Origin of the sequence: Enterobacter sp. 118C5 (assembly GCF_034107645.1) — a bacterium.
Classification (GTDB): Bacteria; Pseudomonadota; Gammaproteobacteria; order Enterobacterales; family Enterobacteriaceae; genus Enterobacter; species Enterobacter nematophilus.
On the sequence record NZ_JAWNEU010000001.1, the window covers coordinates 113773 to 229115 of the forward strand.

113 protein-coding genes, 1 pseudogene and 1 riboswitch (2 of these 115 only partly in view) are annotated in these 115343 nt (G+C 55.9%); of the genes and pseudogenes, 68 read left to right on the plus strand and 46 right to left on the minus strand.

What is annotated here, in order from left to right; genetic code table 11:
- The 5 genes from UTO39_RS00560 to UTO39_RS00580 all read right to left on the minus strand — a co-directional run.
- Positions 1-14, minus strand: partial view of an ABC transporter ATP-binding protein gene (locus tag UTO39_RS00560; protein ID WP_266178834.1) — the beginning only. It extends 703 nt beyond the left edge of the window; only the first 14 of its 717 coding nucleotides appear in the window; the start codon lies at positions 12-14; its stop codon lies beyond the left edge, outside the window.
- Positions 11-886: an ATP-binding cassette domain-containing protein gene (locus UTO39_RS00565; RefSeq protein ID WP_320726185.1), complete on the minus strand. Its 876-nt coding sequence runs from the start codon at positions 884-886 to the stop codon at positions 11-13. The genes UTO39_RS00560 and UTO39_RS00565 overlap by 4 nt, the downstream gene beginning before the upstream one ends.
- Complete coding sequence (gene livM, locus UTO39_RS00570) at positions 883-2157, minus strand: high-affinity branched-chain amino acid ABC transporter permease LivM (RefSeq protein ID WP_320726186.1); 1275 nt, start codon at positions 2155-2157, stop codon at positions 883-885. The genes UTO39_RS00565 and livM overlap by 4 nt, the downstream gene beginning before the upstream one ends.
- Positions 2158-2168: 11 nt before the next feature.
- Positions 2169-3083 (minus strand): ABC transporter permease subunit, encoded by a 915-nt coding sequence (locus UTO39_RS00575; RefSeq protein ID WP_028013668.1) that lies wholly within the window; start codon positions 3081-3083, stop codon positions 2169-2171.
- A 99-nt stretch (positions 3084-3182) separates the two neighbouring features.
- A complete protein-coding gene (locus UTO39_RS00580) occupies positions 3183-4304 on the minus strand; it encodes a branched-chain amino acid ABC transporter substrate-binding protein (protein WP_320726187.1) in 1122 nt (373 codons plus the stop codon).
- A gap of 414 nt (positions 4305-4718) precedes the next feature.
- Here UTO39_RS00580 and UTO39_RS00585 point away from each other — a divergent pair, with 414 nt between their 5' ends.
- On the plus strand, positions 4719-5387 hold the full coding sequence (locus tag UTO39_RS00585) for a YecA family protein (protein ID WP_320726188.1): 669 nt from the start codon (positions 4719-4721) through the stop codon (positions 5385-5387).
- Between the two features lie 33 nt (positions 5388-5420).
- Here UTO39_RS00585 and tyrP read toward each other — a convergent pair whose 3' ends face one another.
- The 3 genes from tyrP to yecR all read right to left on the minus strand — a co-directional run bounded on the left by tyrP (position 5421) and on the right by yecR (position 7916).
- Positions 5421-6632, minus strand: a complete 1212-nt coding sequence (tyrP, locus tag UTO39_RS00590; RefSeq protein WP_061097838.1) for a tyrosine transporter TyrP — start codon at positions 6630-6632, stop codon at positions 5421-5423.
- Between the two features lie 245 nt (positions 6633-6877).
- Positions 6878-7375 carry a non-heme ferritin gene (ftnA, locus tag UTO39_RS00595; RefSeq protein WP_028013664.1) on the minus strand — a complete coding sequence of 166 codons (498 nt, stop codon included), beginning with the start codon at positions 7373-7375 and terminating at the stop codon, positions 6878-6880.
- 202 nt (positions 7376-7577) lie between these two features.
- Entirely contained in the window at positions 7578-7916 is a 339-nt protein-coding gene (gene yecR, locus UTO39_RS00600) for a YecR family lipoprotein (protein WP_320726189.1), read from the minus strand.
- Between the two features lie 252 nt (positions 7917-8168).
- Here yecR and UTO39_RS00605 point away from each other — a divergent pair, with 252 nt between their 5' ends.
- The 3 genes from UTO39_RS00605 (at position 8169) to UTO39_RS00615 (ending at position 9369) form a co-directional block, all read left to right on the plus strand.
- On the plus strand, positions 8169-8807 hold the full coding sequence (locus tag UTO39_RS00605) for an RpiB/LacA/LacB family sugar-phosphate isomerase (RefSeq protein WP_266178839.1): 639 nt from the start codon (positions 8169-8171) through the stop codon (positions 8805-8807).
- A 118-nt stretch (positions 8808-8925) separates the two neighbouring features.
- The gene (gene azuC, locus UTO39_RS00610; protein ID WP_014884364.1) at positions 8926-9009 is read left to right on the plus strand and encodes a stress response protein AzuC; all 84 of its coding nucleotides are present in this window, start codon (positions 8926-8928) and stop codon (positions 9007-9009) included.
- A 108-nt stretch (positions 9010-9117) separates the two neighbouring features.
- Positions 9118-9369, plus strand: coding sequence for a DUF2766 family protein (locus UTO39_RS00615; protein ID WP_008500405.1), 252 nt, complete (start codon positions 9118-9120; stop codon positions 9367-9369).
- Between the two features lie 41 nt (positions 9370-9410).
- On the opposite strand, the gene UTO39_RS00620 is transcribed toward UTO39_RS00615, so the two are convergent.
- Together UTO39_RS00620 and UTO39_RS00625 are read right to left on the minus strand one after the other, a co-directional pair.
- Positions 9411-10754, minus strand: coding sequence for an anaerobic C4-dicarboxylate transporter (locus UTO39_RS00620; protein ID WP_320726190.1), 1344 nt, complete (start codon positions 10752-10754; stop codon positions 9411-9413).
- Positions 10755-10918: 164 nt separating this feature from the next.
- Positions 10919-11422 carry a non-heme ferritin-like protein gene (locus UTO39_RS00625; RefSeq protein ID WP_061097842.1) on the minus strand — a complete coding sequence of 168 codons (504 nt, stop codon included), beginning with the start codon at positions 11420-11422 and terminating at the stop codon, positions 10919-10921.
- Between the two features lie 787 nt (positions 11423-12209).
- Between UTO39_RS00625 and araF the strand changes: the two genes are divergently transcribed.
- The 5 genes from araF (at position 12210) to otsA (ending at position 18159) form a co-directional block, all read left to right on the plus strand.
- Positions 12210-13199: an arabinose ABC transporter substrate-binding protein AraF gene (gene araF / locus UTO39_RS00630; RefSeq protein ID WP_008500409.1), complete on the plus strand. Its 990-nt coding sequence runs from the start codon at positions 12210-12212 to the stop codon at positions 13197-13199.
- Positions 13200-13270: 71 nt separating this feature from the next.
- Entirely contained in the window at positions 13271-14785 is a 1515-nt protein-coding gene (araG, locus tag UTO39_RS00635; RefSeq protein WP_266178841.1) for an L-arabinose ABC transporter ATP-binding protein AraG, read from the plus strand.
- A 14-nt stretch (positions 14786-14799) separates the two neighbouring features.
- Positions 14800-15780, plus strand: coding sequence for an arabinose ABC transporter permease AraH (gene araH, locus UTO39_RS00640; protein ID WP_032644894.1), 981 nt, complete (start codon positions 14800-14802; stop codon positions 15778-15780).
- Positions 15781-15956: 176 nt separating this feature from the next.
- Positions 15957-16760, plus strand: a complete 804-nt coding sequence (gene otsB, locus UTO39_RS00645; RefSeq protein ID WP_320726191.1) for a trehalose-phosphatase — start codon at positions 15957-15959, stop codon at positions 16758-16760.
- Positions 16735-18159: an alpha,alpha-trehalose-phosphate synthase gene (gene otsA, locus UTO39_RS00650; RefSeq protein WP_253542594.1), complete on the plus strand. Its 1425-nt coding sequence runs from the start codon at positions 16735-16737 to the stop codon at positions 18157-18159. The genes otsB and otsA overlap by 26 nt, the downstream gene beginning before the upstream one ends.
- A 15-nt stretch (positions 18160-18174) precedes the next feature.
- Here otsA and uspC read toward each other — a convergent pair whose 3' ends face one another.
- Positions 18175-18603, minus strand: coding sequence for a universal stress protein UspC (gene uspC, locus UTO39_RS00655; protein ID WP_061097846.1), 429 nt, complete (start codon positions 18601-18603; stop codon positions 18175-18177).
- A 796-nt stretch (positions 18604-19399) separates the two neighbouring features.
- Between uspC and flhD the strand changes: the two genes are divergently transcribed.
- The 6 genes from flhD (at position 19400) to cheW (ending at position 24832) form a co-directional block, all read left to right on the plus strand.
- On the plus strand, positions 19400-19750 hold the full coding sequence (gene flhD / locus UTO39_RS00660) for a flagellar transcriptional regulator FlhD (protein WP_028013654.1): 351 nt from the start codon (positions 19400-19402) through the stop codon (positions 19748-19750).
- Between the two features lie 2 nt (positions 19751-19752).
- Positions 19753-20331 carry a flagellar transcriptional regulator FlhC gene (flhC, locus tag UTO39_RS00665; protein WP_013096051.1) on the plus strand — a complete coding sequence of 193 codons (579 nt, stop codon included), beginning with the start codon at positions 19753-19755 and terminating at the stop codon, positions 20329-20331.
- Between the two features lie 123 nt (positions 20332-20454).
- Positions 20455-21342, plus strand: a complete 888-nt coding sequence (gene motA / locus UTO39_RS00670) for a flagellar motor stator protein MotA (RefSeq protein WP_008500417.1) — start codon at positions 20455-20457, stop codon at positions 21340-21342.
- Complete coding sequence (gene motB, locus UTO39_RS00675) at positions 21339-22268, plus strand: flagellar motor protein MotB (RefSeq protein WP_061097847.1); 930 nt, start codon at positions 21339-21341, stop codon at positions 22266-22268. The genes motA and motB overlap by 4 nt, the downstream gene beginning before the upstream one ends.
- Before the next feature lie 4 nt (positions 22269-22272).
- On the plus strand, positions 22273-24309 hold the full coding sequence (gene cheA, locus UTO39_RS00680; RefSeq protein WP_320726192.1) for a chemotaxis protein CheA: 2037 nt from the start codon (positions 22273-22275) through the stop codon (positions 24307-24309).
- Between the two features lie 19 nt (positions 24310-24328).
- Positions 24329-24832, plus strand: a complete 504-nt coding sequence (gene cheW, locus UTO39_RS00685; RefSeq protein ID WP_014884351.1) for a chemotaxis protein CheW — start codon at positions 24329-24331, stop codon at positions 24830-24832.
- Between the two features lie 103 nt (positions 24833-24935).
- On the opposite strand, the gene UTO39_RS00690 is transcribed toward cheW, so the two are convergent.
- Positions 24936-26195, minus strand: coding sequence for a dicarboxylate/amino acid:cation symporter (locus UTO39_RS00690; protein ID WP_028013651.1), 1260 nt, complete (start codon positions 26193-26195; stop codon positions 24936-24938).
- A 429-nt stretch (positions 26196-26624) separates the two neighbouring features.
- Between UTO39_RS00690 and UTO39_RS00695 the strand changes: the two genes are divergently transcribed.
- The 11 genes from UTO39_RS00695 to cheZ all read left to right on the plus strand — a co-directional run bounded on the left by UTO39_RS00695 (position 26625) and on the right by cheZ (position 38244).
- Positions 26625-27197 (plus strand): spore coat protein U domain-containing protein, encoded by a 573-nt coding sequence (locus UTO39_RS00695; RefSeq protein ID WP_061097849.1) that lies wholly within the window; start codon positions 26625-26627, stop codon positions 27195-27197.
- A 12-nt stretch (positions 27198-27209) separates the two neighbouring features.
- Complete coding sequence (locus UTO39_RS00700; protein WP_253542588.1) at positions 27210-27758, plus strand: spore coat U domain-containing protein; 549 nt, start codon at positions 27210-27212, stop codon at positions 27756-27758.
- Between the two features lie 16 nt (positions 27759-27774).
- The gene (locus UTO39_RS00705) at positions 27775-28533 is read left to right on the plus strand and encodes a molecular chaperone (protein WP_320726193.1); all 759 of its coding nucleotides are present in this window, start codon (positions 27775-27777) and stop codon (positions 28531-28533) included.
- Positions 28509-30893 (plus strand): fimbria/pilus outer membrane usher protein, encoded by a 2385-nt coding sequence (locus UTO39_RS00710; protein WP_320726194.1) that lies wholly within the window; start codon positions 28509-28511, stop codon positions 30891-30893. Before UTO39_RS00705 ends, UTO39_RS00710 begins: the two co-directional genes overlap by 25 nt.
- Positions 30890-31852 (plus strand): spore coat U domain-containing protein, encoded by a 963-nt coding sequence (locus UTO39_RS00715; RefSeq protein ID WP_320726195.1) that lies wholly within the window; start codon positions 30890-30892, stop codon positions 31850-31852. Before UTO39_RS00710 ends, UTO39_RS00715 begins: the two co-directional genes overlap by 4 nt.
- Positions 31853-31936: 84 nt before the next feature.
- Positions 31937-33604 (plus strand): methyl-accepting chemotaxis protein II, encoded by a 1668-nt coding sequence (gene tar, locus UTO39_RS00720; RefSeq protein WP_320726196.1) that lies wholly within the window; start codon positions 31937-31939, stop codon positions 33602-33604.
- A 44-nt stretch (positions 33605-33648) separates the two neighbouring features.
- Positions 33649-35250, plus strand: a complete 1602-nt coding sequence (gene tap / locus UTO39_RS00725) for a methyl-accepting chemotaxis protein IV (RefSeq protein WP_151412585.1) — start codon at positions 33649-33651, stop codon at positions 35248-35250.
- Positions 35251-35269: 19 nt separating this feature from the next.
- Positions 35270-36136: a protein-glutamate O-methyltransferase CheR gene (gene cheR, locus UTO39_RS00730; protein WP_014884342.1), complete on the plus strand. Its 867-nt coding sequence runs from the start codon at positions 35270-35272 to the stop codon at positions 36134-36136.
- On the plus strand, positions 36133-37182 hold the full coding sequence (locus UTO39_RS00735; RefSeq protein ID WP_014884341.1) for a chemotaxis response regulator protein-glutamate methylesterase: 1050 nt from the start codon (positions 36133-36135) through the stop codon (positions 37180-37182). The genes cheR and UTO39_RS00735 overlap by 4 nt, the downstream gene beginning before the upstream one ends.
- A 17-nt stretch (positions 37183-37199) precedes the next feature.
- Positions 37200-37589 (plus strand): chemotaxis response regulator CheY, encoded by a 390-nt coding sequence (cheY, locus tag UTO39_RS00740; RefSeq protein WP_008500431.1) that lies wholly within the window; start codon positions 37200-37202, stop codon positions 37587-37589.
- A gap of 10 nt (positions 37590-37599) precedes the next feature.
- Positions 37600-38244 carry a protein phosphatase CheZ gene (gene cheZ / locus UTO39_RS00745; RefSeq protein ID WP_028013643.1) on the plus strand — a complete coding sequence of 215 codons (645 nt, stop codon included), beginning with the start codon at positions 37600-37602 and terminating at the stop codon, positions 38242-38244.
- Positions 38245-38292: 48 nt separating this feature from the next.
- Here cheZ and UTO39_RS00750 read toward each other — a convergent pair whose 3' ends face one another.
- The 4 genes from UTO39_RS00750 to UTO39_RS00765 all read right to left on the minus strand — a co-directional run bounded on the left by UTO39_RS00750 (position 38293) and on the right by UTO39_RS00765 (position 43400).
- A complete protein-coding gene (locus UTO39_RS00750; RefSeq protein WP_320726197.1) occupies positions 38293-39447 on the minus strand; it encodes a fimbrial protein in 1155 nt (384 codons plus the stop codon).
- On the minus strand, positions 39437-41992 hold the full coding sequence (locus tag UTO39_RS00755) for a fimbria/pilus outer membrane usher protein (RefSeq protein WP_320726198.1): 2556 nt from the start codon (positions 41990-41992) through the stop codon (positions 39437-39439). Before UTO39_RS00755 ends, UTO39_RS00750 begins: the two co-directional genes overlap by 11 nt.
- A gap of 9 nt (positions 41993-42001) precedes the next feature.
- Entirely contained in the window at positions 42002-42694 is a 693-nt protein-coding gene (locus UTO39_RS00760; RefSeq protein WP_061097858.1) for a molecular chaperone, read from the minus strand.
- Positions 42695-42824: 130 nt separating this feature from the next.
- Positions 42825-43400, minus strand: coding sequence for a fimbrial protein (locus UTO39_RS00765; protein ID WP_061097859.1), 576 nt, complete (start codon positions 43398-43400; stop codon positions 42825-42827).
- Between the two features lie 499 nt (positions 43401-43899).
- Between UTO39_RS00765 and flhB the strand changes: the two genes are divergently transcribed.
- The 5 genes from flhB (at position 43900) to UTO39_RS00790 (ending at position 50501) form a co-directional block, all read left to right on the plus strand.
- A complete protein-coding gene (flhB, locus tag UTO39_RS00770) occupies positions 43900-45048 on the plus strand; it encodes a flagellar biosynthesis protein FlhB (protein WP_041909432.1) in 1149 nt (382 codons plus the stop codon).
- Positions 45041-47119 carry a flagellar biosynthesis protein FlhA gene (gene flhA / locus UTO39_RS00775; protein ID WP_061097861.1) on the plus strand — a complete coding sequence of 693 codons (2079 nt, stop codon included), beginning with the start codon at positions 45041-45043 and terminating at the stop codon, positions 47117-47119. The genes flhB and flhA overlap by 8 nt, the downstream gene beginning before the upstream one ends.
- Positions 47119-47511, plus strand: coding sequence for a flagellar protein FlhE (locus UTO39_RS00780; protein ID WP_061097862.1), 393 nt, complete (start codon positions 47119-47121; stop codon positions 47509-47511). Before flhA ends, UTO39_RS00780 begins: the two co-directional genes overlap by 1 nt.
- Positions 47512-47773: 262 nt before the next feature.
- Positions 47774-49357: an MFS transporter gene (locus tag UTO39_RS00785; RefSeq protein ID WP_320726199.1), complete on the plus strand. Its 1584-nt coding sequence runs from the start codon at positions 47774-47776 to the stop codon at positions 49355-49357.
- 4 nt (positions 49358-49361) lie between these two features.
- Positions 49362-50501, plus strand: coding sequence for a glycoside hydrolase family 105 protein (locus tag UTO39_RS00790; RefSeq protein WP_320726647.1), 1140 nt, complete (start codon positions 49362-49364; stop codon positions 50499-50501).
- A 35-nt stretch (positions 50502-50536) separates the two neighbouring features.
- Here the strand turns inward: UTO39_RS00790 and argS are convergent, their stop codons facing one another.
- On the minus strand, positions 50537-52270 hold the full coding sequence (gene argS, locus UTO39_RS00795) for an arginine--tRNA ligase (protein ID WP_253542566.1): 1734 nt from the start codon (positions 52268-52270) through the stop codon (positions 50537-50539).
- 239 nt (positions 52271-52509) lie between these two features.
- Here argS and UTO39_RS00800 point away from each other — a divergent pair, with 239 nt between their 5' ends.
- Both UTO39_RS00800 and cutC read left to right on the plus strand, forming a co-directional pair.
- Positions 52510-53070 (plus strand): VOC family protein, encoded by a 561-nt coding sequence (locus tag UTO39_RS00800; protein ID WP_320726200.1) that lies wholly within the window; start codon positions 52510-52512, stop codon positions 53068-53070.
- Positions 53071-53148: 78 nt separating this feature from the next.
- A complete protein-coding gene (cutC, locus tag UTO39_RS00805) occupies positions 53149-53892 on the plus strand; it encodes a copper homeostasis protein CutC (protein ID WP_253542563.1) in 744 nt (247 codons plus the stop codon).
- A 138-nt stretch (positions 53893-54030) separates the two neighbouring features.
- On the opposite strand, the gene cmoB is transcribed toward cutC, so the two are convergent.
- Genes cmoB through UTO39_RS00830 form a run of 5 tightly spaced genes read right to left on the minus strand, consistent with a single transcriptional unit; the run spans position 54031 to position 57611 of the window.
- Positions 54031-55002 (minus strand): tRNA 5-methoxyuridine(34)/uridine 5-oxyacetic acid(34) synthase CmoB, encoded by a 972-nt coding sequence (gene cmoB / locus UTO39_RS00810; protein ID WP_320726201.1) that lies wholly within the window; start codon positions 55000-55002, stop codon positions 54031-54033.
- The gene (cmoA, locus tag UTO39_RS00815; RefSeq protein WP_045260318.1) at positions 54999-55742 is read right to left on the minus strand and encodes a carboxy-S-adenosyl-L-methionine synthase CmoA; all 744 of its coding nucleotides are present in this window, start codon (positions 55740-55742) and stop codon (positions 54999-55001) included. Before cmoA ends, cmoB begins: the two co-directional genes overlap by 4 nt.
- 40 nt (positions 55743-55782) lie before the next feature.
- Entirely contained in the window at positions 55783-56178 is a 396-nt protein-coding gene (locus tag UTO39_RS00820) for an MAPEG family protein (protein WP_028013630.1), read from the minus strand.
- Between the two features lie 51 nt (positions 56179-56229).
- The gene (locus UTO39_RS00825) at positions 56230-57048 is read right to left on the minus strand and encodes a DUF72 domain-containing protein (RefSeq protein WP_320726202.1); all 819 of its coding nucleotides are present in this window, start codon (positions 57046-57048) and stop codon (positions 56230-56232) included.
- Positions 57045-57611 (minus strand): hydrolase, encoded by a 567-nt coding sequence (locus UTO39_RS00830; RefSeq protein WP_320726203.1) that lies wholly within the window; start codon positions 57609-57611, stop codon positions 57045-57047. Before UTO39_RS00830 ends, UTO39_RS00825 begins: the two co-directional genes overlap by 4 nt.
- 264 nt (positions 57612-57875) lie before the next feature.
- Here UTO39_RS00830 and aspS point away from each other — a divergent pair, with 264 nt between their 5' ends.
- The 6 genes from aspS to ruvB all read left to right on the plus strand — a co-directional run bounded on the left by aspS (position 57876) and on the right by ruvB (position 63131).
- Complete coding sequence (aspS, locus tag UTO39_RS00835) at positions 57876-59648, plus strand: aspartate--tRNA ligase (RefSeq protein WP_320726204.1); 1773 nt, start codon at positions 57876-57878, stop codon at positions 59646-59648.
- A 1-nt stretch (position 59649) separates the two neighbouring features.
- Positions 59650-60093, plus strand: coding sequence for a dihydroneopterin triphosphate diphosphatase (nudB, locus tag UTO39_RS00840; protein WP_061097872.1), 444 nt, complete (start codon positions 59650-59652; stop codon positions 60091-60093).
- A gap of 27 nt (positions 60094-60120) precedes the next feature.
- Positions 60121-60861, plus strand: a complete 741-nt coding sequence (locus tag UTO39_RS00845; RefSeq protein ID WP_003859747.1) for a YebC/PmpR family DNA-binding transcriptional regulator — start codon at positions 60121-60123, stop codon at positions 60859-60861.
- A gap of 34 nt (positions 60862-60895) precedes the next feature.
- The gene (gene ruvC, locus UTO39_RS00850) at positions 60896-61417 is read left to right on the plus strand and encodes a crossover junction endodeoxyribonuclease RuvC (RefSeq protein WP_003859749.1); all 522 of its coding nucleotides are present in this window, start codon (positions 60896-60898) and stop codon (positions 61415-61417) included.
- An 80-nt stretch (positions 61418-61497) separates the two neighbouring features.
- Positions 61498-62112 carry a Holliday junction branch migration protein RuvA gene (gene ruvA / locus UTO39_RS00855; RefSeq protein ID WP_061097873.1) on the plus strand — a complete coding sequence of 205 codons (615 nt, stop codon included), beginning with the start codon at positions 61498-61500 and terminating at the stop codon, positions 62110-62112.
- A gap of 8 nt (positions 62113-62120) precedes the next feature.
- Positions 62121-63131 carry a Holliday junction branch migration DNA helicase RuvB gene (gene ruvB, locus UTO39_RS00860; RefSeq protein ID WP_061097874.1) on the plus strand — a complete coding sequence of 337 codons (1011 nt, stop codon included), beginning with the start codon at positions 62121-62123 and terminating at the stop codon, positions 63129-63131.
- Positions 63132-63190: 59 nt separating this feature from the next.
- Here the strand turns inward: ruvB and znuB are convergent, their stop codons facing one another.
- Together znuB and znuC are read right to left on the minus strand one after the other, a co-directional pair.
- Positions 63191-63976 (minus strand): zinc ABC transporter permease subunit ZnuB, encoded by a 786-nt coding sequence (gene znuB / locus UTO39_RS00865; RefSeq protein WP_320726205.1) that lies wholly within the window; start codon positions 63974-63976, stop codon positions 63191-63193.
- Positions 63973-64728 (minus strand): zinc ABC transporter ATP-binding protein ZnuC, encoded by a 756-nt coding sequence (gene znuC / locus UTO39_RS00870; protein ID WP_320726206.1) that lies wholly within the window; start codon positions 64726-64728, stop codon positions 63973-63975. The genes znuB and znuC overlap by 4 nt, the downstream gene beginning before the upstream one ends.
- 77 nt (positions 64729-64805) lie before the next feature.
- Here znuC and znuA point away from each other — a divergent pair, with 77 nt between their 5' ends.
- From znuA to UTO39_RS00890, 4 genes are all read left to right on the plus strand, one after another.
- Entirely contained in the window at positions 64806-65750 is a 945-nt protein-coding gene (gene znuA, locus UTO39_RS00875) for a zinc ABC transporter substrate-binding protein ZnuA (RefSeq protein WP_061099648.1), read from the plus strand.
- Between the two features lie 15 nt (positions 65751-65765).
- A complete protein-coding gene (gene mepM / locus UTO39_RS00880; RefSeq protein WP_028013619.1) occupies positions 65766-67085 on the plus strand; it encodes a murein DD-endopeptidase MepM in 1320 nt (439 codons plus the stop codon).
- 119 nt (positions 67086-67204) lie between these two features.
- On the plus strand, positions 67205-68176 hold the full coding sequence (gene lpxM, locus UTO39_RS00885) for a lauroyl-Kdo(2)-lipid IV(A) myristoyltransferase (protein WP_061097876.1): 972 nt from the start codon (positions 67205-67207) through the stop codon (positions 68174-68176).
- 111 nt (positions 68177-68287) lie between these two features.
- A complete protein-coding gene (locus UTO39_RS00890) occupies positions 68288-69442 on the plus strand; it encodes an IS481 family transposase (RefSeq protein ID WP_407065090.1) in 1155 nt (384 codons plus the stop codon).
- Between the two features lie 89 nt (positions 69443-69531).
- Here the strand turns inward: UTO39_RS00890 and pyk are convergent, their stop codons facing one another.
- Entirely contained in the window at positions 69532-70974 is a 1443-nt protein-coding gene (gene pyk / locus UTO39_RS00895; RefSeq protein ID WP_028013616.1) for a pyruvate kinase, read from the minus strand.
- Between the two features lie 139 nt (positions 70975-71113).
- On the minus strand, positions 71114-71983 hold the full coding sequence (locus tag UTO39_RS00900; protein WP_028013615.1) for a MurR/RpiR family transcriptional regulator: 870 nt from the start codon (positions 71981-71983) through the stop codon (positions 71114-71116).
- Positions 71984-72341: 358 nt separating this feature from the next.
- Between UTO39_RS00900 and zwf the strand changes: the two genes are divergently transcribed.
- From zwf to kdgA, 3 genes are all read left to right on the plus strand, one after another.
- Entirely contained in the window at positions 72342-73817 is a 1476-nt protein-coding gene (zwf, locus tag UTO39_RS00905) for a glucose-6-phosphate dehydrogenase (RefSeq protein WP_193540542.1), read from the plus strand.
- A gap of 234 nt (positions 73818-74051) precedes the next feature.
- Positions 74052-75863 carry a phosphogluconate dehydratase gene (edd, locus tag UTO39_RS00910; RefSeq protein WP_320726207.1) on the plus strand — a complete coding sequence of 604 codons (1812 nt, stop codon included), beginning with the start codon at positions 74052-74054 and terminating at the stop codon, positions 75861-75863.
- Positions 75864-75902: 39 nt separating this feature from the next.
- Positions 75903-76544 (plus strand): bifunctional 4-hydroxy-2-oxoglutarate aldolase/2-dehydro-3-deoxy-phosphogluconate aldolase, encoded by a 642-nt coding sequence (gene kdgA, locus UTO39_RS00915; RefSeq protein WP_014884307.1) that lies wholly within the window; start codon positions 75903-75905, stop codon positions 76542-76544.
- Positions 76545-76585: 41 nt separating this feature from the next.
- On the opposite strand, the gene purT is transcribed toward kdgA, so the two are convergent.
- Positions 76586-77764 carry a formate-dependent phosphoribosylglycinamide formyltransferase gene (purT, locus tag UTO39_RS00920; protein ID WP_320726208.1) on the minus strand — a complete coding sequence of 393 codons (1179 nt, stop codon included), beginning with the start codon at positions 77762-77764 and terminating at the stop codon, positions 76586-76588.
- Positions 77765-77934: 170 nt separating this feature from the next.
- On the opposite strand from purT, the gene UTO39_RS00925 reads away from it, so the two are divergent.
- Positions 77935-78585, plus strand: coding sequence for a tellurite resistance TerB family protein (locus UTO39_RS00925; protein ID WP_061097880.1), 651 nt, complete (start codon positions 77935-77937; stop codon positions 78583-78585).
- An 85-nt stretch (positions 78586-78670) separates the two neighbouring features.
- Entirely contained in the window at positions 78671-80731 is a 2061-nt protein-coding gene (gene ptrB / locus UTO39_RS00930; RefSeq protein ID WP_151412598.1) for an oligopeptidase B, read from the plus strand.
- Here the strand turns inward: ptrB and exoX are convergent.
- From exoX to UTO39_RS00945, 3 genes are all read right to left on the minus strand, one after another.
- Positions 80728-81390, minus strand: coding sequence for an exodeoxyribonuclease X (exoX, locus tag UTO39_RS00935; protein ID WP_025756911.1), 663 nt, complete (start codon positions 81388-81390; stop codon positions 80728-80730). The two genes, ptrB and exoX, sit on opposite strands and share 4 nt — an antisense overlap.
- Before the next feature lie 24 nt (positions 81391-81414).
- Entirely contained in the window at positions 81415-82065 is a 651-nt protein-coding gene (locus UTO39_RS00940) for a nitrilase-related carbon-nitrogen hydrolase (RefSeq protein ID WP_151412599.1), read from the minus strand.
- Positions 82066-82175: 110 nt separating this feature from the next.
- On the minus strand, positions 82176-82406 hold the full coding sequence (locus UTO39_RS00945; RefSeq protein ID WP_013096102.1) for a DNA polymerase III subunit theta: 231 nt from the start codon (positions 82404-82406) through the stop codon (positions 82176-82178).
- A 136-nt stretch (positions 82407-82542) separates the two neighbouring features.
- Here UTO39_RS00945 and yobA point away from each other — a divergent pair, with 136 nt between their 5' ends.
- The 3 genes from yobA to UTO39_RS00960 are packed head-to-tail and all read left to right on the plus strand — an operon-like array spanning position 82543 to position 84140.
- Positions 82543-82914: a CopC domain-containing protein YobA gene (gene yobA / locus UTO39_RS00950; RefSeq protein WP_266178933.1), complete on the plus strand. Its 372-nt coding sequence runs from the start codon at positions 82543-82545 to the stop codon at positions 82912-82914.
- Position 82915: 1 nt separating this feature from the next.
- Entirely contained in the window at positions 82916-83785 is an 870-nt protein-coding gene (copD, locus tag UTO39_RS00955; RefSeq protein ID WP_320726209.1) for a copper homeostasis membrane protein CopD, read from the plus strand.
- Between the two features lie 16 nt (positions 83786-83801).
- Entirely contained in the window at positions 83802-84140 is a 339-nt protein-coding gene (locus tag UTO39_RS00960; protein ID WP_253542543.1) for a YebY family protein, read from the plus strand.
- Between the two features lie 405 nt (positions 84141-84545).
- On the opposite strand, the gene UTO39_RS00965 is transcribed toward UTO39_RS00960, so the two are convergent.
- Complete coding sequence (locus UTO39_RS00965) at positions 84546-85487, minus strand: VirK/YbjX family protein (RefSeq protein WP_320726210.1); 942 nt, start codon at positions 85485-85487, stop codon at positions 84546-84548.
- Between the two features lie 168 nt (positions 85488-85655).
- Here UTO39_RS00965 and pphA point away from each other — a divergent pair, with 168 nt between their 5' ends.
- Entirely contained in the window at positions 85656-86300 is a 645-nt protein-coding gene (gene pphA / locus UTO39_RS00970) for a protein-serine/threonine phosphatase (RefSeq protein WP_320726211.1), read from the plus strand.
- Between the two features lie 34 nt (positions 86301-86334).
- Here the strand turns inward: pphA and UTO39_RS00975 are convergent, their stop codons facing one another.
- The 4 genes from UTO39_RS00975 to yebS form a co-directional block, all read right to left on the minus strand.
- Positions 86335-86574 carry a YebV family protein gene (locus tag UTO39_RS00975; protein ID WP_006176013.1) on the minus strand — a complete coding sequence of 80 codons (240 nt, stop codon included), beginning with the start codon at positions 86572-86574 and terminating at the stop codon, positions 86335-86337.
- Positions 86575-86679: 105 nt separating this feature from the next.
- Positions 86680-88122: a 16S rRNA (cytosine(1407)-C(5))-methyltransferase RsmF gene (gene rsmF, locus UTO39_RS00980; RefSeq protein ID WP_407065091.1), complete on the minus strand. Its 1443-nt coding sequence runs from the start codon at positions 88120-88122 to the stop codon at positions 86680-86682.
- Between the two features lie 77 nt (positions 88123-88199).
- Positions 88200-90833 (minus strand): PqiB family protein, encoded by a 2634-nt coding sequence (locus UTO39_RS00985; protein ID WP_266178866.1) that lies wholly within the window; start codon positions 90831-90833, stop codon positions 88200-88202.
- Entirely contained in the window at positions 90802-92085 is a 1284-nt protein-coding gene (gene yebS / locus UTO39_RS00990) for a membrane integrity lipid transport subunit YebS (RefSeq protein ID WP_320726213.1), read from the minus strand. Before yebS ends, UTO39_RS00985 begins: the two co-directional genes overlap by 32 nt.
- Before the next feature lie 132 nt (positions 92086-92217).
- Between yebS and UTO39_RS00995 the strand changes: the two genes are divergently transcribed.
- The 4 genes from UTO39_RS00995 to htpX all read left to right on the plus strand — a co-directional run bounded on the left by UTO39_RS00995 (position 92218) and on the right by htpX (position 96641).
- A complete protein-coding gene (locus tag UTO39_RS00995; RefSeq protein WP_008500476.1) occupies positions 92218-92715 on the plus strand; it encodes a GAF domain-containing protein in 498 nt (165 codons plus the stop codon).
- A gap of 96 nt (positions 92716-92811) precedes the next feature.
- Positions 92812-93498, plus strand: a complete 687-nt coding sequence (gene proQ / locus UTO39_RS01000) for an RNA chaperone ProQ (protein WP_014884292.1) — start codon at positions 92812-92814, stop codon at positions 93496-93498.
- A gap of 19 nt (positions 93499-93517) precedes the next feature.
- Complete coding sequence (gene prc / locus UTO39_RS01005; protein WP_320726214.1) at positions 93518-95566, plus strand: carboxy terminal-processing peptidase; 2049 nt, start codon at positions 93518-93520, stop codon at positions 95564-95566.
- A gap of 193 nt (positions 95567-95759) precedes the next feature.
- Entirely contained in the window at positions 95760-96641 is an 882-nt protein-coding gene (gene htpX, locus UTO39_RS01010) for a protease HtpX (RefSeq protein WP_010432647.1), read from the plus strand.
- A gap of 50 nt (positions 96642-96691) precedes the next feature.
- On the opposite strand, the gene UTO39_RS01015 is transcribed toward htpX, so the two are convergent.
- Positions 96692-98065: an MFS transporter gene (locus tag UTO39_RS01015; protein ID WP_320726215.1), complete on the minus strand. Its 1374-nt coding sequence runs from the start codon at positions 98063-98065 to the stop codon at positions 96692-96694.
- A gap of 178 nt (positions 98066-98243) precedes the next feature.
- Here UTO39_RS01015 and kdgR point away from each other — a divergent pair, with 178 nt between their 5' ends.
- Positions 98244-99035, plus strand: a complete 792-nt coding sequence (gene kdgR / locus UTO39_RS01020; RefSeq protein WP_320726216.1) for a DNA-binding transcriptional regulator KdgR — start codon at positions 98244-98246, stop codon at positions 99033-99035.
- A 64-nt stretch (positions 99036-99099) separates the two neighbouring features.
- Here kdgR and UTO39_RS01025 read toward each other — a convergent pair whose 3' ends face one another.
- Positions 99100-99339: a YobH family protein gene (locus UTO39_RS01025; protein ID WP_041909477.1), complete on the minus strand. Its 240-nt coding sequence runs from the start codon at positions 99337-99339 to the stop codon at positions 99100-99102.
- A 159-nt stretch (positions 99340-99498) separates the two neighbouring features.
- On the opposite strand from UTO39_RS01025, the gene mgrB reads away from it, so the two are divergent.
- The 7 genes and pseudogenes from mgrB to rlmA all read left to right on the plus strand — a co-directional run bounded on the left by mgrB (position 99499) and on the right by rlmA (position 104731).
- Positions 99499-99642, plus strand: a complete 144-nt coding sequence (gene mgrB, locus UTO39_RS01030) for a PhoP/PhoQ regulator MgrB (protein WP_006175995.1) — start codon at positions 99499-99501, stop codon at positions 99640-99642.
- Between the two features lie 74 nt (positions 99643-99716).
- The gene (locus UTO39_RS01035) at positions 99717-100007 is read left to right on the plus strand and encodes a YebO family protein (protein WP_061097897.1); all 291 of its coding nucleotides are present in this window, start codon (positions 99717-99719) and stop codon (positions 100005-100007) included.
- A gap of 23 nt (positions 100008-100030) precedes the next feature.
- A complete protein-coding gene (locus UTO39_RS01040) occupies positions 100031-101020 on the plus strand; it encodes an MBL fold metallo-hydrolase (RefSeq protein ID WP_320726217.1) in 990 nt (329 codons plus the stop codon).
- A gap of 524 nt (positions 101021-101544) precedes the next feature.
- Positions 101545-101689, plus strand: a pseudogene (locus tag UTO39_RS01045) (DUF2627 domain-containing protein).
- Between the two features lie 13 nt (positions 101690-101702).
- Positions 101703-101912, plus strand: coding sequence for a transcription antiterminator/RNA stability regulator CspE (gene cspE / locus UTO39_RS01050; protein WP_001062678.1), 210 nt, complete (start codon positions 101703-101705; stop codon positions 101910-101912).
- A gap of 217 nt (positions 101913-102129) precedes the next feature.
- The gene (gene ftsI / locus UTO39_RS01055; RefSeq protein ID WP_320726218.1) at positions 102130-103848 is read left to right on the plus strand and encodes a peptidoglycan glycosyltransferase FtsI; all 1719 of its coding nucleotides are present in this window, start codon (positions 102130-102132) and stop codon (positions 103846-103848) included.
- Between the two features lie 67 nt (positions 103849-103915).
- Positions 103916-104731, plus strand: coding sequence for a 23S rRNA (guanine(745)-N(1))-methyltransferase (rlmA, locus tag UTO39_RS01060; protein ID WP_320726219.1), 816 nt, complete (start codon positions 103916-103918; stop codon positions 104729-104731).
- On the opposite strand, the gene mntP is transcribed toward rlmA, so the two are convergent.
- From mntP to manX, 5 genes are all read right to left on the minus strand, one after another.
- Positions 104728-105294: a manganese efflux pump MntP gene (gene mntP, locus UTO39_RS01065; protein ID WP_061099650.1), complete on the minus strand. Its 567-nt coding sequence runs from the start codon at positions 105292-105294 to the stop codon at positions 104728-104730. The genes rlmA and mntP overlap by 4 nt on opposite strands.
- Positions 105295-105304: 10 nt before the next feature.
- A riboswitch (yybP-ykoY riboswitch) is annotated at positions 105305-105495 on the minus strand.
- A gap of 198 nt (positions 105496-105693) precedes the next feature.
- Positions 105694-106152, minus strand: coding sequence for a DUF986 family protein (locus UTO39_RS01070; protein ID WP_061097901.1), 459 nt, complete (start codon positions 106150-106152; stop codon positions 105694-105696).
- 54 nt (positions 106153-106206) lie between these two features.
- A complete protein-coding gene (locus UTO39_RS01075; protein WP_006810994.1) occupies positions 106207-107058 on the minus strand; it encodes a PTS mannose transporter subunit IID in 852 nt (283 codons plus the stop codon).
- 12 nt (positions 107059-107070) lie between these two features.
- A complete protein-coding gene (gene manY, locus UTO39_RS01080) occupies positions 107071-107871 on the minus strand; it encodes a PTS mannose transporter subunit IIC (RefSeq protein ID WP_003859914.1) in 801 nt (266 codons plus the stop codon).
- A gap of 47 nt (positions 107872-107918) precedes the next feature.
- Positions 107919-108881: a PTS mannose transporter subunit IIAB gene (gene manX, locus UTO39_RS01085; RefSeq protein WP_320726220.1), complete on the minus strand. Its 963-nt coding sequence runs from the start codon at positions 108879-108881 to the stop codon at positions 107919-107921.
- 315 nt (positions 108882-109196) lie between these two features.
- Here manX and UTO39_RS22305 point away from each other — a divergent pair, with 315 nt between their 5' ends.
- Together UTO39_RS22305 and yoaE are read left to right on the plus strand one after the other, a co-directional pair.
- Complete coding sequence (locus UTO39_RS22305) at positions 109197-109355, plus strand: protein YoaL (RefSeq protein WP_374208903.1); 159 nt, start codon at positions 109197-109199, stop codon at positions 109353-109355.
- Positions 109343-110902, plus strand: a complete 1560-nt coding sequence (gene yoaE, locus UTO39_RS01090) for a CNNM family cation transport protein YoaE (protein WP_320726221.1) — start codon at positions 109343-109345, stop codon at positions 110900-110902. The genes UTO39_RS22305 and yoaE overlap by 13 nt, the downstream gene beginning before the upstream one ends.
- A 241-nt stretch (positions 110903-111143) precedes the next feature.
- Here the strand turns inward: yoaE and sdaA are convergent, their stop codons facing one another.
- From sdaA to pabB, 3 genes are all read right to left on the minus strand, one after another.
- Entirely contained in the window at positions 111144-112508 is a 1365-nt protein-coding gene (gene sdaA / locus UTO39_RS01095) for an L-serine ammonia-lyase (RefSeq protein WP_028013531.1), read from the minus strand.
- A 184-nt stretch (positions 112509-112692) separates the two neighbouring features.
- Entirely contained in the window at positions 112693-113271 is a 579-nt protein-coding gene (locus UTO39_RS01100; protein ID WP_061097904.1) for a CoA pyrophosphatase, read from the minus strand.
- A gap of 2 nt (positions 113272-113273) precedes the next feature.
- A complete protein-coding gene (pabB, locus tag UTO39_RS01105) occupies positions 113274-114602 on the minus strand; it encodes an aminodeoxychorismate synthase component 1 (RefSeq protein WP_320726648.1) in 1329 nt (442 codons plus the stop codon).
- A 61-nt stretch (positions 114603-114663) separates the two neighbouring features.
- Here pabB and UTO39_RS01110 point away from each other — a divergent pair, with 61 nt between their 5' ends.
- Positions 114664-114846, plus strand: coding sequence for a YoaH family protein (locus UTO39_RS01110; protein WP_008500497.1), 183 nt, complete (start codon positions 114664-114666; stop codon positions 114844-114846).
- Positions 114847-114852: 6 nt separating this feature from the next.
- On the opposite strand, the gene UTO39_RS01115 is transcribed toward UTO39_RS01110, so the two are convergent.
- Entirely contained in the window at positions 114853-115197 is a 345-nt protein-coding gene (locus UTO39_RS01115) for a RidA family protein (protein WP_028013528.1), read from the minus strand.
- A gap of 132 nt (positions 115198-115329) precedes the next feature.
- Between UTO39_RS01115 and UTO39_RS01120 the strand changes: the two genes are divergently transcribed.
- Positions 115330-115343: the 5' end (the start) of an ATP-dependent DNA helicase gene (locus UTO39_RS01120; RefSeq protein WP_023293935.1), read on the plus strand. 1897 nt of this gene lie beyond the right edge of the window; the window shows 14 of its 1911 coding nt (coding positions 1-14); its start codon is at positions 115330-115332; its stop codon lies beyond the right edge, outside the window.

A 115343-nucleotide genomic window follows, 5' to 3' on the forward strand; every position in this document is an offset into this window, starting at 1 on the left:
AGCGGTTCGGTCATAGGGGCACCTCGCTTTCGTCCGTGCCCAGGTAGGCGGCGATCACCTTTTCATCATGCTGAATTTGTTCGGGTTTGCCTCTGGCAATCACGTCACCGTGGTCGAGCACGATAATGTCGTCCGAAATCTCCATCACCATCCCCATATCATGCTCAATCAGTAAGACCGTGATGTCATGACGATCCCGAAGAAAACGAATAATGCTGCTCAGCTTGTGCGTTTCGACCGGGTTAAGCCCGGCGGCGGGTTCATCCAGACAGATCATCTCGGGCCCGGTACACATTGCCCGCGCGATCTCCAGACGCCGCTGCTGCCCGTACGACATCTCCCCCGCCAGGCGATTAGCGCACTCCACCAGATCCACCACTTCCAGCCAGTAGAAGGCCCTGTCCAGTGCGTCGCTTTCCGCCCGCCGATATGCCGGCGTGTTTAAGATCCCGGCGAGCAGATTGCGGTTAACGCGCATATGCTGCGCGACCAGCAGGTTTTCCACGGCCGACATCTCGCGAAAAAGGCGGATGTTCTGGAAGGTACGAGCCAGCCCGGCGCGGTTCACCAGGTGCGTTCCGCCAAACATTTTGTAGAACAGGCGCTGCCCGAACTGCGCGGGGTTAATCCAGTCGCCCGGCTGGAATTTTTGTCCGAGGACCTGAATAACGTTGGTCGTTTTAGTGCGGGTAGAAAATAAAATATTGCCGCCGGAGGCCTTATAGAAGCCGGTCAGGCAGTTAAACACGGTTGTTTTTCCCGCTCCGTTTGGCCCGATAAGGGCGGTAATGGAGCCGCGCTGCACGTCCAGATTCACGTCGTTAAGCGCCTTAATCCCGCCGAAGTGCATCATCAGATGCTCAACGCGCAATATCGTCCCGTTCATGGCGCCACGCCCTTACGCACGGCAAACCCGCTACGGTTAATGCGGATCAGGCCGCGTGGACGCCAGATCATCATCACCACCATCAGCATGCCAAACAGCAGGACACGGTACTCGGCAAAACTGCGCAGCAGCTCCGGCGTGACCGTAAGCACAAAGGCGGCCAGCACCACGCCAAGCGTCGAGCCCATGCCGCCCAGCACCACGATGGCGAGGATCAGCGCGGATTCAAAGAAGGTAAAGGAGGTCGGATTCACGAACCCCTGATAGGTGGCGAAGAACACCCCGGCAATGCCCGCGGTCGACGCCCCCAGCGTAAAGGCGGAGAGCTTCACCAGGACGTGATTCAACCCCATCGAGCGGCAGGCAATTTCGTCTTCACGCAGCGCTTCCCACGCCCGGCCAATCGGCATCCGCGTCAGACGGTGCTTGATATAGAGCACCAGCATCACCACCAGAAACAGCACGGTATAGATAAAGATAAACTTCATGTTCGGGTTGTAGGTCAGGTGGAAAAACTCGTGAAAAGGCACGCCGCCTTCTTTCGCGCGTCGTCCAAATTCCAGGCCGAAAAAGGTAGGGGGAGGGGCCGACACGCCGTTTGGCCCCCCGGTGAAGGTCAGCCAGTTGTTCAGGATCAGGCGAATGATCTCTCCGAACCCGAGGGTGACGATCGCCAGATAGTCACCGTGCATGCGCAGTACAGGGAAACCGAGCAGGGCACCGGCGGCGGCTGCCATGATTGCCGCCAGCGGCAGCATGCTCCAGAAGCCTAAGCCAAGATACTGGTACCCCAGCGCCAGACCGTACGCCCCAATCGCGTAGAAGGCAACGTACCCCAGGTCCAGCAGGCCGGCCAGCCCCACTACGATGTTCAGCCCCAGACCGAGAAGCACGTAGATCAGCCCGAGAATGGCGACGGTCAGGACATATTTAGTGGCAACAAACGGGAAGCAAACCGCAAGGGTAATCACCAGAGGAATAATCCAGCGCATGCGGCTTTTATATTCCGGAGGCCGAACGTAGACGCCCGCGCTATCGGCTTCGAAGCGCGCCTGGAAATGGGCCCCCGCGGCGGTACCTAAAAAGGCGCTCAACAGAAAACGCCCCAGCATGACGATGCCAACCATCCAGGCCAGCCGCTGTCCGGCGAAGTTAAAGCTGTACCCGTCCAGCACCACGCCCGCAATGGGGCCGAAGATTATCAGCGCAATCAGCCCGGAAAAAATCGCGTCCAGAATGCAGCGCTTAAGCGAAAAACCGTGCGATGTCATCAGTCTCTCCCTCACACTTTGGCCACAACCGGGCGCCCGAGCAGTCCCTGGGGACGGAAAATCAGGATCATGACCAGCAGGCCAAACGAGAAGACATCTTTATAGTCCGAGTTCACCATGCCCGAGAACTGAGCTTCCGCGACGCCGAGAATTAGGCCACCCAGCATGGCGCCGGGGAGGGAACCGATGCCGCCAAGCACCGCCGCCGTAAAGGCCTTAATGCCAATCACAAACCCGACGTAGAAATCAAAGGTGCCGTAATTCATGGTGATGAGCACGCCCGCCAGGCCGGCCATCGCCGCGCCGATAACAAAGACCAGCGAAATAATTCGGTCGGTGTTAATGCCCAGAATGGAGGCCATCTTCCGATCCTGCTGTACCGCGCGGCACATCCGCCCCAGCCGGGTATGGTTGATTATCCAGGTGAGCACCAGCATGCCGGCAAACGAGGCGAGCAGAATAAACACTTTGGTGTAGGTTATCTGCACGAACCCGTCGCCAAGATGCAGGCGAATCACGCCGTCGAGCATGGTCGGCACCCCTTGCTGGCGCGGACCCTGGCTCAGCTGGGCGTAGTTTTGCAGGATAAGGGACATCCCGATGGCGGAGATAAGCGGCGCCAGGCGCGTGGAGTTTCGCAGCGGCCTGTAGGCGATACGCTCGATAGTCCAGCCGTACACGCCGGTTACCGCGATGGTGAACACCAGCGTACCCAGAATCAGCAGGGGGAAGGACTCAAGCCCGAAGAAAGAGAGCAGCGCCAGGCCAATGGCGCAGAGATAGGCGGAAATCATATACACTTCGCCGTGGGCGAAATTGATCATCCCGATAATGCCGTACACCATGGTGTAGCCGATGGCGATCAGGCCGTAGACGGAGCCCAGCGTTAAGCCATTGACTAACTGCTGCAGGAAGAATGTACTCATCTTAGCGCGCTCGTTTTATAGGCTGCGCGAGGCGCGCAGCCTGATGTTTATTACGCGCCGACGGGCAAGCCCGCCGACGTTGAGCGTGACTCCGTCCCGTTACTGCACTTCCTTATATTTTCCCTTGTCGTCCCACTGGTAAACCACGTAGTCAGACACTTTCAGGTCGCCTTTGCTATCCCAGGCTTTTTTGCCCATCACCGTGTCGACGGAATTGGCTTTCAGCCACTCGCTGGCTTTAGCGGAGTCCTTGCCGCCGGTGGCCTTGAAGGCTGCGGCAATGGCCTGTACGGAAGCATAGGAGTAGAGGGTGTAACCTTCCGGCTCGAATTTAGCGGCGCGGAATTTGTCGATAACCGCTTTACCGTCCGGGATCAGGCGCGGATCTTTACCGAAGGTCATGTAAATGCCGTTGGTGTATTGCGGGCCGCCCGCCGCCGTCACCATCTCTTCGTTGACGATGCAGTCGCCGGAGAAGAATTTCGCCTGCACGCCCTGTTCACGCATCTGGCGAACCAGCGGGCCGGCTTCCGGGTGACAGCCGCCGAAGAACACCACGTCCGGTTTTTGCGCGCCGATCTTGGTCACCAGCGCGTTAAAGTCTTTTTCACCGCGGGATAAACCTTCGTACATCACATCCTTGACCCCGTGCTTCGCCAGCGCCGCTTTGGTGGCGTCTGCCAGCCCCTGTCCGTAGGTGTCTTTATCGTGAATGATAACCACGCGTTTGGCTTTCAGCTTGTCGATGATGAAGTCGCTGGCGACCTGGCCCTGCTGATCATCGCGGCCGCACATGCGAAACATGTCGCTCATGCCGCGTTCGGTGATCTGCGGGTTAGTTGAGCCGGGGGTAATCGCGATGATGCCCGCATCGCTATACACCTCGGAGGCGGGCATAGTGGAAGAGGAGCAGAAATGGCCGACCACGGCGTTGACCTTATCCTGGTCGACCAGGCGGTTGGCGACGGCCACGGCCTGCTTAGGCTCGCAGGCGTCATCCCCCTGAACCAGTTTGATCTTCTCACCGTTAATACCGCCTGCGGCGTTAATGTCTTCGGCGGCCTGCGTTGCGCCGTGCCAGTACTGATCGCCGTAGGTGGCATTAGGGCCCGTGAACGGTCCGGCGACACCAATCACGATATCTGCCCGGGCGGAAAACGCCGTCACCAGACAGCCGGCCAGCACAAGAGAAACAGGAGTTCTGATAAATTTCAGCGACATTATTATGTTCCTTAGCAAAGAGGTTTTTGCACCACGGCGTAAGCCTGAACGCGCAGGGCGCAGCTAATCCAAAAACACGAGCAAGAACAAAATGCACTAAACGAACGGCATCCTGCGTGATACGGCGAGGTTTCCATGCGCAGCGTCGCGCGAAGAACAGCAAGCAAAAACGTTGCCAGAATGGTTAACCCCTTGACGGGGTTATGACATGTTTGAGTATAGAGCGCCGCGTTATCCCGCCCTGCGGCAGGAGAAGAAATTACAGCGGAGATCACACATCGTTAACAATAAAGCCCATAAGTTGTGCAACGGTCACGATTTGCACACTTTTGCAGCAATAAAGACCTAAACTTCAGCCAGGGCAGGCGTGCGATCTGTGGTAGGATCCTTTCCTTTTTATCAGGAGTGTCCGCGATGACGGAAGGTCCATTAAATGAAAGCGAAATGGCGTGGCTGGAAGAGACGTTAATGTCTTACGGTCATGACGATGCGTCCGTGATTGACGTGTCCGAGCTGGACGGCATGCTTACCGCAGTGCTTTCCGGCCCTGTTGTCGTTGAGCCAGATGCCTGGCTGGTGGCGGTGTGGGGCGGAGAGAAGTACATCCCGCGCTGGAAAAACGATCGCGAGATGAACCGTTTTATCGATCTCTGCTTTAAGCATATGAACGACATTGCCGAGCGCCTGAGCGAGTACCCGGATCAGTTTGAGCCGCTGTTCGGCTATAACGACGTTGACGGTGAGAGTTACACCGTGGTGGAAGAGTGGTGCTATGGCTACATGCGCGGCGTGGCGCTGACGGACTGGTCAGCCCTGCCGGAAGCCCTGAAGGCCGATCTCGACGCGATTGCCCTGCACGGAACGGAAGAGAACAGCGAGAAGCTGGATGAACTGTCCGAAGAGGAGTATATCGCCAGCATTGAGCGCATCCAGCCTGCGGCCCTGCGCTTATACAACTACTGGGTGGAGAACCCGCAGCAGCCGGAAGCGAAAAAGCCTGTCGTGAACGGCACGAAGGTGGGGCGTAACGATCCGTGTCCTTGCGGCAGCGGGAAGAAGTTCAAGAGCTGCTGCCTACACTGATAAAAAAGGGGCTGATGATAGCCCCTTTTTTATTTAACCCACTTCCGGCAGCATTCCGGCTGCTATCAGCACCTGCACCAGAATAATCATCACCCCGCAGCCAAACACAACGCACAGCAGCGGTTTTCCCCCCGCGACGCGATATCCTTGCTGAGGATGCTGCTGACGGCTTTTCCACGCCAGCAGGGAAGGGAGCAGCAGGGCCAGGACCGAGAGCGCCACCCCCGCGTAGCCCAGCGCCATCACAAACCCGCGAGGGTAAAACAGCGCAAACGCCAGCGGCGGCAGGAAGGTGATGGCTCCGGTCTGTAACCGCCCGGCGGCGGTATTGCGACGCTGGAACAGGTCGGCCAGGTAATCGAACAGGCCAAGCGCAACGCCAAGGAACGAGGTCGCCAGCGCCAGGTCGGCGAATAGATGAACCGCCAGCTCCACGTGCGGCGAGGTGACCACCTCGCGTAGAGACATTAGGAAACCGTTGAGGCCAGCGTGCTGCGCCATCAGCCCGACAAAGGTGGAAGAGTCAATGCTGCCCAGCGTCACCAGTTGCCAGAAAATGTAGGCGATCAGCGGAATGGCGCTGCCGATAACAAACACGCGACGCAGCTTGCGGACATCGCCGTTCATATAGCTGACGATGCTCGGCACGCTGCCGTGGAAGCCAAACGAGGTGAAAATGACCGGAATGGCGGAAAGCGCCAGCCCTTGCTCCAGCGGCAGCGTCAGGAGGTTCACCTTGTGCACGTGCGGTGCCAGCAGCAGCAGCATGACCACCAGAAACAGGATTTTGGCGCTGAACAGAAAGCGGTTAAACAAATCGACCAGCGAGGTGCCCACGCAGACCACGCCGCCGCCGATGAGCGCAAAGAAGATAGCACCCGTCGCAGGTGTTATGTCTGAGCCAAACCAGTCGTTAACGCTGGAGGCGATAAGCTCCCCGGCACCGCTGATATACGCGGCCGTGAGGGCGTACATCAGGAACATCATGCTAAAGCCGGTGATCCACTGGCCGTAGCGTCCCAGGTAGCGCGCCGCAAGCGAACCCAGCCCGGTATCGGCGGGCACGTGCTGGTAAACCTCAAGCAGCAGCAGCGCGGTGTAGCACATTAATGCCCAGAGCGTGCCAAGCAGCAGCAGGGTCATTCCAAATCCCACTCCCGCGGCAGCCAGAGGCATTGCCAGCATTCCTGCGCCAATCGTCGTTCCGGCGACGATAAAAATACTTCCCAGGGTTCTGTTTTTCACGCTTTCCTCTACAACGACGCTTAACCGCAACAAAATCTGCGGCGCAGAGTAAGGCAAAAGCGGTAATTCGTCAAACCACCGTTACAAGGGGTGTAATGAAAGATTTACGTATTGCACTGCCGCCAATCCTGAGTGGGGCGACGGCCTGGCGTGACGTAAACAAGGCGTACGGGGAATAAAATGCGTGTTTTGAGGCGTGGGGAAGGTAAATAAACGCGGTGCCGGAAACCGGCACCGCGCTGATATTAATTCTGCGTATCGAGAGTCGAGAGTTCTTTATCAATAAAGTAAAGACCTTCGCCGGATTTACCTACCAGCGACAATTTATCCAGCACGGATTTAAACAGCTTCTCTTCTTCGTGTTGTTCAGCGACGTACCACTGCAGGAAATTAAAGGTTGGATAATCCTGGCCGATCATTGCCGCATGAACCAGTTCGTTAATTTTTTGGGTGATCAGTTGTTCGTGCTCGTAGGTGGCGCGGAACAGTTCGTCGAGAGAATTATATTCAGCAAAAGGCGATGCCACGTTCTCGATGCGCGGCAGGCTGCCCGTATCGGTCAGATAATCGAACAGACGCTGCATGTGGGTCATCTCTTCCTGAGCGTGACGACGCAGAAACGCGGCCGCACCTTCAAAGCTGTGATAGCTGCACCAGGCGCTCATCTGCTGGTAGAGAAGGGATGAATAGAGCTCAAGGTTCATTTGTGCATTGAGCTTGTCGATCATTTCAGTTTTCAGCATGGTGGCGCTCCGGATTATTATTACGAGTTCATAATGAGCGACACTATAATTTGTTATTTAATTATTTGCAAAACGTAAAATTAAATATTATTCGTTCAAAATACGAATGGGAATAAAACGCATTGGCGATATTTGTTTTTATTAATGCGAATTATTTTTGTTCTTAGTTAAATAAAGCGCCAGCAAACGCTGGCAGCTTTGATTAATACCAGGGATTATTTGCCTTAGGGTTAACGGCATACCCCATGCACTTATACTGGATAGTAACGCTCTCGTTCAGGCACAACGAGCCGCTTGTCAGGGTGCAGGTTTTGACCGGCTGCCCGTAGGCAGAGGCGGTGGCATACCCCATATTCTGACAGGCTTTGACCGCAGTACCGTTATTGACATATTCATCGGACCAGGCGTTTTGCAGCACCGCCTGGCCGTAGTCGAGGCGGACAATGCCGTTCGGCGCGTCGAGGCTGCTGATTTCCGCCTGGCGGTTAACGCTGCACCCCGCGAGCAGCAGGGCAGTACCGGCTACGATGGCTTTTTTCATGGTTCGCTCTGAGTGAAGGGAGATACGTTATCGTACCCGCAGATGCCCGCTGCAATGCCAGGAATAGCCGGACGATCTGCCCTCACTCTTTGCAACGGGCGGCGTGGATCCTTTTCCTCACAAATTTGTGAGCGCGAATTTGATTTTTTAAAACCATATTTCATTTACTTTGAAAGTCTGTTCATTTGATGCCAGGATGAACAGGAACAGGTATCCAGGCGGGAGTGCCCGCAGCGCATTCGGGAGAGATAAATGAAAATTGCACTGATGATGGAAAACAGCCAGGCGGCCAAAAATCCAGTGATCCTAAAAGAGCTGAAAACGGTAGCCGATGAAAAAGGGTTCCCGGTTTACAACGTGGGGATGAGCGACGAAAACGATCATCACCTGACCTACATCCACCTGGGCATTATGGCGAGCATTTTGCTGAATGCGAAAGCGGTGGATTTCGTGGTCACCGGCTGCGGCACCGGGCAGGGGGCGCTGATGTCGTTAAACATCCACCCTGGCGTGATTTGCGGCTACTGCATCGATCCCGCAGACGCTTTCCTCTTCGCGCAAATCAACAACGGCAATGCGCTCTCGCTGCCTTTTGCCAAAGGGTTTGGCTGGGGAGCGGAGCTGAACGTTCGCTTTATCTTTGAAAAGGCGTTTACCGGCCGAAAAGGAGAGGGTTATCCGCCAGAGCGTAAAGAGCCGCAGGTGCGTAACGCCGGTATTCTGAACCAGGTGAAAGCGGCCGTGGTGAAAGATAACTATCTGGACTCGCTGCGCGCCATCGATCCTGAGCTGGTGAAGACCGCCGTTTCCGGTCAGCGTTTCCAGCAGTGCTTCTTTGAAAATTGCCAGGATAAAGCGATCGAAGATTTTGTTCGCGGTATCGTGGGCTAAAGCTGATTTTGAAAGTTAAATTGTGATGTGCGTCACAAAAGTATTGATTTTTGTGACGGTGGTCATATTATAGGCACATTGACTATGAAGTTGTATAACAAGTTAATGGAGCATCACAATGAAACTGCGCAAAATCCTGAAAAGCATGTGGGCCAATTACTGCCGCACCTTCAAAGACGTGCCGCCGGGCGCCATGTTCTGATAAAAAAACCTGCTTCGGCAGGTTTTTTTGTCTCTGCACGCGAGGAAGGGAAGATGTCAGGGGCCGCGTTTTGATACTATGGCGGCCTTTGAATAAGGAGAAAACCCCATGTCACAAAACCTGAGCGCCGATCAGGAGCTGGTATCTGACGTTGTCGCCTGCCAGCTGGTTATCAAGCAAATTCTTGATGTTCTGGACGTTATTGCACCGGTTGAAGTGCGCGAGAAGATGTCCACCCAGCTGAAAAACATCGATTTTGCCAGCCATCCTGCCGCTGCCGATCCGGTTACGCTTCGCGCCATCCAGAAAGCCATCGCGCTGATTGAGCTGCGCTTCACCCCGCAGGGCGAGTCTCATTAAAATTGCAAACGGGCGACCGCGCGTGTCGCCCGTTGACGCGATTAAAAGAAGGTCTGCACCAGCAGGTAGCTCGCCGCGCAGGCGCAGCTCACGCCAATTAGCCCCGGCAGAATAAAGCTGTGGTTAATGATGAATTTGCCGATACGGGTCGTTCCCGAGCGGTCAAAGCCGATGCAGGCTAAATCGCTCGGGTAGGTCGGCAGGACAAAATAGCCGTAGGACGCCGGGAAGAAGGCGATCAGCATTTTTGGATCGATGCCCAGCATCAATCCCATCGGCGCCACGGCCGTCAGGGCCGCCGCCTGGCTGTTTACCAGCTTCGATACCAGGAAAAGCACGATGGCATACGTCCACGGATGGCTTTTCACCACGCCTTCCAGCGCCAGCTTTAACTCATCGAGGTGCGCCTGGAAAAAGGTATCGCTCATCCACGCCACCCCGAACACCGAGAAGATCGCCACCATCCCGGCCTTGAATACCGCACCGTTTGAGATGGCGGAGGCATTGACCTTGCAGGCCATGAGCATCACGGCACCGGCAATAAGCATCATCATCTGAATGACGAGGTTCATCGACAGCGCCGTCATTTTGCCTTTCAGCTCGAAGGCGGGGCGCAGTTCGGGAAAGGCCCCGAGCAGGACTACCACCGCAATACCGGCAAAGAAAATCCATGTCGACCAGTAGGCCTGCTTCGGAAAACGCTGGTTCATTAACGTCTCCGTGCCGCCATAGATAAACTCGCGCTGTTTAGGGTCTTTCAGTTTCTCCTGAAACTCCGCGTCGTCAGCTAAATCTTCCCCGCGGCGTAAACTCCACAGGGCCGCAATCGCGACGCCGAAAAGCGAAGCGGGAACCGACACGGCGAGGATTTCCAGGATCCCCCACGCGTGCCCAATCCCATGCTGTGCGGCCAGGATGGATACCAGCGACACAACGGCGACGGAAACCGGAGATGCGGTGATCGCCATCTGGGATGCCACCGATGCCACCGCCATTGGGCGTTCCGGGCGGATCCCTTTTTTCAGGGCGATATCCGCAATGATGGGGAACATGGTGTAGACCACGTGCCCGGTGCCGCACAGAAAGGTCAGCGTCCAGGTCGTAAAAGGGGCGAGAAGCGTGATGTGCTGCGGGTGTTTGCGCAGCAGGCGTTCAGCAAACTGCATCATGACGTTAAGGCCACCCGCGGTCTGCAGGGTGGCGGCACAGCCAATCACCGCGAGAATGGTCAACATAACGTCAACCGGAGGCTTGCCGGGCTGGAGCCCAAAGACAAAACACAAAATAAAAAGGCCAATCCCGCTGATTAACCCAAGCCCCATGCCGCCGAAACGTGTTCCCGTCAGCAGGCAGAGGAGAATGACAACAAACTCAATGGTGATCATGCTTTTCCCTCGTCAATGATTATGTAATTAAATAAATCATTACATGTTGTAGGGGTAATCATTGAGAGCGAGATCTGATTTGTTAAATTTCAGCAAAAGCAGAGGGTTGGAGAGGTAGAAAGGAACCTGCCCCCCTGAACCAGGGCAAGGGCAGGTTAAAACGCTTAGTGGTGCTGCACCGTCACAAGATCGAGCAGGTGGCGGTCGGCTTGCTCCGGGCATAAACCGGCCTGTCGCGCATTGTGGATCTCATCCGCCAGCGTTTTCAGCAGCACGCCGTCCTGCTGCTGTTCTTTATCCATGTCGCGTAAAAATTTAAGGGTGATGACGTCATGCTGTGCTCGGGCTTCATCGGCCAGCTTGTTGAGCGTCGTGCAGCGCTGCTCATGCTCTTCCAGCGTTTTCTGAAACAATTCTTCCAGAGAAGAGTAATTTTCGTTGATCCCATCGAGGGCTTTAACAACCGGGTTAGCCCCCGCGGCCTTCAGGAAGTTAAAGACGCGCATCATATGGGTGACGTTGCTTTGTGCCTGTGAACGAAAGAATGTGGCAGAGCCCGTGAGGCTTTTTTCGGAACACCATGCACTTAAGTGAAGGTGCAGGTTCGAGGCGTAGAACTCAAGGTTCATCTGCGCGTTAAGTTTTTGCATCATCGTTTGGGTAGCCATACTCATATCCTTATAGACTGTGGGACGTGATGTCCGCTGCTTAACCTGACAGCCAGGCAAATACGAAGAAAAACAGAATTGCAATTTTTGCAGTGACTAAAGTCGATCGAAAATTCACTTCCTGTGTTCGATATAAATAAGCATACCTTTGTCTCAGGATTAAGAAAACTCTTAATTAGGCTGTGTTTACCATACATTACAAACTTTAATATAGTACAAAAATACAAATATATAGCCATCATATGGAATTTCATTAAGGGATTGATATTAAAGCATGAGTATCTTTCCTGGCGTGCTGATTTCCTTTCGTGAACATTTAGCCGGAATAATGCTCTGTGAGAAAAGTAAATACAGATTATTCCTTTCAAATATATGATGCGTTGCTAAATTTGCGCCAAATCAATTTTAACGGAATAACCCTTTTTCATGACTCTTTTGTTTTTTTGATGAAAAGCATGAATCCCGTTCAGGGGGTAACCGCAGCGCCACCGGCCGTAAGGCATCAGGGATTTCTTAGCTAATCTTATGGATAATTCTGCTCACCCGCCTTTGATTTGTCTGACAATTCCGGCCTTTTTTATGTCATTTTTCGCTGAATTTATGTACGCAATTACTGTAATTCTGCGGTGTGATGGGGCTCTCTTATGGATGATTAATTTCCCGCTAAAACTATCACCAGCAATAACGCTTATGACGAGGTAAGCGCTAATGCCTTGTTTTAAGTCCGATTAAATAAGAAGCACGCAAATCTTCCCTACAGAAAAGAATGCTAAAGCTGGAGTTTACCATGCACAAATTTACTAAAGCGCTGGCGGCCATCGGTCTGGCTGCCGTTATGTCACAATCCGCTATCGCTGAGAATTTAAAACTCGGTTTTTTGGTAAAACAGCCGGAAGAACCCTGGTTCCAGACCGAGTGGAAATTCGCTGATAAAGCCGGAAAAGATTTAGGTTTTGAGGTGATTAAAATCGCCGTGCCGGACGGTGAGAAAACGCTGAACGCCATCGACAGCCTGGCGGCCAGCGGCGCGAAAGGCTTTGTTATTTGTACTCCGGACCCAAAACTCGGGTCAGCAATTGCGGCGAAAGCCCGCGGTTACGACATGAAGGTTATTGCGGTTGACGATCAGTTCGTTAACGCCAAAGGCAAACCGATGGACAGCGTACCGCTGGTCATGATGGCGGCGACCAAAATCGGTGAACGTCAGGGGCAGGAGCTTTATAAAGAGATGCAGAAACGCGGCTGGGATGTGAAAGAGACCGCCGTCATGGCCATCACCGCGGACGAGCTGGACACGGCGCGTCGTCGTACGACCGGTTCAATGGACGCGCTGAAAGCGGCCGGCTTCCCGGAAAAACAGATCTATAAAGTGCCAACCAAATCTAACGATATCCCGGGCGCTTTCGACGCTGCGAACTCAATGCTGGTCCAGCATCCGGAGGTCAAACACTGGCTGGTGGTCGGCATGAACGACAACACCGTGCTGGGCGGCGTGCGCGCAACGGAAGGTCAGGGCTTCAAGGCGCCTGACGTGATCGGCATCGGCATCAACGGCGTGGATGCGGTGAGCGAGCTGTCCAAGGCGCAGGCCACCGGCTTCTACGGCTCTCTGCTGCCAAGCCCGGACGTTCACGGCTACAAATCCAGCGAAATGCTCTACAACTGGGTAACCAAAGGGGCTGAACCGCCGAAATTTACCGAAGTGACCGACGTGGTGCTGATTACCCGCGACAACTTCAAAGAGGAACTGGCGAAAAAAGGACTGGGCGGTAAGTAATACGCTGTGATTGTGCCCCTTACTCACCGTAAGGGGCCAGACGTACACACTACAGGAATCACGGAGTCGTTATGCAACAGTCTAATCCGTATCTCTCTTTTCGCGGCATCGGGAAAACGTTCCCCGGTGTTAACGCGCTGACCGATATCAGCTTCGACTGCTATGCCGGCCAGGTTCATGCCCTGATGGGGGAAAACGGAGCGGGGAAATCCACGCTGTTAAAAATCCTCAGCGGCAACTACGCGCCAACAACCGGCACGCTGGCCATTCGCGGTGAAGAGGTGGCCTTTGCCGATACCACGGCGGCGCTCAACGCCGGTGTCGCCATTATCTATCAGGAACTGCACCTCATCCCTGAGATGACCGTGGCCGAAAACATCTATTTAGGGCAGCTTCCGCACAAAAGCGGCGTGGTGAATCGTTCGCTACTTAATTATGAAGCGGGGCTGCAGCTTAAGCATCTGGGTCTGGACGTCGATCCCCAGACGCCGCTGAAATACCTCTCCATCGGCCAGTGGCAGATGGTTGAAATTGCCAAGGCGCTGGCGCGTAACGCCAGAGTGATTGCCTTTGATGAACCCACCAGTTCGCTCTCCGCGCGTGAAATCGAAAACCTGTTCCGCGTGATCCGCGAGCTGCGTCAGGAAGGCCGCACCATTTTGTACGTCTCGCACCGCATGGAGGAGATTTTTGCCCTGAGCGATGCCATCACCGTCTTTAAAGATGGGCGCTATGTGCGCACCTTCACCGATATGCAGCAGGTTAACCATGACCAGCTTGTTCAGGCGATGGTCGGGCGCGATCTGGGCGATATCTATCACTGGAAACCGCGCGAGTACGGCCCCGAGCGCCTGCGTCTGGACAACGTTAAAGCGCCTGGCGTGCGAACGCCGGTTTCGTTATCCGTACGCAGCGGTGAGATCGTCGGGCTGTTTGGTCTGGTGGGGGCGGGGCGCAGCGAGCTGATGAAAGGGCTGTTCGGCGGTACCCGCATTACCGCAGGGCAGGTCTCTATTGACGGCGAGCAGGTGGATATCCGGAAACCTGCCCACGCGATCGGGGCTGGGATGATGCTCTGCCCGGAAGACCGCAAGGCGGAGGGGATCATTCCGGTGCATTCGGTGCGCGACAACATCAACATTTCTGCCCGCCGTAAGTTTATCCGCGCGGGGTGCCTGATTAACGACGGCTGGGAGTCGAGCAACGCCGACCATCATATTCGCTCGCTGAATATCAAAACGCCGGGACCGGAACAGCTGATTATGAATCTGTCAGGCGGGAACCAGCAGAAGGCCATTTTAGGCCGCTGGCTGTCGGAGGATATGAAGGTCATTTTGCTGGACGAGCCGACGCGCGGTATCGATGTGGGCGCAAAACACGAGATTTACAACGTGATCTATGAACTGGCAAAACGCGGCGTGGCGGTGCTGTTCGCCTCCAGCGATCTGCCTGAGGTGCTTGGCGTTGCCGACCGCATTGTAGTGATGCGCGAAGGCGAAATCGCCGGTGAATTACTTCATGAACAGGCGAATGAACAACAGGCGTTGAACCTCGCCATGCCTAAAGTCAGCCAGGCAGTCGCCTGAGTAAGGAGTTAATGATGTCCTCTGTTACTACATCCGGAGCGCCGAAGTCGGCTTTCAGCTTTGGCCGTATCTGGGATCAGTACGGCATGCTGGTGGTCTTTGCCGCACTCTTCATCGCCTGTGCGATCTTCGTGCCTAATTTTGCCACCTTCATTAATATGAAAGGGCTGGGGCTGGCTATTTCCATGTCCGGCATGGTGGCCTGCGGCATGCTCTTCTGTCTGGCCTCCGGTGATTTCGACCTGTCGGTGGCCTCGGTTATCGCCTGCGCGGGCGTCACCACGGCGGTGGTGATCAACATGACGGAAAGCCTGTGGATTGGCGTTTTTGCCGGTCTGTTGCTCGGCGTGATCAGCGGTCTGGTAAACGGTTTTGTTATCGCACGCCTGAAGATTAACGCCCTGATTACCACGCTTGCGACGATGCAGATAGTCCGCGGCCTGGCCTATATCATCTCCGACGGTAAAGCGGTGGGGATTGAAGACGAGCGCTTCTTTACGCTGGGCTACGCCAACTGGCTGGGCCTGCCGGCGCCTATCTGGCTCACCGTGGCCTGCCTGATCCTGTTCGGCTTCCTGCTGAACCGCACCACCTTTGGTCGTAACACGCTGGCGATCGGCGGTAATGAAGAAGCGGCGCGGCTGGCAGGGGTGCCGGTCGTACGCACCAAGATTATTATCTTCGTGCTCTCGGGGCTGGTTTCTGCCGCTGCCGGGATTATTCTGGCCTCGCGTATGACCAGCGGACAGCCGATGACCTCCATCGGTTATGAGCTGATCGTCATTTCAGCCTGCGTTTTAGGGGGCGTTTCCCTCAAGGGCGGCATCGGAAAAATCTCATATGTGGTGGCCGGTATCCTGATTTTGGGCACGGTGGAGAACGCCATGAACCTGCTGAATATTTCGCCATTCTCTCAGTACGTCGTGCGTGGCCTGATCCTGCTGGCAGCAGTGATTTTCGACCGTTACAAGCAAAAAGCGAAGCGTACCGTGTAACCCCAGCGCTGACTTTTTATTGCTCAACTAATAACCATAGTTGACCCCTGAACCGCCTCGCCAGTTTTGCTGGCGGGGCGGTTGTCAAATGGCGAGGCCCATCACACTGTCTATACTTACATGGCTATGAAAGAGGTAAAGGCGTTTACCTCTCGTAAACCGTAAGGAGGATTAGGGTGGCTGACTTGTTAACCGCACCGCCTGTACTGCCCGGAAATTATGCTTTCTTTTTTGACCTCGACGGGACGCTCGCCGGGATCCAGCCGCATCCTGACGACGTGGTCGTACCGGATACGGTGCTAGAGAATTTGCAGCAGCTCTCCAGACTGAACGAGGGCGCATTGGCATTGATTTCAGGGCGCTCAATGGCCGAGCTGGACGTGCTCGCCAGTCCTTACCACTTTCCGCTGGCCGGTGTACACGGAGCGGAGCGCCGCGATATCCATGATCAACTGCATGTTGTATCACTCCCCGATACCTTAATTCAGGCGTTACAGACTGAACTCTCCACGGCGCTGGCGTCGCTCCCGGGCACGGAACTGGAAGCGAAAGGCATGGCGTTCGCCTTGCACTATCGGCAGGCTCCGCATCATGAAGCGGCGATCTTTGCGATTGCCCGCAGCGTGGCCGATGCACACCCGCAGCTCGCGCTGCAGCCGGGGAAGTGCGTTGTTGAGATAAAACCTGAGGGCATTAATAAGGGGGCCGCTATTGCGGCGTTTATGGCGGAAGCGCCATTTAAGGGACGTACACCGGTATTTTTTGGCGATGACCTGACCGATGAGGCCGGGTTTCGCGTGGTGAAACAGGCCGGAGGGATCGCCGTCAAGGTGGGGCCTGGTGACACTGTCGCTGAATGGCGTCTGGCGAATGTCGCCGGCGTCTGGCAGTGGATTTCTGATATCGCTAACCAGCAACAACAACAAATAGCGCAAAACAAAGGGGGAAACCATTATGGGTCGCTTAGTCGTCGTCTCTAACCGAATCGCACCGCCTGATGATAAAAAAGCCAGTGCAGGTGGCCTGGCGGTAGGGGTATTAGGTGCCTTAAAAGCTGCTGGCGGGCTGTGGTTTGGCTGGAGCGGTGAAATCAATGAACAAGATAAACCGCTTAAAAAGGTGACGCGCGGAAACATTACGTGGGCTTCATTTGCGCTTAAAGAGAAAGACTATGACGAGTATTACTCGCAGTTCTCCAATGCCGTCCTGTGGCCTGCGTTTCACTATCGTCTTGACCTGGTGAAATTCCAGCGTGAATCCTTCGAGGGCTACTCGCGGGTGAATGCGCTGCTGGCGGATAAACTGCTGCCTTTAATAGAGGAAGACGATATTTTATGGATCCACGATTATCATCTGCTTCCCTTCGCCAGAGAGCTGCGTAAAAGGGGAGTCAATAACCGAATTGGCTTCTTCCTGCACATTCCGTTCCCGACGCCGGAAATATTCACCGCGCTGCCGCCGCATGAAGAACTGCTGGAGGCGCTGTGTGATTACGACCTGCTGGGCTTCCAGACCGAAAATGACCGTCTCGCGTTCCTGGACTCCGTGTCTGGCAAAACGCGCTTGGCGACCAGCGGCGGCAAAACCCATACGGCGTGGGGGAAAACCTTCCACACTGAGGTCTATCCGATTGGTATTGAACCCGACGAAATTGCGGAACAGGCCTCCGGCCCGCTGCCGCCGAAGCTGGCCCAGCTTAAGAATGAACTCAAGCACGTGAAGAATATCTTCTCGGTAGAGCGTCTGGATTATTCCAAAGGGCTGCCGGAACGCTTCCTGGCGTATGAAACGCTGCTGGATAAATACCCTCAGCACCACGGTAAAATCCGCTATACCCAGATCGCGCCAACGTCGCGCGGGGAAGTGCAGGCCTATCAGGATATTCGTCATCAGCTGGAGACAGAAGCGGGACGCATCAACGGGCGCTACGGCCAGCTGGGCTGGACGCCGCTCTTTTATCTGAATCAGCATTTTGACCGTAAGATCCTGATGAAGGTCTTCCGCTACGCCGACGTGGGGCTGGTTACGCCGCTGCGCGACGGGATGAACCTGGTGGCAAAAGAGTATGTGGCGGCTCAGGACCCGGCGGATCCGGGCGTGCTGGTGCTTTCCCAGTTTGCCGGGGCCGCGAATGAACTGACTTCCGCGCTGCTCGTGAATCCTTACGATCGGGATGATGTGGCTAACGCTCTTAATCGCGCGCTGACCATGCCGCTGACGGAGCGTATTTCCCGCCATGCCGAAATGATGGAGACGATCCGTAAAAACGATATTAATCACTGGCAGGCACGTTTTATTGAGGATCTACGCGAAATAGCCCCGCAAAGTCATGAAGGCGATCTGCAAAAAAAGATCGCGACCTTCCCTAAACTTGCCTGATATTCCTCTGGGGGGTTAAGACCCCCCAAGCGGCACTAACAGCACGTCCACCTGGCTTGAGGCGATAATAGATTTTGCCGCGCAGGTCGCTCGCGATATAAAGCTGTGGTTATGGTTCCCGCAAATCACTAAATCAATATTCTGCTTGCGGCACATATCAAGAATATGGGCATTCAGTTCCCCCGTCGCAATAACGGTTTCATGAACAGGGTAATCTGCTTTTTCGACAAGCTCTCGCAGAAACTGCTGCGTTTCTTCCTGCAATACCTCACGAATATCTTCCAGCATGGGGGCCGCCAGCTGATTGTACATCTCGGGTTCGGCCTCAAGGGTGATGAGGCTGATGCGCGCATTGTGAGGCCTGGCGATCGAAACGGCCCGGGCGACGAGTTGGTGGCTTTCGGGGGAAACGGCAACAGAAACAAGAAGATGGGAGTAACTCATGGCGCACTCCTTAAGATGTCTGACAGACAGCGTTACATCACCATTACCGCGAATTTGCAGGTTCCGCAAGAGTTGAATAAGACATTAGTGTGAAGCTTATCATAATTATTCATTAATTATTCTTATAAGAAGAATAACTAAAAAACGCGCCTAAATGAAAAAAATTAACAACTTAACGTAAGTCACACAATTCTGCCCTTTCGCTATTAAATGGTTTTAACAAGTTATAAACGCATTTCAAATGATTACGTGCCGAAACAATTTTTTTAGTCACCCCGCATAACTATATGTTTTATCGAGGTAATCAAAATGTGTCCCTTAGACATACGCGATGTAAACGATTGCTGATGCCGCACGTACCGATAAAAGCACGTTGCGTGCCACTTTTGCTCACGCTTCTGCATGAGTATTCGTCGATTAAGAATACAAAACAGTGCTGATTGGGTAAAAAATGAGCAAATTAGAAGTCATACTGATGGATTTATGGGGCCTATTCACTTAAATTATGTGACGCAGATCACATTTTTTTTAAATTTGAGGGTGCCTGCATTGTATGTGTCAAATCTGACGAGTAGAGTTTGCGTCGAATTAGGAAAAATCTTAGTTATTTGTAAGAAACGATAAAACATGTAAGAGATGTAACCGCGTTGCATCCCTTACGCGTTTGGATGAATACAAACCTAGATTCAACTATGCATTTAGCCTTTTCTTTTTTATACCGGGTGATTTCCCGGCGACATCACGGGGTGCGGTCTTTCCGCATAAAAATAATAGTTGGTTATTCGGGATGGGAACAATGCATACATCCGAGTTGCTAAAACATATCTATGACATCAATCTGTCATATTTACTGCTCGCGCAGCGTTTAATTAGTCAGGACAAAGCGTCCGCGATGTTTCGTCTGGGTATTAACGAAGAAATGGCAACCATGCTGGGCGGATTAACCCTCCCGCAGATGGTAAAACTGGCGGAAACGAATCAACTGGTGTGCCAGTTCCGTTTTGATAATCCGCAGACGATAACGCGTCTGACGCAGGAATCCCGCGTTGACGATCTGCAACAGATCCATACCGGTATCCTGCTCTCCACTCGCTTGCTTAGCGACATCAGCCAGCCTGATGACGCAGCCCGTAAGAAAAGGGCCTAGCAATGAGCGAAAAAAGCATTGTTCAGGAAGCGCGTGACATACAGCTGGCCATGGAGCTGATTACGCTGGGTGCTCGTTTACAAATGCTGGAAAGCGAGACTCAGCTGAGCCGTGGTCGCCTCATCAAACTGTATAAAGAGTTACGCGGTAGTCCCCCGCCGAAAGGCATGCTGCCGTTTTCTACGGACTGGTTTATGACCTGGGAGCAGAACATCCACGCTTCCATGTTCTGTAATGCCTGGCAGTATCTTCTCAAAACCGGTTTGTGCAGCGGCGTAGACGCCGTGATCAAAGCGTACAAACTTTACCTTGAACAATGCCCACAGCAGGAAGAAGGCCCTCTGCTGGCGCTGACCCGCGCATGGACGCTGGTGCGTTTTGTTGAGAGCGGAATGCTTGAACTGTCGCGCTGCAATTGCTGCGACGGCAATTTTATTACCCATGCTCATCAGCCTGCAGGCAGCTTCGCCTGTAGTTTATGTCAGCCGCCATCCCGCGCAGTAAAAAGACGTAAACTTTCCCGGGATGCTGCCGATATTATTCCACAACTGCTGGATGAACAGATCGAACAAGCTGTTTAACCCGAACGTGTGGGCAAGATTCCAGCAGCGGTAAGTTTTTACCGCTGCTTTTTTTTACCCCGCAAACGGTAAACGCTGCGAGCTGGACGTCCTTGCCATAGTCACTAGCGGAAGGATGATGTCGTGCTTATCTTATTAGGTTACCTGGTAGTTCTCGGTACAGTTTTCGGCGGTTATATGATGACCGGCGGGCACCTTGGAGCACTCTATCAACCGGCTGAACTTATTATCATCGGCGGCGCAGGGGTAGGGGCTTTTATCGTTGGTAACAACGGTAAATCGATCAAGGGCACGTTAAAAGCAATTCCATTGCTGTTCCGTCGCTCGAAATACACCAAAAGCATGTATATGGATCTGCTGGCGCTGCTCTATCGCCTGATGGCGAAGTCGCGTCAGCAGGGGATGTTCTCGCTTGAGCGGGATATTGAAAACCCGAAAGAGAGCGAAATTTTTGCCAGCTATCCGCGCATTCTGGCGGACGCCATGATGCTGGATTTCATCGTCGACTATTTGCGACTCATCATCAGCGGCAATATGAACACCTTCGAAATCGAAGCGCTGATGGACGAAGAGATAGAAACCCACGAAAGCGAATCTGAAGTGCCGGCCAACAGCCTGGCGCTGGTGGGCGACTCCCTTCCTGCGTTTGGTATCGTGGCGGCGGTCATGGGGGTGGTACACGCCCTGGCCTCAGCGGATCGCCCGGCGGCCGAACTGGGCGCGCTGATTGCCCATGCGATGGTGGGCACCTTCCTCGGTATTTTGCTGGCTTACGGTTTTATCTCTCCGCTGGCAAGCGTGCTGCGCCAGAAGAGCGCGGAAACCACCAAAATGATGCAGTGCGTGAAGATCACGCTGCTCTCTAACCTCAACGGTTACGCGCCACCGATCGCGGTTGAATTTGGCCGTAAAACGCTTTACTCCAGCGAGCGTCCGTCGTTTATCGAGCTTGAAGAACACGTGCGCGCGGTGAAAAACCCAAACCAACAGACGACAACTGAGGACGCATGAAAAACCAGTCCCATCCGATCGTCATCGTCAAAAAACGCAAGCACAAGGGCGGCGGACACGGTTCCCACGGCTCCTGGAAAATCGCGTACGCCGACTTTATGACCGCAATGATGGCCTTCTTTCTGGTGATGTGGCTGATCTCCATCTCCAGCCCGAAGGAGCTTATCCAGATTGCCGAATATTTCCGTACCCCGCTGGCGACGGCAGTGACCGGTGGGCAGCGTATCTCTAATAGCGAAAGCCCGATTCCTGGCGGCGGCGATGATTACACCCAGCAGAAGGGTGAGGTGAAAAAAGAGCCGAACATCGACGAGCTTAAAAGAAAGATGGAGCAGGCGCGTCTGAAAAAACTGCGTGGCGATCTCGATCAGCTGATTGAAGCGGACCCTAAACTGCGCGCGCTGCGTCCGCACCTGAAAATCGATCTGGTCCAGGAAGGGCTGCGTATTCAGATTATCGACAGCCAGAACCGCCCGATGTTTAAAACCGGGAGTGCGGAAGTTGAGCCCTACATGCGCGATATTCTGCGCGCGATTGCCCCGGTGCTGAACGGCATTCCTAACCGAATCAGCCTGTCGGGCCACACGGATGATTTCCCGTACGCCAGTGGGGAGAAAGGATACAGCAACTGGGAGCTTTCTGCCGATCGTGCCAACGCCTCGCGTCGCGAGCTGGTGGCAGGTGGGCTTGATGATGGCAAGGTACTGCGCGTGGTCGGCATGGCAGCAACCATGCGCGTCTCCGACCGCGGGCCGGATGACGCCATCAACCGTCGTATCAGTCTTTTAGTGCTGAACCAGCAGGCGGAGCAGGCCATCCTGCACGAAAACGCCGAAAGTCAGAATGAGTCACTGGACGATTTAAAACAGCCTGGGGCCGTCCCTGCGGCTGCCGTTCCAACATCGCCACCAGCCAATCCGAGGTGATAGCGTGAGCATGGATATTAGCGATTTTTACCAGACATTCTTTGATGAAGCCGACGAACTGTTGGCGGATATGGAGCAACATTTGCTCGATCTGGTGCCCGAAGCACCGGACTCCGAGCAGCTCAATGCCATCTTCCGCGCGGCGCATTCCATTAAAGGCGGAGCCGGAACGTTTGGATTTACCATCCTGCAGGAAACGACCCATTTAATGGAAAACCTGCTTGATGAAGCACGACGCGGTGAGATGCAGCTCAATACCGACATTATCAACCTGTTTTTGGAAACCAAAGATATTATGCAGGAACAGCTCGACGCCTATAAAAGTTCGGCAGAGCCTGATGCCGCCAGCTTTGAATACATCTGCAATGCGCTGCGCCAGCTCGCCCTGGAAGCAAAAGGTGAGGTCGCTGCAGCCGTTGTCCCTGCGGCAAAACTGAGCGTTGTCGATGCGGTTGCTGCTGAAGAGGCCGCACCAGCCGCTGCGCAAGCGGGCAAATTGCGCGTTGTGCTGTCTCGCCTGAAAGAGAGCGAAGTTAACCTGCTGGAAGAAGAGCTGGGTAACCTGGCAACGTTAAGTAACGTAGTGAAAGGCAAAGACAGCCTTGCGGCGACCCTCGATGACGGTATCAGTCAGGACGATATCGTGGCGGTGCTGTGCTTTGTCATTGAAGCCGACCAGATCGCCTTCGAAACGGAAGCCGCAGCGGCAGAAGCGCCAGCTCCGCAAGAAGAGGTGGCCGTCGTCGCGCAGGCTGCGGCACCGGCTGTTGCGCCTGCGGCTCCGGTATTGAAAGCGGTGCCAAAAGAGGCCGCGGCACCTGGCCGTGGTGAAAAACCGGCCGCGCGCTCCAGCGAGTCCACCAGCATTCGCGTGGCAGTTGAGAAGGTTGACCAGCTGATTAACCTGGTTGGCGAACTGGTGATCACCCAGTCCATGCTGGCGCAGCGTTCTAACGAACTGGATCCGGTCACGCACGGCGATCTGATCACCAGCATGGGCCAGCTGCAGCGCAATGCCCGCGACCTGCAGGAATCGGTGATGTCCATCCGCATGATGCCGATGGAATATGTCTTCAGCCGCTTCCCGCGCCTGGTGCGAGACCTTGCCAGCAAGCTGAATAAGCAGATTGAACTGACCCTGATGGGCAGCTCAACGGAGCTGGATAAGAGCCTGATCGAACGCATCATCGACCCGTTAACGCACCTGGTGCGTAACAGTCTTGACCACGGTATCGAACTGCCGGAAAACCGCATTGCCGCCGGGAAATCCCCGGTCGGGAATCTGATCCTCTCTGCCGAACATCAGGGCGGGAACATCTGCATTGAAGTGACCGATGACGGCGCGGGCCTCAACCGCGAGCGCATCCTGGCGAAGGCTATTTCGCAGGGGATGGCGGTGAATGAAAACATGACCGACGAAGAAGTGGGCATGCTGATCTTCGCGCCGGGCTTCTCGACTGCCGAGCAGGTGACGGACGTTTCCGGGCGCGGCGTCGGCATGGACGTGGTGAAACGTAACATCCAGGAGATGGGCGGCCACGTTGAGATCCAGTCTAAACAGGGTTCCGGCACCACCATCCGTATTCTGCTGCCGCTGACGCTGGCGATCCTCGACGGCATGTCGGTCAAAGTCGCAGACGAAGTCTTTATTCTGCCGCTGAACGCGGTGATGGAATCCCTCCAGCCGCGTGAGGAAGATCTGCATCCGCTGGCGGGCGGCGAGCGCGTGCTTGAGGTGCGCGGCGAGTACCTGCCGCTGGTAGAGCTGTGGAAAGTGTTCGAAGTGGACGGGGCGAAGACCGAGGCTACGCAGGGTATCGTGGTGATCCTGCAAAGCGCGGGCCGCCGCTACGCGCTGCTGGTCGATCAGCTGATTGGTCAGCACCAGGTGGTGGTGAAGAACCTCGAAAGCAACTACCGCAAGGTGCCGGGTATTTCTGCTGCCACCATTCTGGGGGATGGTAGCGTGGCGCTGATCGTCGACGTGTCGGCGCTTCAGGGATTAAATCGTGAACAACGTGTGGCGTACACAGCCGCCTGATTAAGTAGAAGGTAATAACATGACCGGTATGAGTAATGTAACGAAACTGGCGGGCGAGCCATCAGGGCAGGAGTTCCTGGTATTCACTTTGGGCGATGAGGAGTACGGCATCGATATCCTCAAAGTGCAGGAAATTCGTGGTTACGACCAGGTTACCCGCATCGCTAACACGCCAGCGTTTATTAAAGGCGTCACCAACCTGCGCGGCGTGATTGTGCCAATCGTGGACCTGCGCGTGAAGTTCAGCCAGGGCGACGTTGACTACAACGACAACACCGTGGTGATCGTTCTGAATCTGGGGCAGCGCGTGGTGGGTATCGTGGTGGATGGCGTATCTGACGTCCTCTCCCTGACGTCTGACCAAATCCGCCCTGCGCCGGAGTTTGCGGTCACGCTGTCGACCGAATACCTGACCGGCCTGGGCGCGCTCGGCGAGCGTATGCTGATTCTGGTGAACATCGAGAAGCTGCTGAACAGCGAAGAGATGGCGCTGCTGGATATCGCCGCGAATCATGTAGCGTAGGTAAATGCAAAACGGCAACCCGGTTGCCGTTTTTGTGTTTGCTCCCTCTCCCCGTGGGAGAGGGGCGGGGTGAGGGCATCAGGCCTCACCCTTTTTCATGCCGTTACGCTTCCTGCTTCACCAGCTCAGCTTCCGCTTCCCGCGCGCCTTCATTCTGCGAGAGCATCGCCGTCGCAATCCCGTTCCCCAGCACGTTAATCGCGGAACGGCCCATATCCAGGAAGTGGTCGATCCCCATCAGCAGCAGAATGCCCGCTACCGGAATGTTAAAGCTCGGGATCGTCGCGGCCAGCACCACCAGCGAAGAACGCGGCACGCCCGCAATCCCTTTAGAGGCGAGCATCAGAGTCAGCATCAGCACCGTTACCTCAGAGAAGCTCAGGTGAATGTTGTACGCCTGAGCGATAAACATCGAGGCGAAAGAGCAGTACACCATCGACCCCACCAGGTTGAAGGAGTAGCCAATCGGCAGGACGAAAGAGGCGATGTTGCGCGAGCAGCCAAAGCGCTCCAGCTGCTCCAGCGTTTTAGGGTAGGCCGCTTCAGAACTGCTGGTGGTGAACGCGACCAGCACCGGATCTTTCAGCATGCTGACCAGGCGAAACACCTCTTTTTTCAGCACCATGTAACCCACGGCCAGCAGCACCATGCAGGTGAGAAGAATGGCAACGTAGTAGCCGCCAATAAAGGAGGCGTAGTTCAACAGGATGCCCAGACCCTGCGTGGCAATGACGGAGGAGATCGCCGCGAAGATGGCCAGCGGCGCAACGTACATCACGTAACCCGTTACCTTCAGCATGATATGGGAAACCACATCCAGCGCGGCCACCAGCGGCGCGTTGAATTTCTGCCCCAGCGACGCGCCGCCGATGCCGAAGAACATCGAGAACACCACAATCTGCAGGATCTCATTGTTCGACATCGCCCCCGCGATGCTGGTGGGAATGGTGTGGGACAGGAACGCCTTCAGCGTCATCCCGCCCACGGCCAGACCGGTATCCACCGCCTCGGTTGGGATCGTCAGGTTCAGACCGCTTCCCGGACGCTCCAGCGTGACGATAAACAGGCCAACCAGAATGGAGAGCACGGATGAGCTGATAAACCACACCATCGCTTTGCCGCCCACCCGGCCTATGGTGGAGGTCTCTCCCAGCTTCATAATGCCCACGGTCAGCGTGCTGAAGACCAGCGGCGCAATAACCATTTTGATCAGACGGAGGAAAATATCGGTCAGAAGGGTAATATTATCCGACCAGGCTTTGATGGCATCCGCAGATGCGTACTCGTGAATTGCCGCCCCTGAAAGAATACCCGCCAGCATGAATATCACGATGAAGAGTGTAAGTTTGTTTGCACTTGCCACGAAAAAAGACCCTCTATGCGCTTCAGATGTAGCCCGCGCCGATACATATAAATTTTTTATTACTGCGCGGGAAAATATTCGGCACATAAATTGACGCAAAGCGTAGGGGGATACAACTCCTTTTTAATTTTTATTAATTTTGTTGTTAATGCCCGAACGATATATTGTGATCCTTATCACATTTTGATGGATATATCCTCAGTCAACGTGCAGGAATATTCCTTTTTTTTGTTTTAACCCATTGTTTTATATCTACAAATAAAGTTATCAGGACATGGGTTTTGCCTGCCATGCGCCGGGTGGTCGAAGCGATATCCGTAAACTAAATTCTCAATAACCCCCTCTGAGGAACGTTAAGCGGGGCTAACATCTTGAACGTTAAAAATAAAATGTCGCAAGGGAACGGAGACGTCTTCTGGAGGGTGGTAAATGAAAAGAAAACTCCTTTTGATCTGCGCAGGCACGTTGCTGACTGCGACAACAGCCCATCATGCGCTGGCCGTCACCAGCAACGGCACCATTGGCGCCACGCTGACGCTGACAAACGGTTGTCTGATTAACGGATCGCCCGCGCAAAGCGGCATTAACTTCGGGATACTCGATTTCGGTACCCATCCCGCAACGTTTTCCACCCTGACCACGCAGCTAACCGGCGCCAGCGGCGGAAATACCTTCACCATTCAATGTACGACCGCCAGCTATTCGGTGGCGATCACCGGCAACACCAACTCCACGGCACCTGGCACCGTTGTCGGCTCGCCGGGAACGCCCGCGCGCTATCTGGTAAACACGGCCAATACGGCGCAGGGCGTGGCTTATAGCCTGTACAGCGACAGTGGCTTCAACACCCTGATTGCCAATAACGCCGCGTTGCCTATCGCGTCCACGGCGGGGGGCGTTGACAGTTACACCCTTTACGGACGTATTACCGGCGGCGGTAACAGCGTAACGGTGGTACCAGGCACCTATACCGACACGATTAACGTCAGCGTAACCTATTAGATCTGCACTGCCATGAAGGCACCTTTTATAGGTCTGCGCAAAAGCGCAGAGGGACACGTGCAGCCTTTTTTCGCGCTGATCGTCGGGCTGCTGCTGCTCCCCACGGCGGGGGCGGTGACGTCGCAATCCTTTAAGGTCAGCGCGACCATTGTGCCGGGGTGCGCAGTGGCTACCGGCAGCGGGGGGCTTCTCGGAACGCTGGATTTTGGCACCCATAACGGCGTGGAAAGCGCGCCGGTGAGCACCAGCTTTGTGCCGAACGGGGCCTTGTCCATCGCCTGCACGCCGGGCGTGGCGCTGAGTATGAGCATTAACGGCGGTCAGAATTATTCATCCGTTCGCCGAATGAAGCGCGCGAACGGGACGGAAATGGTCCCTTACCGGCTGTACAGCAGCAGTTCGCTGGCCGCGAACAGCGAAATCGGCGTTAACCAGGCGATACCGGTGACCTATACCAACAGCAATAACATCGCGCTGCCGCTATTTGGCGTGGCGCTATTGACCGGGTTTAGCCCGGCAGGAACCTATTCCGATCAGCTCACCGTGACCTTGTCATGGTAATAAAGGGAGAGAGGCAATGAAGCCATTTATCAGGCATTTGTGTCTGGCGAGCGCGTTGTCAGGCGTCGCGGCAGCCGGACAGGCGCAGGCGGCGGCCACTATTCTGCTCTGGCCCATCGATCCCTGGCTTGCCGCAGATGCTAACGCCACGGAACTGTGGATCCAGAACCAGGGGAACAGCGCAACGACCATGCAGGTGCGCATTGTGCGCTGGAAGCAGGAGGGGGGGTACGAACGCTACAGCGCGCAGCAGGACGTGGTCGCCAGCCCACCCATTGTCACCATCCAGAAAGGCAATAAGCAGCTGATTCGTCTTATTAAACAGGGCGCGGTTCCCGCGGGCGTCGAACAGGCCTACCGCATTATCGTGGATGAAATTCCGCAGCCTGACGCCAAAGCCGCGCCCGCCATCGGCCTCAAATTACAGATGCGTTACTCCATTCCGCTGTTTGTCTACGGACAGGGGATCCCGACCCTGAAAGAGGGGGCGCATCACGCGCTGGTGGAGACCCGAAACCTGAGCTGGCGGGTGACGCAGGAGGGAGGACAACCTGCATTACAGGTGCGTAATCAGGGGGATGTGCACGTCAGGCTTAGCCAGGTGTCGCTGACGCAGGGGGGACAAAAACGCACCGTAGCGGAAGGGTTACTGGGGTACGTCCTGCCGGGCAGCACCCGCAGCTGGCCGATACCCGCTGGCGTTCGTCAGCCAGACCGGATGAGCGCGCAGATTAATGCCAGGGACGAACTATGGCAGTCGCCTCCCGTCAACTGAAGCCGGCAATGATGATGCTGCTTTGCGTCAGTACCACAGCCTGGGGCGATCCCGGCGACGACAGTTTGCCGCCGCCTCCCCAGGCACAGGCGGTAAATGATGAAGCGGTCTTTCAGCTTGCCCTCGTGCTCAACCACTACGACACAGGTCTGGTGGTACCCGTGACGCAGCGCAACGACGCTTTCTTTATCTCCAGCGCCGATTTGCTGCGCGCGGGGCTTCCCCCGGAGCATGTGCCCGCCGGGGAGGTGAATCTCGCCTCACTGAGCCAGGTGCGCGTGGAGTACGACAGCGCCGGGCAGCGACTGCTGCTGACCCTTCCCCGGGACTGGATCACCGCCCGGGTGACGCCCTTTAGCGCGCAAACGGCGCAGTCCAAACCGCACTACGGACGCGGGGCACTGCTGAATTACGATCTTTACACCAACCACACGGAGCACGTTGGCGGCCAGGCGTCGCTCTGGCATGAGCTCCGCTACTTCGACGAGAACGGCTCGTTTTCCTCTACCGGGTACGCCCGGAAAAATTTCACCGGAAACGACGGCCAGCAGGAAGGGTATGTTCGCTACGACACCACGCTGCTGATAACGAATGAGGATGACGCGACCACCTGGAGCGCCGGAGACGTGATCAGCGATGCCCTGAGCTGGACCTCCAGCGTGCGGATGGGCGGTATCAGCTACGGACGTGATTTCTCCCTGCGCCCGGACCTGGTGACATGGCCGCTGCCCGAGTTTTCGGGAGAGGCCGCGGTCCCCACCTCGGTGGATCTCTTCATCAACGGCTATCGATCCGGCTCAACGCAGCTTCAGCCGGGGCCCTTCACCCTGACCAATCTGCCCTATATCAACGGGGCGGGGGATGCGGTGCTGGTCACCACCGATGCGCTGGGACGTCAGGTGAGCACCACGCTGCCGTTTTACGTCACCAGCGATTTGCTTAAAACAGGGCTGAGCGACGGGGCCGTGACGCTCGGCAGCCTGCGCCGCAATTACGGCATCAGGAATTTTGACTACGGCCCGGCGGCAGGCAGCGGCTCGTATCGCTACGGGGTGACCGACTGGCTGACGCTGGAGGGCCACGCGGAAGGGGCAGAAGAGCTGGCGCTGGGCGGGGCGGGGACGGTGATAAAGCTGGGGCGGTTTGGCGTGGTGAATACCTCCTACTCACAAAGCCGCATGCGCGGAGACGACGGCGGGCAAATCAGCTGGGGCTATCAGTACAGCACCAGCGAATTTAGCGTCGCGACCCAGCACACCCGCCGCGATCGCGGTTTTGGCAATCTCGCTCTCTACGATCAGCCGACGGTGTATGACGAAAATGACCGGCCCATCGCCAGCTTTAGCCGCAATACCGACCAGTATTCTCTGACCTTCAATCTGGGACAGTACGGCAATATCGGCGCGGCCTGGATCGGCGTGGAGAGCTTTGACAGCCAAAAAACGGAACTGCTGAATCTCTCCTGGAGCCGCAATCTCTGGGGGTCGAGCAGCATTTACCTGGCCGGCAGCCGGGACCAGCAGCGTGGGGACTGGACGGTCGCGCTGTCGCTGCAGGTGCCGCTGGGTGAGCGCGACAGCGCTGCCGTCACCTTCGAAAACACCCCGGATGCAGGCAGCTCGCAGCGCATTAACTATAACCACTCTATGCCTTCTGACGGCGGGTTTAGCTGGAACGTGGCCTGGGCCAACCAGTCAAAATCCAGCGATTATCAGCAGGGTACGCTGGGCTGGCGCAATAACAATATCGAACTGCAGGGCGGCGGCTATGGCGAAAGGGACACCATGACCTGGTGGGGCGAGGCGATGGGCGCCATTGTCCTGATGGACGGCGAGCTGTTCGCGGCGAACAAAATCAACGATGCGTTTGTGGTGATCAGCACCGACGGCCATCCGGACGTGCCCGTCAGCTATGAGAACCAGCCCGTCGGCAAAACGAACAACAACGGCTACCTGCTGGTCAGCGGGGTGTCGGCCTATTATCCGGCAAGCTACCGAATCGATACGCTGAATCTGCCGGCGGATACCCGGCTGAAGGAGACGGAGCGGCGGATCGCCATTCGCCGTCACAGCGGATATCTGGTGGACTTCCCGATGGAGCAGGAGCGGGTGGCGAGCGTCATCCTGCACGATGCGCAGGGCCAGGCGATCCCGGTGGGAAGCCAGGTCCGACGCGCCTCGCGCAGCAATGCGGTGGTGGGGTATGACGGTATTGCCTGGCTGGAAAACCTCAGCGATGTCAACCCGCTTGAGGTGATCACCCCTGGCGGAAAACGCTGCACGGCGACCCTGGCCGTGGGGGCCAATCCGGAGCACAAGCTGCAAACCTACGGACCGCTGGTTTGTCGGGAGGGACCATGATGCGCCTGCTGCTGTTGACTCTGCTGCTGTTTTCCGGCGGCGGCTGGGCGGCGTGTACCGTCAGTACGGTTAATGCGTCGTTTGGCAGCGTCACCTCGTTTGCGCTGAGCGGGACCGGCGAAGTGCAAACCACCGGCACGCTGGTGGTGGCGTGTGACGCCGTGCTCAATGTGCTAACCAACGACTCGGTGACCCTCAACTACACCGCAGCGTCGGTTTCGGGCAACAGCCGCGCCACCATGAAACGCACGGATAATGCCGCCATCACGGACGTGATCCCCACCCGGCTGTGCGGATTATCCGGCTGCGCGAGCAGCAGCGAGGTGCAGATAAGTAAATCGTATACCTGGAGCGGGAATACCCTGCTGGGATTGCTCGGGTCAAAGCAGTACAACATTCCGCTCTATTTTCGCACGGTCCCCGGACAAAACGTGACTGCCGGGCCTTACCAGGTGCTGCTGAACTTTAGCATCAACTACAGCGTCTGCGCCGTCGGCCTGGGAAGCCTGTGTACATCTCCCCAGTCGGGAACCGCAACGACCAGTATTCTGCTTAACATGACCGTCACCAACGACTGCAGCGCCATGACCACGCCGGACGTGAACTTTAACAGCGCGCCGCTGGTACAAAGTTTTCCCACCGTTTCGCAGGCCATTGCCGTTACCTGTACCAAAGGCAGCACCTACACCATTGGCATTAATAACGGTGCCAATGCTCTTAATAATGTCCGCCGGATGGTAAGCGGCAGTAACTACCTGAGCTACGACATCTATAAAGAAGCCAGCGGCAACCGCTGGGGCGGCAGCGGCGCCGAGCGCTGGAGCAGCGCGACGTCGTCCCAGATCAGTACCGACGGGTTGCTGCGTACCTACAACTATACCGCTAAGGTTCTGACCAATCAGGCCACGCCGCCCGCCGGCACCTACACCGATACGCTGATTGTTGACGTCGCGTTTTAACCCCGCGCTTTTCCCTTTCGCAAATGTAAAGTTCCTGTGGCCTGTGCCGATAACACCGTTAATAAATCTATGAGAAGGTGTTGTATGTTGAACCGTATCCGCGTTGTCACAATGCTGATGATGGTGCTGGTCATTTTCGCACTACTTCAGCTTATCTCCGGCGGGCTTTTTTTCTCGTCGTTAAAACAGAACCAGGACAGCTTCGCCGCCTCGAACGATCTCCGCCTTCAGCAGAGTGAGCTTACGTCAACGTGGGATTTGATGCTGCAAACGCGCATCAACCTGAGCCGCTCGTCCGCGCGCATGATGATGGATCCGAACAATCAGCAGAGCAGCGCGAAAACCGATCTGCTAAAAAATGCCCGGGCCACGCTGGCCGACGCGGCAAAACACTACGCCGCCTTCAAACAGATCGCACCGCAGCCCGCGATGGCGCAGGTGAGCCAGAACATTGATGAAAAATACAGCGCCTACTATGCCGGGCTGACGGAGCTGATCCAGTTCCTGGAGAGCGGCAACATGGATGCCTACTTCGCACAGCCCACGCAGGGGATGCAAAACGCACTCGGCGCGGCGCTGGGGGAATACGCGAAGGCCAGCGGCGACCTGTATCACTCGGCCTTTACTGAAAGCCAGAATGACTACCGCTTTGCGAAATGGCAGATGGCGGTGCTGGCCCTGGCGCTGGTCATTGTGCTGTTTGCTGTGTGGTACGGCATTCGCCATATCCTGCTGAACCCTCTCGGCCGCGTCATTGCCCATATCCGTGAGATTGCCTCTGGCGATCTGACCAAAACGCTGACCGTTTCCGGACGCAACGAGATTACCGAGCTGGCCAACAGCGTCGACCACATGCAGCGTTCATTGATCGAGACCGTCGCCAACGTGCGTAACGGGTCAGAGGCTATTTATACCGGCACCAGCGAAATCGCGACGGGGAATAACGATCTCTCATCCCGTACCGAGCAGCAGGCGTCGGCGCTGGAGGAGACGGCCGCCAGCATGGAGCAGCTCACCGCAACCGTGAAGCAGAACGCCGATAACGCCCGCCAGGCGTCTCAGCTGGCGGAAAGCGCCTCCGAGACCGCACAGCGGGGCGGGCGTGTGGTGGATGGCGTGGTGAAAACCATGCACGAAATCGCCGACAGCTCGAAGAAAATCGCCGACATCATCAGCGTTATCGACGGCATTGCCTTCCAGACCAACATCCTCGCGCTCAACGCCGCCGTGGAAGCGGCGCGCGCGGGCGAGCAGGGGCGCGGGTTTGCGGTGGTGGCCGGGGAAGTGCGCAACCTGGCCAGCCGCAGCGCCAACGCGGCAAAAGAGATCAAAGCCCTTATTGAAGACTCCGTCTCCCGCGTGGATACCGGCTCGGTGCTGGTGGAAAGCGCCGGGGAGACCATGAATGACATCGTGAATGCCGTTACCCGCGTAACGGACATCATGGGTGAAATCGCCTCTGCGTCCGATGAGCAGAGTCGTGGTATCGACCAGGTTGCCCTGGCGGTATCGGAAATGGATCGCGTAACACAGCAAAACGCCGCGCTGGTGCAGGAGTCCGCTGCGGCGGCCGCTGCCCTGGAAGACCAGGCGAGCCGTCTGAAGATGGCCGTCTCGGCGTTTCGTCTCGCTTCACTCGCTGGAAATACGGTCACGCCGCACGCGGTGTACCGCGCGCCAGCCGCCGACACGGCGGTCACCCGCACGCGTGCTGCAACGACCGGACAAGATGAAAACTGGGAAACATTTTGACTGACAATTAAACCGCGGCTGCTTGCCGCTTGATGGGAGCGTGGATGTTAAATCGTATTCGTATCTCGACCACACTGTTTTTGATTCTGATCCTTTGCGGTGTGTTGCAGGTTGGCAGTAACGGGTTGTCTTTTTGGGCGTTTCGCGATGGCTATCAGAATTTGCAGGACGTTGAGGCGAGTAATCAGCAGCGCTCCGCGCTGGCACAAACGCGTGCCGTGCTGTTGCAGGCAAGCACTGCGCTGAACAAGGCAGGAACCTTAACCGCGCTCAGCTATCCGCCGGATGACATTAAGGCGCTGATGGCAACGGCGCGCGACAGCCTGAAGCAGGCAGACGCACAGTTTAAGGCCTTCACGGCGCAGGCGGCCGACAGCGAGAAAGAGAAAGCGCTGAAGGCGGCCATGAAAAAGAACTTTGAGCAGTGGTACAGCGATCTGGACCACCAGGCGACCTGGCTTGAGAACAATCAGCTTTCGGACTTTATGACCGCACCGGTTCAGGCGTCTCAGGCCGCGTTTGACGCCAGCTTTAACGCGTGGCAGCAGGACATTAACCGGTCTGTTCAGCGTGCAGGTGAAGCGAGCCGCACCAGCTATCACATGTCCGGCGTTATCTTTGCCGTCGTCGTGATCCTGGCGGGGCTGCTGACCGGCGGGGCGCTGCTCTGGGCGCGCAGAATGATTGTGCAGCCGCTGGCGATTATCAGCAGCCACTTCGACAGTATTGCGAAGGGGGATCTGGCGCGTCCGGTTGCGGTGTTTGGCAGGAACGAAATTTCGGCGATCTTCGCCAGCCTGAAGGCGATGCAGGGATCGCTGCGCGAAACGGTATCTGACGTGCGCCAGGGCAGTTACGCCATGCACACGGGGATCTCAGAGATTGCGGCGGGGAATAACGATCTCTCGTCCCGCACCGAGCAGCAGGCGGCGTCGCTGGCGCAGACGGCGGCCAGCATGGAACAGCTGACCGCGACGGTAAGCCAGAACGCCGATAACGCCCGCCAGGCGTCTGACCTGTCAAAGCAGGCGGCGATGACGGCGAAGAGAGGGGGCGATCAGGCTTCTCACGTGGCCAGCACCATGCAGGAGATTGCCGCCAGCTCGCAGAAGATCGGCGACATCATTAGCGTGATCGACGGTATTGCGTTCCAGACCAATATTCTGGCGCTGAACGCCGCCGTGGAAGCGGCGCGCGCCGGCGAGCAGGGGCGTGGGTTTGCGGTGGTGGCCGGTGAAGTGCGAAACCTGGCGAGCCGCAGCGCCAACGCGGCGAAAGAGATTAAGACCCTGATTGAAGAGTCGGTCTCTCGCGTCCAGCAGGGGTCAACGCTGGTGGATACGGCGGCGCACACCATGCACGAAATCGTTACCTCCGTGACGCGGGTGAACGACATCATGGGCGAGATTGCCTCGGCGTCGGACGAACAGCGTCGCGGCATTGAGCAGGTGGCTCAGGCCGTCAGCCAGATGGATCAGGTGACGCAACAGAACGCCTCGTTAGTTGAGGAAGCGGCAGCGGCAACCGATCAGCTGGCCAGCCAGGCGGATCGTCTCACCGGGCTGGTCGCGGTATTTAATGTGAAAGAGCACGTTGAAGCAGTAACAGAAGTCGGGCGGTCGCAGGCCGTGCCAGTTGTATCCTGAATGTAATTAAGAAGGCGCTATGACATCACCAATGCCCCCTGGGCAAACGTCATTATTGTTGCAGATGACACAGCGCCTCGCGCTGTCCGACGCGCATTTTCGTCGGATATGTCAGTTAATCTACCAGCGTGCGGGGATCGTGCTTGCGGATCATAAGCGGGACATGGTCTACAACCGGCTGGTGCGGCGCTTGCGTACGCTGGGGCTGGATGATTTTGGTCGCTATCTGAGCATGCTCGAAGCGAACCAGAACAGCGCGGAGTGGCAGGCTTTTATTAACTCGTTAACCACCAACCTGACGGCCTTTTTCCGTGAAGCCCACCACTTTCCGGTTCTGGCCGAGCACGCGCGGCGTCGCACCGGGGAGTATCGCGTCTGGAGTGCGGCCGCCTCGACGGGCGAAGAGCCGTACTCGCTGGCGATCACCCTTGCAGACACGCTGGGCATGGCGCCGGGGCGCTGGAAAGTCTACGCCAGCGATATCGACACCGAGGTGCTGGAGAAGGCGCGCAACGGCGTGTATCGCCAGGACGAGCTGAAAACGCTGTCGCCGCAGCAGCTGCAGCGTTACTTCATGCGCGGTACGGGGCCGCATGAAGGCCTGGTTCGCGTACGCCAGGAGCTGGCGAACTGCGTCGAATTCGCGCCCGTTAACCTGCTCGATAAGCAGTACAACGTGCCGGGTCCTTTCGACGCCATTTTTTGCCGTAACGTCATGATCTATTTTGATAAAACGACGCAACAGGACATTCTGCGTCGGTTTGTTCCGTTGCTCAAGCCTGACGGTTTACTGTTTGCCGGGCACTCGGAAAACTTCAGCAACCTCGCGCGTGAGTTTAGCCTGCGTGGGCAAACGGTATATGCGCTGAGTAAGGAAAAAGCATGAGTAAAATCAGGGTATTGTCCGTCGATGATTCAGCGCTGATGCGCCAGATCATGACTGAAATCATCAATAGCCACAGCGACATGGAGATGGTGGCCACTGCGCCAGATCCGCTGGTAGCGCGGGATTTAATTAAAAAATATAACCCCGACGTGCTAACGCTGGATGTCGAGATGCCGCGCATGGATGGCATAGATTTCCTGGAGAAATTGATGCGGCTGCGGCCCATGCCGGTGGTGATGGTCTCCTCCCTGACCGGGAAAGGATCTGAGATCACCCTGCGCGCGCTGGAGCTGGGGGCGGTGGATTTTGTCACCAAACCGCAGCTCGGCATTCGCGAGGGGATGCTGGCGTACAGCGAGATGATCGCGGAGAAAATTCGCACCGCGTCGCGCGCAAAGCTCGCGGCCCACAAGCCGATGGCCGCGCCGGCAACCCTGAAGGCCGGACCGTTACTCAGCTCGGAAAAACTGCTGGTTATTGGGGCGTCAACCGGAGGAACAGAGGCAATTCGCCATGTACTCCAGCCATTGCCGCTTTCAAGTCCGGGTATTCTGATTACTCAGCATATGCCGCCAGGCTTTACCCGCTCGTTCGCCGAACGTCTGAACAAGCTGTGCCAGATCAGCGTGAAAGAGGCGGAAGACGGCGAGCGCGTGCTGCCGGGCCATGCGTATATCGCCCCGGGCGATAAACATATGGAACTGGCGCGCAGCGGCGCTAACTATCAAATCAAAATTCATGACGGACCGCCGGTCAACCGGCACCGTCCGTCGGTGGATGTGCTGTTTCATTCGGTGGCGAAACATGCGGGGCGCAACGCCGTTGGGGTGATCCTGACGGGGATGGGCAACGACGGTGCCGCCGGAATGCTTGCAATGCACCAGGCTGGCGCCTGGACGATTGCGCAGAATGAAGCAAGTTGTGTGGTGTTCGGCATGCCGCGCGAGGCCATCAATATGGGTGGCGTGAGCGAAGTGGTCGATCTTAGCCAGGTAAGCCAGCAGATGCTGGCGAAAATCAGTGCCGGACAGGCAATACGTATTTGACTCAGGAGTATTATTTTATGGCGGATAAAGAGCTTAAGTTTTTGGTTGTGGATGACTTTTCCACCATGCGTCGCATTGTGCGCAACCTGCTGAAAGAGCTGGGCTTCAACAACGTTGAAGAAGCGGAGGACGGCGTGGATGCGCTGAACAAACTGCAGGCTGGCGGGTTTGGTTTCGTGATCTCCGACTGGAACATGCCAAACATGGACGGTCTGGAGCTGCTGAAAACGATTCGTGCGGACGCGGGCATGGCGTCTATGCCGGTGCTGATGGTCACTGCAGAAGCGAAAAAAGAGAACATCATTGCCGCTGCACAGGCGGGCGCAAGCGGCTACGTGGTGAAGCCATTCACCGCAGCGACCTTGGAAGAGAAGCTCGGTAAGATCTTCGAGAAACTCGGCATGTGAGGTGTTGGTGATGATGCAACCTGCAATGAAACCCGTTGAAGAACACTCGCCGAGCGACATCATCGTGCGCATCGGCAGCCTGACGCGCATGCTGCGTGACAGCCTGCGTGAACTGGGGCTGGATCAGGCCATTGCCGAAGCGGCGGAAGCGATCCCGGACGCCCGCGATCGTCTGGACTACGTTGTGCAGATGACCGCTCAGGCGGCTGAGCGTGCGCTGAACAGCGTTGAAGCGTCACAGCCGCACCAGGACGCGATGGAAAAGGGCGCGAAAGCCCTGACCCAACGCTGGGATGAGTGGTTCGAGAACCCCATTGAGCTGGCGGATGCCCGCGAGCTGGTCACCGACACCCGTCAGTTCCTGGGGGATGTGCCGGGCCACACCAGCTTCACCAACGCCCAGCTGCTGGACATCATGATGGCGCAGGATTTCCAGGACCTGACCGGTCAGGTTATCAAGCGCATGATGGATGTGATTCAGGAGATTGAGCGCCAGCTGCTGATGGTCCTGCTGGAGAACATCCCGGAACCGGCTGCCCGTCCAAAACGCGAGAACGAAAGCCTGCTCAATGGGCCGCAGCTCGACGCCAGCAAGGCAGGCGTGGTGGCAAGCCAGGACCAGGTGGACGACCTGCTGGATAGCCTCGGCTTCTGATAACTGTGATTACCCTCAGGTTGCGGCGTCAACCTGAGGGTGTTTCGGTTAGCGCAGATCCATTTTCACCGTCACGTTACCTTCAAAACTACCGGGTTGAGGTTTCTCATTGAGGGTGCTAACCGGTGTTGCTTTGATGCGTACAAGGCCATTTCCCTGCTCGTCTATTGTAACCGGGAACTCGTAGGTCCCATCCAGTGCAATGTTAAGATTGTCCTCATTATAAACTTTCACGCCAATATCCTCCCGGCCAACCATTTTGGCGATAACCGGGTCGCTGCTGTCGACTACCCCCTGGTCTGCGGTGAGGGTAAGCTTGATTCTGTCGTCACTCCCTATGGCGTTATCGTCACAGTGGTAAGAGATATCGACATCTTTCAGCGTATAGCCTTTTGGTTGCTGCCCTTTTGCAACAAACTGGCTGGACACCAGTTCACCGAAATCGACCTCAATAGTACTGCCCTCGTTGATCGTACAGCTCAACGGTGCAGAAATAGTCCCGCTTAACCAAATGTTAGAGACCAATTCTGCATCAGACGGGGCACAACTACCGCTAATATAGATGCAGGCATAGTTCTGAACGACCAGGGTAGGAGGGAACGAGATGACCCCAAGAATAGGTTTTTTGATCAGAAAATTAGCCGCGATGACGTTCCATTTGAACATGCGTTTGGGACGGGGTTCGCCAGCAGGACGAGTATCGTTACTGCACACACTGGCAGTACCTTCTGTTGTTTTAATGTTTTCAACTTTTTTTTGCATGGAGGAACGAGGCGTCGGATACTGGAATACCTCTAGCTTCGTCAAATTAGCGCCGTCCGGAGAGTTAATGGCATCGCTGTAACCGGATACATGAATATCCAGTACGTCATTCAGATAGCCGTAACCACTGGCACCTGCACTTAATGGGCTTCCGGCCAACGTCATTTCCATAACGCTGGTGGACTCTTCCATATCACTGACGCAACTGCAGTTAGCGTCCATCTCTGCTCCATTACCGAGAAGGTGCATGTTGTCCACAATTTCACTCCCGGCAATGTTTTCTGCTGCACTCAGTTCACGTTCATAGCTAACGGTATAATCCTGAGGTGAGCTAAAGCAATTTTTTAGAACCGTCGAGGCATGAACAGAAAAGGACAACATGAGAGACACGACTGTCACTTTAACAAGAAGGGCAAGGGGCATTTTGAAGTTAGTTAACATGCTGTTGTTCCTGCTGACAAATAACTCGGGCATAGCGGATCCCCGTTGGGCCGGTTAACCCCTGCGATGAATTGAGGGAGATATGAGCGATACACTGCTGCTCAGTAGCGTTTCCCCAACTCACTTTCACCTGACTTTCCTCGCCAATTCCGGCGAGATAGAGTGTTCCGGTGTCATCAACGATCCCACTGATGTCGGACTGACTAACGCTGGCAATAGCACCAAAAGGGACATTTCGGCCGTCAGGACGCGTGAGGGTGACCAACGCACGATAGCCAACGTGGGCATCAAAGCTCGCTACGACCGCAGCACTGCGTGAGGGGATGACCGTAATGGCGGTTTCGCTTGTATCAACATCTTCCGGAAGGCTAGTGGTATCAATGCGGATACGGTTTTCCTGGTAGGGAGTAAGTGACGGAATGACCGCATTTCCCTGCCAGTCCGTCTGAATACCGCGCTGGTTCTTAAAGCGAACCCCTTCGGCACCCTCGGCATTGACGATGGCAAATTGATTGCCTAATGGCTGAGCAAGCGTGACGCCGTGGGGATGTGCAACAACGGCACCACTAACACCGTAGTTGAACTGCTGAGTGTTGTCTGAAGAATAGTAGTAGCCCACATTCAGGTTGGCGTAACGCGAACGATAATTGCTATAAACGCTACTGGTGTCCTCTCCGTCGTGATTAGAACGACTCTGCTGAAGTGAATAGCTCATACGCTCATCGTCCAGCAGCGTTCCATTAATACCTAAATTTTGGCGGGTGTAACCATGCCTGGTATTGCTGATGGTGTAGCTGCTCCAGGCGCGCGGAAGCCATCTACTTAACGGCATACTGATGCCAAAAGAAACCATCCTGTCGGCACTGTCATCATTGTTTTTACTGTAGGTGTAGGCCATATGCATGCTGATACCATCTACAACCGTATTAAATCCGGCTGAGAGGTTACGTTCCTTCAGCGAGGTCCCCCAGTAATCCTGTTGATAGCCGTTCAGATAAACGCTGCTGCCTAATACATTCTGGCTAATGCTGGCCTGGATGCGGTTGCGTTTGTTATAGCGGTATAGCCAGTTGTCTTCGTTGTCATCATATTTTTGCGCGGCATCGGCGAAGCTATAATATCCGCTGGTAGAATAGCGATAACTGGCCAGGGTGAAATTGGTGCCCGTGGTATCAACTTTACCGGAGTACAGTAGGCGATAGGATTGCCCCGTGCTCTCGTCATTATTATCGAGACGGGTTTTTGCCATCGTCACATCTGCTGAAAGTGAGCCTAATGGACCCAAAGCGATGCCCGCGCCACTGTTGAGCGCCTGATAATCTTCAGATGCGGTCAATCCTCCGAACAGCGTGACGGTATTATTAAGGCCGTAAATAACGCTTCCCTGTACAAACAGCGGCTCTTTTTGATCGCTCCCGCTGTCAGCACGATACCGTGCCGCTGTGAATTCATACTTCAGATGGCCTGGCCGCTGCATTACCGCGATGCTTGAGTAAGGCTGGGTGAAATGGTGTTCGCTACCATCGGCTTCTTTTATCGTTACCTCCAGGTCCCCGCTATTGGTTGTAGAGTAAAGATCGTTTATTTCGAATGCCCCGGGAGCCACGTTTTGCTGATAAATGAGATAACCGTTCTGCCGTACCGAGACTTCGGCATTCGAGCTTGCGATGCCGCGAATGACGGGTGCAAATCCACGTTGGCTGTAGGGCAGCATCTCTTCATCAGACACCAGATTGACCCCGCGATATTGCAGACTGTCAAATACCTCACCGCGAGTGCTGTTTTCACCCGCTGTGAACTGAGCTCTTAGAACGTCAATATCATGCTGGAGAAAGGTGTTGATGGAATCCCAGCTCGAAGCATCTTCCGTATTATTCCATGTTGAATAATTGCGCAACCGCCATCCGCCAAGATTGGCACCGCTTCGCAAATTGAGGTACTGGCTGGAAGTCGCATTCTTTGCGCTGTCTTTGTGCTGAGAGCCCGAAAAAGCATAATCTGCGAACATCACCGGGACGCCATCATTCCACCGGGAAGGAGCGATAAAGTCTGGGCTGTCGCTTAGTAATGCCGCCTGCGGAATACTCAAATTGAGCGTCATTTCGCTAAAATCGAGTGATGATGATGCGAACGGGATAAAGTCAGACAAAGGCTTTGTCAGTGGAGTTTGCCCCTCCAGCTTTGCCAGTGAGGGGTATTTGTCTACATCGACTCCCCATTGACGCAGCATGTCAGGTGATATTTGCGCGATGAGTTCACCTGTATCGCTACTTTTATAGGTAATGTCTTGATCGCGCAGTCGCATCGTGTTGATACGTATATGCGATGAATAGCGGTCAGGAAGTTGGCTATTTTCTTTAGAAAAGAGCGAAAGGTCGATATCTTGCTGTGTGAGTGCATCGCCCTCAAGCGAGGAAGGCGAAAAAAGATATTCACGTGCGTAGATATTACCGGAGTTCAGCAGCAACGCTCCGCTGATGCAGCAGAGTACAGGCGCACTTGGTACGTTGTATTTATCGTGGAATAGACGTAATCCCTTAGTCATATTATCGTTTTATTCCTGAACCAATGTGGAGGTGTATTGATCTGAGGCATTTCCATAGTCGGTGATGCAGCGCCAGCTCACGCGGTTTCCTGCGATATTTTTTGGAAGGTCAACGGAGATCGCGGAAGCGGGGGCTACCATATCGGCCTTTTCAACCTTTGCGTTGCCTACATATAAGCTGTCAAACGTACTGTAGTACGCACCCTCGTTGATCACCTGCAGCTCATTGTTTTGCCGCTTAAAATGCAGATTTTTACAGGTTTCTCCTTGCGTTCCCTTTAAACCATCAGGCCGCCAGAAAAGCTTCAGCCGCGTTTTATAGATCAACCGCATAACATTTTTATCGCTGTCCTCTTTTGCCGTCGCTGGAATGGTTCGAATATTCATGTAGAAAATACTTTCACGGTCGTCTGGCAATACGGTGCCATTCCATGCGATGCGAAGACTTTGTTCTTTTTGAGGATCGAGACGGAAAAGCGGTGGGGTAATGATGAAGGGGCCGCGCGTTTTACCGTCACCCGTATCCGTCCATGACTGTACTAGCCAGGGCAGAGCGTTGTCCTTGTTCACCAGTGGCAGGGCAATCTCTTTTTTGTCCGCATTATAAATGATGCGTGTGCGTCCAATCTGAATACCCGCCGCATGACTAATTGAACTCAAGCTGAACATAAGACAGAAAAATATGTGCGGTAGTTTGCGCATAAAAAAAGCCTGCAATCATTGACTCATAAATTAACGGTAATAGCCCTGTTTTTGAGCTATTACCGGCGTTTTTTTTCCAGGTAAATTCGCCTGAAAAATGTTTAATAAGAGAATGCGTTAATTACTGATATTAACGATAAAGAATATTCACGGTTAGATCGGCATCTGCCGCCCCCGGCTCAACAGTCGCTGCAAAGGATTTGTAGCGTGCTGTGAAGTCTGCATGAATTTGATCGTCTTTTATCGTCGGCAATGTGATCTTGACCTGCTCTTCACTACCGTCGAAAGCAATGAATTTTGTTGCATCACCGGCAGGACTTACAGCAATACCAATTCCTGTTGCGGCTTTTTCACCCTCGGTGGTGATCTTGCTGACATCCAGCAAAGTCGTTGAACCTGTTAGAGTTGTTTGACCATTAAATGTTAACTGTACAGCAGGGAGGCCATCACTTTTAAGCGGGCAATTTGCGAGCGTGATAGTAAAATCCATAAGATCGGTTTCTTTACCGACTTCAGTAAATACCGATTTTGGATACGTCCCTAAAGGCACAGTACTGTCTGTACCATTATCACCTTCAATGGTACAGCTAGGTTCGATAATTTGACCCGTGAAGTGAATCGTCCCTGCGTTCATTTCGGCAGCAAAAGTACCCATCGAAATGGTGGCAAGCACAACACCTGCAATAATGTTATTTTTGAAGTCCATCTGCAAAATTTCCTGAGTTTAAAAATATAGGGCATGCAATTTGAGGGGGAGGTCAAATTACGCCGTTCCGAAGTATAGCGGGTAATTTTGCTCAGGTAAGCGCAGGGCTTAATACATATTATATATGATAATGCTCGTGTGGATTTTTGTAAATTAATGAGACTTATATGATAAATATCCCTGACTTATTAAATTTACATAGATTTAGCACTTTGATAATCTAATAATTAAAAAAAATGGCGTTTTGTGAGAATTCTTTTCTGAATATTAAGCATCACAGGTCATAATTAATTTTTGCTAAGTTCATTTTCAATAAAAAATCATGCTAAAAAACGGCTTTCTGGAGCCGATCGATCATTATTCCTCCATTCTTCCTCTTTGCTTGTGCTTAGCCTGGCTTTGAACTGGATAAAAGAACGCGGTTATAGGGCTTTTTCAGCCCATTGATGAGGCAGGGGACTGGCATGATACCCGTGACGTAATGGGCTGAGCATGCATTGTGGCAGAAGAGAACGACGACAAAACGGAAGCCCCCACACCCCACCGACTTGAAAAAGCGCGTGAGGAAGGGCAGATCCCCCGATCCCGAGAATTAACCTCCCTGCTGATCCTTATCGTTGGGGTGTGCATTATCTGGTGGGGCGGGGAGTCGCTCGCCCGCAAGCTGGCGGGGATGCTCTCCACCGGCTTACGTTTTGACCACAGCATGGTCAACGATCCGAATTTAATCCTCAGCCAGATTATTCAGCTGATAAAAGGGGCCATGGTTGCGCTGCTCCCCCTGATTACCGGCGTGGTGCTGGTGGCGCTGGTCTCCCCGGTGATGCTGGGCGGGCTGGTCTTTAGCGGAAAATCGCTGCAACCCAAATTTTCGAAACTGAACCCGCTCCCGGGCATTGCGAAAATGTTCTCGGCGCAAACCGGGGCCGAGCTGCTCAAGGCCATTCTCAAATCGGTGCTGATGGGCAGCTCCGCAGGGTTTTTCCTCTGGTACCACTGGCCCGAAATGATGCGCCTTATCAGCGAGTCGCCCCTTACCGCGATGAGCAATGCGCTGAACCTGGTCGGGCTTTGCGCGCTGCTGGTGGTGCTCAGCATTATTCCGATGGTGGGTTTTGACGTGATCTTCCAGCTTTATTCCCACTTCAAGAAACTGCGAATGTCGCGTCAGGACATCCGCGACGAATATAAGCAGATGGAAGGTGACCCGCACGTGAAGGGGCGCATCCGCCAGATGCAGCGTGCCGCCGCCCGTCGCCGCATGATGGAAGATGTGCCGAAGGCGGACGTCATCGTTACCAACCCGACACACTATTCCGTGGCGCTGCGCTATGACGAAAACAAAATGAGCGCGCCGAAAGTGGTGGCGAAAGGGGCGGGGCTGATTGCACTGCGCATCCGGGAAATTGGCACCGAAAACCGCGTGCCGATCCTGGAGGCGCCTCCGCTGGCGCGCGCCCTCTACCGCCACGCGGATATCGGACAACAGATCCCTGGACAGCTCTACGCCGCGGTGGCGGAAGTGCTGGCCTGGGTATGGCAGTTGAAGCGCTGGCGTCTGGCCGGCGGTCAACGGCCCGTCAAACCTGAGAACCTTCCGGTGCCTGCCGCGCTGGATTTTATGAACGAGAAGGACACTGATGGCTAATCTGGTGGCAATGTTGCGCCTGCCCGGCAACCTGAAATCGACCCAATGGCAGATCCTTGCCGGGCCGATCCTCATCCTGTTGATTCTGTCGATGATGGTACTGCCGCTCCCGGCGTTCATCCTCGATCTGCTTTTCACCTTCAATATTGCGCTGTCCATTATGGTGCTGCTGGTGGCGATGTTCACCCAGCGCACCCTGGAGTTCGCCGCGTTCCCGACCATTCTGCTGTTTACCACCCTGCTGCGGCTGGCGCTGAACGTGGCCTCCACGCGTATCATCCTGATGGAAGGCCACACCGGTGCGGCAGCGGCGGGTAAGGTAGTCGAGGCCTTCGGCCACTTCCTGGTGGGCGGGAACTTCGCTATCGGTATCGTGGTGTTCGTTATCCTCGTTATCATCAACTTTATGGTTATCACCAAAGGTGCGGGGCGTATCGCGGAAGTGGGCGCGCGCTTTGTGCTGGACGGGATGCCGGGCAAGCAGATGGCGATCGACGCCGACCTGAACGCCGGGCTTATCGCCGAAGATGAAGCGAAAAAGCGCCGCGCGGAAGTGACTCAGGAAGCGGACTTCTACGGCTCCATGGACGGTGCGAGTAAGTTTGTGCGCGGCGATGCCATCGCGGGCATCCTGATCATGGTGATTAACGTGGTCGGCGGCCTGCTGGTGGGGGTACTGCAGCACGGCATGGACATGGGCCGCGCGGCGGAGAGCTATACGCTGCTGACCATTGGTGACGGTCTGGTCGCCCAGATCCCGGCGCTGGTTATCTCCACTGCGGCGGGTGTTATCGTGACCCGCGTCAGTACCGATCAGGACGTTGGCGAACAGATGGTTGGCCAGCTCTTCAGTAACCCGCGCGTCATGCTGCTGGCGGCTGCGGTGCTCGGGCTGCTCGGCCTGGTGCCGGGGATGCCAAACCTCGTGTTCCTGCTTTTTACGGCGGGGCTGCTGGGGCTGGCCTGGTGGATGCGTGGCCGTGAGACCAAACCGGCTGCGGATCCGGTTCCGGTGAAAATGCCGGAGAACACCCAGGCCGTAGAGGCGACCTGGAACGACGTTCAGCTGGAAGATTCCCTGGGAATGGAGGTCGGGTATCGCCTGATCCCGATGGTGGATTTTCAGCAGGATGGCGAGCTGCTTGGGCGCATTCGCAGTATCCGTAAAAAATTCGCCCAGGACATGGGCTTCCTGCCGCCGGTGGTTCACATCAAGGACAATATGGACCTGCCGCCCGCGCGCTACCGCATTCTGATGAAGGGTGTGGAAATTGGCAGCGGTGATGCCTATCCGGGTCGCTGGCTGGCTATTAACCCTGGCACTGCAGCAGGCACGCTGCCGGGCGAGCAAACCGTCGATCCGGCCTTTGGCCTGGCGGCAATCTGGATTGAAAGCGCGCTGAAAGAGCAGGCGCAAATTCAGGGTTATACGGTTGTCGAAGCCAGTACCGTGGTGGCAACCCACCTTAATCATCTGATTGGTCAATTCTCGGCAGAGCTGTTTGGCCGCCAGGAAGCGCAGCAGCTTCTCGACCGCGTAACGCAGGAGATGCCGAAGCTGACGGAAGACCTGGTGCCGGGCGTGCTGACGTTAACCACGCTGCACAAGGTGCTGCAAAACCTGCTCGAGGAAAAAGTGCCGATCCGCGATATGCGTACCATTCTGGAAACCCTTGCCGAGCACGCGCCGCTGCAGAGCGATCCGCACGAGCTGACGGCGGTGGTGCGCGTGGCGCTGGGGCGGGCGATCACCCAGCAGTGGTTCCCGGGAACCGGCGAAGTCCAGGTAATTGGCCTCGATACGCCGCTTGAGCGCCTGCTGCTGCAGGCCCTCCAGGGCGGAGGTGGCCTGGAGCCAGGCCTGGCGGATCGTCTGCTGGAGCAGACCCAGGAGGCGCTGGCGCGTCAGGAGATGCTGGGCGCGCCGCCGGTGCTGCTGGTCAACCACGCGCTGCGCCCGCTGCTGTCACGCTTCCTGCGCCGCAGCCTGAACCAGCTGGTTGTGCTGTCGAATCTGGAACTGTCGGATAACCGCCATATCCGCATGACGGCGACGATTGGAGGAAAATGATGGGTAAATGGCTATGGATTTTGCTCTTCCCGCTGGCGGCTCAGGCTGCCGGGGAAGGGAGCTGGCAGGCAAGCAGCATGGGCGTGACCCTGAGCAACCGCGGTGTCGCCATGTCTTCTGGCCCGCTGTCGCCTTCTGAAACGGTTTCTGGCCTGATGGGGATGGTGGTCTGGAACTACCGGCTGATTGGCCCAACGCCAGCCGGGCTTCGGGTGCGCCTCTGCTCACAGAGCCGCTGCACGGAAATCGATGGCGAAAATGGCACAACGCAGGCGTTCAACGGCGTGCCGGCCGTTGAACCTTTGCGTTTTATCTGGGAAGTGCCGGGCGGGGGACGCTTAATGCCGGCGCTGAAGGTGCAGAGCAATTCTGTCATCGTGAACTACCGCTAACCGCCTGCCTTTTCACCAGCCGTCAGGCAATTCTGATGGCTGGCTCGCAAAATTGACCTCACCTTTTGATGCAACAGAAACGCTGTTTTATAAATCAGTGACACGCGTGACGATACTCTTTGCATTTTTGCCATTCACCCTCTTTGTGATGGCAGAAACAGAAAGGTATGAAGAAGTCGATGCATTTACTGTAGCCGTGTAAAAACTCCCGGACGAGGTTTGCTTACAGGGAGTCTCCTAAAATTGATTAGGGTTGACGGCAATGAAAACACGTAAAATTGGACTCGCAAATTACCTTGCTTACGGGTCAGGCGATTTTCTCGGGGCGGGTACTACCGCCCTGACGGCGGCCTGGCTTTTGTATTTTTATACCACCTTCTGTGGACTCACACCGATTGAAGCAACCTTCATCTTTGCCGCTGCGAGGGTGCTGGATGCCGTTGTCAGCCCGTTAATGGGCTTTTTGACGGATAATTTCGGTACAACCCGGCTTGGGAAGCGCTTTGGTCGCCGTAAGTTCTTTATCCTGCTGGGTATTCCGTGCGTGTTCAGCTACTCGTTGATGTGGGTGGGGGACATGAATTTCTGGTACTACCTGCTGACCTATCTGGTGTTTGATATTGTCTACACCATGATTCTGGTACCTTACGAGACGCTGGTGCCGGAAATGACCGACGACTTCAAACAGAAAACCAAGTTTTCCGGGGCGCGTATTTCTATGGCGCAAATGTCCGCCATCCTGGCCTCCTTCCTGCCGGGGATCCTGCTCACGCAATTCGGGAAAGACAACGCCGTCTCTTTCTTTTACGCAAGCCTGGTCTTCTCCGTGCTGTGCGCGCTGATGCTGATCTTTGTCTGGTTCTTTACCTGGGAGCGCCCGCGTGAGGAGTGGTCTGAAGCGGCGCTGCGTGCCGAAGAAGAGAAGAAGAAGCTGACGCTGGGCCAGAGCATCAATCGTCTGTTTGTCGAATTAAGCTCGACGCTGCGCATCAAGATTTTCCGCCAGCATCTTGGGATGTACCTCGGCGGCTACATCGCGCAGGACGTATTTAACGCAGTCTTCACCTACTACGTGGTGTTTGTGCTGATGCAGGAAGCGTCAATGGCGTCCAACCTGCTCGGCACGATGGCTATCTTCCAGTTCCTCGCCGTGATCGGGATGATCCCGCTGTGTATTCGCTTCGGGCCAGCGCCGTCCTACCGCATGGTGGTGGTGCTGTTTGGCCTGGCCTCTATTTCTTACGCCGTACTCTATTATGCGGGACTGAGCGATATCTATTCTCTGCTTCTGCTGGTTTCTGCCATTGCCGGCCTCGGCCGCGGCGGTATCAACTACGTACCGTGGAATACCTATACCTACATTGCTGACGTGGATGAAGCGATCACCGGCCAGCGCCGCGAAGGGATTTTCGCCGGAATCATGACCCTGACCCGTAAAGCATCTCAGGCCGGTGCGGTGATGCTGGTGGGCATCGTGATGCAAATGTCCGGCTTTGTCAGCGGTCAGAAGGTACAGCCTGCGGAAGTGAGCCACACCATTCTGATGATTCTGAGCGTGGGCACCATCCTGGTGCTGTTCTGCGGCTTCCTCGTTTCCCTGCGCTTCAAGCTCAATTTGCAGACCCACAGCACGCTGCGCGAGGAGACCGCGAAAATGCGTGAGTTTGGTCATGCGATGCCGGAGTCAGCGACGCCACACGCCCGCGCCACCGTCGAGATGCTGGCCGGTATGCCTTATGAATCACTGTGGGGCAATAACAACATCGGCTATCTGAACCGCAATAAGCCAGCGGCACCTTCGCTTAAGGATCGCGCGATACTCAATTCGACATACAACAGAGGTTAAGATGATGAAAGTTTGGCCTGTCAAACATAGCCCGTTATTGCGCCAGCCCGAACGCTTTATTGCCAGGGATGAGCTGAAATCGCTCATTCAAAAGGTGACGCACAACCTGGTCAATATCCACGACAAAACGGGGGAGTTTTTGCTGCGCCTGGACGACGGACGCGTGATCGACACCAAAGGCTGGGCCGGATGGGAGTGGACGCACGGCGTCGGGTTGTATGGTATCTGGCAGTACTACTGCCAGACCGGCGACGAAGGGATGCGTAACATTATCGACAGCTGGTTCGCCGACCGCTTTGCGGAAGGCGCCACCACCAAAAACGTCAATACCATGTCGCCGTTCCTGACGCTGGCCTATCGCTACGAAGAGACCAAAAACCCGGCCTGGCTGCCGTGGCTGGAGAGCTGGGCGGAGTGGGCGATGACTGAAATGCCGCGCACTGAACACGGCGGCATGCAGCACATCACGCTGGCGGAAGAGAACCATCAGCAGATGTGGGACGATACGCTGATGATGACGGTGCTGCCGCTGGCGAAAATCGGCAAGCTGCTCAACAAACCGGAGTACGTTGAAGAGGCGGTGTATCAGTTCCTGCTGCACGTGCAGAACCTGATGGACCGGGAGACCGGGCTGTGGTTCCACGGCTGGAATTATGACGGCAACCATAACTTTGCCAATGCCCGCTGGGCGCGCGGCAACAGCTGGCTCACCATCGTGATCCCCGACTTCCTCGAACTGGTTGATCTGCCTGAAAACAACGCCGTGCGCCGCTACCTGGTACAGGTATTAAATCCGCAGATTGCCGCGCTGGCAAAGTGTCAGGACGACAGCGGGCTATGGCATACGCTGCTGGACGATCCGAACTCGTACCTGGAGGCATCCGCTACGGCCGGTTTTGCCTACGGGATCCTGAAAGCGGTGAGGAAGCGCTACGTTGAGCCTGAATATGCTGACGTTGCTGAAAAAGCGATTCGCGGCATCGTGAAAAATATCTCGCCGGAAGGGGAGTTGCTGCAAACGTCGTTCGGTACGGGCATGGGCAGCGATCTTGAGTTTTATCGCCAGATCCCGCTGACGTCTATGCCGTACGGACAGGCGATGGCGATTCTGTGTCTGACGGAGTATTTGCGGAAATACTTCTGATAATAAAAAACCCGGCGACTGCCGGGTTTTTTGTATTACATACGTTCTACGGTTTCGATACCCAGGGTATCCAGACCCAGCTTCAGGGTCTTCGCCGTCAGCTGAGCCAGCTTCAGGCGGCTGTTGCGCACCGATTCATTTTCTGCGGACAGAATAGGGCAGTGCTCGTAGAAGCCGGAGAACAGACCCGCCAGATCGTACAGGTAGGCGCACATCACGTGCGGCGTCCCGTCACGCGCGACAACCGTCAGCGTCTCTTCGAACTGCAGCAGACGCGCCGCCAGCTGCGCTTCGCGATCTTCCGTAATGGTCACACTCGCATTCGCCAGCACGCTTTCATCAATGTTCGCCTTACGGAACACGGAGAGCACGCGGGTATAGGCGTACTGCATGTACGGCGCCGTGTTGCCTTCAAACGCCAGCATGTTGTCCCAGTCGAAGATATAGTCGGTGGTGCGGTTCTTGGACAGATCCGCGTATTTCACCGCGCCGATACCGACGGCATTGGCCAGTTTTTCCAGCTCGTCAGCAGGCATGTCCGGGTTCTTCTCTGCCACCAGGCGACGCGCGCGTTCCAGCGCTTCGTCCAGCAGATCGGAAAGCTTCACGGTGCCGCCCGCGCGGGTTTTGAACGGCTTGCCGTCTTTACCCAGCATCATGCCGAACATGTGGTGTTCCAGCGGCACGCAGTCCGGCACGTAACCGGCTTTACGCACGATAGTCCACGCCTGCATCAGGTGCTGGTGCTGACGGGAGTCGATGTAGTACAGCACGCGGTCGGCGTGCAGGGTTTCGTAACGGTATTTCGCGCAGGCGATATCGGTGGTGGTGTAGAGGTAGCCGCCATCCTTTTTCTGGATAATCACGCCCATCGGTTCGCCTTCCTTGTTTTTGTACTCATCAAGGAACACCACCGTTGCGCCTTCGCTCTCCACCGCCAGGTTTTTGGCTTTCAGGTCCGCCACAATGCCGGGCAGCATCGGGTTGTAGAGGCTTTCACCCATCACGTCATCGCGAGTCAGGGTCACGTTCAGACGGTTATAGGTAAGCTGGTTCTGGGACATGGTGATGTCAACCAGCTTGCGCCACATCTCGAGGAAGTATTGATCGCCGCCCTGCAGCTTCACCACGTAGCTGCGCGCGCGCTCGGCGAAGGCTTCGTCTTCGTCGTAGTGTTTTTTGGCTTCGCGGTAGAACCCTTCCAGGTCCGCCAGCGCCATCTCGCCCGCGTTTTCCTGCTGCTGTTTTTCCAGGTAAGCAATCAGCATGCCGAACTGGGTGCCCCAGTCGCCCACGTGGTTCGCGCGGATCACCTTGTGGCCGAGGAACTCAAGGGTGCGCACCGCGGCGTCACCGATGATGGTGGAGCGCAGGTGGCCTACGTGCATCTCCTTCGCCACGTTCGGGGCAGAGTAGTCGACCACCACGGTCTGCGCTTCCGGCTGGGAAACGCCCAGACGGTCAGACTTCAGCGCCGCGTCAACGTGGCTCGCCAGGAATGCAGGCTCAAGGAAAATATTGATAAAGCCCGGACCGGCAATTTCGGTTTTGCTGGCAATGCCGGAGAGATCCAGATGCGTCAGTACCTGCTCAGCGAGCTGTCGCGGCGGCATGCCCAGTTTTTTAGCCACTGCCATCACGCCATTAGCCTGATAGTCGCCAAACTGTACTTTTGCTGACTGACGAACCTGCGGTTCGCAATCCGCAGGCGCGCCTGCGGCAATCAGTGCCTGACTGACTTTTTCGGAGAGAAGAGCCTGAATATTCACCTGGATACCTTACGTTTTTGATGCGGGCTTACAACCGCCCGCGCCAGTTAAAGAATTTAGGGCGGGAGTATACTGCAAATGCCTTCTGGCGTCAGCATTGCGGGGCCTGAAGATTGCTCAGAATCCACGCTAAGAAAGCGTGCATAACCATGCAGTCATAAAAAGCCGGATTCTGCGGTTGGTCAAAACGGGGCAACGGAGTAAATTAGCGGCTTTGCGACACGAAAAGAGACTGACTTATGGCGAACTGGCTATCCATTGACGAACTGCATGATATTTCCGCAGATTTACCGCGCTTCACAAAGGCGTTCACAGAACTTGCCACCCGTCTTGGTCTGGATATCGCGCCGCTTGAGGCGGATCACATTTCGCTGCGCTGTCACCAGAACGCCACCGCCGAGCGCTGGCGTCGCGGGTTTGAACAGTGCGGCGAGTTGCTCTCTGAGAACATCATCAATGGACGCCCCATTTGCCTTTTTAAGCTGCATGAGCCGGTGAACGTGGCGCACTGGCAGTTCACCGTGGTTGAACTGCCGTGGCCGGGCGAGAAACGCTATCCGCACGAAGGGTGGGAGCATATTGAAATCGTCCTGCCGGGTGAGCCGGAAACGCTGAACGCGCGCGCCCTGGCCCTGCTGTCAGACGACGGGTTAAGCAAGCCGGGGATTTTTGTGAAGACGAGTTCACCCAAAGGCGAGCGCGAGCGTCTGCCTAACCCGACGCTGGCCGTGACGGACGGGCAGGTGACCGTGAAATTTCATCCCTGGACCATTGAGCAGATCGTTGCCAGCGAAGCCTGAGAGTTGTGACTCGTCGCCAGGACCCGAACCGAGAGGCGTGCCATGATGGCGCGTTAAGCTGATTTTAAGGAGATGCAGATGGCGCTGCTGGAGATTTGTTGTTACAGCGTGGAGTGTGCCGTAACGGCGCAAAAGATGGGAGCGGACCGTATTGAACTGTGCGCTGCCCCGAAAGAAGGGGGGTTAACGCCTTCATACGGCGTGTTGAAGTCTGCCCGCCAGGCGGTCACCATTCCGGTACATCCGATTATTCGTCCTCGCGGCGGCGATTTTTGTTACACGGCGGGCGAGTTCAGTGCCATGCTTGAAGATATCGCCCTTGTTCGTGACCTGGGGTTCCCCGGCCTGGTGACCGGCCTGCTTGATGAAGACGGACATATCGATCTGCCGCGCATGCGCCAGGTGATGGATGCCGCAAAAGGAATGGCCGTTACTTTTCACCGTGCGTTTGATATGTGTAAAGATCCTCTGCAAGCGTTTGATACGCTTGCAGAACTTGGCGTGGCGCGCGTCCTGACCTCGGGTCAGCAGTCTTCGGCTGAAAAAGGACTGCAATTAATTACGGAACTAAAAGCACATTCCGGTGTTCCAATAATAATGGCGGGTGCGGGAGTCCGTGCCAGCAATCTGGAACGGTTTTTAAACGCCGGGGTGGAAGAGCTTCACAGCTCTGCGGGTAAATGGATACCTTCACCCATGCGTTATCGCAATACAGGGCTGTCAATGTCGACGGATGCTGAAGCGGATGAGTATTCACGCTACGGCGTAGAGGGAGAGTCGGTTGCGGAAATGAAGTCGCTGATTGAGCGTCATCACGTGTAGCAACGTACCGATTTTTACCGCGCATCATGTCGCCCAATATGATGCTTGCTTGTACCAGGCCCCTGCCAATTACACAGGGGCCTTTTTTTATCTATGCCCCTCTCCCCTGTGGGGAGAGGGTTAGGGTGAGGGGTAAAACTACGGCTTGGTCGCAATCAGCACCGCACGCATCGGTGCAGGATAGCCTTCAACGGTTTTGCCGTGGTCGGCCGGGTCGAGGAACTGTTCCAGCGATTCGGTGATCATCCAGTCGGTGCGGCGCTGCTCTTCGATAGACGTCACGCAAACATCGGCAATGCGCACGTCCACAAACCCACATTTCTCCAGCCAGTTTTTCAGCGCCAGCGCAGACGGGATGAAGTAAACGTTGCGCATCTGCGCGTAGCGATCGCCCGGCACCAGCACGGCATGTTCATCACCTTCAATCACCAGCGTTTCCAGCACCAGCTCGCCGCCGCTGACCAGCTGATCTTTGAGCTGCCACAGGTGTTCAAGCGGGGAACGACGGTGATACAGCACGCCCATTGAAAACACGGTATCAAAGGCTTTCAGGGCAGGGAGCTGCTCTATGCCCAGCGGCAGCAGGTGCGCGCGCTGGTCGTTGCCGAGCAGTTTTCGCACCGCTTCAAACTGGCACAGGAAGAGCTGCATCGGGTCGATGCCGACCGCCAGGTGCGCGCCAGCGCCAATCATGCGCCACATGTGGTACCCGCTGCCGCAGCCCACGTCCAGAATGGTGCGCCCGGTCAGGTCGGAGAGGTGCGGCAGTACGCGATCCCACTTCCAGTCTGAGCGCCACTCGGTATTGATGTTCACGCCGTACAGCGAAAACGGCCCTTTACGCCACGGCATTAAATTACGCATCAGCGTTTCGATGCGGTTGATCTGCCCGGCCGGAAGCGGCTCTGCGCTTTTCGCCGTCACGCTGTGCAATAAGTCCAGACGATGCGGGGTCAGTTCCGGCAGATACTCCACGGCATTTGACCACTGCTTTAACAGGCCGTGCTGCTGGTCGCGCTGCCAGGCGGCAATCTGCGCCGGCAGGGTTTCCAGCCAGTGGGAAAGATGATTTTTAGCAATCAGCTGATAAAAGTTGCTGAATTCAATCATGCGGCATCCCCGGCTTTTAGCGCCACCAGAGAGCCAAAGTTAAAGCACTGGAACCACAGTTCGCTGTGCTCAAACCCGGCTTTGTGCAGGCGCGCTTTATGGGTTTCCACGGAGTCCGTCAGCATCACGTTTTCCAGCATGCTGCGCTTCTGGCTGATCTCCAGCTCGCTGTAGCCGTTCGCCCGTTTGAAATCGTGGTGCATGTTGAACAGCAGCTCGCCTACTTTGGCATCCTCAAAGCTGAATTTCTCAGACAGCACCAGCGCGCCGCCGGGATTCAGCCCCTGGTAAATTTTGTCCAGCAGCAGCTGGCGGTCTTCAGGCACCAGGAACTGCAGGGTAAAATTCAACACCACCATCGAGGCGTTGTTAATCTCGATCTCGCGGATATCGCCTTCCACCACGTCCACCGGAACGGGCGCTTTGTACGCGTCAATATGGCGACGGCAGCGTTCCACCATGGCCGGGGAGTTATCGACGGCAATGATTCGGCAGCCATCGTGATGAATGTTACGACGTACCGACAGCGTTGCCGCGCCGAGCGAGCAGCCCAGGTCGTAGACCTGCGTGCCGGGTTGAACGAAGCGCTCAGCCAGCATACCGATCATTGAGATAATATTGGAATAACCGGGAACAGAGCGCTGGATCATATCCGGGAAGACTTCGGCTACCCGTTCATCGAAGGTCCAGTCGCCCAGGCTGGCGATAGGCGCGGAAAAAAGCGTGTCGCGATCTGACATAACGTAAAAATCCGGGAAAAATAAAGTGGCGTATTGTGCGCTAATGGAGGGAGAAAACCAACTCCCACGGCATATACCACAGGTTAGCCAGCACCATCAGCAAAAGCGAACACCAGGTCGCGCTCATGCCGGAACGACGCCAGCGGAATAATCGGTGGTGAAAGCCGTAATAATGCATTAACCGGCCGGCAATCAGCATCAGGCCACAAATATGCACCATCCAGGTTTCAGCGCCATTCATCTCCATAAACAGCAGCAGGATGAGGGCCACGGGGATGTATTCCACCGCATTACCGTGAATGCGGATAGCGCTTTGCAGTTCGGAGAAACCGCCGTCGCCGTAAGAGACGCGGTACTGCATCCTCAGGCGCACAACATCAAATGAAAATTTAATCAGCAGTAATGCACCTAACACCGCATACAGCGCGCTGACCATACTAACTCCCTGTTTTTGGCAGATGGCACTTCACTATGATAGGGGGTGATATCAGAAAAGAGAAGATTGTTGTGGGATGGAAGGGGCGCTGCCCACGGACGGCACCGCAGCCTGCAAGGCCTGCCACAGAGCATCGACCAGTTCCGGCGCCTGAGCGATATCCGGCGTATGCAAAAAGAGGTACGGCGTAGTGGTGTGCTCCCAGTTCGCGAGTTTTTGCAGCCAGACGGCGAACATCGCCTGATTTTGCTGCATGTTGTCGCTGCCGATGAACCTGACCATTGGGTTCTGCGCGGTCACGATGGCGTGAACCGGCACTTTCGGTTTTTTACGCTGAGCTTCAACGATGGCCTCGTTATGCGGTACCGCACTGTGCACCGGGCGACTGTCAAGGATCACGCGGTTAACGGAACGATCCAGCAGGCCGCGGTTAAGCGCTTTTTCTGCTTCACCCTTCGCAAAGAACTCCTGGTGCCGGACTTCAACGCCGTAGGTGAAGTCGCGGGGCAGGGCATCGAGGAACTGCCACAGCGCGGCCAGGTCGCGCGGGCCAAAGGTGGCGGGAAGCTGGAGCCAGTATTGCCCGATGCGGTTAGCCAGCGGCGACATGCGCGCGAAAAATTCTTCCGTTAAGTCCCCGCAGTTGCGCAGCGCGGCCTGGTGGGAGACGGTCGCCGGAAACTTAAAGCAGAAACGGAAATCGTCCGTCGTTTGCTCCCGCCAGCGTTCGACAATCTCCGCGCGGGGCAGGGCGTACAGCGTGGTGTTACCCTCGACGCAGTTGAAGTGTCGGGCATACTCTTCAAGGCTGGTAATGCCCAGGCGCACCCATTTCGGGTGCGACCACTGGGGCAGGCCCACGTACATCATAGCGCGCTTAAAATCTCATCCGTGCTGCGCACGCGTCCGATGCGCGGGAAGATATGGGTCATGCTGCCCTGATGCTGTTCCGCGGAGGCCGCGCTGCAGGCATCTTCGGCAATCACCAGGTTAAAGCCCAGCTCCCAGGCGTTACGGGCGGTGGATTCCACGCCGATGTTGGTGGATATGCCGCACAGAATAAGGGTGTCGATACCGCGGCGGCGAAGCTGCAGCTCAAGGTCGGTCCCGTAGAAGGCACCCCACTGGCGTTTAGTCACTTCGATATCGCTGTCGCGCTTGCCAAGCGACACCGGGTACGTCCACCAGTTTTCCGGCAGGGCATGCGCGGGCGCCTGGGCATCAACGGGCTGTTTTAACGCCTCGGCGAAATCAGCGGACCAGCCGACGCGCACCATGACCACAGGAGCACCGCTGGCGCGGCATTTCTCGGCCAGGCGAGCGGCGCGGCTGACGACTTCATCCGCTGCGTGTGGGCCACCGGCGAAGGGCAGGATCCCTTCCTGTAAATCAATCACCACAAGCGCGGTTTTGCGGGCATCAAGTGTTAACATCGTCACTCCAGGTAAATTAATCACTTCCGTAACACCTTACGACGTGATGACCTGTTATCGGTCGGATAATTTTGTTAATTTTTGTGAGAATGCGCAATAAGAGTGCAGCAAACGACCGTCTGGCGGTGGTTCGCTCTTATCGTCCGGCGGAATTTCCAGTATAATAGCCGCCTTTTTTCATCCAGTTGTGACATACAGAAAGCTGCGACATAGTAGCCTGCATACCAGGCGACATTTAGCCTGCGGCTAATTAAGGGATATCTCATGCGTACAGAATATTGCGGGCAGCTGCGTCAGTCCCACGTCGGACAGCAGGTCACCCTGTGTGGTTGGGTCAACCGTCGTCGTGATCTTGGTAGCCTTATCTTCATCGATATGCGCGACCGTGAAGGTATCGTTCAGGTGTTCTTCGACCCGGATCGCGCAGAAGCGCTGAAGCTGGCTTCTGAACTGCGTAATGAGTTCTGCATTCAGGTCACCGGCACCGTGCGTGCGCGTGACGAGAAAAACGTTAACGCCGACATGGCGACGGGCGCTATCGAAGTGCTGGCCTCCGATCTGGTTATCATCAACCGTGCTGAAGCGCTGCCGCTGGACTCCAACCACGTCAACACTGAAGAAGCGCGTCTGAAATACCGCTACCTGGATCTGCGTCGTCCGGAAATGGCCCAGCGCCTGAAAACCCGTGCGAAAATTACCAGCCTGGTGCGTCGCTTTATGGATGACCACGGTTTCCTCGATATCGAAACCCCGATGCTGACCAAAGCCACGCCGGAAGGCGCGCGCGATTACCTGGTGCCATCCCGCGTTCATAAAGGCAAATTCTACGCGCTGCCGCAGTCACCGCAGCTGTTCAAACAGCTGCTGATGATGTCCGGCTTCGATCGCTATTATCAAATCGTTAAGTGCTTCCGCGACGAAGACCTGCGCGCTGACCGCCAGCCAGAATTTACCCAGATCGACGTGGAAACTTCCTTCATGACCGCCGAACAGGTGCGTGAGGTGATGGAAGCCCTGGTGCGTAGCCTGTGGAACGACGTGAAAGGCGTTGAGCTGGGCGATTTCCCGATCATGACCTTCGCCGAAGCGGAACGTCGCTACGGCTCCGACAAGCCAGACCTGCGTAACCCGATGGAGCTGGTGGACGTGGCAGACCTGGTGAAAGCCGTTGAGTTCGCGGTATTCGCGGGCCCGGCTAACGATCCGAAAGGCCGCGTGGCTGCCCTGCGCGTGCCGGGCGGCGCGGCGCTGAGCCGTAAGCAGATTGATGACTACGGCAACTTTATTAAGATCTACGGCGCGAAAGGCCTGGCCTATATTAAAGTGACCGAGCGAGCGAAAGGTCTGGAAGGGATCACCAGCCCGGTAGCGAAGTTCCTGAACGCGGACATCGTGGAAGCGATCCTTGCGCGCACCGGTGCGCAGGACGGCGACATGATCTTCTTCGGCGCAGACAACAAGAAAGTCGTTGCGGATGCGATGGGCGCGCTGCGTCTGAAGCTCGGCAAAGACCTGAACCTGACCGACGAAACCAAGTGGGCGCCGCTGTGGGTTATCGACTTCCCAATGTTTGAAGACGACGGTGAAGGCGGCCTGACCGCAATGCACCACCCGTTCACTTCGCCAAAAGACATGACGGCGGCAGAGCTGAAAGCGGCACCGGAAGATGCGGTTGCGAATGCCTACGACATGGTCATCAACGGCTACGAAGTGGGCGGCGGTTCCGTGCGTATTCACAGCGGTGACATGCAGCAGACCGTGTTTGGCATTCTGGGCATTAACGAGCAGGAGCAGCGCGAGAAGTTTGGCTTCCTGCTGGACGCGCTGAAATACGGCACGCCGCCGCACGCGGGTCTGGCCTTCGGTCTTGACCGTCTGACCATGCTGCTGACCGGCACCGATAACATTCGTGATGTTATTGCCTTCCCGAAAACCACTGCCGCAGCGTGTCTGATGACCGAAGCGCCAAGCTTTGCCAACCCGGCAGCGCTGGCCGAGCTGGGCATTGAAGTGGTGAAGAAGGAAGAGAAAAACTGATATGGCATATAAGCTTCCCGTTTCTGTCCTGGTGGTCATTTATGCAGAAGACACGAAGCGGGTGCTGATGTTGCAGCGGCGCGACGATCCTGATTTCTGGCAGTCGGTTACCGGCAGCCTGGAAGAGGGTGAGACCGCGCCGCAGGCCGCCGCGCGTGAAGTAAAGGAAGAGGTCACCATTGATGTTGCTCATGAGCAACTGACCCTGAAGGACTGTCAGCGCACGGTGGAGTTTGAAATTTTTAGCCATTTACGTCATCGCTATGCGCCGGGCATTGAGCGCAACACGGAGTCGTGGTTCTGTCTCGCGCTCCCCCATGAGCGGGAGATCGTGTTTACCGAACACCTGAACTACCGCTGGGTGGATGCGGCGGATGCCGCCGCACTGACCAAGTCGTGGAGCAACCGGCAGGCGATTGAAGAATTTGTAATTAACGCGGCCTGAGAAGGCGCGATTTTTGGAGAACTTTTTATGGCAGGTCATAGTAAGTGGGCCAACACCAAACACCGCAAAGCGGCACAGGATGCCAAGCGCGGTAAGATCTTTACCAAAATTATTCGTGAGCTGGTGACAGCGGCACGTCTGGGCGGCGGCGATCCGGCCTCTAACCCGCGTCTGCGCGCGGCGGTGGATAAAGCCCTGTCCAACAACATGACGCGTGACACCCTGAACCGTGCGATCGCACGTGGCGTGGGCGGTGATGAAGACGCGAACATGGAAACCATCATTTATGAAGGTTACGGCCCTGGCGGTACTGCGGTGATGGTTGAATGTCTGTCTGACAACCGTAACCGCACCGTTGCGGAAGTGCGCCACGCGTTCACCAAAACCGGTGGCAACCTGGGAACTGACGGTTCCGTAGCTTACCTGTTCAGCAAAAAAGGCGTCATCTCCTTCGAGAAAGGCGACGAAGATGCGATCATGGAAGCGGCGCTGGAAGCGGGTGCGGAAGACGTGGTGACCTACGATGATGGTGCCATTGACGTCTACACCGCGTGGGAAGAGATGGGCGCCGTGCGCGATGCGCTGGAAGCGGCGGGCCTGAAAGCGGATAACGCCGAAGTCTCCATGATCCCGTCCACTAAAGCGGATATGGATGCGGAAACCGCACCGAAACTGCTGCGTCTGATCGACATGCTCGAAGACTGCGACGACGTGCAGGAAGTGTACCACAACGGTGAAATCTCTGATGAGGTTGCAGCGACTCTCTGATGAGAGCCTGTAAACCGTTTACGGGAGACGCGTGATGTCGATTATCCTCGGGATTGACCCCGGCTCACGCGTCACCGGCTATGGCGTTATCCGCCAGGTGGGACGCCAGCTGACCTACCTCGGCAGTGGATGTATTCGCACCAAAGTGGACGATCTGCCGTCGCGCCTGAAGCTCATCTATGCGGGCGTGTCGGAGATCATCACCCAGTTTCAGCCGGACTATTTCGCCATCGAGCAGGTCTTTATGGCGAAGAACGCGGATTCGGCGCTGAAGCTCGGTCAGGCGCGCGGGGTGGCGATTGTTGCCGCCGTGAACCAGGATCTCCCGGTGTTCGAATACGCCGCGCGTCAGGTTAAGCAGACGGTGGTGGGGATTGGTAGCGCGGAGAAGAGCCAGGTGCAGCACATGGTGCGCACTCTTCTGAAGCTTCCCGCGAACCCGCAGGCCGACGCCGCCGATGCGCTGGCGATTGCGATTACCCACTGTCACGTCAGCCAGAACGCGATGCAAATGAGCGAGTCGCGGCTCAATCTGGCGCGAGGCAGGTTACGATAATCAGAAATCAGGCTGGATGTTTATCCAGCCTTTTTTTATTATGTCGGCAGTTAATTTCTTCCAGAACGCAGGAGCGTCACGTGATAGGCAGACTCAGAGGCATCATCATTGAAAAACAACCCCCGTTAGTGCTGCTGGAAGTGGGTGGCGTGGGCTATGAAGTCCATATGCCGATGACCTGCTTCTACGAGCTGCCGGACGCGGGCAAAGAGGCGATTGTCTTTACCCAGTTTGTGGTGCGTGAAGATGCTCAGCTGCTGTACGGCTTTAACAACAAGCAGGAACGCACCCTGTTCCGCGAGCTGATTAAAACCAACGGCGTGGGGCCGAAGCTGGCGCTGGCGATTTTGTCCGGCATGTCCGCTCCGCAGTTTGTGAATGCCGTTGAGCGCGAAGATCCCGCGGCGCTGATTAAGCTTCCGGGCATCGGTAAGAAAACCGCAGAACGTCTGATCGTCGAAATGAAAGACCGCTTTAAAGGTCTGCACGGCGATCTGTTCACCCCGGCCGCCGATTTGGTTCTGACTGCTCCTGGTGCGCCTGCCTCTGATGATGACGCCGAGCAGGAAGCGGTTGCCGCGCTGGTGGCGCTGGGCTATAAACCTCAGGAGGCCAGCCGGATGGTGAGCAAAATTGCTAAACCGGACGCCAGCAGTGAAACCCTGATTCGTGAAGCGCTGCGCGCTGCATTGTGAGGTAAAGGATGATTGAAGCAGATCGCCTGGTATCGGCAGGCACCCTTCAGGCAGAAGACGTGGTGGATCGTGCGATCCGCCCGAAGCTGCTTGATGAGTACATCGGCCAGCCGCAGGTTCGTTCCCAGATGGAGATTTTCATCCAGGCGGCAAAGCTGCGCGGCGATGCACTCGATCACCTGCTGATTTTTGGCCCGCCGGGGTTAGGGAAAACCACCCTGGCGAATATCGTCGCCAACGAAATGGGCGTGAATCTGCGCACCACCTCCGGCCCGGTGCTGGAGAAAGCGGGCGATCTGGCGGCGATGCTGACCAACCTTGAACCGCATGACGTGCTGTTTATCGACGAAATCCACCGCCTGTCGCCCATAGTGGAAGAGGTGCTCTATCCGGCGATGGAAGATTACCAGCTGGATATCATGATCGGCGAAGGCCCGGCCGCGCGCTCCATCAAAATCGATCTGCCGCCGTTTACCCTGATTGGCGCCACGACGCGCGCCGGGTCGTTAACCTCTCCACTGCGCGATCGCTTCGGTATTGTACAGCGTCTGGAGTTTTATCAGGTGCCGGACCTCCAGCATATCGTGGGCCGCAGCGCGCGCTACATGGGGCTGGATATGAGTGAAGAGGGCGCATTTGAGGTGGCGAAGCGCTCCCGGGGGACGCCGCGTATTGCCAACCGCCTGCTGCGTCGCGTGCGTGACTTCGCCGAGGTGAAGCACGATGGCACCATATCGGCAGAGATTGCCGCCCAGGCGCTGGATATGCTGAACGTGGACGCCGAAGGCTTTGACTATATGGACCGCAAGCTGCTGCTGGCGGTGCTGGATAAGTTCTTTGGCGGACCGGTTGGCCTGGATAACCTGGCGGCGGCAATCGGCGAGGAGCGCGAGACCATTGAGGACGTGCTGGAGCCGTATCTGATCCAGCAGGGCTTCTTACAGCGCACGCCGCGTGGCCGAATGGCGACGGTGCGGGCGTGGAATCATTTCGGCATTACGCCACCGGCAATGCCGTAATCCATTGTTCCCTCTCCCTGTGGGAGAGGGCCAGGGTGAGGGCATCAGCGCCCTCGATGTTAATTTGCGGTCTTCTTCATCATACTGAAAATAAACAACACCGCCGCGCACAATACCACCGACGGCCCCGCCGGCGTGTCATAGAATGCCGAAAAGGTTAACCCGCCCGTTACCGCAATCATCCCGATAATCACGGCCACACTGGCCATCTGCTCCGGCGTACGGGCAAAGCGACGCGCCGTGGCGGCAGGGATGATCAGCAGCGACGTGATAATCAGCGCGCCGACGAACTTCATTGCCACGCCTATGGTTAACGCCGTCACCAGCATCAGCAGCAGCTTCACGCGCTGCAGCTTCACGCCGTCGACGAAGGCCAGATCCGGACTGACGGTCATTGCCAGTAAATTCCGCCACTGCCACAGCAGAATACCCAGCACCACCATTACGCCAATGGCAATAGCGATGAGATCTTCCGGCGTCACGGCCAGCAGATCGCCGAACAGGTAGGCCATCAGGTCAACGCGGATATTCGACATCAGGCTAACAACAACCAGACCCAGCGACAGCGCGCTGTGCGCCATGATGCCAAGCAGCGTATCAATGGCGAGGTGAGGGCGCTTCTCCAGCCAGACCAGACCGGCCGCCAGCAGCAGCGTGACCACAACCACCGCGTAGAAGGGATTCACATCCAGCAGCAAACCAAAGGCAACGCCCAGCAGCGACGCGTGCGCCAGGGTATCACCGAAGTAAGACATTCTGCGCCACACCACAAACGAGCCGAGTGGGCCCGCGGCGCAGGCAAGCATAACCCCGGCCAGCCAGCCGGGCAGTAACAGTTCAATCATGAGTGTCCATTTCCCCGACGCAGAACGATTCGTCCCTGCAAATCATGGCGGTGATTATGATGATGGCGATAAATGCCAAGCTGCTCAGCGCCGCGAGGGCCGAACATGGAGATAAATTCCGGGTGCATTGAGACCACTTCAGGCGTGCCTGAACAGCAAATGTGATGGTTAAGGCACAGCACTTCGTCAGTTTTCGCCATCACCAGATGCAGGTCGTGGGAGACCATCAGCACGGCGCAGTTCAGTTCGCGGCGCAGCTGGTCTATCAAATCATAAAGCGCGACCTGACCATTGACGTCCACGCCCTGGGTTGGTTCATCCAGCACCAGCAGCTGCGGGCTGCTCAATAGCGCACGGGCCAGCAAAACGCGCTGCGTCTCGCCGCCGGACAGTTTCTGCAGCGGCGCGTCGATAAGATGCCCCGCCTGCACGCGCTTCAGCGCCGGAAGAATATCGGCTTTTCGCGTGCCGGGACGCAGACGCAGAAAACGACTTACCGTCAGCGGCAGGGTAGCGTCCAGATGTAATTTTTGCGGCACATAGCCGATCCGCAATTTTTCCTCGAGCGTGATTACACCTTCATCCGGTGTAACCAGACCCAGCACCACGCGCACCAGAGTGGATTTACCTGCGCCATTCGGGCCGAGCAGCGTTAAAATTTTGCCGGGCTTCAAATCCAGCGACACGTCAGAGAGGACGCGGCGCTGGCCAAAGGAGACCGAAATATTGTCGAGAGAAACCAGAGTCGTCATGTCAATTTAAGCTTGAAGAAGTCAACGAATGTTATAATATCACATTCCACGCATTCACTACGATGAACAGTCGCATTATGTTACATAAAAATACGCTTCTTTTCGCAGCATTATCCACCGCCCTTTGGGGAACAACCGCACAAGATGTTAACGCTGCCGTTGTCGCTTCGCTTAAACCGCTTGGATTCATCGCGTCGGCCATTGCCGATGGGGTAACGGAAACCCAGGTTCTGCTCCCTGACGGGGCTTCAGAGCATGACTATTCGCTGCGCCCGTCTGATGTAAAACGCTTACAAAACGCAGACTTAGTTGTCTGGATTGGTCCGGAGATGGAAGCGTTTATGCAGAAGTCCGCCAAACAGATCCCAGGCGAAAAACAGGTCGCGATTGCCGGGCTGTCCGGCGTGAAACCGCTGCTGATGAAAGGGGCGGATGATGACGCTGACGAACACGACCATCACGCTGCAGAGGGTGAAAAAGGTGATGGAGATCACCATCACGGCGAGTACAACATGCATCTCTGGCTATCCCCAGAGATAGCGCGGCTTTCAGCGGTTGCAATCCATGACAAATTAGTGGAACTTATGCCGCAAAGTCGAGCCAAACTAGACGCCAACCTGAAGGATTTTGAGGCACAATTAGCCGCAACCGATAAGCAGGTAGGTAATGAGCTCGCACCGTTGAAAGGAAAAGGGTATTTCGTTTTTCATGACGCCTACGGCTACTACGAAAAACACTACGGCCTGACCCCGCTTGGGCACTTTACCGTCAACCCTGAAATTCAACCTGGTGCGCAGCGTTTACATGAAATCAGAACACAGTTGGTTGAGCAGAAAGCGACATGCGTTTTTGCTGAGCCACAGTTCAGGCCAGCGGTCGTAGAAGCCGTGGCCAGGGGAACATCCGTGCGCATGGGAACCCTTGACCCGCTAGGTACGAATATCCAGTTGAGCAAAGCGAGCTACTCGCAGTTCCTCAGCCAACTGGCGAACCAGTATGCGAGCTGCCTGAAAGGAGATTAACGAGGAAGTGAATACGTGCAACAGATAGCCCGCTCTGTCGCCCTGGCATTTAACAATCTGCCTCGACCCCACCGCGTTATGCTGGGGTCGCTTACAGTTCTCACCTTAGCGGTCGCCGTCTGGCGGCCCTATGTTTACCACCCGAGTTCTGCCCCGATCATTAAAACCATCGAGCTTGAAAAGAGCGAGATCCGCTCTTTGCTGCCTGAGGCCAGCGAGCCGATCGACCAGGCCGCTCAGGAAGATGAAGCCATCCCGCAGGATGAACTGGACGATAAAACCGAGAACGAAGCGGGGATCCACGAATACGTTGTCTCTACCGGTGACACGCTGAGCAGCGTGCTTAACCAGTACGGTATCGACATGGGCAATATCAGCCAGCTGGCCGCTGCGGATAAAGACCTGCGTAACCTGAAAATCGGGCAACAGCTCTCCTGGACATTAACGGCGGATGGCGATCTTCAGCGCTTGACCTGGGAAATGTCACGCCGCGAAACCCGCACCTACGACCGCACTGCAAACGGTTTCAAAATGACCAGTGAAATGCAGAAAGGCGACTGGGTAAACAGCGTAATGAAAGGCACCGTGGGCGGAAGTTTTGTTTCCAGTGCCCGTGATGCGGGCCTGACCAGCGGCGAAATTAGCGCGGTGATCAAAGCCATGCAGTGGCAGATGGATTTCCGTAAGCTGAAGAAAGGCGATGAGTTCTCCGTGTTGATGTCCCGCGAAATGCTGGACGGCAAGCGCGAGCAGAGCCAGCTTCTGGGGGTACGTCTGCGCTCCGAGGGCAAAGATTACTACGCCATTCGCGCGGAAGACGGCAAGTTCTATGACCGCAGCGGTACGGGTCTTGCGAAAGGCTTCCTGCGTTTCCCGACGGCGAAACAGTTCCGCGTCTCCTCTAACTTCAACCCGCGTCGTCTGAACCCGGTTACCGGGCGCGTTGCGCCTCACCGCGGGGTAGACTTCGCGATGCCGCAGGGCACGCCGGTGCTGTCCGTTGGCGATGGCGAAGTGGTGATGGCAAAACGCAGCGGTGCAGCGGGTTATTACGTGGCCATCCGTCACGGTCGCACCTACACCACCCGCTATATGCACCTGCGCAAGCTGCTGGTCAAACCGGGGCAGAAAGTGAAACGCGGTGACCGTATCGCGCTCTCCGGCAACACCGGCCGCTCTACTGGCCCACACCTGCACTATGAAGTGTGGATCAACCAGCAGGCCGTGAACCCGCTGACGGCCAAACTGCCGCGCACCGAAGGCCTGACAGGTAAAGATCGTTCCGATTACCTGGCGCAGGCGAGAGAGGTGATACCGCAGCTGAGCTTAAACTAAGTTCTCTGTTTGTGAAAAAAGCCGGTGTCAGTATGCGCCGGCTTTTTCTTTTGTGCGCGGGCGACTGCCTCGCTACACTATCTGAATAATTTTTTGCGTCACCAGACCCTGGAACCAGCATGGAAACAAAAAAAAATAATATTGAATACATTCCTGAGTTTGAAAAATCCTTTCGACACCCGCGCAACTGGGGCGCCTGGCTGGGGGTTTACACCTTTGCGGGCATCGCTATGCTGCCTGCCGCGCTGCGCGATCCCGTCTTGGGAAAAATTGGCCGTCTGGCCGGGCGCTTAGGTAAAAGCGCGCGTCGTCGTGCGCAGATCAACCTCTATTACTGTTTTCCTGAAAAAAGCGATGCCGAGCGCGAGGCCATCATAGACGCGATGTATACCACCGCACCGCAGGCCATGGCGATGATGGCGGAGCTGGCGCTGAAAGGACCGGAAAAAATCATCGATCGCGTTGACTGGAAAGGGCTGGAAATCATTGAAGAAATGCGTCGCAATGACGAGAAGGTCATTTTCCTCGTGCCGCACGGCTGGGGCGTAGACATCCCGGCGATGCTGATGGCCTCTCAGGGCCAGAAGATGGCGGCCATGTTCCATAACCAGGGCAATAAAATCTACGATTTTGTCTGGAATACGGTACGTCGTCGTTTTGGCGGACGTTTGCATGCGCGTAACGACGGCATCAAGCCGTTTATTCAGTCGGTGCGTCAGGGGTACTGGGGCTACTATCTGCCGGATCAGGACCACGGGCCCGAGCACAGCGAGTTTGTCGACTTCTTTGCGACCTACAAAGCCACGCTCCCCGCGATTGGCCGCCTGATGAAGGTCTGCCGCGCCCGCGTGATCCCGCTCTTCCCGGTTTATGACGGTAAAACGCATCGTCTGAGCATCGAAGTCCGTCCGCCGATGGACGACCTGCTGACCGCGGACGATCGCACCATCGCGCGTCGCATGAACGAAGAGGTGGAACTGCTGGTGGGGCCGCATACCGAACAGTACACGTGGATACTGAAGCTGCTGAAAACACGGAAGCCGGGAGAGACGGAGCCCTATAAGCGTAAAGAGCTTTACCCGAGGAAATAGAAAACCTTTACTCCTCACCCTGTCCCTCTCCCCTTGTACGGTCCGGGGACATAGTGAACACTTGTTCGGGGACATGGTAGACACTTACAACTGAGGCATAAGAACCCGTTTATGGAGTCACTTATGCCCTGGGATGCGAGAGATAGCATGTCATTACGTACCGAGTTTGTGCTGCTGGCCTCGCAGGACGGGGCGAACATCCGTTTCCTCTGCCGTCAGTACGGCATTTCTCATGCCACCGGCTACAAGTGGCTTCAGCGCTGGGCTCAGGAAGGCGTATCCGGCCTTCAGGACCGCTCCCGCGCACCTCATCACTCCCCGAACCGCTCGTCAGACGACATCACGGCCCTGCTGCGCATGGCCCATGACCGCCATGAACGCTGGGGAGCCCGCAAGATTAAGCGCTGGCTGGAAGACCAGGGGCACACCATGCCCGCCTTCAGCACCGTCCATCACCTGATGGCCCGCCACGGCCTGCTGCCGGGCATTTCACCGGGCGTTCCCGCCGCGGGACGCTTCGAACACGACGCGCCGAACCGCCTCTGGCAGATGGATTTTAAGGGCCACTTTCCCTTTGGCGGTGGCCGCTGCCATCCGCTCACCCTGCTGGACGACCACTCCCGTTTTTCCCTGTGCCTGGCGCCCTGTACCGATGAACGGCGTGAGACCGTGCAGCAGCAGCTGGTCAGCGTGTTTGAACGCTACGGCCTGCCGGACCGGATGACGATGGACAACGGCTCACCGTGGGGCGACACCACCGGCACCTGGACGGCGCTGGAGCTGTGGCTCATGCGTCACGGTATCCGGGTGGGGCATTCCCGGCCTTACCATCCGCAGACGCAGGGCAAGCTGGAGCGTTTTCACCGCAGTCTGAAGTCGGAAGTGCTGCAGGGAAAATGGTTCGCGGACAGCGGAGAGCTGCAGCGCGCCTTCGACCACTGGCGGACGGTCTACAACCTTGAACGCCCGCACGAGGCGCTGGATATGGCGGTACCGGCCTCGCGGTATCAGCCGTCTGCCCGGCAGTACAGCGGGAGCGTAACGCCGCCGGAATATGATGAAGGGGTGAAGGTCAGGAAAGTGGATGTCAGCGGAAAGCTGAGCATAGAGGGTGTCAGTCTGGGCGCAGGCAAGGCGTTCAGGGGAGAACGGGTCGGGCTGAAGGAGACGCAGGAGGACGGCTGCTATGAAGTGTGGTGGTACAGTACGAAAGTGGGGGTGATCGACCTGAAGAAAAAGTCGATCACCATGGGTAAAGGATGTTAAAAAGTGTTCACCATGTCCCCGAACACCTGTCTACCATGTCCCCGGACCGTACACCCCTTAGGGGAGAGGGGATCGCACATATACCGTTATTATTCGACTGTAAGCACGCGGGTGGTATTGGTTGAGCCGATGGTGCTCATCACGTCACCCTGCGTCACGATGACGATATCACCAGACACCAGGTAACCTTTATCGCGCAGCAGGTTTACGGCATCGTGCGCCGCGGCTACGCCGTCATTGGTGCTGTCGAAGTGTACCGGGGTCACACCGCGGTACAGCGCCGTCAGGTTCAGCGTACGCTCGTGGCGGGACATGGCGAAAATCGGCAGGCCGGAGCTGATGCGAGAGGTCATCAGCGCGGTGCGGCCAGATTCGGTCATGGTGATGATCGCCGTAACGCCTTTCAGATGGTTAGCCGCGTACATGGCGGACATCGCAATCGCTTCTTCCACGTTGTCGAACTGGATATCCAGGCGGTGCTTGGAGACGTTAATGCTTGGGATCTTCTCCGCGCCCAGGCAAACGCGCGCCATTGCGGCCACGGTTTCTGCCGGATACTGGCCCGCCGCGGTTTCCGCTGACAGCATCACCGCATCGGTACCATCCAGCACGGCGTTCGCAACGTCCATGACTTCCGCACGGGTTGGCATTGGGTTGGTGATCATGGATTCCATCATCTGGGTGGCGGTGATCACCGCGCGGTTCAGCTGACGTGCGCGACGAATCAGCGCTTTCTGGATACCGACCAGCTCAGGGTCGCCGATTTCCACGCCCAGATCGCCACGGGCAACCATCACCACGTCAGAGGCGAGGATCACATCGTCCATCGCATCCTGATCGCACACGGCTTCCGCGCGTTCAACCTTAGCGACGATTTTTGCATCACAGCCTGCGTCACGGGCCAGACGGCGCGCATAGTTCAGATCTTCGCCACAGCGCGGGAAGGAGACCGCCAGGTAGTCAACGCCGATCTGGGCCGCCGTGACGATATCCGCTTTGTCTTTGTCGGTCAGGGCTTCCGCAGAGAGGCCGCCGCCCAGTTTGTTGATGCCTTTATTGTTAGAGAGCGGGCCGCCGACGGTGACTTCGGTGAACACTTTCATCCCCTGAACTTCCAGCACCTTCAGCTGGACGCGACCGTCGTCGAGCAGCAGGATATCGCCAGGCACCACGTCAGCCGGCAGGCCTTTATAGTCGATCCCGACTTTCTCTTTATCGCCTTCGCCTTTGCCGAGGTTGGCATCAAGCAGGAATTTGTCGCCGATATTGAGGAAAACTTTACCTTCTTTGAAGGTTGATACACGAATTTTTGGACCCTGCAGGTCGCCGAGGATAGCGACGTGGCGGCCCAGCTTAGCGGCGATCTCACGCACTTTATCGGCACGCAATTTATGGTCTTCTGGCGTACCGTGTGAGAAGTTCATACGCACCACGTTGGCGCCAGCGGCGATAATTTTTTCAAGGTTATTATCGCGATCGGTGGCCGGGCCTAAGGTGGTTACGATCTTGGTTCTGCGAAGCCTTCTGGACATGTAATACTCCGTTGACTGAAACAACTTTGGTGTTGCGTGAACATTGAATCGGCCTTCATCTGCCGCAAGGCAGCAAAGAGGGGACCGAATGCCGAAAATCATTACATCGTAATTATTGGTTACGTCTTCGTTATCTACTTCAGGGAACATCGCTCTTTATAAGCAATTCTTTATCAAAACGCGATTCCTTCAGCGCTTCCTTGACTCGCTTCAAGTTATCCCGAAATTTTGCGCCGCGGCGTAAGGTAAATCCGGTCGCCAGCACGTCGATTACCGTGAGCTGCGCCAGACGGGACACCATTGGCATATACATGTCGGTATCCTCAGGGACATCCAGCGTGATGGCGAGGGTCGCCTCCCGCGCCAGCGGCGTGCCGGCGGTGGTGAGGGCGATCACCATAGCATCGTTTTCACGAGCCAGCTGCGCCAGCTCAACCTGGCTTTTGGTGCGGCCAGTGTGCGAAATCAGTACCACGACGTCATCCTCACTGCAATTCATACAGCTCATGCGTTGCAGCACAATGTCATCGGAATAAATTACCGGCACGTTAAAGCGGAAGAATTTATTCATGGCGTCGTGCGCCACGGCGGCTGACGAGCCAAGACCGAAGAAGGCAATGCGTTTGGCCTGGGTAAGTAAATCTACCGCGCGGTTTACTGAACTCATATCCAGACTTTGACGAACGTGATCGAGCGTGGCCATGGCCGACTCAAATATTTTCGCCGTATAGGCATCTACGCTGTCGTCTTCATCCACATTACGATTAACATAGGGGGTACCGTTTGCCAGACTTTGTGCCAGATGCAGTTTAAAATCAGGAAAGCCGCGCGTTTCCAGGCTGCGGCAGAAGCGGTTGACCGTCGGTTCACTGACGCCAGCTTCCTGAGCCAGAGCGGCGATGCTTGAATGAATCGCCTGAGCGGGCGCGGCCAGAATGACTTCAGCCACTTTTCGCTCGGATTTGCTAAGGTGTTCCAGCTGATACTGGATTTTTTCAAGCATGTTCATTGTTAACAAGGCGCTCATGGGGGTGGAAACGATTTCACACATTGATGAAATCTTGATTCGATTAGCCGATATTACCCCTGTGGCTTCCCTAAAGGGTAACAGTCGACAAGATAATGTTGTTGTTTTTTTTCATTACTTGATCGATGTCGGGTTTTGCTATGACCCTGTTGCGCAAATTATCGACGGCTGTTGCGTCATTACGTCGCCATAATTGGCTGAATGGCGAAAAATCGCCGTATCGCACGAGACGATAAGCGCTAATGGTTTCGGGAATGACGTAAAAGCAGTACAGTGCATTGTAATAAAATTACAACGATACCTGGCAGAAGCACCAGGTGATCCAACTGAGGAGAATGACATGGCGGTAACGCAAACAGCCCAGGCATGTGACCTGGTCATTTTCGGCGCGAAAGGCGATCTTGCACGCCGAAAATTGCTGCCTTCCCTGTATCAACTGGAGAAAGCGGGCCAAATTCATCCGGATACGCGTATCCTGGGTGTTGGGCGCGCCGACTGGGACAAGGACGCTTATACCAAAGTCGTCCGCGAGGCGCTCGAAACTTTCATGAAGGAAAAAATTGATGAAAGTTTGTGGGATACCCTCAGCGGTCGTCTCGATTTCTGCAACCTGGACGTTAACGACGTCAGCGCGTTTTCCCGTCTGGGTGCCATGCTGGATCAGAAAAACCGTGTCACCATTAACTATTTCGCCATGCCGCCAAGCACCTTTGGCGCCATCTGCAAAGGTTTGGGCGAAGCCAAACTGAACGCCAAGCCGGCGCGCGTGGTGATGGAGAAGCCGCTGGGTACGTCGCTGGCAACCTCGCGTGAAATCAACGATCAGGTGGGCGAGTTCTTTGAAGAGTGCCAGGTCTACCGTATCGACCACTATCTCGGTAAAGAGACGGTACTGAACCTGCTGGCGCTGCGCTTCGCGAACTCCCTGTTTGTGAACAACTGGGACAACCGTACCATCGACCACGTGGAGATTACCGTGGCGGAAGAGGTGGGGATTGAAGGTCGCTGGGGTTACTTTGACCAGGCCGGCCAGATGCGCGACATGATCCAGAACCACCTGCTGCAAATACTGTGCATGATTGCCATGTCTCCACCGTCTGACCTGACGGCTGACAGCATCCGCGACGCTAAAGTTAAAGTGCTGAAGTCGCTGCGCCGTATCGACCGCTCCAACGTGCGCGAGAAGACCGTGCGCGGCCAGTACACCGCCGGGTTTGCGCAAGGCAAAAAAGTGCCGGGCTATCTGGAAGAAGAGGGCGCGAACAAGACCAGCAACACCGAGACCTTTGTGGCGATCCGCGTGGATATCGATGACTGGCGCTGGGCGGGCGTACCGTTCTACCTGCGTACCGGTAAACGTCTGCCGGCGAAGTGTTCCGAAGTTGTCGTCTACTTCAAAAATCCGGAACTGAACCTGTTCAAAGAGTCCTGGCAGGAGCTGCCGCAGAACAAGCTGACCATCCGTCTGCAGCCGGACGAAGGGGTGGATATCCAGATCCTCAACAAAGTGCCGGGCCTGGATCATAAGCACAACCTGCAGACCACCAAGCTGGATCTGAGCTACTCCGAAACCTTTAACCAGACGCACCTTGCGGATGCTTACGAGCGTCTGCTGCTGGAAACCATGCGCGGTATCCAGGCGCTGTTCGTGCGTCGCGACGAAGTGGAAGAGGCGTGGAAATGGGTCGACTCCATCACCGAAGCCTGGGCTGCCGATCAGGATGCGCCAAAACCGTATCAGGCGGGTACCTGGGGGCCAGTTGCGTCGGTGGCGATGATCACCCGCGATGGCCGCTCCTGGAACGAGTTTGAGTAGGATAATCCGCTAGCCCGAAAGTGTTATTTTACCGGTAACATGATCTAACACAGCTAGTGGCACAATTTTTATACTTTTAAGCTCCGCGTGGATTCACCCGCGGAGCTTTTTTTATTACACTGCCGGAAGTGATTTTGCCCCTGAGCTCCGGACAGCAAGCGTTTCAGCGTTGTTAACAACCGCCAGCGACTTTGTAAACTCCCGAGCCCGGACAGATAAATTAAAGGAGCTTTTATGAATCCTGTATTGTTACGCGTAACACAACGCATTATCGAGCGCTCGAAAGAGACCCGTTCGGCCTACCTCGCCCGCATTGAACAGGCGAAAAGCAACACCGTTCACCGCTCCCAGCTGGCCTGCGGTAACCTGGCTCACGGCTTCGCCGCCTGCCAGCCCGATGACAAAGCCTCCCTGAAAAGCATGCTGCGTAACAATATCGCTATTATCACGTCCTATAACGATATGCTCTCCGCGCACCAGCCGTATGAGGTCTATCCCAACATCATTCGTAAAGCGCTGCACAGCGTGAACGCGGTGGGCCAGGTGGCGGGCGGCGTGCCGGCGATGTGCGACGGCGTGACGCAGGGGCAGGATGGTATGGAGCTGTCGCTGCTGAGCCGCGAAGTGATTGCGATGTCTGCCGCGGTGGGCCTGTCACACAACATGTTTGATGGCGCGCTGTATCTCGGCGTATGCGACAAGATCGTCCCGGGCCTGGTGATGGCGGCGCTGTCGTTTGGTCATCTGCCTGCGATTTTCGTGCCCTCCGGCCCGATGGCCAGCGGTCTGCCGAATAAAGAAAAAGTGCGTATCCGCCAGCTGTATGCGGAAGGCAAAGCCGATCGTCAGGCGCTGCTCGAAGCCGAAGCCGCGTCCTACCATGCGCCGGGCACCTGTACGTTCTACGGTACGGCCAACACCAACCAGATGGTGGTGGAGTTTATGGGGATGCAGCTTCCGGGCTCGTCCTTCGTCCAGCCGGACGCGCCGCTGCGCCAGGCGCTGACCGAGGCCGCGGCCCGTCAGGTGACGCGTCTGACCGGAAACGGCAATGAATGGATGCCGATGGGCAAAATGGTCGACGAAAAAGTGATCGTCAACGGTATCGTCGCCCTGCTGGCGACCGGCGGTTCAACCAACCACACCATGCACCTGGTAGCCATGGCGCGCGCGGCGGGTATTCTGATTAACTGGGATGACTTCTCCGACATCTCCTCCGTGGTACCGCTGATGGCGCGCCTGTACCCGAACGGTCCGGCGGACATCAACCACTTCCAGGCCGCGGGCGGCGTCCCGCTGCTGATGCGCGAGCTGCTGAAAGGCGGTCTGCTGCATGAAGACGTGAACACCGTAGCCGGATTTGGCCTGCAGCGCTACACCCAGGAGCCTTGGCTGAACAACGGCGAGCTGGACTGGCGCGACGGGGCAACCGCGTCTCTTGATCCGCAGGTGATTGCCACTTTCGACAAGCCGTTCTCCCACCACGGCGGTACCAAAGTGCTGAGCGGCAACCTTGGCCGCGCGGTAATGAAGACCTCTGCCGTGCCGGAAGAGAACCAGGTTATCGAAGCCCCGGCGGTAGTGTTTGAAAGCCAGCACGACGTGCTGCCTGCCTTCGACGCCGGTCTGCTTGATAAAGACTGCGTGGTGGTGGTGCGTCATCAGGGGCCAAAAGCGAACGGCATGCCAGAATTACATAAACTTATGCCACCACTTGGTGTATTATTGGACCGCCGTTTCAAAATTGCGTTAGTGACCGATGGTCGCCTCTCAGGCGCATCCGGCAAAGTGCCTTCCGCCATCCACGTCACGCCTGAAGCCTACGACGGCGGCTTGCTGGCGAAAGTGCGCGACGGCGACATGATCCGCGTGAACGGCCAGACAGGCGAGTTAACCCTGCTGGTGGATGACGCAGAGCTGGCGGCACGTCAGCCCCATATTCCTGACCTGAGCGCATCGCGCGTGGGGACCGGACGCGAAATGTTCAGCGCGCTGCGTGAGAAGCTCTCCGGTGCGGAGCAGGGCGCAACCTGTATTACGTTTTAAGACGACTTGATTTTAACGATCTGGCGAGAGAGAACTCTGATGAAAAACTGGAAAACAAGTGCAGAAGCAATCCTGACCACTGGCCCTGTCGTGCCGGTTATCGTGGTAAACAAGCTGGAGCACGCTGTGCCGATGGCGAAAGCGCTGGTTGCGGGCGGCGTTCGCGTTCTGGAAGTGACCCTGCGTACCGCCTGCGCGATGGATGCCATTCGCGCCATCGCTAAAGAAGTGCCGGACGCCATCATCGGTGCGGGTACCGTTCTCAACGCGCAGCAGCTGGCGGAAGTGACCGAAGCCGGCGCACAGTTTGCCATCAGCCCGGGCCTGACCGAGCCGCTGCTGAAGGCCGCGACCGAAGGCACCATTCCTTTGATCCCGGGCATCAGCACCGTTTCTGAATTGATGCTGGGCATGGACTACGGTCTGAAAGAGTTCAAATTCTTCCCGGCAGAAGCAAACGGCGGCACCAAAGCGCTGCAGGCGATTGCGGGTCCCTTCTCTCAGGTACGCTTCTGCCCGACGGGCGGTATCTCCCCGGCTAACTACCGCGACTACCTGGCGCTGAAAAGCGTGCTGTGCATCGGCGGCTCATGGCTGGTTCCGGCGGATGCGCTGGAAGCGGGCGACTGGGATCGCATCACGAAACTGGCTCGTGAAGCGGTTGAAGGCGCGAAGCAGTAAGCCATTCGCAGCATGAAAAACGGGCCTTTCGGCCCGTTTTTTTATCCTGCTACCTGAACGTTCGCTGCCGCCGCTTTTGCTCTTGCTACGGCCTCGTCAACGTTATCCCCGGTGGCTAACGCCACGCCCAGGCGACGCGTACCGTCGATCTCCGGCTTGCCGAACAGACGGACCTGCAGGCCCGCGCCAACCGCGCCTTCGACGTTATCAAACGTCACATTCTGGCTGGTCAACCGCGGCAGGATCACCGCCGACGCCGCCGGGCCGTACTGGCGTATGCCGCCAACCGGCAGGCCGAGGAAGGCGCGCACGTGCAGGGCGAACTCCGAGAGATCCTGCGAAATGAGCGTGACCATACCGGTGTCGTGCGGGCGAGGAGAGACTTCGCTGAAGATCACTTCGTCACCGCAGACGAACAGCTCCACGCCGAACAGGCCGTAACCGCCCAGGGCCAGAACGGTCTTACGGGCAATCTCCCGGGCACGCTCCAGCGCCAGGGGGCTCATCTGCTGCGGCTGCCAGGATTCGCGGTAATCGCCATCTTCCTGTCGGTGACCGATCGGGTCGCAGAAATGGACGCCGTCCACGGCGCTTACGGTGAGCAGGGTGATTTCGAAATCAAACTTCACCACGCCTTCAACAATGACGCGACCGGCACCGGCGCGGCCACCCTGTTGCGCATAATCCCACGCGCTGTCCAGCGTGCTGCTGTCGCGAATAAAGCTCTGACCTTTACCGGAAGAGCTCATCACCGGCTTAATGATGCACGGGTAGCCAATCTCTTCAACGGCCTGCAGGAATGCGGCTTTGTCACCCGCAAAACGGTAGCCTGAGGTAGGCAGCCCCAGCTCCTCCGCCGCCAGGCGGCGAATGCCTTCACGGTTCATGGTCAACTTTGCCGCTTTGGCGCAGGGCACCACGCGCTGGCCTTCCTGCTCAAGGGCGATCAGCGTATCGGTTGCGATAGCTTCAATTTCCGGCACGACAAAATCCGGTTTCTCCCGTGCAATGAGCGTACGCAGGGCATCACCGTCCAGCATGTTAATCACATAAGAACGATGGGCGACGTGCATGGCGGGCGCGTCGGTGTAACGGTCTACGGCAATCACCTCCACCCCTAAACGCTGACACTCAATGGCGACTTCCTTACCCAGTTCGCCCGATCCCAACAGCATTACGCGCGTCGCCGCAGGTCGCAGCGCGGTTCCTAAACGAGTCATAACAATCCCCCTGAAAAAGATGCGCGCAGTATAAACGAAAACGTTTGCGTGTGTCTTGCGCAGGGCAAAAGGGCAGACGAGAAATTTGCGCTTCTTTAGCCTTAGCGGACATTTCCTGACGCCAGCTCGCTTACGCTGTGGAAAATGTTACCCGTTAAGCGAGGGAATCCATGTCAGGCTGGTTAAATCAACTGCAATCCATGTTAGGGCAGAAAACGTCAGGTTCCGGCGAGCAGGGGCTGAGCAAGCTACTGGTACCGGGGGCACTCGGTGGGCTGGCAGGGCTGCTGGTTGCCAATAAATCCTCACGTAAGCTGCTGGCAAAATACGGTACCGGCGCGCTGCTGGCCGGGGGCGGCGCAATCGCCGGCACCGTGCTGTGGAACAAATATAAGGACAGAGTGCGAGCGGCGCACCGCGATGAACCTCACTATGGGGAGCATACTTCTCCGCTGGATCTGCGCACGGAGCGGCTCATCCTTGCGCTGGTTTTCGCCGCCAAAAGCGACGGGCACATTGATGATAAAGAGAGAGCGGCTATCGAACAGCAGCTGCGCGAAGCAGGGGTTGAAGAGCAGGGCAGGACGCTGGTGGCGCAGGCCATTGAGCAGCCGCTCGATCCGCAGCGTCTGGCGCTAGGCGTAAAGAATGAAGAAGAGGCGCTGGAGCTCTATTTCCTCAGCTGTGCCGCCATTGATGTCGATCACTTTATGGAACGCAGCTATCTCAACGCCCTGGGCGATGCGCTGAAAATCCCTCAGGACGTACGCGAAGGAATAGAAAAAGATATCCGGGAGCAAAAACAGACGCTACAGGGCTAGCTATCGCCCCTGTGGTCATGTTTCGCTTGCATCATGCGCGGGTTTTGCCAACCTTATAGGGTGTAAAACTCAAAAGAATGATGACATGCCACCGAAAGCCCGACGTACTCCTTATGCGATCGTCACGCATGGCGATACGCGTATAGACAACTATTACTGGCTGCGGGACGATTCGCGTTCCCGGCCAGAGGTGCTCGACTACCTGCACGAAGAAAACGACTATGGCCGCAGGGTCATGGCCAGCCAGCAGGCGCTGCAGGACCAGCTGCTGAACGAAATGGTGCAGCGTATTCCCCAGCGCGATATCTCCGCGCCCTGGACCAAAAACGGCTATCGCTATCGCCATATCTACGAGCCGGGCAACGAGTATCCCATCTATCAGCGGCAGTCGGTATTAAGCGCCGAGTGGGATGAATGGGACATTCTGCTGGATGCGAACCAGCGCGCCGCCCACAGCGAGTTTTATACCCTGGGCGGTATGTCCATCTCCCCGGATAACACCATTATGGCGCTGGCGGAGGATTATCTCTCCCGGCGCCAGTACGGCCTGCGTTTTCGCAACCTGGAAACCGGCAACTGGTATCCGGAAATGCTGGAAAACGTCTCCCCGGATTTTGTCTGGGCGAACGATTCCGAGACGGTCTACTACGTTAAAAAGCACGCCTCCACGCTGCTGCCTTATCAGGTATGGCGCCATACCGTAGGTACGGACTCAGCCGATGACGAGCTGGTCTATGAAGAGAAAGACGAAACGTTTTATGTCAGCCTGCATAAAACCTCCTCGCGCCACTATGTGATTATCTTCCTCGCCAGCGCCACCACCTCGGAAGTGCTGCTCCTGGATGCCGAACTGCCTGACGCCCAGCCGCTCTGTTTCCTGCCGCGCCGCAAGGATCACGAGTACAGCCTGGATCACTTCCAGCACAGCTTTTATCTGCGTTCGAATCGTGAAGGCAAGAACTTTGGCCTGTACAAAACCAAGGTGCGCGACGAGCGCAAGTGGGAAGTGCTCATTCCCGCGCGGGATCAGGTGATGCTTGAAGGGTTCACGCTGTTTACCGACTGGCTGGTGGTGGAGGAGCGCCAGCGGGGGCTGACCAGTATCCGGCAGATCAACCGTAAAACGCGCGAGGTGATAGGGATCGCGTTCGACGATCCGGCCTACGTCACGTGGATCGGCTTTAACCCGGAACCTGAATCGTCCCGGCTGCGCTACGGCTACTCGTCCATGACCACGCCGGATACGCTCTTCGAGCTGGATATGGATACCGGACAGCGCCAGGTGCTTAAGCAAACCGAAGTAAAGGGCTTTGATTCCGACAATTACCGCAGCGAACACCTGTGGGTCACCGCGCGCGATGGCGTGGAGGTGCCGGTATCGCTCGTTTATCACAAGGCGCATTTCCAGAAGGGTAAAAATCCGATCCTGGTCTACGGCTACGGCTCCTATGGCTCCAGCATGGATGCCGACTTCAGCAGCAGCAGATTAAGCCTGCTCGACCGCGGCTTTGTTTTCGCCATTGCCCATATTCGCGGCGGCGGCGAGCTGGGGCAGCACTGGTATGAAGACGGGAAATTCCTGAAAAAGAAAAACACCTTCAATGACTATCTCGACGTCTGCGATGCGCTGATTGAGCAAGGCTATGGCGATCCTCAGCTCTGCTTCGGCATGGGCGGCAGCGCGGGCGGAATGCTGATGGGGGCCGTCATCAATCAGCGGCCCGATCGCTTTAAGGGCATTGTTGCGCAGGTTCCGTTTGTCGATGTGGTGACCACCATGCTCGATGAATCCATCCCTTTGACGACCGGGGAGTTTGAGGAGTGGGGCAACCCGCAGGATGAAACCTACTATCGCTATATGAAAGAGTACAGCCCGTACGACAACGTGGAAGCGAAAGCGTACCCGCACATGCTGGTGACGACCGGCTTGCACGATTCACAGGTGCAATACTGGGAACCGGCAAAATGGGTAGCAAAGCTGCGGGAGCTGAAAACCGATGATAACCTGCTGCTGCTCTGTACCGATATGGACTCCGGGCACGGGGGGAAATCCGGGCGATTCAAATCCTACGAAGGGGTGGCCCTAGAGTATGCCTTTTTGATTGGCCTGGCGCAGGATACGTTGCCAGGCCGCGCGCAGCGTTAAGCTTCGCCCAGATAGTGCTTCAGGGTTAAGCGCAGTTCCGGGCTCATTTTGTCGAGGTTGTTATACAGCCAGCGCAGATAGCCCGGATCTTTATCCGCAATATCCGATACCGCTCTCCCGCGGTATTTGCCAAAGGTGAACGTCGTCAGCAGCGCAGGGCGCCCGGTGATCGTTGCCATATCATCCGGCGTCCAGCCCGATGTATTCATAATATCTATGAGCAGCGCGGCGGTGATATAGCAGTCATACAGGGCGCGGTGATGGTGCAGCCCTTCCGGGGTTCTGACGCTGAGCTTGCGGGATTTATACAGCGCCATATTGCTGTATTTGATCCCCGGCCAGAGGCGACGCGCCAGCTTCATGGTACAAATCCACTCCCCGGGCATTTCGGGGAGTACCCGACGGTCAAAGCTGGCGTTGTGGGCAACGTACCATGGGCTGCCGTAGTAGTGCGGGATAACGTCTTCTATCCAGGGTTTATCCGCCACCATTGATTCTGTAATGCGATGGATAGCCATTGCCTGTGGGCTAATAGGACGATCGGGACGCACCAGATGGCTCATCGGGTTGACGATTTTTCCGTCAACCACGTCGACCGAGGCCACTTCCACAATTCCGCCCTGAAGATCGCAAGTTTCGGTATCAATGACGCGCAGCATGAAAATCTCCTGAGCTTAAAACGCTTAGCCTAAAGGAATGATATCGCCTTGCCAACCCTGTCCGTTGCGCGTGCCGGTCAACAGGAGCTCACCCTTATCGGCCCGAACGATCAGCTGGCCTTTTTCATCCCATAACGCGCTGCCCGCGCTGGCATTTGCCATTAACACCGCGATGGCATACCTGTGCGCAAAGCGCTGCAGAGTATTGATGGACTGTCGCCAGCGGTAGTCCCTCACCGACTGGCAGCTGGTGAAGAGCGTTGCCTGCGGATCAAGATTCGGGGAATCACTTTGCCCATCGATAATCGTGAGCTGTTTATCACCCGGCACCAGGCTGGCGCCGCTCCCCTGAGGGTAGCGCAGAATACGATCGCGAGAGGGGGTGAACAGCGCAAGGCCTTTCTGGCGCTGGCCGTTTCGTTCAACGGGAAGCCCTGCAATGAGGGTAATGCGGTAAAAATGGGCGGCGTCAAGCAATGGCTGTAGCCGATCGTCTTCGGGCGGGAGCGGCAATGCCGTCGCGCCCGGGCCGGTTAACGAGAGTTCCGGGAAAACCAGCAAATCGCACTGATGCTGTGCCGCTTCGGCAATAAAGTGGAGATGGTGCGCAACATGGTCATCTACGCTGTGGTGCTGCCCGCCATACTGGGCTGCCGCAATATTCCAATGTGACATCGTGACTTCCTTATACACAGAGTCGCAGGGATTAAAGAATACACCTAATTTAATCAGGGTTTTATTATCCTGCCAGATTCCGCGTAAGGAAGTGTAACGAGTCGTTAAGCTTATTTAACTTTCGGCTCGTACGGCAAACGGGAGAGGTTGACCGAGGCGAGACGGTGGGCAATTAACCTTTCGCGAAACCAGTCACGCAGATGTGCGGGCTGTTCTCGCTCTACCACTTCTGCCACGATAGGCATGTTGTAACGCTCTTTAAAGGCGACGCCAGCGGCAGCGAGATCGACATTTACTTTATCCATCTCGTCCTGAGGAAGGGCGGCCAGATTGATCTTCATTACCTTCTCCTTATTTTGCGGCGGCAACGTTACCGCGATTGCGCGACGATGACAAGCAGAGCGGGATGATCCTCGACTCGTTTATTATACAGCGTTATTCTTTAGCATACAGGCATAACAAAAAGGAATGATTGTGATGGGTTTATCCGCTTCCCGCGCGGTATGCGCACTGGTTTTTCTGGCCTCAACGGTAATCTCACCCTCCGTGCTGGCGCATGCGCATCTTAAGCAGCAGAGCCCGGCTGCGGACAGCCAGGTGGCACCACCGCAGGTGCTGACGCTGAATTTCTCCGAAGGCATTGAGCCCGGATTTAGCGGCGTCGTGGTGACGGATGCGCAAAAGCAGGTGATTAAAACCGGTACTGCTTCGCGAGACGAAAAGAACAAGGCGCAGCTGACCGTTCCGCTGGAACAGACGCTGGCGCCGGGGGCTTACCGGGTGGACTGGCACGTGGTTTCCGTTGACGGCCATAAAACCAAAGGCAGCTATCACTTCAGCGTGAAATAGCATGCTGGGACTGTTATACGTAGGGTTGCGCTTTATCCATTTTGCGGCGCTGATGCTCGTGTTTGGCAATGCGCTTTACAGCGTCTGGTTTGCGCCTTCCGGGCTGCACCGCCTGATGGCCAGGCGTTTCCAGCTCCAGCAGAGAGTGGCGTCCATCGTCAGCCTGGCCGCTGCGATCCTGATGTTTATGCTTCAGGGCGGCTTAATGGGCAACGGCTGGGGCGATGTAATTAACCCGCAAATCTGGCACAGCGTGCTGGGAACGCGGTTTGGCGGCGTCTGGCTGTGGCAAATTATTCTCGCTGCCATCACCGTTGCCGCCGCGTGGCTCGCGCCGCTGAAAGGCTCGCGGCTGCTGCTGCTCGCCATGGGCCAGCTTATCCTGCTGGCAGGGGTAGGGCACGCGGCGATGAACGACGGCCCGATGGGGGCGATACAGCGTCTCAATCATGCTGTTCACCTGCTGTGTGCCGCAACCTGGGTGGGGGGATTGCTGCCGCTGCTGTTCTGCATGCACCTGGCGAAAGGACGCTGGCAGAACGCGGCCATCTACACCATGATGCGTTTCTCGCGCGTGGGGCATTATGCCGTCGCGGGCGTGCTGCTCACTGGCATAGTGAATGCGCTGTTGATTCTGGGCATCCATATTCCCTGGCAGGCTGGCTACGTGCAGTTTTTATTGTTCAAATGTGCTCTCGTGGCGTTGATGGTGGCAATTGCGCTGGCAAATCGGTATTTTCTGGTGCCACGGTTCCGTCCGGATTCCGGGAGCGCACAACGGCTTTTTATCAGGATGACACAGGCAGAGGTGGTGCTGGGCGCGCTGGTTCTGGCAACGGTCAGTCTGTTTGCTACCTGGGAACCCTTCTGACAAGGTTAACTATTCAATGAAAAAGACAGTACTTTCACTCTTATTGCTGGCCTGCGCGGGAAGCGCCCTGGCGGCACCGCAGGTCATCACCGTCAGCCGTTTTGAAGTGGGCAAAGATAAATGGGCCTTTAATCGCGAAGAGGTGATGCTGACCTGCCGTCCGGGCCATGCGCTGTATGCGATCAACCCGAGCACCCTGGTCCAGTACCCGCTAAACGATACCGCTGAGCAGCAGGTCGCCAGCGGCAAGAGCAGCGGTCAGCCAATCAGCGTGATTCAGATTGATGACCCGGCCAACCCGGGGCAGAAGATGAGCCTGGCACCGTTTATCGAGCGTGCTGACAAGCTCTGCTGACGTTCAGGTTTCCAATAAAAAACCGCAGTTGCTCGCGAAAGCACTGCGGTTTTTTACTTTTAATGATGCTCTGACGCTTTTTTTCAGGCCACTTTTGCTGTGGACTGGAAAACCTGGCGTCGTCATCTATTCTTAAAAGGCAAGGCGACTTAGCCTGCATTAATGCCAACTTTTAGCGCACGGCTCTCTCCCAAGAGCCATTTCCCTGGACCGAATACAGGAATCGTATTCGGTCTCTTTTTATCTGTATAAAAGTGAATAACTTAACCCCATTATCTTCTTTATACAGCGCATACGTCCTTTGCGACTTCGTAAAACATAACACAACACAGCATGCGGAAGTCCAGCCCTTTTTGCCTGTTTTGTTAAATTTTTGTGAGTAGTCAGCGAAAGTCAGTGCTGTGCTTAAAAGCGGGACTTAACGGACGCCTCGATTTCATCAAGCAGTTCAAAGCGACGGCGGTATTCAGCGCGTTTTTTACTGGCTATCTCGTCAAGGGATTTGCGCTCCATCTGCAGCGGCAGCTGCCAGCAGAAGGCGGAGAGTTTTTTTCCGCCCAGAGAATCCCAGAATTCGTCATAGCTGGCGTGGAAATGACGGCCTTTGCTGAGGCGATAGCGCAGCGCGCGGAAAACATGTCCCTCATCGCTGACGGCAAAAATGGCCCGAACAGATGACTGCGCTGCCAGTTGGAAAAGCACTTCCATCAGCACGCGCTTGGGAAACAGGCCATGGCAGGCGCGAGTTGCCTGTTTAATGGCATCTCGTGTTACGCAGCGACGAGGTCCCTGAAGTCCGCCAATAACCATAACGGGCTGACCATTGCTGCGGGCGACGCTAAAGGTCAGGCTGGCCAGAAGCGTATCCTCGTTGTCGCGCAGCCAGAGCGTGCTCTCACCTTCACGCTCGGCTTTGCCGGCTGAGGACGCATTAACCGTGTAGATCACGCCGTCTTTTGCATGGAACTGCACAACAGGTTGTTCCTGCGGGCCGGTCATAGCCTGGGCGAGACCGCTCTCCTTCAGGCTATCAATCCAGTGGTAATGGTTAACGATAGCGTCGGCGCGATCGTTTGCCGTCAGACCGCGCATCAGGTACTGCCGATGGGTCTTGCTGGGCAACGTAATTTGCGATGTCAGCAGTTTGTCGAAATCGTCACGGCCAGAGAGGGCTTCCAGCATACGGTGGGTGGAAGACCAAAATAGCAGGGAACGTAAAAGGAACTTCAGCCGGTATTCGCGTTTCCGCCAGATTGGCCCCGGGACGCGTTTGCCGTTCACCAGCTCGGAAATAATATTCGTGCGATGCGGATAGAACACATCGTTATGTAGCTGTGTATTAGACACGTGAAGACCTCTCGTTTTTATTTCCCCTTATTCTAAGGAGCCAGTAAAAAGGGATTAATAGCGCGCGGATCTTTATTTCTCTTTGGTTTACCGTTTGTTTTACTTTGTAAGAACTGCGCCGGCCTTCCTGCGCTTTTTACGGCGGCTATACTGTTAAAGGGAGGCCTTATGTATCAGCGAATCGAAGGTGGAGAGTGGCATCACGTCTGGGTTGTTAGCGACATACACGGCTGTTACCAGAGGCTCATGGAAGAACTGAAACGCCGTCATTTCAATCCTTATGAGGATTTACTTATTTCCGTTGGCGATCTGATCGATCGCGGTCCGGACAGCGTGAAATCGTTGCAACTCATTAATGAGAAATGGTTTCGAGCCGTGCGGGGTAACCATGAGCAAATGGCACTCGATAGCCTGGATAATAATGATTTTGCGCTCTGGACAATGAATGGTGGAATGTGGTTTTCGCGGCTTGAGCATGAGGAGCAGGCGCTGGCGCGCTCGTTACTTAACGCGTGTCGTGCGTTACCGCATATTATCGAAATTACCTGCGCGAACGGGCTGAACGTTATTGCTCATGCTGATTACCCGGCGGAGGAATACCGCTGGCAAAAACCGGTAAGCGCGCAGCGCGTGTTATGGGATCGCGACCGCCTGATGGGGTTTATGGTGGGCAAAGGGCAGGGAATTAGCGGGGCGGATCACTTCTGGTTCGGGCATACGCCCGTCGACAGACGGTATGATTTTTCTAACCTGCATTATATTGATACGGGGGCGGTTTTTGACGGGTACTTTACGCTTGCACAGCTGCAATAATAAATAACCCGCCTTCGGGCGGGTTCTCTTTAGGTCAGGCAAGGCGCAAGACCCAGGCATCGGTTTTACTATCGTAATGCTCACGGTAAAGAACAGAGTGTTCGCCATCTAGTATTGCCGGGACGCTGGTGTCCGCATCCCATGCATCAAGCTGCATGCACAAATCCGGGTCGGATTTGCAGGGAATACTTAACGTTCGATCGCCTTGTGCTTCGCCGCGCAGTTCTGCGTCGTCGATCTCAAAAGCGCCAATACGCACGCTGGTTTTCGTCATAGTGCTCTCCGGGTCGGTTGTCAAAATCTGGTATGACCAGTATGGGCATCCATTTTTGATCGTAGACAAGGAGAGCGAAATCGCCAGTAAAAAAATGCGCTTTTTTCAGGCGGTGCGATCGTTACCGGTAAACAGGCGGCCATCGCGGACCAGCTCGCGTGGATAGCTATTTTTAAGCCTTGAGCCTACCTTTTTGGCCAGCCCCAGCGGGTATCCCTGATAGGTCACCACCACTTCATCTGCGCAAGGCGAGGTGTCAGGATAAACATCGCGACCACGATACCACTCTTCGGCTTCCTGATGCGTCAGGGCGAAAGTATTCTCATGCCCGGCAAGCGCGATGACCGCCTCGTGCTGCCAGCGATACCCTTTGTTATGCACTTCCGCCAGGCGGATCCCGATGCGTGAAAAACGCACTTTGCCAATCAGCGGCTCAATATTCGCCGGGAAAAGCCAAATCTCTTTGTCACGCGTCCAGGGGCGCAGGCTTTCATCCCACTCCAGCCCAACCTTGCTGGCTGCGGCTTCAAGCTGCGCGACATCGCGGCCTTTAAGCGGTGCAAACGGGAAGTTGCCGACCTTGAATTTAGGTGCAGGCAGGGGAGTAACCGCCTGCGTTTTCCGCAGGCGCGCCACAAAGAACCCTTCGCAGTCGTAAATCTGCGGGAACACGTGGAGGAAACCTTCCGGCGTGACCGCCTCCTGTGCCGAGGAAAACAGATCGTTGAGCGGCAGGAACTCGACGGCATCCGGGTATTGCGCTTTCAGCCACAGGCAGACGTCTTCGTTTTCATCCCGGTTTAAGGTACACGTTGAATACACCAGCGTGCCGCCGGGGCGCAGCGCGTGGAACGCGCTGTCGATCAGCTCGCGCTGCGTGGCGGCGATCTCAAGATTGCTCTCCACGGACCAGTTCTTTAACGCGTCGGGATCTTTACGCACCACCCCCTCACCGGAGCAGGGGGCGTCCAGCAGGATGGCATCGAACATTTCCGGCAGGGCGGCGCCAAAGACGCGACCGTCGAAGTGCGTAAGAGCGACATTGTGAATACCGCAGCGGCTGATATTGGCATGCAGCACCTTCACGCGGCTGGCGGAAAACTCGTTGGCGAGGATCGCTCCGCGGTTGCCCATGCGCGCGGCAATCTGCGTGGTTTTCGAGCCGGGCGCGGCGGCGACATCCATCACCCGTTCAGGCACGTTGCCGTCGGCGAACAGGGCGGCAACCGGCAGCATCGAGCTCGCTTCCTGAATATAAAACAGACCGCTCAGATGTTCTGCGGTACTTCCCAGCGGCACGGCATCTTCATCATCGCGCTCGATCCAGAATCCCTCTTCACACCACGGAACCGGCGTAAGCTGCCAGCCGTACGGAGAGACCAGGGTCAGAAAATCCTCTACGCTGATTTTCAGCGTGTTAACGCGGATGCTCCGGCGTAACGGACGCTGGCAGGCGGCGATAAAATCGTCCAGCGACAGATGAGAGGGAAGCGCCTCGCGCATGAGCGCCAGGAATTGTTCAGGAAGAAATACGGAGTTTTGAGCCACGGGCACACCACAGGGAAAAGTTCAGGTGCGCAGTGTAACATAAAGGCTCCGGTGCGTTGACACCGGAGCCTGTCAGATTAACGCGGCAGGGCTGTTCCCCATTCGCGCCACTCTTTCGGTTCGCTTTCCAGCAGCAGGAAGTGTTTACCCGACTGCGCTTTCGGCGCCAGCGGCGTTCCCGGCGGGGTGGCAAACGCAATACCGCCGCGGATGAACTGGTTGAAGGTACCGGTTTTCACCACGCCACCCGTCAGGCCAAAGTCCAGCGAATAGCCGGACGCCAGCCAGAACACCGAGTTATTACGCACCAGGTGCTGGTAACGCTCGCTGATGCGCAGCGCCACCATCACGCGGTCGGAGAGCGTGCCGAGCGTGAGGCCCGTTACCGTACCCACCTCAATGCCGCGGAACAGCACCGGCGTACCGATGCCAAGCGAGCCCGCTTCCGGCACTTCCACCACAATGCTCAGGCCGTCAAGATAGCGCGAGTCGGTGATGGTGGCTTCCTGCAGCTCGAAATCACGACGGGCTTTGCCCTGGCCGGGCTCGACGTTGATGTACGGCTGCAGAATGGTGTCAAGATGCTCAACGCCTGCGGCCGAAATCTGCGGCGTCACCACCGAGAAGCGGGAACCCGAGCGGGCGAAGGTCTGCACATATTCCGGATAAAGCACCGCGGTGGCCTGCACCTCGTTACGCGAGGTGATCAGCGTCAGCTTCTGGATCTGCCCGATATCAATGCCCAGGTAGCGGATTGGCATGCCTTCAGCCAGCTTGCCGGCATCGAACGCATGCAGGGTAATCTGCCCACCCACGGCACGCGCGGCGGTTTCGGACGGGAAGAGAATCCGTTTATCGCCTTTGCGCAGGTTCGCGCCCGCGCCGCTGAGGTTATCGAAGCTGATCGCCCCGCGCAGCGCGCGTGAGAGCGGGGAGGCCTGCACGGTCAGGCCGTTGCCGTTAAGCTGCACCTTCGCGCCGCCCTCGGCCCAGAAGACGCTGTTTGGCGTCAGCAGCTTGCGATACTCCGGTTTGATATGCAGTTCGATATCAAACGCGTCGGCACGCGGGCGAACGGCGATCACCTCCCCGACCTCAAACTTGCGGTAGAGCACCACGGAGCCCGCCTGTACGTCAGGCAGCGTCTCGGCGCTTAAGGTCAGGGTGGTGGTTGGCAGATCGCTCAGGCTGTTTTCAATCGCTTTGTCCAGGTTGGCGTAGAGCGGGTAGCTGTCGCGAACGGGGCCTTTATTGCCCGGCAAAATGCGAATGCCGCCGTTAACCCATTCGCTGGCGCTGGCGCCGAGGAACTCCACGCCGTCCAGGCCCACCTTCACGTCGACGCGGCTGTTCACCACGAATTTACTATCGCCATGGACGAGGTTACTGTATTGCGGATCGATAGCCACCGAGAAGCTTACCCCATTTTCGGAGAGCGTTCGCTCCAGCACCTGACCCACCTGTACGCCGTGCAGAATCAGCGGCTGACCGGCCTCAATGCCGTAACTTTCAGGCGCATTCAGCGTAACCGTCACGACGCCCGGTTTTTGCAGCAGCGCTTTATCCGCCGGGGCAATCACGAAGCTATTGCTTGGCTTTCCTTCACCGGGGATCAGTTCAAAGGTATTTCCGGTCAGCAGCGCGCTGAGGCTGGCATCGTTCAGAGAGAGCTTCGGACTGCGCATCTCGATGCGCGTTTTCTCGCGCAGGAGATCGACCACGCTCGGATCGACCGTCATTTCGCCGGTCACCGAGCCGCCCGGATTGAGCGTCATTTTGGTGAGCTGTCCGACCTGTAACCCCTGGTACATCAGCGGGGTTGAACCCGCTTTCAGCCCTTTGGCATCAGGCAGAACAAGCTTAACGATCACGCCACGCTGGCTGTGCGCCAGATCCGGGTATAAACCGAACGTGTCATCGGCCGTGGCAGGGCTTGAATTTTCCGGAGAGTCAAAGGCAATGGCACCGTTCACCAGCGCGGCCAGGCTCTCCAGCTTCACTTTTGCGCCGCTCAGGCTGAGGTCGGCGTCCACGCCGGAGACATTCCAGAAGCGGCTGCCTTTTTTCACCAGATTGGTGAAACGACGTTCGATCAGCACATCAATGGTTACGCCCTGTTTGTTCGGGTTGATGGTGTAATCGTACACGCGGCCAACCGGAATCTTGCGGAAGTAGACCAGAGAACCGCTGTTCAGCGAGCCCAAATCCGGTGCCTGAAGATGGATCATCAGATCGCCGTTATTGAGGCGGTATTTCGGCTGCGTATCCAGCGCGACAAAGTGATCCTGCGGTTCACCCTTGCCCGGCATCATGCCGATGTAGTTACCGCCAACCAGCGCATCCAGCCCGGACACGCCGGCCAGAGAGGCTTTCGGCGTTACCAGCCAGAACTGCGTTTCGCTGCGGAGGGCATCCTGCATGTCAGATTTAATACTGACCCGCACCTGAATCTTGTTAAGCCCTTTTCCAAGGGAGATGTCCTGAACCGTACCGACTTCTACCCCCTGAAAACGAACGGGGGTTCGCCCGGCGACGATGCCGTCGGCGGTCTGAAAATCAATGGTGACGGTACTGCCGCGATCTTCATAGCTCGTCCAGATAAGCCAGCCCGCAATCATCAGGGCGATGACGGGCAGCAACCAGAATGGCGAAATGCGGCGTTTAGTTTTAATTCTCGCTTCAGTCGGCGAAGCGGGGGTTTCCTGACTCATGTGCATCCCAAAGTAAGCGGCTATCCAGCCATTCCACAGCAAGAATAGTCAATATCACCGCAGAGCCGAAATAAAAAGCCGCGGGTCCCATAGTAAAAGCAAGAAGCTGGTCGCGATTGATCAGCGACATCATCAGCGAAATCACAAACAGATCCAGCATTGACCAGCGGCCAATCCAGGTGACGAATCGCAGAAGCAGAATACGGGTACGTAAACCTTGTTCACACTTAAAGTGAATGCTGACGAGCAGGGTAAACATCACTATCACTTTGGTAAAGGGAACCAGGATACTGGCAATAAAGACGATGGCCGCCACCCCAACGTTACTGTGCGCAAGGGAGATAATACCGGAAAGAATAGTATCTTCCTGACGGCCACCGTTCACGTAAATAATGGATATCGGCAGCATATTGGCCGGGATCAGAAATACCAGGGAGGCAATCAGCGCCGCCCAGCATTTTTGCAGGCTGTTGTTGCGTCGTAGCCTCAGCGGTATGTGGCAGCGCGGGCAGCGTCCACGCTTGTCGGGCAACCCGGTGTAATGGCATCCCAGACAGACGCGGAGGTTTTCATCCGGGCGGGTGGCAGGGCGCTGGGGGTAAAAACGTTCCCAAAGCTGCTCAACGTTCAGGTGGATCAGCGTCAGGATGCTGAGCAATACCAGGCAGATAAAGGCAAAAAGCCCGATGCCCGGCTGCAGAAAGGCATAGTCTTGCACCTTGATTGACGCCACGCCCACGCCCACCAGATAGATATCCAGCATGATCCACTCTTTAAGCTTTTCCAGCATCAGCAATACCGGACGCAGGTTCATCCCCAGGATGTTACCAAACCAGAGGTAGGCAATGGCGGCAACCAGCACCAGCGGCGCGCCGACAACGCAGAACAGCACCATGGCGGCGCTGAGGGGATCGCCCTGGCTCGTCATCTGCCAGATACCCTGCAGCACGTTGGCGTCAATGCGCACACCAAGCAGGTAAAGCTTCAGCAGCGGTTCGGTCCAGGCGAAGGGCATCAGCAGCAGCATGGTAACGGCCATGGCGGCAAGGCGGGTTAACGACCAGTCGCGGCCGTCACGAATTTTAGCGTCGCAGCGGGGACAAAAGGCGCTTTGGTGCGATTTCATCTTCGGCAACATAAAAAGCGTATCGCACTGGGGGCAACGCTGATAATGTGCACGAGGCAAAGCTTCGCTTACCGTATGGACAGTTATCTTTTTTGTCGGCGTAATTTTGGTTGTTTTTAAGGCCATCAGCTGCGCGCAAATAAGTATTGTTGAACGTTATATTAACTCATGAACGGATTCATCTTGAGCATGAGCGCATTTATTGCTTATTTTAATAGGCTATGCGGTAATTTTGTAAGACAACTAAGTGATTGAATAATGAACAAAACAGAATTCTACGCGGATCTGAACCGCGATTTTAAGGCATTGATGGCGGGTGAAACCAGCTTCTTAGCCACTCTGGCAAATACTAGCGCATTGCTGTTCGAACGGCTATCCGATGTGAACTGGGCTGGCTTTTATCTTCTGGAAGGTGAAACGCTGGTGCTGGGGCCGTTTCAGGGCAAACTGGCCTGTGTGCGCATTCCGGTAGGGCGCGGCGTATGCGGTACCGCGGTGGCCGAGAATCAGGTTCAGCGCGTGGAAGATGTTCATGCGTTTGACGGCCATATCGCCTGTGATGCTGCCAGCAATTCAGAAATCGTTCTGCCGCTGGTGGTAAAAAATCAGATTATTGGCGTTCTGGATATCGACAGTACGGTCTTCAGTCGCTTTACAACCGAGGACGAACAGGGGCTGCGCGAGCTGGTGGCGAATCTGGAAAACGTCCTCGCTGCAACCGATTATCAAAAATTCTTTGCGAGCGTCGCAGGATAATCAACGGATAACGTAGCATTTACTGATAGCGTCATTATAATGACGCCTGTTCATGCCTGCGCTTGTTGGCAACGTCCGTTGTAATCAGGAAATTTCATGGAAAATCAACCTAAGTTGAATAGCAGTAAAGAAGTTATCGCATTTCTGGCCGAGCGTTTCCCGCAGTGCTTCAGCGCGGAAGGCGAAGCTCGTCCCCTGAAAGTCGGTATTTTTCAGGATCTGGTGGCACGTGTTGAAGGGGAAATGAACCTCAGCAAAACTCAGCTGCGTTCTGCCTTACGTCTTTATACTTCGAGCTGGCGTTACCTGTACGGTATCAAACCGGGCGCGACCCGCGTGGATCTCGACGGCAACCCTTGCGGCGAGCTGGACGAGCAGCACGTTGAACACGCGCGCAAGCAGCTGGAAGAAGCCAAAGCACGCGTTCAGGCACAACGTGCAGAACAGCAAGCGAAAAAACGCGAAGCCGCAGCGGCAAACGGCCAGGAAGAAGCGCCTCGTCGTGAGCGTAAACCACGCCCTGCGCCGCGTCGTCACGACAATAACGATCGCAAACCGCGTGCAGACAAACCAGCAGCGAAAGCCCCTCGCGCGCCTCGTGAAGAGCCGCGTCATACTCCGGTTTCTGACATTAACGCCCTGAGCGTGGGTCAGGCTCTGAAAGTAAAAGCGGGCAACAACGCAATGGACGCCACCGTACTGGAAATCACCAAAGATGGCGTTCGTGTACAGCTGACTTCTGGTATGTCAATGATTGTACGCGCAGAACACTTGTTGTTCTGAAACGGAGGCCAAGCCTGGCATGAACACTTTTTTTAAGCTCACCGCGCTGGCGGGCCTGTTTGCCATAACAGGTCACGCTTTCGCAGTGGACGATATCACGCGTGTTGATCAAATTCCGGTACTCAAGGAAGAGACGCAGCACGCGACGGTAAGCGAGCGTGTAACCTCTCGCTTTACCCGCTCGCACTATCGTCAGTTCGATCTCGATCAGGCCTTTTCGGCCAAAATCTTTGACCGCTATCTGAACTTGCTGGATTACAGCCATAACGTTTTGCTCGCCAGCGATGTCGAGCAGTTCGCTAAGCGCAAATCCGAGGTGGGTGATGAGCTGCGGTCAGGCAAGCTGGATCTGTTCTACGATCTCTACAACCTGTCGCAAAAGCGCCGCTTTGAACGCTATCAGTACGCGCTGAAAGTGCTGGAACGTCCGATGGACTTCACCGGCACCGACACCTTTAATCTCGATCGCAGCAAAGCGCCCTGGCCGAAAGACGAAGCCGAGCTGAACGCGCTGTGGGACGGAAAGGTCAAATACGACGAGCTGAGCCTCAAGCTGACCGGCAAAGATGAAAAAGAGATCCGCGACACGCTGACGCGTCGTTACAAATTTGCCATTCGTCGTCTGGCGCAGACCAACAGTGAGGATGTCTTCTCACTGGCGATGACCGCCTTTGCCCACGAAATCGATCCGCACACCAACTATCTTTCTCCACGCAATACCGAACAGTTCAATACCGAGATGAGCCTGTCTCTGGAAGGTATTGGCGCGGTGCTGCAGATGGACGATGACTACACGGTGATCAACTCCATGGTCGCGGGCGGCCCGGCGTCCAAAAGCAAAGCGATAAGCGTAGGCGATCGCATTGTGGGTGTAGGACAAACCGGTCAGAGCATGGTTGACGTCATTGGCTGGCGTCTGGACGATGTGGTTGCGCTGATCAAAGGTCCGAAAGGCAGCAAAGTTCGTCTGGAAATTCTGCCTGCCGGTAAAGGTACCAAAACCCGTATCGTGACCCTGACCCGCGAGCGTATCCGTCTGGAAGACCGCGCGGTGAAAATGTCTGTGAAAACCGTGGGTAAAGAGAAGGTGGGTGTCCTGGATATCCCTGGCTTCTACGTGGGGCTGACAGACGATGTAAAAGTTCAGCTGCAGAAACTTGAGAAGCAGAACGTGAGCAGCGTCATCATCGACCTGCGCACGAACGGTGGCGGTGCGCTGACCGAAGCGGTGTCGCTCTCAGGCCTGTTTATCCCGTCTGGCCCGGTGGTACAGGTGCGTGATAACAACGGTAAAGTTCGTGAAGATGCTGATAACGACGGCGTGGTCTATTACAAAGGCCCGCTGGTGGTCCTGGTTGACCGATTCAGCGCGTCCGCATCTGAAATCTTTGCCGCTGCAATGCAGGACTATGGCCGCGCGCTGATCGTGGGTGAACCCACCTTTGGTAAAGGTACCGTTCAGCAGTATCGCTCGCTGAACCGTATTTACGATCAGATGCTGCGTCCGGAATGGCCTGCGCTGGGCTCTGTTCAGTACACCATTCAGAAGTTCTACCGCGTTAACGGCGGCAGTACGCAGCGTAAAGGCGTAACGCCGGATATCATGATGCCGACCGGCACGGAAGAGACCGAAACCGGCGAGAAATTTGAAGATAACGCGTTGCCGTGGGACAGCATCAATGCTGCGACCTTCGTGAAGGCGGGTGATATGACGCAGTTTGGCCCTGAGCTGCTGAAAGCGCATAATGAACGCATCGCGAAAGATCCGGAATTCCAGTACATCATGAAGGACATTGCGCGTTTCAATGCCATGAAGGATAAGCGGAATATTGTTTCTCTGAACTACGCTCAGCGTGAAAAAGAGAACAACGAGGATGATGCAACGCGTCTGGCGCGTATCAACGATCGCTTCAAGCGAGAAGGTAAGCCTCTGCTCAAGAAACTGGACGATCTGCCAAAAGATTACCAGGAGCCGGATCCATACCTGGACGAGACGGTGCATATCGCGCTCGACCTGGCGAATCTGGAAAAAGAGAAGCCTGCCGTGCAGCCCGCTTCGGCAAAATAATCTCCCAACAGGCACAAGAAATTGTGCCTGTTTCTTTTTGTTCTGCATCCTTCCGTCAGGCTGATTTCCAATTGTGTAAAGTTGTGTCTTTCTGGTGACTTACGCCTACCGGATGCTTGAAAATAGCAGTAATACCCATACGATGTGGGTAATCGCATAGTGCGTTTTGTTAAACTGAGGTTAAAAGAAAATTATGATGCGAATCGCGCTCTTCCTGCTCACCAACCTGGCGGTGATGGTGGTTTTCGGGCTCGTGCTAAGCCTGACGGGAATTCAGTCGAGCAGCGTTCAGGGTCTGTTGATTATGGCGCTGCTGTTTGGTTTTGGTGGCTCTTTCATTTCCCTGCTGATGTCAAAGTGGATGGCGCTGAAATCCGTAGGCGGTGAGGTAATTGAACAGCCGCGTAACGATATGGAACAGTGGCTGATGAATACGGTGGCACAGCAGTCTAAGCAGGCAGGCATCGCCATGCCGCAGGTTGCTATTTACCATGCCCCGGATATTAACGCGTTTGCTACGGGTGCCCGTCGTGATGCGTCTCTGGTTGCCGTGAGCACCGGATTGTTGCAGAACATGAGCCGCGACGAAGCCGAAGCGGTTATCGCGCACGAAATCAGCCATATCGCCAACGGTGACATGGTGACCATGACCCTGATCCAGGGCGTGGTGAACACCTTCGTTATCTTTATCTCCCGTATTCTGGCGCAGATTGCGGCTGGCTTCATGGGCGGCAACCGTGATGAAGGTGAAGAGAGCAACGGTAACCCGCTGATCTACTTCGCCGTATCGATGGTGCTGGAACTGGTGTTCGGTATCCTGGCGAGCATTATCACCATGTGGTTCTCTCGTCACCGTGAGTTCCACGCGGATGCCGGCTCTGCGAAGCTGGTGGGTCGTGAGAAGATGATTGCAGCCCTGCAGCGTCTGAAAACCAGCTACGAGCCGCAGGAAGCGAACAGCATGATGGCCTTCTGCATCAACGGCAAATCAAAGTCGCTGAGCGAGCTGTTTATGTCTCACCCGCCGCTGGATAAACGTATTGAAGCGCTGCGCAGTGGGGAATACCTGAAGTAACGCTAAGCGCTTAAATAAGCCGGGCTGGAGAAGACTCCGCCCGGCTTTTTTTATGCCTGAACGTCGGGTTGGGTTACGCGCAATCCGCTGACGATGGCCGCCAGGGTGGCAAGAACGCCTGCGGTGAGAAGCGCAACGTGGTTACCGTTTTGCCCGGCAAGGTTAAACATCAGGGCAACCAGCGCCGCCCCGGTGCTTTGCCCCAGCAGACGCGCGGTCCCCAGCATGCCGCTGGCACCTCCACTGCGGTGGCGCGGTGCCGCGGTAATAATGGTGTGGTTGTTGGGGGACTGAAAAAGGCCAAACCCGGCACCGCACAGGATCATGCGCCAGATGATGTCCAGATCGGTTGGCGATGACGGAAGCAGCGCCAGCGCGAAAAGACCTGTTGCCATCACTGCGAGCCCCACCGCACCTAACAAACCGGCATGTACGCGTTCTATTAAATAACCGGCAAGCGGTGCCATCACCATCGTCGCCAGCGGCCAGGGGGTTAACAGCAGCCCGGTCTCCACTTCGGAACGTCCTATCACGCTTTGCAGAAAGAAGGGCAGTGAAACCAGAGCCAGCATCTGGGCGCAGAATGAGCAGACGGAGGTGCAGATGGAGAGCGAAAAGAGCGGAATTCGCAGCAGATCGACCGGCAGTAAGGGCACCGGCAGGGCAAGCTGGCGGCGAACAAAGAAGAAGCCGATCGCCAGCAGGGCAACAAGCTCCACGGCGGTAAGCATCAGGGATTGACCCTGCGCAAAACCGCTCAGGGCGGTAATCAGCAAACCAAAGGTGAGCGCATTCATCACCGCGCTTGCCACGTCAAAGCGCGGCATAGTGCTTTTCGGGCCGTTAGCAGGGAGAAAACGCAGGGCAAAGAAGATAGCGACGATACCCAGCGGCACGTTTATGGCGAACAGCCACTGCCAGGAGGCGACAGAAAGTATGGCTGCCGCAATGGTTGGCCCGGCGGCAGATGACACCGCGACAATAAACGAGTTTATCCCCATGCCTCGCCCCAGATGACGCTGCGGATAGATCAGGCGGATTAGCGCCGTATTGACGCTCATCAGCGCCGCGCCGCCAAAACCTTGCGCGATGCGCGCCAGCGTCAGCGTATGCAGAGAGTCCGAAAGGGCGCACAGCAGTGATGTGAAGGTAAATACCACCAGCCCGCACTGATATACCCGACGGTAGCCGAACATATCGCCCAGAAAAGAGAAGGAGAGCAGGGAAACCACAATCGCAATCTGATAGGCGTTAACAATCCATATCGAACTGGCCGGGGAAGCATGCAGATCGGTGGCAATGGTGGGAAGGGCAACGTTCGCAATCGCGCCGTCAAGGACGGCCATTGAGATACCAATAATAATCGTAGCGATAGCGCCATACCGCTGGGGCAAAGGCAGGCCATCGGAAAGGTTCTTTTCCATCGGGGATAAATAGCTCAGAGTGAAATTATTCTCAGGGTAACTATTTTAGCATCGTTAACACCGTTTTATGTCGCAGATTTGTAACGAAGTAAACGCGGATTGATTGCAGGTAACATGACGGGAATTTATAATAAAAACCGGTTCTGATTTTTATAAAACACTCTCTATGAGGTGGTAAATGGCAATTGCGGATTTGGATAAACAGCCAGATTCTGTTTCTTCCGTGCTGAAGGTGTTTGGCATCTTACAGGCGCTCGGGGAAGAGCGTGAAATTGGTATCACAGAGTTGTCACAGCGCGTGATGATGTCAAAAAGCACCGTTTACCGCTTTTTGCAAACCATGAAATCACTGGGTTACGTTGCACAGGAAGGCGAATCTGAAAAATATTCTCTTACGCTGAAACTGTTTGAACTGGGTGCCCGGGCATTGCAAAACGTGGATCTGATCCGTAGCGCGGATATTCAGATGCGTGAGATCTCCCGCCTGACCAAAGAGACTATCCACCTGGGTGCGCTGGATGAAGACAGCATTGTTTACATCCATAAAATCGACTCCATGTATAACCTGCGCATGTATTCGCGCATTGGTCGTCGCAACCCGCTTTACAGCACGGCCATTGGTAAGGTTCTGCTGGCGTGGCGCGATCGTGAAGAAGTTAAACAGATCCTCGATGGCGTAGAGTACAAACGCAGCACTGAACGGACCATTACTAACACCGATGAGTTATTAACGGTGCTCGACAAGGTGCGTGAACAAGGGTACGGCGAAGATAACGAAGAGCAGGAAGAAGGGCTGCGCTGCATCGGCGTTCCGGTGTTTGACCGCTTTGGCGTCGTGATCGCGGGGTTGAGCATCTCTTTCCCTACGCTTCGCTTCTCGGAAGAGCGCCTGCACGAGTATGTGGCTATTCTGCATACCGCCGCGCGTAAGATTTCTGAACAGATGGGTTACAACGACTATCCGTTTTAACCCAGGCTAACATAAAAAACGCCGCATCTTTGCGGCGTTTTTTATTCGTCGTTAACGCTGTGGCTTAGCCATTATCAATCACGACGGAGGTCTTACGCAGTACCGGGCAGTTGGTTAACCCAATGATCCCGCTATCCGAATGGAGATACTGCGCCGTGCTGACTCCCTGTGCTGTTAAATACTTACATTGAATGCCTAACCCTGCGGCGTTTTCGGTGCTTCCCACCAGCACGCCATAACCCGTTAAAAGCAGGCCAATCCAGAGTATCGCCAGTGCAACAATTGTACGAATAATTAAGCGCATTATTACCTCTTTATCGTTGTTATCATGACGATAGCCTAAACGGTTTACGTAATGAAACAAGTGCAGGATTCTGAAAAGAGCCTGATGGCGCTACAGTTAGTCCTTGTTTAAGATAACCGTGATAACCTGGTCATATCAGGTCTTTAAACGGAGTGTGGAGTGAAAAAAATACGCTGGGTGATTCTGATTATCGTGCTGATAGCGTGCGTGGTGTTGTGGACGCAGACTATCAACGTGATGTGCGATCAGGATGTACAGTTTTTTAGCGGCGTTTGCGCAATCAATAAGTTTATTCCGTGGTAGCACGCATTTTTTCTTCAGGTGATTTCCTTCCTTCGCGCCAGTGGTAAAATAGACGTTTTTATTGAGGTGGTGAAATGGGTGAGTTACTGAATTCAGGGCTGCTAAATATGGCATCCCTGACGATCTCTTTGGTTGTTCTGCTGGTGGGGCTGGTCATTTGGTTTTTCGTAAACCGTGCCAGTTCACGTACCAACGAGCAGATCGAACTGCTGGAAGCGCTGCTTGAGCAGCAAAAGCGACAGAATGCGCTGTTGCGTCGTCTGTGCGAGGCTAACGAGCCGGAAGAGAAAGAAGTATCAAAAGAAGCGGTCGCTGAAGAGAACAACGATCAAGACGATTTTATTCGCCTGGTGGCTGAACGCTAATCGTATGATTCCGGGAGGTGGCTGTGGTCTGGAAAAATCCCTGGTATGACCCCTCCCTGAAGCATCACACCCCAAACGGTTTTCGTAACACCACTTCTGCAGGACACCAGCCTGGCGATCTTGACCGCTGGCGCAAAGAGCGTAAAGAAGCCGGCTTACCGAAGCCGCCCGCCCTCGGCTACGATGACTTTATCCGGCAGTGGTGGCAACCGGCCGATCTTCAGCAACCGCAGGAGGATGGGGCGTGGTGGCTCGGACATGCGAGCATACTGCTCCAGCTGGACGGCAATATCCTTCTTACCGATCCCGTTTTTTCACGGCGCGCTTCTCCGCTCCCTTTCTTAGGGCCGCAGCGTAGAACGCCTCCGGCACTCTCTGTCGATCAACTGCACCAGCTTGACGCGGTCGTTATCTCGCATAACCATTACGATCATCTTGATGAATTCACCGTTCGCCATATTCTCAAACGCTTTCCCGACGTCAGCGTGTTTGTTCCTTTAGGCCTGGGCGGCTGGTTTCGTCGCCGGGGCGCAAAACAGGTGGTTGAGCTCGACTGGTGGCAGAGTTTTACCTGGCAGGGGATGACATTAACCGCCGTACCGGCGCAGCACTGGAGTATGCGCACGCTCTGGAACCGCAATCGTTCATTATGGTGCGGCTGGGTCTTTGAAGGGCGGCATCACCGGTTCTGGTTTAGTGGCGATACCGGCTATTCGCCCGAGCTGCTGTTGATACCGGAACGTCTGGGGAAAATTGATGCTGCAGCATTGCCCGTTGGCGCCTATGCTCCACGATGGTTTATGGCCGTACACCATATGGATCCTCAGTCTGCCGTTGCGCTGTGGCAGCAGTTAGGTTGCCCTCTGGCATTCCCTGTTCACTGGGGCGTGTTTGAGCTGGCGGATGAAGCGCTGGATGACCCCATAAAAGAATTAACTGACGCGCTGGACAGTGTAGCACCAGTTAATAATACTTTCAGGATACTGAAAATTGGCGAATATTTACCCTTATAAACGAAGCGACAAATTGTTGCATATATAGTGTATGTATTCGGTGCCTGGAAAGTTTTATTTTTATCGAAACGTTTTGCTTGCCTTGTTTTGATGCAGAGTCATAAAAATTTCATTATTTTGGTGCATAACACTGTTTATTACCTGATGCATTTTAATACAGAAGGGTGCGGATTATTAACATCGCTTTTGGCTGAAACAATACGGTCACGTTACAATGATTTAAGCATAAGTTTTCACAATTTGTTCTAACTCAATCAACGCCGAAGATTTCTTTTCCCGTCTGCTGGACGCATTGTAATGATTGAGCTATGTTAAAAAAGTCTTAGATTACAGCGGCTGCGCAAGCAGCGTTGAGTCTGTGTAAGGGAGTATAGCCGTCTGTTTGTGAAGCGCATAATTGTGCAAATCCTTACAGACAGTGTTCGAATTTGTGCGGCGGATCGAGACATGTTTAAAAATGGCTTGCCATATTAAACATAGTGTGTGATAACACGTTTTGGGTCAAACGAGGTACAGTTCTGTTTATGTGTGGCATTTTCAGTAAAGAAGTCCTGAGTAAACACGTTGTCGTTGAATACCGCTTCTCTGCCGAACCTTATATTAGTGCCTCATGCAGTAATGTCTCAGTTTTATCTCAGTTAATGCCTGCGGGCTAAGAAAACACTCTAAGGAATTTTGCAAAATGGCAAAGATTAAAGGTCAAGTTAAGTGGTTCAACGAGTCTAAAGGTTTTGGTTTCATTACTCCTGCTGACGGCAGCAAAGACGTGTTCGTACACTTCTCTGCAATCCAGGGTAACGGCTTCAAAACTCTGGCTGAAGGCCAGAACGTTGAGTTCGAAATTCAGGACGGCCAGAAAGGCCCAGCTGCAGTTAACGTAACTGCTATCTGATCGAACCGCTGCTGACTGGGGCGCACAGCGCTTCACTCTCAGACATAAAGCCTCGCATCATGCGGGGCTTTTTTATTCCCTATCTTTCAAAATATTACTATCTCCCGTCTTGTTAGCAACTTGTTGCAAAGCTGCGAGGTTAGTATCACAGTTTCGCCTCCCAAAACGCATCTTTTCTCGTTAAATCAGAGCGTTGTTTAACAGTCCTGGGGTTCAGGTGAAGAAGAAATTGATATTAACCGCTGGCAATTTCACGCCGGCGCGTTTTGCGCTGCTCTGTTTCGCTATTTTCTGCAGTCTGGCCTTTTTACTTGGCCGCGTTGCCTGGCTACAAATCATCAAACCTGACAATCTGGTAAAGCAGGAAGATATGCGATCCCTCCGTCAGCTGGTGATTGATGCGCCGCGTGGGATGATTATGGATCGTGAAGGGAGACCTCTGGCGGTCAGCGTGCCCGTCCGGGCCGTATGGGCCGATCCTAAAACGGTGCTGGCAAAAGGGGGCGTTGGTTTTGATGAACGCTGGCAGGCCCTGGCGAGCGCGCTGCATCTTTCGTTGAGCGCCCTTTCATCACGGATTAACGCCAACCCCCAGGGCCGCTTCATCTACCTGGCGCGTCAGGTCGATCCTGCTCAGGCGAAGTGGATTGATAAGCTTAATCTGCCGGGGATTAATTTACGCGATGAATCCCGCCGCTTTTACCCGGCAGGCCACGTGGCGGCGAACCTGATTGGCTTTACCAATATTGACGGGCAGGGCATTGAAGGGGTGGAGAAAAGCTTCAATGCGCAGCTGACGGGAAAAGCGGGTATCCGACAGGTCAGGGAGGATCGCTACGGTCGCGTGGTTGAAAACCTGACGGAAGTGGCGCCCACGCCGGCGCATAACATCCAGTTGAGTATTGACGAGCGTCTGCAAACCATTACCGAGGATGCGCTGGACAATGCCGTGGCCTGGAACAAGGCCGAGTCAGGAGCATCGGTGCTGATCAATATCCCCACCGGGGAAATACTCGCTATGGCGAGCTATCCGGATTTCAACCCTAATAACCGGGAAGGCGCGACGATAAATGATTTTCGCAACCGGGCAATCAGCGATACGTTCGAGCCCGGTTCGACCGTCAAGCCGCTGGTGCTGATGACGGCCCTGCAGCAGGGGCTGGTCCAGCCGGACAGCGTCATTGATACCCACCCGTATACCCTTGACGGGCACCGTATCCGCGACGTGGGTTATTATCCTGAACTGACCATGACCGGGATCCTGCAAAAATCAAGCGACACCGGCGTATCCCGGCTCTCGCTGGCGATGCCTGTCCAGCATCTTATTGATACCTATCGAAACTTTGGGTTTGGCACCAACACGGGGCTGGGCTTGACGGGCGAAAGCGCCGGGCTGTTGCCACAGCGAAAATACTGGAGCCAGCTTGACCGTGCGACCTTTGCCTTTGGCTACGGCCTTATGGTCACGCCGCTTCAGCTGGCTCACGTCTACGCGACGATTGGCGGCTTCGGGCTTGAGCGCCCACTCTCCATCACCCGCATCGATCCCCCCGTTATCGGCCACCGCGTCATGCCGGAGGAGATCGCCCATGAAGTGGAGCACATGATGGAGAGCGTCGCGCTGCCCGGCGGCGGGGGCGTTAAGGCCGCCGTTCGCGATTATCGCGTGGCGGTGAAGACCGGGACGGCGAAGAAAATTGATGATAGCGGCAAATATGTCGATAAATACGTCGCCTATACCGCGGGCGTTGCGCCTGCCAGCGACCCGCGTTTCGCCCTGGTGGTGGTGATTAACGATCCTCAAAACGGGGCCTACTACGGCGGGGCGGTTTCCGCGCCGGTCTTCAGCGAAATCATGGGCAACGTGCTGCGCCTGGAGAATATCAAACCCGATGGCCTGCCTGCCGGTTCTGACCACCTCATTGTCATGCGGTAATCCAGCCGTTTTATAGCGGGGCGAATAGCGGTACACTTCGCCCTTTGGTTTATGTTCCGGAGTTGCCATGTCCTTCAGCTGTCCCCTTTGCCACGCGCCCCTGACGCGCTCAGATAAAAGTTATGCCTGTCCGCAGGGACATCAGTTTGATATGGCGAAAGAAGGGTATGTGAATCTTCTTCCGGTGCAGCACAAGCGCTCCCGCGATCCGGGCGATAGCGCAGAGATGATGCAGGCGCGCAGGGCGTTTCTCGATGCCGGGCACTATCTGCCGCTGCGGGAGACGGTGGCGCAGATGCTGGGTGACATGCTGCCTGACTCCGCGTCCGCCATGCTTGATATCGGCTGCGGGGAAGGGTACTACACCGCACGGTTTGCGGATGTGGTGCGTGAGAAGGGAGCCGTAACGTTCGGTCTCGACGTGTCGAAAGTGGCGATCCGCGCGGCGGCTAAACGTTACGCTGGCGTGACGTTCTGCGTGGCATCCAGCCACCGGCTGCCGTTTGAGGATGCCAGTATGGACGCCGTTATCCGCATCTACGCGCCGTGTAAAGCAGACGAGCTGGCGCGCGTGGTGAAGCCCGGAGGCTGGGTGATAACCGTCACGCCGGGCCCGCGTCACCTGATGGAGCTGAAAGGGCTCATTTACGACGAGGTGCGCCTGCATGCCCCACACTCAGAACAGCTGACAGGCTTTACTCTGAAGCAGGAGCGCTCGGTGGCGTATGAAATGAATCTGAACGGGGAAGAAGCGGTAGCCCTGCTGCAGATGACGCCGTTCGCGTGGCGGGCAAAGCCGGAAGTCTGGGATGCGCTAGCGGCGCGAACGACGTTTGGCTGCCAGACGGATTTCAGTATCCACGTCTGGCAGCGCGACGCTTAAGGCGCGAAGTGTGCCCAGAGGATCTGGGCACCAATGCCGATCAGCACAATACCGCCTAAGATCTCGGCGCGTTTACCCAGCAGCGGGCCGATAAACCGCCCGACCATCATGCCCAGCGTGGACATAATCAGCGTTGCACAGCCAATAGCCAGCGCGGTGGCGATAATGTTGACCTGCAGGAACGCCAGGCCCACCCCGACGGCCATGGCGTCCAGGCTGGTGGCGATTGCCGTAGTGACCAGCAGCCAGAAGCCGTGGCGGTGCAGCGGTGCTTCATCTTCATCATCATTCCCGCGAAAACCTTCAATCACCATTCGGCCACCGAGAAACACCAGCAGGACGAAGGCAATCCAGTGGTTCCACTCCAGCACGAACTGGCTGGCGAGCATGCCTAAACCCCAGCCGATGAGCGGCGTCAGCGTTTCGATGGCACCAAAGATCAGACCGGTGCGCAGTGCTTCTGAGAATTTAGGTTTGTGGAGCGTGGCGCCTTTGCCGATGGAAGCCGCAAATGCATCCATGGACATGCCAAAAGCGAGAAGGATCGTAGCGGAGATGTTCATAAGAGCGTCCAGACCGGGGATATCCATATGACACATCACTGCCCCCAGTAAACAGCAGTTGATGTATCTATGGTCTCGCCTGATCCCTTTTGCACGGTAAGCATGCTGAAAGCGATCCGTACGCGCCACGTTTTTCAACGAGTATGTTGACACGTACATTTCCTGCGTGCAGGAAATCGGCTACTCCCCAATGACGGGCGCAACCTTAACATATTTTGAGAATATAAAACAACAACGAGAAAGGCTTAATTTATTCGCTTGTTTGATAACGATTTTCATTTAGGTTTATGCGTGAAAATATCGTTAATAAATATAAGTGAAAGAGGGGGGGAGATATAGCAACGGCTATATTCTTTGTGAAAGAATATCACAATATATAGCCGAGGTTATAATAATAACTCATTGAGTTTTAACGAGTAATTTGTATATTTTCTCAAGGTCATCAATATTTTTGACCCGAATGAGTAGGCGGCGTTGTTCTAATTGCATCACTAACACGCCGTCTTCGGATAAATTCATCTCTTTAATGCGGTTATATTCTATCCATACGTTGGCGAAGAAGAATCCGTGTTTTTTAAAAATGAGCTTTGGCGAGCGGATCCAGAACAGGTAAATCGCCATTAATGCCAGCGCACATAATAACCATGTGGTTAATATTGCACCGTGGCTGGTCACGTTATTGTAAATCAGAATGACCACCAGGCCGGCGAAGATAAACGCATCAATGCGCCCTCGGCGCAAGAGGGGAAGGGTCAGCAGCGTCTCGCCGTGGCGGCGAGGCATAATGAACTCGTCGTAGATGGCATAAGCCAGAAGGGCAACAATAAACAAAACCAGTACGATGTCCGTAACAGTCATTCATCCTCCAGATAAAAAGACCGGGGGCAAGCCCCCGGTCGATAACGCAAAGTCTTACAGGCCCAGCAGGCCGACAGCGTAACCCGCGATACCGATGACGAAGAAGCCAACGATGATCCACAGCGGGTTCACTTTCTTACGCAGCAGCCACATACAGGCGAAGGTCAACAGCAGCGGCACCAGGCCAGGCATCAGCTGGTCCAGAATCGTCTGCACGGTGGTGACGCGGGTCTGACCATCCTGACCGGTGATGGTCGAAACCACCAGCGGGATGTTCACGTGCGTCCACTTGTTAACCAGCGCCCCCATCACAAACAGGCCGAGAATTGACGCCCCCTCGGTCAGTTTCTGCAGGAAGCCGCCGCCCATATCCTTAACGATGTCCACGCCCTTACGGTAGCCGTAGGCCACGCCGTAGTAACGGGTCAGCAGACGCACCGCGTTGAACAGGATAAAGAACAGCAGAGGCCCGAGCAGGCTGCCGCTCATCGCGATCCCGGCACCCAGCGCCGCGAAGACCGGACGAACGGTACCCCAGAAGATAGGGTCGCCCACGCCGGCCAGCGGACCCATCAGACCGACTTTGATACCGTTGATGGCACCATCGTCAATCTCCGCGCCGTTTGCACGCTGCTCTTCCATCGCCAGCGTCACGCCCAGAACTGGAGCCGCGACGTAAGGATGGGTGTTGAAGAATTCCAGGTGACGCTTAATCGCCTGACGGCGCGCCTCGTTGTTTTCCGGATACAGGCGTTTGATCGCCGGTACCATGGAGAAGCAGAAGCCCAGCGCCTGCATACGTTCGAAGTTCCATGAACCCTGAAACAGGTTAGAACGGATGAACACGCCACGAATATCACCCGGAGTGAGTTTTTTCTCGGTGGTAGTTTTTGTCATATCAACCATTTCGCTCACCTGTTAGTCCAGTTCGTTATCGAGATCGTTGTTACCAGCAGCCTGCGCTGGGGCACCCGCAACGCGGTTGTATTTCGGGCTGAGCTGGATGTAGAGAATCGCCATCACGGCACCAATCACGCCCAGAGCAACCAGGTTGAAGTTGGTGAATGCAGCGGTGACGAAGCCGAGGTAGAAGAACGGCATCAGGTAGCCTGCGCGCATCATGTTGATGACCATCGCGTAACCCACCACGACGATCATACCGCCCGCGATGTTCAGACCGCTGGTGACCACTTCAGGGATCGCGTTCAGCATGCCCTGAACTTCACTGGTGCCGACAGAGATCGCAACGATAACCGCCGGGATTGCGATACGCATCGCCTGCAGGAACAGGGACGACACGTGGATCCAGGAGAGCGCCGTGAGGTTGCCGTTTTCGGCCGCCTTATCCGCCGCGTGCTGGAAGGCCACGGTGATAGTACGAACGATGATGGTCAGCACCTGGCCTGCTGCGGCCAGAGGAATGGCCAGGGCGATACCTGCACCGATACTCTGATGACCGGCAATAACCAGAACGGTTGAGATGATAGAGGCCAGTGCGGCATCTGGCGCAACGGCTGCACCGATGTTCATCCAGCCCAGGGCGATCATTTCCAGCGTACCCCCGATGATGATACCGGTTTTCATATCACCCAGAACGGCACCAATCAACGTACAGGCCACCAGAGGGCGGTGGAACTGAAATTCATCAAGTACGGATTCCATACCCGCAATACACGCGACGATGAACACCAGCACAATCTGAAGAGTGGTAATCTCCATTGTACTTCTCCTATAACATAAGCTTTATGTGAAAAACCGGCGCGGGCTTATTTCCCAACTTTACCGATCAAATCCATCATTTTCAGTTTCTGGTCAGTGGAAACCTTACGGGCTTCCAGCTCAATACCGCGGGCATTCAGCTTGTTGAACGCCTCGATATCTTTCGCATCGACTGAAATCGCGTTGTTGACCTGCGTTTTGCCCTGACGGAAAGCCATACCGCCGATGTTCACGGAGGTGATTTTCACGCCGCCTTCAACAATGCGCTCGACGTCTGTCGGGTTCGTAAACAGGAGCATCACGCGTTCACCCGCATATTTCGGGTTGTTGTAAACGCGGATCATCTTGGCGACATCCACCACGTGCGCGGTAACGCCCGGTGGTGCAACCTGAGTCAGAAGGGTTTTACGGACAGTGTCGGCGGCCACTTCGTCACTGACCACGATGATACGTTGTACGTTGGTCTCTTTGGTCCAGCGTGTCGCAACCTGTCCGTGAATCAGACGGTCATCAATACGCGCCAGACCGATGACCATGTAATCGTTCGGTCCCATCGGTTTTGCCGGTGCCGCTGCTTTCGGTGCAGCCGGGGCAGGGGCGGGTTTTTCAACCGGCTGAGCTTTCAGGGCTTTCACCCCTTCGCGACCGGTTTCAACGGCCAGCGCGACCAGCTCATCGAAGCTCGGGTTGTCGTCGCGCGCCATAAAGGTTTCCACCAGCATAGGAATGTTAACCCCGGCGACGACTTCATAATGCTCTTTATCGACGACAATACGGCTGGCAGCATTAAACGGACTGCCGCCCCATGTATCGACGAGAAACAGCACGCCTTTGCTGGTATCCAGCTTCGCGAGTTGAGCGTTGTACTTCTCAATCAGCGTCTCGGCATTTTCACCGGGAACGAAATCGATCCAGCCGACGTTTTCCTGCTCGCCCAACAGCATCTCTGCCGTTTTGAGTAGCTGCTCAGCAGCCCAACCATGTGTGCCTATGACAATAGCAATGGTCACTTGCTACCTCCTTTTATTATCATTAATACGCCTGCCGGACAGACGTACTGAGAATCGTATTGGCGAACCGAATCGATTCAGATAAGGGTTAGAGTTAAAAAAACTAAGACTTCCGCGAATTATTTTAGACAGTGAAAAAATAATTTATGTGATGAAGATCCGTAATTTAGCTTTCCCGATCGAGAAAATTCTCAACACAAATTTAGTCTTATTACGTTTTTGCAAATGAACGTAAATCTTTGCTTAAAACCTATTGTCTCTGATATGTTTAGCCTCCGTTTACTTGTTCAGGAGTATAGGGCTACAGCCCACTATATGGACCGTCACCGACGTCAGTCATCTACCAGGCCATTCCGCGCCTTTTTCACCGGCGAACCACGCCACGTATCGACTCTGTCTGCCTCTTATTTGCCCACGTTGAGCGGGGCACCGTTTTGTCATTCCTTTAGCAGGAGCTTGTCATGGAATTCTTAATGGACCCGTCAATCTGGGTGGGACTGCTCACGCTGGTCGTACTGGAGATCGTTCTCGGTATTGATAACCTGGTGTTTATCGCCATCCTCGCGGACAAGCTCCCGCCAAAACAGCGTGATAAAGCACGTTTGATTGGCCTGTCGCTGGCGTTGATCATGCGACTGGGCTTGCTGTCCGTGATCTCGTGGATGGTCACGCTGACCAAACCGCTCTTCTCCGTGATGGACTACACCTTCTCCGGGCGTGATTTGATCATGCTGATCGGGGGGATATTCCTGCTGTTCAAAGCGACAACAGAGCTGCATGAACGGCTGGAGAACCGGCAGCACGATGATGGGCACGGTAAGGGCTACGCCAGCTTCTGGGTCGTGGTGCTGCAAATCGTGGTGCTGGATGCGGTCTTCTCGCTGGATGCGGTCATTACCGCGGTCGGTATGGTGAACCACCTGCCGGTGATGATGGCGGCTGTGGTCATTGCCATGGCGGTGATGCTGCTGGCCTCGAAACCGCTGACGCGCTTCGTCAACCAGCATCCAACGGTGGTTGTGCTCTGTCTGAGCTTCCTGCTGATGATTGGTCTGAGCCTGGTGGCGGAAGGTTTCGGCTTCCATATTCCGAAAGGCTACCTGTACGCCGCGATTGGTTTCTCGATTCTGATCGAACTGTTCAACCAGATTGCGCGCCGTAACTTTATTAAGCAGCAGTCAAATCAGCCGCTGCGCGCCCGCACGGCGGACGCCATTCTGCGCCTGATGGGCGGGCGTCGCCAGGTGAACGTCCAGTCTGATTCCGAAAACCGTAACCCGGTGCCGGTCCCGGAAGGGGCGTTTGTGGAAGAAGAACGCTACATGATTAACGGCGTGCTCTCCCTGGCCTCCCGCTCGCTGCGCGGCATTATGACGCCGCGCGGGGAAATTAGCTGGGTCGATGCGAACCTGAGCGTTGATGAAATTCGTCAGCAATTGCTCTCATCTCCGCACAGTCTGTTCCCGGTATGCCGCGGTGAGCTGGATGAAATCATTGGCGTCGTGCGGGCGAAAGAGATGCTGGTGGCGCTGGAAGAGGGCGTCAACGTGGAGGCCATCGCAGCTTCGTCGCCCGCGATTGTCGTGCCGGAAACGCTGGATCCGATCAACCTGCTGGGCGTATTGCGTCGCGCGCGCGGTAGCTTTGTTATCGTCACCAACGAGTTTGGTGTGGTACAGGGTCTGGTGACGCCGCTGGACGTGCTTGAAGCGATTGCCGGTGAATTCCCGGATGAAGACGAAACGCCTGAGATTGTGGCCGACGGCGAAGGCTGGCTGGTCAAAGGTGCGACCGACCTGCACGCGCTCTCGCATACGCTGGGGTTGGAAAACGTGGTTAACGATGAAGAAGACATCGCAACCGTGGCGGGGCTGGTTATCGCCGTAAACGGTCAGATCCCGCGCGTCGGGGATGTGATCGAGCTTCCTCCATTGCACATCACTATCGTTGAAGCTAACGACTACCGCGTCGATCTGGTCCGCATTGTTAAAGAACAGTCTGCACGCGACGAAGATGAATAAGTCTGCTTAACGGGTACGATGTGCCCGTTACGATCTTCTGGCGGGGAAGATTTTCCCGCCAGCCATTGAGGCGTTACTACCGCGCCTGCTTCTCTCTCAACCCGTTCGCTATTTAGCCGCAGCCATATGCCAGGCCGAGCGCGAGCAGCCGCGACCGTAAAAAGTGTAGTGGGGAAAGAAGAAGGAGACGAGAATGAAGGGAGAAATTCGCCCATCCGTTGCGGATGGGCGAAAGAGGGGATTAGTCGCACTGCACCTTAATGGCCAGACCGCCGCGCGAGGTCTCACGGTACTTCGCGTTCATGTCTTTGCCGGTTTCGTACATGGTTTCGATAACCTTATCCAGCGACACGCGTGGTTCGCTGGTACGGCGCATCGCCATGCGCGAGGCGTTAATCGCTTTGACGGAGGCAATCGCGTTACGCTCAATGCACGGCACCTGCACCTGGCCTGCGACCGGGTCACAGGTCAGACCGAGGTTATGTTCCATGCCAATTTCCGCCGCCACGCAAACCTGCTCAGGGCTTGCGCCCAGCAGCTCGGCCAGACCGGCCGCCGCCATGGAGCAGGCCACGCCCACTTCGCCCTGACAGCCCACTTCAGCGCCTGAAATAGACGCGTTCATCTTGTACAGCGCGCCGATAGCGCCTGCCGCGAGGAAATAGCGGATATAGATATCCGGCGTCACGGGCTCGATAAAGTGATCGTAGTAGGCCAGCACCGCCGGTACGATCCCGCACGCGCCGTTGGTTGGCGCAGTCACGACGCGCCCCCCCGCGGCGTTCTCTTCGTTAACCGCCAGGGCAAACATGTTGACCCAGTCGACCACGTTCATCGGGTCGTTAGAGAATTTGTCCGTGGTCACCAGCATACGGCGCAGGGCAGAGGCACGACGCGGCACGCGCAGTGGCCCAGGCAGCACGCCTTCGGTGTTCATCCCGCGATCGATACAGGCGCGCATGGTTTGCCACACGTTGGCAAAATAGTCTTCGATCTCTTTTTTGCTGTGCAGCGCCAGCTCGTTCTGCATCACCATGCCGGACAGCGACAGGCCGGTTTCTTTGCAGTAGCCCAGCATCTCGGTGGCCGATTTGAACGGATAGGGCACGTTCACGTCGCCCGCGCTCTCTTTACCGAAATGCTCTTCGTCAACGATGAAGCCACCGCCGATGGAGTAGTATGTTTTGCTGTAGATCTCTTTTTCGCCGCTCCAGGCGTGGATAGTCATGCCGTTTTCATGCAGCGGCAGGTTGTCGCTGCGAAAACGCATGCCGTCATCCTGCGGGAAATCCACTTCGTGCTGACCGTTAGCCAGCAGCAGGCGACCGCGCGCTTCCACGTCGCGGATGAATGCCGGGATGGCATCAATATCAACAGTGTCCGGCATATTGCCCGCCAGACCCATAATAATGGCGATATCGGTGTGGTGGCCTTTACCCGTTAATGACAGTGAACCGTAAACGTCTACGGCAACACGGGTAACGCTTTCCAGTAATCCTTTTTCGACCAGATCATCGACGAACTGTTTACCGGCCTTCATCGGCCCTACAGTGTGGGAAGAAGAAGGACCAATCCCCACTTTGAACATGTCGAATATACTAATCACTTTCACACTCCTGACAGGGTTACCGGGGTTCCAGTAACGATGTTATAACTGCGCATAGTGTAAGAGGGAACACCAACCTCGGCTTAACTATTCACATGAATTAAACTAATGGTTAACGATGGGTTTTGCTAATAGCGCGACACGGATCGCAAACCTGCAAAAAAGGCTGGAATGTAAAGTATAGTCAAGGCTTCAGGCCGATTTGTAGCGCCAGTTCACGAATGATGCCCGCGGTCATGCCCCAGACAAAATAATGCTGATACCAGGACAACCACACCCGATGGTCATGCCCCCGGCGATGGATATCCAGCGGATGATAGCGGCTTAGCCGGAGCGCCTCTTCGAGCGGCATCTCAAACACCGCTGAGACTTCATCGACGCTGGCGTGATATTGAAGATTGGGGGGAATAATGCCGACCACCGGCGTGACCTGAAAGCCGGTCACGCTGTCGACCGGCGGCAGCACGCCGATGACCTCGACCCTTTCAGGCGGGATTGCCACCTCCTCCTGCGCCTCCCGCAGCGCGGCGGCAATCAGCGACGCGTCGGTGCTGTCCACCGCGCCTCCCGGGAAGGCCACCTGACCGGCGTGTTTTCGCATATGCGGCGAGCGCTGCGTAAGCAGCAGGCCGGGCTGTTCCCGACGCACCACCGGGATCAGCACCGCCGCCTGACGTTGGTTCAGCGAGGCGCGGTTGACCTGCGGCCGCAGCAGCTGAAAGCGCGACAGAAAATCATCCAGCGTCAGGTTCTCTTTCTCCACCGTTAGTTCTCCAGTTGCTTCAGGATGCGGTTCACCTTATCAAAGGTTTCCTGATATTCCGCCTCGACCTGGCTGTCCGCCACAATGCCGCCGCCCGCAGAACAGTACAGATTGCCGCCGCAGGCCGTCAGCGTGCGAATGGTAATGCTGGTATCCATGGTGCCGCACAGGCTGATATAGCCGATGCTGCCGCACCAGGCGTTGCGGCGGTGCGGTTCCAGTTCGTCGATGATTTCCATGGCACGAATTTTTGGCGCGCCGGTGATGGAGCCGCCCGGGAACGCGGCGCGGAGCAGATCGCAGGCGGTGCGAGAGGCGGGCAGGCGCGCGGTAATGGTGCTGACCAGATGATGTACCGCCGGGAAAGGCTCGACGACGAACAGTTCCGGCACGCGCACGCTGCCTGGTTCGGCGACCCGGCCAATATCATTACGCATCAGGTCGACAATCATCAGGTTTTCGGCACGATCCTTCGGTGACGCGGCGAGTTTCTCCGCCTGCCGGCGATCGGCGTCGGGGTCCGCCAGGCGCGGTAATGTGCCTTTAATCGGGCGGGTCTGAATCGTACCTTCCGCCAGATGGATAAAACGCTCCGGCGACAGGCTCAGTATTGCTCCCTGTTCCAGGCGTACGAACGCGCTGAACGGCGCCCTGTTGCTGGCATTCAGACGGGTAAACGCCTGCCACTCGTCTCCCTGGTATGCTGCCTGGAAGCGCTGGGCAAGGTTGACCTGATAGCAGTCGCCGCTTTGCAGATACGCCTGAACGCGCGCGAATTTTTCCGCGTATTCCGGCGCGGTCATGTTCGAGCGCCAGCCGGAGGTCAGGGTAAACGTCTCAGCTGGGGCAGGATGCTGCGCCTCAAGCCAGGCCAGACGGGCCTGCACGCCTCCATGGCTCAGCAGGGAGACCGTTTTTTTCTGGTGGTCCACAATCAACGCCCAGTCGTACAGCCCCACGGCCATGTCCGGCAGGGAAATATCAGCCTGCGCATGCTCGGGCAGCGTCTCGAACCGGCGGCCCAAATCGTAGCCAAACAGGCCCAGCGCGCCGCCCTGGAAGGGCAGGTCCGGGTTCGGCGTAGCGGATAAGCCCAGGGCGTTGATTTCCTGCTGAAGCTGCATCAGCGGATCGTCCGTCGGCAGCAGATCGTCGGTCGTCAGCGTCTTCAGCGGATCGGCCACCACAATATCGAAGCGGCTGTAGGGGTGATCCGCATGGCCGGAGTGCAGCAGCATGGCAAAGGGAAGATGGCTCAGTCGGGCAAACCAGAACTCAGCGGCGTCAGCGCGCCAGGGTAAGGTAACAACAGTGGGGAAGCGCATGTTCATGTATGGCATACTACCGGGCAGCGTGAAATAATTAGCGCGAATAATTTAGCAGGAGTTGACGATGTTTGCAGGTTTACCTTCTCTGAGCCATGAACAGCAGCAGAAAGCGGTTGAGCGAATTCAGGAACTGATGTCCCAGGGGATGAGCAGCGGACAGGCGATTTCCCAGGTGGCGGAGGAGCTGCGCGCCACCCATACCGGCGAGCGGATCGTGGCGCGTTTTGAGGATGAAGATGAAGAGTAATCGGGCTTAAACCGCCGCGATAATCTTGATCTCAACCTTGTATTCCGGTTTCATCAGCGTGGCCTGTACGGTGCAGCGTACAGGCGCGTGACCCGCCACCACCCACGCATCCCAGGCTTTGTTCATCGCCGCGAAATCGTCTTTGTTTGCCAGGAAAATGGTCGCATCCAGAATGCGGGATTTATCGCTGCCCTGTTTTTCCAGCACGGCATCAATCTGCGCCAGGGTATTCGCCGTCTGCTCGAACGCATCCGCGTCCAGATTTGACGGTACACCCGTGTAATACAGCGTTTGGTTATGGATCACCACATCAGACCAGCGGGCTTCGGCATCAATGCGCACAATTGTCATAAACGTATCCTCGTTATTTTCGTCGTCAGGCGGCAAGACTGCCATATTGTTCCGCTGTCGTCACTATTTGGGGTGGCACAGGAGAGGATGGGCTGACATAATCCCTGTGCAAAAATACAGTGAGAGAGCAACGTGGCAGACGATTT

Excerpts from the sequence above, each read along its gene's own strand:
- UTO39_RS00565 (WP_320726185.1), bottom strand. The coding sequence starts at position 886 with ATGAACGGGACGATATTGCGCGTTGAGCATCTGATGATGCACTTCGGC.
- livM (WP_320726186.1), bottom strand. The coding sequence starts at position 2,157 with ATGACATCGCACGGTTTTTCGCTTAAGCGCTGCATTCTGGACGCGATT.
- UTO39_RS00575 (WP_028013668.1), bottom strand. The coding sequence starts at position 3,083 with ATGAGTACATTCTTCCTGCAGCAGTTAGTCAATGGCTTAACGCTGGGC.
- UTO39_RS00580 (WP_320726187.1), bottom strand. The coding sequence starts at position 4,304 with ATGTCGCTGAAATTTATCAGAACTCCTGTTTCTCTTGTGCTGGCCGGC.
- UTO39_RS00585 (WP_320726188.1), top strand. The coding sequence starts at position 4,719 with ATGACGGAAGGTCCATTAAATGAAAGCGAAATGGCGTGGCTGGAAGAG.
- ftnA (WP_028013664.1), bottom strand. The coding sequence starts at position 7,375 with ATGCTGAAAACTGAAATGATCGACAAGCTCAATGCACAAATGAACCTT.
- yecR (WP_320726189.1), bottom strand. The coding sequence starts at position 7,916 with ATGAAAAAAGCCATCGTAGCCGGTACTGCCCTGCTGCTCGCGGGGTGC.
- UTO39_RS00605 (WP_266178839.1), top strand. The coding sequence starts at position 8,169 with ATGAAAATTGCACTGATGATGGAAAACAGCCAGGCGGCCAAAAATCCA.
- azuC (WP_014884364.1), top strand. The coding sequence starts at position 8,926 with ATGAAACTGCGCAAAATCCTGAAAAGCATGTGGGCCAATTACTGCCGC.
- UTO39_RS00615 (WP_008500405.1), top strand. The coding sequence starts at position 9,118 with ATGTCACAAAACCTGAGCGCCGATCAGGAGCTGGTATCTGACGTTGTC.
- UTO39_RS00620 (WP_320726190.1), bottom strand. The coding sequence starts at position 10,754 with ATGATCACCATTGAGTTTGTTGTCATTCTCCTCTGCCTGCTGACGGGA.
- UTO39_RS00625 (WP_061097842.1), bottom strand. The coding sequence starts at position 11,422 with ATGGCTACCCAAACGATGATGCAAAAACTTAACGCGCAGATGAACCTT.
- araF (WP_008500409.1), top strand. The coding sequence starts at position 12,210 with ATGCACAAATTTACTAAAGCGCTGGCGGCCATCGGTCTGGCTGCCGTT.
- araG (WP_266178841.1), top strand. The coding sequence starts at position 13,271 with ATGCAACAGTCTAATCCGTATCTCTCTTTTCGCGGCATCGGGAAAACG.
- araH (WP_032644894.1), top strand. The coding sequence starts at position 14,800 with ATGTCCTCTGTTACTACATCCGGAGCGCCGAAGTCGGCTTTCAGCTTT.
- otsA (WP_253542594.1), top strand. The coding sequence starts at position 16,735 with ATGGGTCGCTTAGTCGTCGTCTCTAACCGAATCGCACCGCCTGATGAT.
- uspC (WP_061097846.1), bottom strand. The coding sequence starts at position 18,603 with ATGAGTTACTCCCATCTTCTTGTTTCTGTTGCCGTTTCCCCCGAAAGC.
- flhD (WP_028013654.1), top strand. The coding sequence starts at position 19,400 with ATGCATACATCCGAGTTGCTAAAACATATCTATGACATCAATCTGTCA.
- flhC (WP_013096051.1), top strand. The coding sequence starts at position 19,753 with ATGAGCGAAAAAAGCATTGTTCAGGAAGCGCGTGACATACAGCTGGCC.
- motB (WP_061097847.1), top strand. The coding sequence starts at position 21,339 with ATGAAAAACCAGTCCCATCCGATCGTCATCGTCAAAAAACGCAAGCAC.
- cheW (WP_014884351.1), top strand. The coding sequence starts at position 24,329 with ATGACCGGTATGAGTAATGTAACGAAACTGGCGGGCGAGCCATCAGGG.
- UTO39_RS00695 (WP_061097849.1), top strand. The coding sequence starts at position 26,625 with ATGAAAAGAAAACTCCTTTTGATCTGCGCAGGCACGTTGCTGACTGCG.
- UTO39_RS00700 (WP_253542588.1), top strand. The coding sequence starts at position 27,210 with ATGAAGGCACCTTTTATAGGTCTGCGCAAAAGCGCAGAGGGACACGTG.
- UTO39_RS00705 (WP_320726193.1), top strand. The coding sequence starts at position 27,775 with ATGAAGCCATTTATCAGGCATTTGTGTCTGGCGAGCGCGTTGTCAGGC.
- UTO39_RS00710 (WP_320726194.1), top strand. The coding sequence starts at position 28,509 with ATGGCAGTCGCCTCCCGTCAACTGAAGCCGGCAATGATGATGCTGCTT.
- UTO39_RS00715 (WP_320726195.1), top strand. The coding sequence starts at position 30,890 with ATGATGCGCCTGCTGCTGTTGACTCTGCTGCTGTTTTCCGGCGGCGGC.
- tar (WP_320726196.1), top strand. The coding sequence starts at position 31,937 with ATGTTGAACCGTATCCGCGTTGTCACAATGCTGATGATGGTGCTGGTC.
- tap (WP_151412585.1), top strand. The coding sequence starts at position 33,649 with ATGTTAAATCGTATTCGTATCTCGACCACACTGTTTTTGATTCTGATC.
- cheR (WP_014884342.1), top strand. The coding sequence starts at position 35,270 with ATGACATCACCAATGCCCCCTGGGCAAACGTCATTATTGTTGCAGATG.
- UTO39_RS00735 (WP_014884341.1), top strand. The coding sequence starts at position 36,133 with ATGAGTAAAATCAGGGTATTGTCCGTCGATGATTCAGCGCTGATGCGC.
- cheY (WP_008500431.1), top strand. The coding sequence starts at position 37,200 with ATGGCGGATAAAGAGCTTAAGTTTTTGGTTGTGGATGACTTTTCCACC.
- cheZ (WP_028013643.1), top strand. The coding sequence starts at position 37,600 with ATGATGCAACCTGCAATGAAACCCGTTGAAGAACACTCGCCGAGCGAC.
- UTO39_RS00750 (WP_320726197.1), bottom strand. The coding sequence starts at position 39,447 with ATGTTAACTAACTTCAAAATGCCCCTTGCCCTTCTTGTTAAAGTGACA.
- UTO39_RS00755 (WP_320726198.1), bottom strand. The coding sequence starts at position 41,992 with ATGACTAAGGGATTACGTCTATTCCACGATAAATACAACGTACCAAGT.
- UTO39_RS00760 (WP_061097858.1), bottom strand. The coding sequence starts at position 42,694 with ATGCGCAAACTACCGCACATATTTTTCTGTCTTATGTTCAGCTTGAGT.
- UTO39_RS00765 (WP_061097859.1), bottom strand. The coding sequence starts at position 43,400 with ATGGACTTCAAAAATAACATTATTGCAGGTGTTGTGCTTGCCACCATT.
- flhA (WP_061097861.1), top strand. The coding sequence starts at position 45,041 with ATGGCTAATCTGGTGGCAATGTTGCGCCTGCCCGGCAACCTGAAATCG.
- UTO39_RS00780 (WP_061097862.1), top strand. The coding sequence starts at position 47,119 with ATGGGTAAATGGCTATGGATTTTGCTCTTCCCGCTGGCGGCTCAGGCT.
- UTO39_RS00785 (WP_320726199.1), top strand. The coding sequence starts at position 47,774 with ATGAAAACACGTAAAATTGGACTCGCAAATTACCTTGCTTACGGGTCA.
- UTO39_RS00790 (WP_320726647.1), top strand. The coding sequence starts at position 49,362 with ATGAAAGTTTGGCCTGTCAAACATAGCCCGTTATTGCGCCAGCCCGAA.
- UTO39_RS00800 (WP_320726200.1), top strand. The coding sequence starts at position 52,510 with ATGGCGAACTGGCTATCCATTGACGAACTGCATGATATTTCCGCAGAT.
- cutC (WP_253542563.1), top strand. The coding sequence starts at position 53,149 with ATGGCGCTGCTGGAGATTTGTTGTTACAGCGTGGAGTGTGCCGTAACG.
- cmoB (WP_320726201.1), bottom strand. The coding sequence starts at position 55,002 with ATGATTGAATTCAGCAACTTTTATCAGCTGATTGCTAAAAATCATCTT.
- cmoA (WP_045260318.1), bottom strand. The coding sequence starts at position 55,742 with ATGTCAGATCGCGACACGCTTTTTTCCGCGCCTATCGCCAGCCTGGGC.
- UTO39_RS00820 (WP_028013630.1), bottom strand. The coding sequence starts at position 56,178 with ATGGTCAGCGCGCTGTATGCGGTGTTAGGTGCATTACTGCTGATTAAA.
- UTO39_RS00825 (WP_320726202.1), bottom strand. The coding sequence starts at position 57,048 with ATGATGTACGTGGGCCTGCCCCAGTGGTCGCACCCGAAATGGGTGCGC.
- UTO39_RS00830 (WP_320726203.1), bottom strand. The coding sequence starts at position 57,611 with ATGTTAACACTTGATGCCCGCAAAACCGCGCTTGTGGTGATTGATTTA.
- aspS (WP_320726204.1), top strand. The coding sequence starts at position 57,876 with ATGCGTACAGAATATTGCGGGCAGCTGCGTCAGTCCCACGTCGGACAG.
- nudB (WP_061097872.1), top strand. The coding sequence starts at position 59,650 with ATGGCATATAAGCTTCCCGTTTCTGTCCTGGTGGTCATTTATGCAGAA.
- UTO39_RS00845 (WP_003859747.1), top strand. The coding sequence starts at position 60,121 with ATGGCAGGTCATAGTAAGTGGGCCAACACCAAACACCGCAAAGCGGCA.
- ruvC (WP_003859749.1), top strand. The coding sequence starts at position 60,896 with ATGTCGATTATCCTCGGGATTGACCCCGGCTCACGCGTCACCGGCTAT.
- ruvB (WP_061097874.1), top strand. The coding sequence starts at position 62,121 with ATGATTGAAGCAGATCGCCTGGTATCGGCAGGCACCCTTCAGGCAGAA.
- znuB (WP_320726205.1), bottom strand. The coding sequence starts at position 63,976 with ATGATTGAACTGTTACTGCCCGGCTGGCTGGCCGGGGTTATGCTTGCC.
- znuC (WP_320726206.1), bottom strand. The coding sequence starts at position 64,728 with ATGACGACTCTGGTTTCTCTCGACAATATTTCGGTCTCCTTTGGCCAG.
- znuA (WP_061099648.1), top strand. The coding sequence starts at position 64,806 with ATGTTACATAAAAATACGCTTCTTTTCGCAGCATTATCCACCGCCCTT.
- lpxM (WP_061097876.1), top strand. The coding sequence starts at position 67,205 with ATGGAAACAAAAAAAAATAATATTGAATACATTCCTGAGTTTGAAAAA.
- UTO39_RS00890 (WP_407065090.1), top strand. The coding sequence starts at position 68,288 with ATGGAGTCACTTATGCCCTGGGATGCGAGAGATAGCATGTCATTACGT.
- pyk (WP_028013616.1), bottom strand. The coding sequence starts at position 70,974 with ATGTCCAGAAGGCTTCGCAGAACCAAGATCGTAACCACCTTAGGCCCG.
- UTO39_RS00900 (WP_028013615.1), bottom strand. The coding sequence starts at position 71,983 with ATGAACATGCTTGAAAAAATCCAGTATCAGCTGGAACACCTTAGCAAA.
- zwf (WP_193540542.1), top strand. The coding sequence starts at position 72,342 with ATGGCGGTAACGCAAACAGCCCAGGCATGTGACCTGGTCATTTTCGGC.
- edd (WP_320726207.1), top strand. The coding sequence starts at position 74,052 with ATGAATCCTGTATTGTTACGCGTAACACAACGCATTATCGAGCGCTCG.
- kdgA (WP_014884307.1), top strand. The coding sequence starts at position 75,903 with ATGAAAAACTGGAAAACAAGTGCAGAAGCAATCCTGACCACTGGCCCT.
- purT (WP_320726208.1), bottom strand. The coding sequence starts at position 77,764 with ATGACTCGTTTAGGAACCGCGCTGCGACCTGCGGCGACGCGCGTAATG.
- UTO39_RS00925 (WP_061097880.1), top strand. The coding sequence starts at position 77,935 with ATGTCAGGCTGGTTAAATCAACTGCAATCCATGTTAGGGCAGAAAACG.
- ptrB (WP_151412598.1), top strand. The coding sequence starts at position 78,671 with ATGCCACCGAAAGCCCGACGTACTCCTTATGCGATCGTCACGCATGGC.
- exoX (WP_025756911.1), bottom strand. The coding sequence starts at position 81,390 with ATGCTGCGCGTCATTGATACCGAAACTTGCGATCTTCAGGGCGGAATT.
- UTO39_RS00940 (WP_151412599.1), bottom strand. The coding sequence starts at position 82,065 with ATGTCACATTGGAATATTGCGGCAGCCCAGTATGGCGGGCAGCACCAC.
- UTO39_RS00945 (WP_013096102.1), bottom strand. The coding sequence starts at position 82,406 with ATGAAGATCAATCTGGCCGCCCTTCCTCAGGACGAGATGGATAAAGTA.
- yobA (WP_266178933.1), top strand. The coding sequence starts at position 82,543 with ATGGGTTTATCCGCTTCCCGCGCGGTATGCGCACTGGTTTTTCTGGCC.
- copD (WP_320726209.1), top strand. The coding sequence starts at position 82,916 with ATGCTGGGACTGTTATACGTAGGGTTGCGCTTTATCCATTTTGCGGCG.
- UTO39_RS00960 (WP_253542543.1), top strand. The coding sequence starts at position 83,802 with ATGAAAAAGACAGTACTTTCACTCTTATTGCTGGCCTGCGCGGGAAGC.
- pphA (WP_320726211.1), top strand. The coding sequence starts at position 85,656 with ATGTATCAGCGAATCGAAGGTGGAGAGTGGCATCACGTCTGGGTTGTT.
- UTO39_RS00975 (WP_006176013.1), bottom strand. The coding sequence starts at position 86,574 with ATGACGAAAACCAGCGTGCGTATTGGCGCTTTTGAGATCGACGACGCA.
- UTO39_RS00985 (WP_266178866.1), bottom strand. The coding sequence starts at position 90,833 with ATGAGTCAGGAAACCCCCGCTTCGCCGACTGAAGCGAGAATTAAAACT.
- yebS (WP_320726213.1), bottom strand. The coding sequence starts at position 92,085 with ATGGCCTTAAAAACAACCAAAATTACGCCGACAAAAAAGATAACTGTC.
- UTO39_RS00995 (WP_008500476.1), top strand. The coding sequence starts at position 92,218 with ATGAACAAAACAGAATTCTACGCGGATCTGAACCGCGATTTTAAGGCA.
- proQ (WP_014884292.1), top strand. The coding sequence starts at position 92,812 with ATGGAAAATCAACCTAAGTTGAATAGCAGTAAAGAAGTTATCGCATTT.
- prc (WP_320726214.1), top strand. The coding sequence starts at position 93,518 with ATGAACACTTTTTTTAAGCTCACCGCGCTGGCGGGCCTGTTTGCCATA.
- htpX (WP_010432647.1), top strand. The coding sequence starts at position 95,760 with ATGATGCGAATCGCGCTCTTCCTGCTCACCAACCTGGCGGTGATGGTG.
- UTO39_RS01015 (WP_320726215.1), bottom strand. The coding sequence starts at position 98,065 with ATGGAAAAGAACCTTTCCGATGGCCTGCCTTTGCCCCAGCGGTATGGC.
- kdgR (WP_320726216.1), top strand. The coding sequence starts at position 98,244 with ATGGCAATTGCGGATTTGGATAAACAGCCAGATTCTGTTTCTTCCGTG.
- UTO39_RS01025 (WP_041909477.1), bottom strand. The coding sequence starts at position 99,339 with ATGCGCTTAATTATTCGTACAATTGTTGCACTGGCGATACTCTGGATT.
- UTO39_RS01035 (WP_061097897.1), top strand. The coding sequence starts at position 99,717 with ATGGGTGAGTTACTGAATTCAGGGCTGCTAAATATGGCATCCCTGACG.
- cspE (WP_001062678.1), top strand. The coding sequence starts at position 101,703 with ATGGCAAAGATTAAAGGTCAAGTTAAGTGGTTCAACGAGTCTAAAGGT.
- rlmA (WP_320726219.1), top strand. The coding sequence starts at position 103,916 with ATGTCCTTCAGCTGTCCCCTTTGCCACGCGCCCCTGACGCGCTCAGAT.
- mntP (WP_061099650.1), bottom strand. The coding sequence starts at position 105,294 with ATGAACATCTCCGCTACGATCCTTCTCGCTTTTGGCATGTCCATGGAT.
- UTO39_RS01070 (WP_061097901.1), bottom strand. The coding sequence starts at position 106,152 with ATGACTGTTACGGACATCGTACTGGTTTTGTTTATTGTTGCCCTTCTG.
- UTO39_RS01075 (WP_006810994.1), bottom strand. The coding sequence starts at position 107,058 with ATGGTTGATATGACAAAAACTACCACCGAGAAAAAACTCACTCCGGGT.
- manY (WP_003859914.1), bottom strand. The coding sequence starts at position 107,871 with ATGGAGATTACCACTCTTCAGATTGTGCTGGTGTTCATCGTCGCGTGT.
- UTO39_RS22305 (WP_374208903.1), top strand. The coding sequence starts at position 109,197 with ATGGACCGTCACCGACGTCAGTCATCTACCAGGCCATTCCGCGCCTTT.
- yoaE (WP_320726221.1), top strand. The coding sequence starts at position 109,343 with ATGGAATTCTTAATGGACCCGTCAATCTGGGTGGGACTGCTCACGCTG.
- pabB (WP_320726648.1), bottom strand. The coding sequence starts at position 114,602 with ATGAACATGCGCTTCCCCACTGTTGTTACCTTACCCTGGCGCGCTGAC.
- UTO39_RS01110 (WP_008500497.1), top strand. The coding sequence starts at position 114,664 with ATGTTTGCAGGTTTACCTTCTCTGAGCCATGAACAGCAGCAGAAAGCG.
- UTO39_RS01115 (WP_028013528.1), bottom strand. The coding sequence starts at position 115,197 with ATGACAATTGTGCGCATTGATGCCGAAGCCCGCTGGTCTGATGTGGTG.